The organism is Clostridium sp. OM05-6BH, assembly GCF_003481635.1.
Taxonomy (GTDB): Bacteria; Bacillota; Clostridia; order Lachnospirales; family Lachnospiraceae; genus Butyribacter.
Genome location: NZ_QULH01000003.1, coordinates 115,344 through 230,686 on the forward strand (window position 1 = coordinate 115,344; position 115,343 = coordinate 230,686).

The following is a 115,343-nucleotide window of genomic DNA, read 5'->3' on the forward strand; positions in this document are numbered from 1 at the left end:
TTATGATTTCGATAAAATACAAAGCAGGTAAGTGCTGCACCTAAAGCCATTCCGACTAATCGCATCTGATAGCTTTTTCCCGTAACATCATAACCATATAGCAGTAGATACCCAAGAACCAATGTAGATTGATTAAACATGAATGGATTATGGCATCCGAACAGAATCAACACAGCCAGTGCCGCAATATTTAACAGCATTCCCAATACCGGTGAAAACTGATTTGCTAAATGCGGACATACCGTCATAATTACAAAGAACAAAGCCAAAAGCATCGTAGATTGTCCGGTGTGGATCCCCAGATCCGCATTCCGAAATACCATAAGGCATAATAAAACTACTACACCCACAATACTATTCTCATTTCCAAATAAGATACTGAAAATAGTAACAAATAAAAAACAAAATGCCATTGTAACAGCTATCTTTACCAAATATACCAGTATATGATATGATTTTTCTTTCACTGTTTCACTCTTTTTCAACAGATTTTTAGAACCTGCCTGATTTAACTGCAATTCCTGATAAAATGTCATGTAATTCCTCCTCTATCTGTTTTTCTTAAACTTATATGGCCTCATCTTTCTGTATTGGAAGCTCTACAACAAATCTGCATCCACCATATTCACGGTTTTCTGCTTTGATTGTTCCTCCGGCACTATCTACAATCCGTTTTACAAGTGCAAGACCTAGGCCATTTCCTTCTGCTTTATGAGATCCATCTACCTGATAGAACTTGTCAAATATTCTGGATTTTACATCATCCTCTATTCCTGGTCCTTCATCTTCCAGAATGAACTTAACAGAATCCTGTTCTTGTTTCAGAAACATCGTAATTGTCCCCTTTGAAGGGCTGAACTTAATCGCATTATCCAAAAGATTTATCCAGATATGCATAAAAAGTCCTTCATTCCCAGTATATTTAACTTCCTCCAATTCTACCTGAAAACCAATTTCTTTTTCTGTCCATTTTGTTTCCAATGAAAGAAATGCCTGGCGGATTTGTTCATCCAGACGATATTCTGTTTTTTTCATTGGTATATTCTGATTCTCTAACTTGGATAACAGCAAAATATTACCAACCAATCCGGAAAGTCTTTGGGTGTTAAATAAGATTTTTTCTACATATTCCTCTTGATCCGGAGACAGTTCTTCTCCCTGAAGCAGCATTGTATATCCTTCAATGGCATTAATCGGGGTCTTAAACTCATGAGAAACATCAGATACAAAATCCATCTGCAGCACCTCTGTTGCACGAAGTTCTTTTGTCATAACGTTAAAACTTTGATAAGATTCTCCAACTTCTGCTATACGGCTGTTCGTTTCCAAATGCTGTTCAAAATCTCCCTGAGAAACTTCCTTCATTGCTTTACTAAGTCTGGTAATTGGTTCCAGTAACTTTGCATTAATAAAGGAAGTGATCAGCCCTGCAATCAATGTATAGAAAATCAAAAGCCAGCCAAGCACAGGTATGCTGCCCGGCAGATTAAAAAAATGATTCAAAAAAGCAAATAATAAAGCAGATATGACTGTTGAAAATACAAGTGCCAGCCAGATTGCACCAGTCAGACAGGATCGGATCCGCAATCCTTTTTCTTTCTTTTGTTCCATTATTTTTTCACCACCTTGTATCCAATTCCACGCATTGTTACGATTTCAAAATCAGGGTTATCTTTAAAACGCTCTCTGATTCTTCCTATATGTACCTCTATCGTATGTGGGTCTGCCTCCGTCTCGTATCCCCATACTTCATCCATCAACTGTTGTTTTGTAAATGTTCTGCCTGGCGAAGCTGCAAGCTTATATAAAAGCAGGAATTCTTTTTTAGGCAAAACAAGACTTTCCTTATCAGTTGTAACCGTCATTGCATCATAATCAAACTCTGTTGAACCGATCACAATTTTGTGTTCATTCAGTATCTGTGCACGGCGAAGCAGTGCTCCGACTCTTAAAACCATTTCATTCACATTTACCGGTTTTACCATATAATCGTCACTTCCCGAAAGAAATCCCTGGCGCATATCATCAAAGGAACCTTTCGCAGTGATCATAAGTACCGGTATCTGATATCCTGCTGAACGAAGTTCTGACACCAGTTCATAGCCATCCATAACCGGCATCATAATATCGGAAATGATCAGATCAATATATTCCTTATCCAATACTTCTAATGCCTGTGCTCCATCCGATGTGCATTTGACCTGATAGCCATTCTTCTCCAGCACTTTTCGGAACAGCTGGCTTAATTCTTTATCATCTTCTACAATTAATATTTGAAACATAATCTTCTTCCTCCTTTATCAGAACAGATATCTTGCCCATCCAAGCAGATGCTGTACCAAAAGTACGTTTCTCTGACGCTTCTTTGTCAATTCAATTGGCTCTACATGATACGGATCACGATAGGTTCCATCTTCCAATACCTGTCGGGACACTCTTTCATATTCCATCATGCCTTCTTCCAACTGTTTATTAATATCTTTACTGCGAATTACAAGCATCAGTTCCGTATCCAGATACGTGCTTCTCATATCCATGTTTAAGGAACCGATTACGGATAGATCATCATCAATCAGGATGCTTTTTCCGTGGTAAGAATAGCCGCCTTCATACTCCCAGATATCAATTCCTGTATTTAAAATTCTGTTTCTGTTTCTCACATAATCAGCAGAGCCAAACGGATTTCCATTGTTGGCAACCGAATTGGTCATGATAGAAAAATCCGGAACTCTCTCCGCAATCTCTTTCCATGTATTATACATCATATCATTGCAGATAATATATGGTGTATGAATTTTCACGCGCTCTTTTGCATTTTTCATTAGTTCTCCCAGTTGATACCAGACTACTGGTTCCTTGGGACCTGTGTGGATAGGATTTGACACTAATGCAATCTTTTCTGTCTCAAAAGTTTCGTCCGTGTAATCGGTATCGCAGATTCTTTCCTTATTCTCTTCAAAATATTTCTGATAGCCGTTCTGCAGCTCTAAAACTGCGTTCTTTACAGATTTTCTATTTGCCAGTTTTTTATTGTCATGAAAATAACCACTGTCTTCTTGTTCCCATATCGTTTCAAAATACTCTAACAACTGGTTAACTGAATTTTCTTTCTCAGGTTCATCGCAAACTACTAACACGTCTCTGTCATAGTTCTTATGTCCCGGAAAATCACCCAGGAAATAATTGTATGTATTTCTTCCCCCAAGAATATATCTCTTTCCATCTGCAATCAAATATTTATCATGCATTCTACCCATCATCTTCCACGGTTTCAACGGATTGGCCTTATTATATAGTTTAATTTCAACATTCTCATGGGAAGATAATCCATAGAAATACGGATTTCCTTCCATATCAATCCAGCTCTCCATTCCATCTACTAACAGACGAATATGTACACCTCTGTCTGCCGCATCATGCAGTGCTCCTAAAATCAATTTTCCACTTTCATCGGATTGAAATGCAAAAGTAGAAAGAATAATTTCCTTTTTTGCATTCTTGATCAAACGCACTCTTTGTAAAAGCGCTTCTGGATTCTTTTCTATGATTACTGCCCGTTCTGTATTTTCACTGCATTCGTTCCATGACCCATTTTTTGTTTCTTTTTTGGTTGTATTGGACACTTCCGGCTGCTTTTTATATGCAACGCAGATTCCGAGCAATTCATAAAAAGCCACACATAAAAAAATTGCCAGTATAACAAGAAGGATTTTACATGTTTTATACTTTTTCATTGTACATCACCTGATTCCTTTTTATTTCATACTTATACAATACAAAGTCAATCTCAATTTAACCTCAACAAGGTTTGTTTTTTCATCCATGCAAGTTTATTCCTACTTTTTAGATGAGAAATGTTCTTTTGCAAAATCCATATCCTGTACAAGTTCCAAAGTTCCCAGATAATTATTTTGGGTGTCTCTAACTGCGATGTATCGTACCAGCATACATTTACCGTTCTTTTCCATCCAAATCGGTACCTCGTCCAGTGTTCCTGTACGAAATTCCTCAATGATCCTGCGTACTTTGGTTTCCACTTTTGGTGGATGGCACGAAAATACTTCTCGGTCGATTGCCATTGCAGGTCGCTTAAAATCTTTTGGTCCCTCATTGAAGAAACGATTGATGTTATGAACATCAACAAATGTGATCTCCAACGGAATAGTGTTTAAAAGTGCTGTTAATTGTTCTACGGTCAGATGTCCACCTGGCATAATGATTTCTGAATCTGAAAAAGAGGCCTCCGATATTTTTTTATTGCTCTCTGCATCTTCCCAGATTTCAGCCTTTACACCAAGGCAATCGGCATAATCTTTTTGATCGTGATAAATACCGATCCACTCTTCCTCGGTAAAATTTGCAGCACAGTTTGGGAACAAGATATTGGCTTCTTTGTAAATCATTTCCTCAGCCCGCTGGACAACTGCCAACAATCTCTCGTACCATTTTTTGTCGTACTGTTTATCCTTTAACAACGCAGAAATCTCATCGCGAATCTCATCATCAACTGTCCACATAACATTAGATGGCCCGGATATTCCATATTGTACATTCAAATGAGGGTAAAGCAGATCGCCTTTTTTGGCATAATGTATTGAAATATCACGAAGAGACCCAAGCAGATCTTGCGTAACATCTCCAGCACAGGCAGCTGTTTTTATCTGATCCAGCAAGCCTGCCAACGCTTCATTTTCCTTGGTAAAGGTGTACAGCGGATGACCTTTTTGTTCTATCAATTTTTGTGTTTTCGTTGTGCGCTCTTCTCGGATCATCGCTGCATTTACTTCCCTTTCTGCATTAGCAATCTTTTCCTCGCGGGTTGCTCCATGAAACAATGCGGCATGGACATCGCATAATTTTTGTACCTCACTCAAAGGTGTTCCCTCTGCCAACATTTCCTGTTCCGCTTTCATGATTACAGTTGCATCGACATCTTGAAACTCGACTGCAAAATCCTTTCTTACTTTTTCTAAATCCTCCCCAGCGCCCAAACGCCTTAAATATTTTTTTAATGATTCTACTTGATTTCCCATACTAATTTACCTTCCTTTCTACAAACTCCAAATCAAATGCACATTGATGACATTCGATTTGCAAACAAACACTATTTATTTTTTACACAACCCCAATTCTTTGCGTGTTGCAATTATCTCAGCAACGCTCTAGATTGCGCAACGAAAGTCACTATATCAGCATTTCCAATTTTATACAATCCGATACATCTATTTTTTTCATGTAGATCTTTAATATAAAACCATTCCCCTTTACGGTGCAAAAAAAAAATAATTTTATATAGTTTTTGCATTTCAGTGCATAAACTTGCCTAAAAAATGATATTTATGCTATAATTCTTGCATAATACACAGAGCAAACGCAAATAACATTTAAGAGGAGGTATGGCAAATGATCGATACACATCAACTCAAAAAAAGAGATTTATATTTGAATAAAATTTTAGCATTTCAAGATACCGAGCCGGTAAAAGTTGTTACCGGAATCCGTAGATGTGGCAAATCCAGTCTGCTTAAGCTAATGACCCTACATCTAAAGGAAAACGGCATTGCAGAGGACCAGATTCTTGAAATGAATTTTGAATCCTACGCTTTTAAGAACATGAACAGCGACTCTTTCTATCAGTATGTTCGGGAGCATATTATACCAAATAAACGAATGTACCTTTTCTTCGATGAGGTCCAACGCGTCCCAAAATGGGAAGATGCCATCAATTCTTTTCGGGTGGATTTCAACTGTGATATTTATGTCACTGGTTCCAACGCCTATATGCTTTCCTCCGAATATGCGACCTACCTGTCCGGCAGATGCGTAGAAATAAAAATGCTGCCTTTGTCTTTCTCTGAATTTCTCGCTTTTTATGATTTTGAAATCAAAGAAACAAAAAGTGCATTAGGCGGCACTCGTAAACAAGTCTTCGATCAAACAGGGGAACATTATGAGCTTCGCGAAGTATTTGATGCCTATATGCGGTTTGGCGGAATGCCCGGCATTGCCGATGTTGGACTGGATCAGGAAAAAGCATTGGTATTGCTTGAAGGTATTTACTCTACTGTGATCATGAGAGATATATTGGAACGAGAAAATCGCAAAGGGCAAAAAAGGATCACTGACCCTGTTCTCCTAAAAAAAATTGTAATGTTTCTTGCAGATAACATTGGCAGTAACATATCGGTCTCCTCTATCGGAAACACTCTTGTAAACGAAGGTTTGCTCGAAGACGGTCGCCAAAAAGGAACACCTAGTGCCCATACGGTACAGGCATATGTAAATGCACTTCTGGAATCTTATTTTTTCTATGACATCAAAAGATTTGATATTAAAGGTAAAGAATTTTTGCGGACCTTGGGAAAATATTATATCGTAGATATCGGACTTAGAAACTATTTGCTCGGTTTCAGAGACCGCGATAGCGGCCATGCAATAGAAAATGTGGTTTATTTTGAGCTGCTTCGACGCGGCTACGATGTCTCTATTGGTAAAATTGATAACTCTGAGGTGGATTTTATCGCAACGAATACTAACGACAAAATGTATGTTCAAGTCACAGAAGCCATGACAAGCGAAGATGTCCGCAAACGAGAACTGGCTCCACTCCAAAAGATCAGTGACAACTATGAGAAAATTGTTTTGTCCCTAGATCCCGGAATGGATTCCTCTTATGATGGTATCAAGTCCATTAATTTAATTGACTGGTTGATATCGGTATAATGGCTATATGGCGAAAGTTAAGCATCTCTTCGGAGGTGCTTTTCTTGTATAAGGCAAGCCTTTTTTCTCTAAACATAGACATTTCTGTCTGTTAAACATGTCGTCATAGTAAGTATCAAAAGATAGATAGCATTATCTTCTGAGGGTCTGTTCAGCTTCTGATCTCTTTCAGAGATGTCCTTCCTATACCCTATAATAAATTAAAGACATGTTTGCTTGTATCCTATAAATTAAAGACAGGTTTTCACACTAACGACTGCTCAAAATCATACATTTTCGCTGTTTCTTTATTACGAAATTCATGCTTTTCATAATAGCCGAGCAACTCTCCGTCCTCATCCCGCAATGCCACCATATACACGTCTTTATTTTGCTTTTCATTGTAAAATGTATGGATCATATTGTGTTCTTTGCTGTCCGCAAACCAAGATACTATTTTACGGATCATTTCATTTGATTGCTCGTTGTGGCAGGCAAGCAGACTCTTTCCAACCAATTCCGCTCCACCACGATTTGCATAATTCTGCACTGCTGCCGGATTCATATACACGATCGTATGCTCTGTATCGCAGATTACTACTGCTGCACGATCTTGATCAATCACACTCTTAAACATTTGATGTAACATAGCAATATACCATCCTTCCTTTATAACATAATGCAATTCAGCCTACACCTGAAATTCGTTCATCGTGTTCTGCAGAACCTCCACGCTTTGCATTACCTTATTGATTTCTGTTGACATTTCTTCACTGGAGTAAGTGATCTGCCTTCACCGCCCAGCGCATCTTGGTTGACCGTGCCCGCGGATTTCTCGTACATTCCTGTGCCGTTGGACGGATCACATCCCTTGCATACTCTGCATAAATTCCTGCTTTATATCCCTGTTTCAAGGCTTTCTTAACAAGCTTGTCCTCACCGGAATGAAATGTTAAGATTGCTGCACGTCCACCCGGTTTCAATGCTCCCGGAAGCTTGTCCATAAATTCGTACAGCACTTCGAATTCATTATTGACATCAATACGAAGTGCCTGAAAAACTCGCTGACAAGTTTTTTTGACCGTTTCTTTGCGCTCCTTCTCCGGAATAAACTGCAGCGTCTCCTCGATCAATGCACGCAGCTTTGTCGTTGTGTCTATGTGTCCGCCTTTTCGGACAACATCGGTGATTGCCTTTGCGATTTCATCACAATACGGCTCGTCCGAATTTTCGTACAGCATCCCGGCAAGTTCATCTCGGCCAATTGTCTCCAAACGTTCTGCTGCGCTAATCCCTTTCTGCTGATTTAACCGCAGATCAAGTGGTCCATCCACCTTAAAGGAAAAGCCTCTTTTAGGGTTGTCGATTTGCATCGAAGACACTCCCAGATCTGCCAAAATAAAATCAAACCCACCGACTTCCTCTGCGATCTCATCAATTGTGCAAAAATTTTGCAGCTTGATTGTAAGCAGATCTTCTCCAAATCCAAGATCTTCCAATCGCTTTCGGGTCTTAGCAGATTCTTCCGGGTCTACATCTGTCGCATACATATGTCCCTGCCCCTGCAAACGCTCTAACATAGCTCTGGTATGTCCCCCATACCCTAACGTTGCATCGAAACCAATCTGTCCCGGCTTAATATCGAGGAACTGAAGGATCTCCTCCACCATGATAGAAATGTGCATTCCCGCCGGAGTATTTCCTTTATCTATCACGTGTTGTACCATATCCCCGTATTTTTCCGGCTGCAGCTCTTTATATTTCTCCTCAAACTTTTTAGGATATTTCCCCTTATACCGCACTCGTCTTTTGTGCGGTTTGTCCGCAGTCAGAGGTAGCAGCTTAAAGGAAAACGTAAATTCCGTCTCCTCAAAACGATACTGTGGTAACACCTCCGGACCACAACTATTTGAACCAATTCCATTCTGCGCATAATCAATACACAATATGGTACTGCCACTATCCTGCAACTCATAATTGTGTGCCGCTCGCGTAAGCTCTTCTGCTGAATAATGCGATACATTAAAAGAAAACGGTGTAGCGGACGCCACCACCAATCCCGGTAATGCTTGCCCATAGCTAACTTCTACATAGTCACAGTCATAATGGCTGCCATTTTCCTGCGGGAAAATATAATCCTCATGCATCGCTGTAACTGTGCTTTCATAACGCCCATGACTGCTGCCCCGATGCTTGTCGCGATAACTTTCCTGAGGTCCCATACCACTGTATACTACTTGTTCCAGCGCATGATCCAAACAGAGCCGTACGCCGAACCGTGGAAGCTCTAAGAAATCCGGATCTTTTTGAACAGCAAAATGTACCGCAATGCCTCCGGCCTCATCAATCTGCCACTCTATCTGCATGTCCAAGATCCGCTGTACGGTCGGAGCCAGCAGTGCCACATGGCTCTTAAGGCAAATTAAATGTTTCTGTTGCTCGACACGAGTTTCATACGCCCTTGTATAAGTTTCATGATAATGTGCCGCTTTCCAACGATGCTGTATCGTTCGGTCGTTGTCAGTCGGTGCGCGCCAAATCGTTACTTCCATAGGTCGATTTAAGTACTCCTTGCCGTTATACTGCAGGGAAGAAAACATTCCTGTTCTCTTGTCATAAACAAACCGAAAGACGCTAGCAGACAAAACAAGCTCCCTCGCATTCTCAGCTACGCATATATTTCCTATCCCTTTTTTCGAACTGTCTAAGCCGCTCTCACCAACAGATTTTCCTATCCCACTTTGCGAACTTTCCAAGCAGCCTTCGCCGACAGCTTTACTTGTCCCACTTTGCGGACTATCCAAGCAGCCTTCGCCGACAGCTTTACTTGTCCCACTTTGCGGACCAGAAAGAAGCCGTTTGACATACTGATTCACCGGTTCTGCGTTATTTACCGCGATCTCATCAAAGCCCATCACATGCCCTTTCTGCAATAGCGGCAGTTCTTTATTGAGCTGATAGATCAACTTAATATAAACCTTACCCTGTGTCGGAATCGCACCACTCGCTGATGTAGTACAATCTTCCGGCAGACAAACTCTACCATCGCAATGCGGCTGCACCGATACCGGTTCCAACTCCCCAGACCGGATCAGCTCTCCATCGCAAGTCATCTCATATCGAATGGTAAACATATCCCGCAGATCATCAAAATCCAGATAATTATGCAGGATCAACTCTCCACTGTCCGTATTACAGGACACAACACGAACCGGTCGATATACATTTTTATATTCCAGCAATCCCGTATGCGGTGTGCGATCCGGATAAACTAACCCATCGACACAGAAATTGTCATCGTGGATCGTCTCCCCGTGATCTCCTCCGTAATAATATCTATTTCCGTCATGGCGTACCGCATGGTCACACCATTCCCACACAAAACCTCCACACATGAGATCATTATCCTGAATCATCTGGAAATAATCCTCGAAATCTCCCGGTCCATTTCCCATGCTGTGCGAATATTCGACCAGCAAATACGGTTTACTGCCATCTTGCTCGAGATACTGCTTTATTTCTTCCAGAGACGGGTACATCCGGCTATAAAGATCCAGATTAGAATAATCGTATGTTTTATGATAATTACGATATCTTGCACTCTCATACTGCGTCAATCGGCTGTCATCAAAGGACTTCGTCCATGCCAATGCTTTCTCAAAGTTACATCCATAGGCACTTTCATTTCCCATAGACCAAATTACAACACAAGGACGATTCACGTCTCGATGCACCAAAAGACGGACACGATCTGCGATTGCCTGCTCCCACATCGGATCATCCGCAATTTTTTCACTCCAACGTCCGTTCCGCTGAAATTCATTGTCCTCTTTTCGGTACAGCAAAAATAGACCATGCGCCTCAATATCTGCCTCATCGATCACCATAAATCCATACTCATCACACAATTGATAAAACATTGGTGCGTTTGGATAATGACTGGTTCGGATCGCATTCACGTTGTGCTGCTTCATTAATATCAGATCCCGTTCCATCTGTTCCAATCCGATCACATAACCCGTCTCCGGGTCAGAATCATGGCGGTTCACACCACGAAACTTAATGTTTTGTCCGTTCAAATAAATCACACGATCACGTATTTCTATCGTGCGGATACCGATCCGATCGACGATCGTCTCCTGCTCTGTCTCCAAGATCAACGTGTAAAGATACGGATTCTCTGTATTCCAAAACACCGGATTCTCAATGCAAAACTGCACTTGTGCTTTATACTGCATCGCCAGATTATCCAATGACATTTCCTGCTCTTTACTGCTTTCTGCCAAACCTGATTTTTGTCCTTTGTTGGCTGACGAACGCAAGCTTCCCTCTGCGACGACCTGACCTTCCGCATTTTCAATACGTGCATATATCGGAAGATCCCCGCCTGCCAACAAACAATGCACATCTACCGCCGCTGCGGCTCCTTCTACGTGGGTAGTAATGCGGTAATCCCATATATGCCGCTGTGGACGTTTCAACAAATATACATCTCGAAAAATGCCACTCATCCGAAATTTATCCTGGTCCTCCAAATAAGAACCGTCACACCACTTTAATACAAGCACTCGCATTGTGTTTTCACCAGACTTCACATAGGACGTCACATCAAATTCACTTGTCGAATGCGATACTTGGCTGTATCCAACATAAGCACCATTCAGCCATACATAAAAGCAGCTATCTACCCCTTCAAAGTTAAGAAAAACTTCGGACGCATTCTGATCCACCTCATACTCAAATGTATGCTCGTACAAACCGCATGGATTCTCCTGTGGTACATAGGGTGGATCAAAAGGGAACGGGTAACGGACGTTTGTATACTGATGTCTGTCAAATCCTGCCATCTGCCACATTCCCGGCACATCGATCTGTCCACCTTCCTCAAATAGATCCCCGACACGACCCCAAGCCGTACCGGCAGCCACGTCTGTCAAACTCGTTTCTTCCGGCAGCAACGCCTCAAAATCTCCTATATCAGAAAAGAACCGGAACTTCCATTTACCATTTAACAATTGAAAACGATCCGATTCTTCTCTATGTTTCACCAATTGATCCATTCGAACAGATGCCGGAATATAATAGGCTCTTGCCGGCATCGTATTCTCATGCAACATTGCTGTATTCTCAAAATTCTGTGGTATACTCATCAAGTTTCACTTCCCTTCTTCGTTGACATATTATGGTTACAATTCGATTCCTTTCAAAAGTGCTGCAAACGGACTGGCATCAGCATCCTCTTCATGATCTGCCTGAAATTCCTTAGGGATCTCATAGTCATCTTCTTCCTTTGGGACTTCGTCCTCTGTCAGCGCCTTCATGCTCAACGAAACGCGGTCTCCCTCTAACTTAATGATCTGCGCAGTAACCGTATCGCCCAGTTTGACAATCTCTTTTGGCGACTTAATAAACTTATTGGTAATCTGCGATATATGACATAAGCCGGTCAGATCCTCTCCAATCGTAATAAATATACCATAAGATTCGATGCGGTCCACCGTTCCGGTCACTACATCTCCCACCGTAAGCTGTCCAACTTTTTGGACATATTCTTTTGCCTTACGCTCTTTTTGAATTTCTTTCGCCGACAAGACCAATCTCTTTGCCTCTTTATCCACAGTAATGATCATTGCCTCCAATGTCATCCCCAAATAACCAGAGGTATCTTCTACGTAATTCAGCTCGATCTTGGAAGCCGGAATAAACGCACGTACCCCTTTCACATATCCAATAATTCCACCGGATGTCGTATCGGTGATCTTAACCTGAAATACTGTACGATTTTGATAATCTTCTTCCAATTCATCCCATATCATTAGGTTGTGCGCCGCCTTTTTGGACAAGATCACAACACCATTTTCATTCTCCGCATCAATGACCATCGCTTGAATGCGATCGCCTATATTGCAGTCATTTTTTATCGAAAATGCAGGATCATCACTGCATTCCTCAAGCGGAATGATTCCCTCCGTATAGTAATTCAGATCGACGGTAAGTTCTGTCTCTGAAATACCAATGACCTCTACCTCCAGCACATCACCTTCTTTGATCACCTGAAAAGATTGTTCTAACTCCGTTTCAAAATCTTTCATGCTTTCTGCCATCATTATCCTCCTTCTGTCTTTTCATTATAGTATAGCCGTATAATAAAACCATCCATCCTTATATCGCATTCTCGCATCGCCATCATACTTTTTCACGATTGTCATAATATTATTCAGTCCAATACCATGATTTTCTTTATCAGATTTCGATGTCTGAATCATTCCATTAACGATTTTAACAGGTTTACTTATTCGATTACTAATACTAATGATGACGGTATCGTTTTTATTTAATAATTTGATCTTGATCACCTTGTGCGCTGTTTCTTTCGCAGTCGCCTCTATCGCATTGTCCAACAAATTGGACAGCAAGATCACAACATCCTGATCGTCTAATTTAATCTCCGAAAAGTCCATGATATCAAATATTATTTTGATGCCTTTCTGTGTTGCCAAACGATACTTTTGATTTAAGACAACATTCACAATCGTATTATGGACATCAATAAAATCACTGCCTTGACAAAGGTCATTTGTCAATTTCTGTGCATATTCTTTTGCCTTCTCGTATTGTTGATCCGCCATCAATCCCTGAATGCAATGCAGCTGATTACTGTAATCATGCAATATCTTTTTGTGATATGTATTGGTAACATTTAGTTCCTGATACATTTTTAAGCGTTCCTGAGCCCGCGTCTGCTGCAGCTGAAGCAAACGCAATTTCCGCTCGCGGTCAGAAATATAACTAAGCAGCACAAACAACACACTGTCAACAACAATCATCCCTAAAGATATCCCGACATAACCGGCAAGCATCGTCCCATTTCCATAACTTGTCATCAAAATAATCATGATGCATACTGTCATAAGTGGAAAAAGAAACAACATTATCCACTCTACTCTCTGCATTTCCATAACATGTTTTTTTCGTGACCATATATAACGGATCATCACGACAATCACCAAAGTAACCATCTTAAAAAGCAATGATATCATCACCTGAAACATTGGATTCTCTAATAGGTTTCGTCGAAACAAAGCCTCAGAGATTACAATGCCTCCCCCATCAACCGCAATCATAATACCATAAAAAGCCAGATCTAACACTAAAACATGAACCAACTTACATTGATAAAATATGACGGCAACCAGTATCACTGCAAGCACCTGTCCACCGCCCCTTATCAGGAGCGATTTTGAATAATATGTGGTGGCTGCACTTATCAAATACAAGCCCGCCAAAGATGCTACCTCAAGCATCTGCCAACGGATTTCTCTATGCTTACGTTGTAGGAAACTACTCAAAAACGCACTACATATTAACGCTTCAAATAGTACCAATATCACTCCTTGTATGTAATCTACCATAGTACACTACCCCTCGCTATCATATTCTATGTACTCAAAGAATTGATCTTTTACCTCTTGATATCTCGCTTTCGTAGCCGGCAAATCTTTGTGCGTTGTAAGATATACGCGATAACTACTGATCTTCTGGATATACTTCATATTCACCAAAAAACTCTGATGAATCCTAACAAAACCATATGGCTCCAATTGTTTCTGTGCCGTTGTAATATTATCATACAGTTCCAACACTTTATCCGCAAACACATAACATAATTTACGAGCCTTACTCTCCACATAAACCAATTGTGATAAATTAACGTTCTCCATTCCGGTAAGAAATTTAATGTTGAAAGACACATCCATACCGGAATATTGCTTCAAAAAGCTCCCTAAACATTCCGGCAGCAATTCCTCGATATCCTGCTTCATAATGTAGCGCATCGCACCATATTGATAGCCTCGCGGTGCAGCTTCCACAACTCCGGTAATAAATACTATCGTTACCTGATTGCTTCTGGAACGAATCATTTCTGCAGTTTCCATTCCATCCATCTCATCCATATCAACATCCAAAAAAACAATATCAAACGAGTGCGATCCATGAAATGCACCGCAAAGCTCCTCTCCGCTTTCAAACACCTGAATGTCGCACTGTTGATTCACATGGCACATATACTCAGAAATACTTTGGCGGATCCGTTCGCTCCATTGCAGATCATCGTCACATACTGCTATTTTAAGCTTCATCGATCTACCCCGGTTCCTTCCACGATCTGACGTGCAACATAGACACCACTTGCCGATGCATGCGACAAGGAATGGGTCACTCCACTGCCATCTCCAATAATATACAGTCCCTTATATTTTGTCTCCAGATTGTGATCCAATTCGACTTCCATATTGTAAAACTTCACCTCAACACCGTATAACAGTGTATCATCATTGGCAGTTCCCGGTGCAATCTTATCTAAGGCATAGATCATTTCAATAATCCCATCTAGAATGCGTTTCGGAAGTACCAAACTCAAATCACCCGGCGTTGCTGCCAATGTCGGCTCTACCAGTCCCTCTGCAATACGCTTTGCGTTGCTTCGTCTTCCACGCACCAAGTCTCCAAAACGCTGTACGATCACGCCTCCACCCAGCATATTCGACAGTCTTGCAATGCTCTCGCCATATCCATTGCTGTCCTTGAACGGCTCTGAAAAATGCTTTGCGACCAGCAGCGCAAAGTTTGTATTGTCGGTCTGTTTATCCGCATCTTCATAACTATGTCCATTCACCGTAACAATGCCATTTGTATTTTCATTGACCACAATGCCATAAGGGTTCATACAAAACGTACGCACACGATCTTCAAACTTCTCAGTGCGATATACGATCTTACTCTCATAAAGTTCATCCGTTAAATGCGAGAAGATAACTGCCGGCAGTTCCACGCGCACACCAATATCTACACGATTGGATTTTGTGCTGATATCCAATTCATTACATACTTTTTCCATCCATTTGCTTCCACTGCGTCCTACGGAAATAATACATTTTGCGCAATCATAATCCGCATCATCACAACATACACGATATGCCTCGCCCTGTCGTTCTACACGATTTACTAACGTATCAAAGTAGAAATCCACTTTATCCTTTAAGAACGCATAGAGATTTTCTAATACAACATAATTGATATCTGTACCCAAATGCCGTACGGATGCATCTAATAAGTTCAATTTATTTTGGAGACAAAGCTTCTTAAAATGTGTTCCTGCTGTAGAATACATTTTCGTGCCCTCGCCACCATACTGCATATTGATCTCATCCACATATTTCATTAATTCTGTTGCCTTTTGCTTGCCAACATATTCGTATAAAGTTCCACCAAAATCATTCGTAATATTATATTTACCATCGGAAAATGCACCAGCACCACCAAAACCACTCATGATGGAGCAGCTCTTACAATTAATACAACTCTTTATCTTATCACCATCGATCGGACAGTGACGTTTCTCCAAAGCATGACCTGCCTCAAATACTGCCACTTTAAGATTGGGTGCTTTTTGCACCAGCTCATATGCTGAAAAAATGCCTCCCGGTCCTGCCCCCACAATAATCACATCATATTTATTACCCATATTTCACGTCCTGCCTTTCCCATTTTCCATGCCGTATGCCCATCGACAAAAAGCAAGCATATGCATCTATTCTATTATCCTTTCTTGGTGGGGAAAAGTCAATCACCTAAGACATAAAATCAAGGATTTCAGATGTATTCCTGCAGTTTCTTATAATCCAACTTTCCATTCATCGTACGTGGCAGCTCCTCTATCTGAATATACTTCACACTGCCACGCAGGATCGGATAGCGTTGCAGCACACGTCGTTCCCATGCTGCATCCGCTTTGTTTTGTTTGTCTGATACTTTGCCATGTTAATGTATCCTCTCTTTCGTGATACCGACAACATAATAGACCAAAAAAGTGACCAGAGTTACACTCGCAAGCATGACTGCTGTGTACTCTGCCGTCACCGTGATGGCACCTTCTGACATGTTGATCACACTTTTTAAGGAAAACCTTTCGTACTGTGCCTGGCCGCCAAAAAGATACGCCATATAGGAATACACGATAAATGGGATAAATACCACTGACATCCTCTTATGGATAAACTGGGAAAGTAACAGCGCCGTTCCGGCAAGCATCCCCCCCGCCAGCATGTTGACGAACCAGTAGATCAGCATGTAGATCCATGGAGCCGTATAATAAAACTGCGAAAACATATTTCTGTCCATTATGACGCTACGTTGGGCTCTCTGGTACAATTCCGCACACGGATACTTTGTCGCACACAGTGCAAACGACAGCGCTAACGGTAATAACACTGCAACGGCACCACTGACATATGCTGCGATGTATTTTGCCAAAAAATATCTTCTCTTACTCTGTCTTACCAGAATGTTTCTGGTATAATGCAGCTGCTCATCACGTACCAGGCTTGTTCCAAACGGCAGCACGGCGAGGATCGGGAACAAAATATAATAAATCCCGTTATACGGTAGGAACATATTGTCTCCGATATATTTTTCAAATGCTATATACGGATAATACGTCACATCATGCTGTTCCAACATCATTTTCCGTATCTCCGCAAAGTGCCTGTCCATCTGCAGCGAACTATATAAGTTACCGGCAGCCAGGATAACCGCCACTAAAACTACAACTAACATCCCACGACTACGAAATGCTCTTCTTAATTCCGTTTCGATCATAATTCTTTCCTCTCTATTCTTTAAACAGCAGATCTCTACGCTTAAACAGTATTGTTCCGATGACAATGCATACAATGATCCCTGCTATGGAGCACCGCAGATTGCCAATATACCCGATCGGCGTCTTCAGCATACGGACCGGGATTCCCCAATTGCCCCACAGGAAAACACTCTGTTTATACGCCGAAATTCCCTGTATCACCAACAAGAGTATGATTGCCACTGCCGGCGACCAGACTACTTCTAACAGCATCTGTAACAGACACAGAAACATCATCACAGCAACCGGAATAAACAGAACCACGGCACACACATCTGCCGTCTTCCAGTTTAAGAATCCTTCCACCGACGTGGTGACGAGACGCTTGGTCAGATGCATTTTCATCGGGATACCGCGCCATGCAAAGATAAGAAACATCGGTATGTAGTAGATCACATAGGCAAGCAGTGTGCTGAACATACACCAGACACATTTTGACAGCCACCAGCCTGCACGTGACCGGCTCTTCACGATCATGACGCTGCCATGCTCTTCCAGATCCCCGGATGTATATCCGTTTACCACCAGAAGCATAAATGCCTGCATGATCAGCCATATCGTCGGAAAATTGTATGAATGCAGTGTATTTGGCTGATAAGGCTGTGTTCCTGCCGTCATGATCAGCCAGTGATCCAATAAGGTTCCCGGATTACGCACTTTATAATAATTCAACACCTGTCTCACGGCATCTGCCACTCCAAGCAGCAGCGGAAGCAGGTAATATCCAAAACGTCTGACGGTACCATAACGCAGATCGTACTTCAACATCCTTCCAAACTTCATGCTGCCCCTCCATTCTCCTGTCCCTCGATCCTTCCATCGCGCAGATGCACGATCTCATCTGCAAGCAGGTTCATCTCTTCCTTGTCATGACATGCCACGATAATGATCCGTTTCTCATTCTTCAGGGACAGAATAAGGCTTCGTATCTCTTCCACACCTTCTCCGTCGATCGCATTGATCGGCTCATCCAACAGAATGATGTCCGGACTCCCAAGGATTGCTGCAGCTATGCCAAGCCTCTGTTTCATACCGAGAGAATACTTCTCTACCTTTTTGTGTCCGGCATCTTCCAGTCCCACATCACGGATCAGCTGCCGGATCTCCTCTTCAGGCACTCCGCCCTGCATCTTTGCCAAAAGTTTTAAATTCTGGGAAGCATCATATTCCGGAAGAAGCGACGGATTTTCTAACAATAATCCAATGCTTCTCGGAATCGATATATTTTTATGCAGCTGCTCACCATTGATCACGATCCGTCCGCTTGTCGGACGGATCAGTCCGGATATCGCCCGCATCAGCATGGTCTTGCCGGAGCCGTTCTTACCTTGAAGGCCATACACTGTTCCGCCTTTCATTTCCAAACAGATATCCTTTAGTACGGTGGCGTTTTTGATCTTCTTTGTCACGTGTTCGATTGATATATTCATACTGTCTTATCCCCTTTATCATTATTTCCTGTTATCTGTTCCTTATTTCTTCTTGATCTGCGAACTTTTTACCAGTATGTTGACTGCCGTTCCGAGCACACCCGCCCGTGGATCCAGCTTATCCGGTTCCGAAATACCATCGCCTCTGCCGCACAGCCGTACATAAAAGTCCGTCTTGTCAATGTCCCAGTACTTCTTATGGCAATATTGCTGTTTTCCGGTAACACACGTTACCTCTTCTCCCGGATTGAGCTGAATGACATCCGGATCAAACTCTATCTTTTTACTACAGGTAAAATATGTATTATCCCCTTCATATGCATACCTGCCATCTTTCATATAATTTCCCGTCGCCGGTACGGAAGCACGGATCCGTTTTGCCGTGTCAGAATAATTTTTGATCCTGCACTTGATAAACATCATATAACATGTGCCTGCACCGCCCTTTAGCTCAGGGTCACTTGGCTGCACGTTTCCCTTCGAATCCACTAACTCCGGATCATACAGACCTTTCCGTTTATATTCTTTATAGCGTTTAACATTTGTGGTATACGCAACCTCTTCGATCCGATATCCCACTTCCTCATAAATGCACTCCTGATCCATGTCAAGGATGGAACCCTCCGGTGTATCCTTTTTCTTTGCTTTCTGTTGTTTTTGTGCAGATTTAGAGGAAGTACCTGCCTTATATGTAATGTTCGAAAGACTGATCTCACGGATGTCCGGATACGATGTCAGTACGATAGAAAACGGCAGCTTCTGCAGATCACGAAAATGAGCATCGGAAAACGATATTTCATACAGTTCATACGGCAGCGTTACCGGCACCTCTACGCCCGGTGCAATGGCGAGCATACAGGACTCAATGTGATTGATCTCACAAAACATCTCTGTGGACAGGGCATTGCCATACGCCGGGGATTTAATAACGATATCTGCGAGATCCAAATACTGCATATGCTCTGAACTGTTTTTGATCCGCATCTTTACCAAAAGCACTTTCAGACGTCCCGGCTTTCCTTTTGCAACATCTCCGTCAACATCCAACATGGGTTCAATGACCGGATACTGCTCCTTGATCTTGGAATAGTCGCAAATCGTATTCTTCAGTACCGTATACTCTGTTCCGTTTATGGTCTGCGGCTTCCTGTCGCTGAATGTTGTCACTTTCAGCCGGTCATTCTCTCTGTTCACCTGATCAAACGAATATATCCCATAGCACAGCGCTGCACCAATACACAGTAAGATCAGACATTTCATTCCTGTTTTCATTCCGTTCCTCCATCCTGAATCATCCCCTCAAGTTCCCCTCAATTAAAAACCGCCCTCTCCGTAACATCTTTATGTTGCAATGACTGTGGTCTTACCGGCTGATGTAAAAATCCTACACACATCGGAGGCCATCCCTGTTCAATGACTCTCACATCTCGTTTTACAATCTTACCGGTCAACTTCATTACTGGGTTCTCTTTCTTTTCCATAATAATCCTCCATTTGTTAATACTATAAGCACATTGTTCCATAATGTTTCACATTATTTCCTGACGAAGTAATTTGGCCAAGATTACCGTCAGCGCACATAGGATAATTGCCGATGCAATAAATATGTGCAGAATCCCTGACAATAGATACAGACAGCTTGCAATCAATACTTCTGTCAATATCGTTACATAAACACCTTTTCGACAATCAGACATCTCTTCCTTTGACAGATTGAGATTGGGATGATTAACCGGTGAAAATATAAACAATACACAAATGCTGATTATCACTAGAAAAATCATTACAATCGGGTGTGCTTGAAGAAAAGGCGCTATCCATCTGACTACTGCCAATAGCATCGCAATCGTTCCCACCAAACAACCAAGCAAGGTTTTCGCATGATATCCGCCAGAGTACTGCCGTATCCCTTTAAAAGCAACAGCGTATATTAATCCCTCCAGTATGTTATGCGTCCATAAACATACCATCGCTAGCAAGGTATACGTAATGACTTGCTCTGCTCGTATTGTCAAAGCATAAATATATTCATCACGGTTCTCGCTTTCCAAAATTTCCTGACCTATCATCCGATCCACAAGTTTGGTTATCATGTGTGTCCTCCATCTGGACAATGTGCATCTCAAAGTTCCATTTTCACTTTAACAAATCCATTGCGAATTTCAATGTCCATGTAAAAATTCGACTATTTCATGTAAAAATTCGACTATATTTTTTTATGAAAAATTTTAAAATATGTCTTGACAAATCTTTTTCAGGTTAAATCTCAACCGAGAACTCCATGTCGACAACATAATTATTTAGTGTTAAAATAGTCAGGGATTCCATCTTCTCATATACTGAATTATGCACATTTGGGATCAAAGATTAAAAACGGAAAGTGAGGCGAAGAATATGAAGAAGCAGCATAGGCGTTGGATCAGTCTGTTCCTCGTTTTGGTGTTTATCCTCAACGGTATTTTTCTTGATGTTCCCGAACTGCATCAAGCTGCATCTCAGTTCACATTCGCCAATCACAAAGTTGTTTTTTCAGATCAGGATACGATACTGCATGCCTCGGCAAATATCCTACGAAATGCTGATTTTTGCACAGAAGATCTGCTCGGCATACAATCACGCGACGCCTCCAGTCTGCGTGGTGTAAGAGACGGTCGCAGAAGCAATGCAAAAGTACGAGTATTCTTGTCCTTGGTACATATTTTAGATTCAAAGATTTCCTATATTTCGGAAATGGCAGACTGTACCTGCATTGGCAATATTACCTTTAGCTGCAGGACAATTCTGCGTTATATACAGCGGCAGGATGGTAAAAAGCCACTTTAATCCACGATAGCGAGTAGCGTAATAAAAAGTCTAGCGTTCTTATTTTTAGATTTATGGAGGATTATTATGAGTATACCATTGTGGATTTTAATTATTATTGGAAGTATTTTTGGAATTGTTTTAACTGGCGGCACGGTGATCGGCTTGATCGCTGTCATTATTTTTAAGATCTACCGCAAAGTTAGATTTGGAATTTCCTTATACGAATAAACAACTATTTATGCCATAACTTATAAAAGAGCAAAGCCTACGTTTTTTGCTCTGCAAGAATTGCTAAAGCAATTCTTGGTGGTATAACACCACATTGTGAGCAGTTTCCTATAAAAAAGTAAAGAAACGGCTGTCCTGCGGATCAAACTGCAGGACAGCCATTCTTTATGTTGCACGTAACATTTCTTTACAGTTTCGCTAAGTCTTCCTGACTGATCAGACGAACATCGCTCGCTTTCAGCACTTCTGCACCTTTCTTAATATCGGTAACACGGAAGATCAAATGCGCCTTACCGGATGTATGCGTGTTAAAAGCATACATATATTCAACATTGATCCCATTCTCGCCAAAAATATCTAACACATTTGCCAGACTTCCCGGCTGATCCGACAACTCAATCGCCATAACATCCTTCGTAGAAGATACATAACCTGCATCTTTTATCACTGTGGATGCATTGTAGACATCATCAACGATCAATCGAACGATACCAAAGTCCTGCGCATCCGCAACCGATAATGCACGCATATTAATATTATTTTCACGAAGTACATCGGTCAGCTCTTTTAATTTACCCGGCTTGTTTTCCAAAAATACAGAAATCTGCTTAACCATCATAGTGGACACCCCCATTCATTTTTACATTATTTATACAAATTTCTCTTATCGATAACGCGTACCGCCTTACCTTCACTTCTTGTAATTGTTTTCGGATTTACAAGAGTTACTTTCGCATAAATACCAAGCATTGCTTTCAATGCAGTTACCAATTCTTTCTCCTTTGCCGTAACTTCGCTCATGCTGTCTGAGAACATCTCCGGCGTCATCTCCACCTGTACCTCGATCGTATCACTGTTGTTGACACGATCAACGATGATCTGATAATTTGCCGCATATCCTTTATTCATCAATACCGTTTCGATCTGTGATGGGAATACATTCACACCTTTGACGATCAACATATCATCACTGCGACCCAACGGTTTTGTCATTTTGATATGTGTACGTCCGCAGGAACATTTCTTGCGGCTCAAGATACAAATATCTCTCGTGCGGTAACGAAGCAGCGGGAATGCCTCTTTCGTGATACTTGTAAATACAAGCTCACCTTTTTCTCCATCCGGAAGAACCTCCCCCGTCTTTGGATTGATTACTTCTGCAATAAAATGATCTTCATTGACATGCATACCGTTCTGCTCAGAACACTCAAAGGCTACACCCGGTCCGGAAATCTCTGTCAGGCCATAGATATCATATGCTTTGATACCAAGTTTTTCCTCAATATCATGTCGCATCTCCTCAGTCCACGCCTCTGCACCAAAGATACCTGCCTTTAACTTAATCTGATCCTGTACGCCTTTCTCATGAATACTCTCTGCCAAATATGCTGCATAAGACGGTGTACAGCAAAGGATCGTGGATCCCAGATCGGTCATAAACTGAATCTGACGCTCTGTATTACCGGAAGACATTGGGATCGTTAGGGATCCAACTTTGTGGGAACCGCCATTTAAGCCGGAACCACCGGTAAATAATCCATAACCATAGGATACATGCACAATATCTTCTTTGGTACCACCGGCTGCTACGATCGCTCTGGCACAGCAGTCTTCCCATAGATCCAGATCATGCTGTGTATAAAAAGCTACCACACGCCTTCCTGTTGTACCACTGGTTGACTGGATGCGTACACAATCCTTTAATGGCATCGCTAACAGTCCATATGGATACTGATCTCTTAAGTCGTCCTTCTCCATAAATGGTAATTTATGCAGATCCTCAACGCCATGAATATCTTCCGGTTTGATCCCTGCCTCGTCCATTTTATTTTTGTAGAATGGAACATTGTCGTAGATGTGTTTCACCTGCTTAACAAGTCGCTCACTCTGCAGTTTCTTGATTTCTTCTACCGGCATCGTTTCGATTTCCGGCTGAAAATAATTTTGTGCCATGGTATTCACCCATTCCTCTCTCATATTGCAAGTTCGGGAGCTTCCCCTCCCAAAACTTGCTTTGCGAATTTCCTTCGCATTGTAAACCGCTAATATATCTTTATTCTAGTTGCGTCCCAGCATAAACGCTTTCTTGTTCATCTCCAAGAACTTCGGCGGTACACACGCTTCCAAAGACGCCAGCCAAGCTTCCTCGCTGATCTCCGGGAAGTAACGTGATACTCGTCCCATAAGCACGATATTTACCGCTTTTGGACTGCCTGCCTCCATAGCAAGAGACAATGCATCCATATCATCAATATCCGCCCCGGCAGCTTTCATCTTTTCGATGAGATTCTCCGGATACTCTGCTGCTCCTGTGATAACCGGCATCGGGTCGATTTCCTGATCAGAAACGACAATCTTGCCGCCTTTCTTGAGATAGTTCATGTATCTGGCTGCCTCTAATTTCTCAAAAGAGATAATAACATCTGCTTGTCCTTTGTCAATGATCGGTGAATACACTTTGTCACCATAGCGCACATATGTTACAACGCTTCCTCCGCGCTGACTCATTCCGTGTACCTCAGATACTTTTACATCATAATTTTGACTGAGAAGTACATGTCCTAAAAGCTTGCTGGCAAGCAGAGAACCCTGACCACCTACACCTACGATCATAATATTTTTCGTCATTTTTGCGTCCTCCTATTCCGTAATTGCATCAAATTTGCAAAGCTGTTTACAAACGCCGCAGCCAACGCAAAGTGTGTTGTCGATCTGCGCTTTGCCGCCCTTAATACTAATTGCCGGACAGCCAAGCTTCATGCACATTTTGCAGCCCTTGCATTTGTCTTTATCAACATTCAAAGGAGGTTTTACCTCAACATATTTGAGAAGTGCACATGGTCTTCTGCTGATGATCACAGATGGCTCAGCGGCAGCAAGTTCTTCTTTGACTGCCTTATCACATGCTTCCAGATCGTATGGATCAACGACACGAACGCGGTTAAAGCCCATCGCCTTGCAAAGTGCTTCAAGATTGATCTTACCTGCCGGATCGCCCTTGATGTTGTAACCGGTCGTTGGATTCTGCTGATGACCTGTCATTCCCGTAATGGAATTATCTAAGATAATAACTGTTGAATTGCTCATGTTATAAGCAATGTTAGCAAGTCCGGTCATTCCGGAATGCATGAATGTAGAATCTCCGATCACGGCAACGGTCTTGCCTTCAGATTCTTCGCCACGCGCTTTATTAAATCCATGGATCGAGCTGATGGATGCGCCCATACATGCTGTTACGTCGATTGCTGACAATGGCGCAACTGCTCCTAATGTATAACATCCAATATCACCCATAACGGTACATTTGTTTTTGGATAATGTGTAGAACATTCCTCTATGAGGACAGCCCGCACACATTACCGGCGGTCTGACCGGGATGTTTTCATCCAAAGTCAGGCTTTCCTCTACCGGGATACCCATCTTTTCTGCAACCAGATTTTGTGAAAATTCATCTTCTAATGGGAATACGTCTTTACCTGTCACATCCAGTCCTAATTTCTTACAATGGCTCTCGATAATATCATCCAATTCTTCTATAATGAATAATTTGTCTACTTTTTGTGCAAAATCAAGAATTAATTTTTCAGGAAGCGGGTTGATCAGTCCCAATTTCAGGACACTTGCATTGTCTCCGAACACTTCCTTCACATATTGATACGAAGTTGAAGATGTTATAATTCCGATCTTAGTATCACCCATCTCAACACGGTTGAGTGGTGTTGTCTCAGCGTATGCGATCAAGTCTCTGGTACGCTGCTCTACAATTGGATGGCGGCGTTTCGCATTTGCCGGCATCATAACATATTTTGCTATGTCTTTCTTATATTCTTTGAGTGCCGGCTCCACACGTTCGGATGTTTCAACCAAACTCTGTGAATGTGCAACACGGGTACACATTTTCATGAATACCGGCGTATCATATTTCTCAGAAATTTCATAAGCGATCTTTGTGAATGCAAGTGCCTCTGCAGAATCCGAAGGCTCTAACATTGGTACCTTGGCAGCGATCGCATAATGTCTTGAATCCTGCTCGTTCTGGGATGAGTGCATACCCGCATCGTCCGCAACACCGATGATCATTCCGGCATTGATTCCGGTATAAGAGATCGTGAATAACGGATCTGCTGCGACATTAAGTCCTACGTGCTTCATTCCGCAAAAACTGCGTTTTCCCGCTACGGCAGCACCAAAAGCCACTTCCAGTGCTACTTTCTCATTTGGCGCCCACTCACAATAAATCTCATCGTACTTAGCTGCTTCTTCCGTAATCTCGGTACTTGGCGTACCCGGATAACTGGAAGCAACGCCACAGCCCGCTTCATACAGACCTCGTGCAACTGCAGCGTTACCTATCATTAACTGTTTCATTTAGCAGTTCCTCCTTTTTATCTAATGTGCTCTCGAAATAATATGTATGAACTTCGCGAGAGCGCATCCTGCATAATACTGATAATATTTTATCAAAAATTGAGCATAAGGTAAACTACTAATTGTGGGCAAGGGTGTTATTTGCAAAATTGGAACGCCCTAAGAATAAACAACTTTGCTGTGAAATCCTCTATTTGCAAAATTGGAATGCCTCTAGGTCGAATAACTGGCGACGTTCAAAATAGCAAGCTGACCATCCATTATATTCTGACTGTGCGATCAGATAAACCGCATGTCTTCCTGTGACGTTTTGCACTTTTGTACGAAGCGTAGTGCTATCTCGCTCAAACTCTGCCACGCCAATTTCTGTCTGCTCATCGTCGATACAAATATGCAGTTTGCCATGACAGCCCCGCGGATGTACTTTTGCCATAAATGTCATTTCATCTCCGGTAAAATCATCGCCAAAATCAAAATACTTCCAGCCCATTACGCAGCCATCGGTAATATTAGTGATGATTCTTGTAAAAGGATCTAATTCTGTGATGAATGCCGCTGGTTCATCTGCCTCAATTTTCTCTTCCTTTGACTCTGTGTCAACCTTAGGTTCTGCCTCTGACGGCTGCTCCGTTGTATCTGCTTCCGGCTCATTGCATAAATGCTGGCCTGTACTTTCAACATTTTCCTCCAATTGAGCAGTTTTTGTCTGTATGTTTTTCAGGACACATGCCGTATCTGCCGCCGTTGCTTCATACGGATTTAACGATTCCTCAAATCCAAGAGATGTCATTTCCACGGTTGGGATCGTGCCATCTTCTAATATCTCGATCCGCTCCACGCAGCCCCTGCGTGACATGATCGAGCCATTGGTCATGCGATGATAAAAAATATACCACTGTCCGTTAATCTGACAGATGGAGCCATGATCATTACCACCCGGATAGTCGACGCCATTATCCACAATATATCCTCGATATGTAAATGGCCCGGTTGGAGAATCCGATGTAGCATATGCAAGCCTGCTGCCAATTTTAGGTGAATAGATCAAATAATAGGTATCTCCTACTTTTCGTGGGGAACAGGCTTCAAAAAATCCATCCTCCGTCTCCGTAACCGGAATAATGTCCGTCTGATAACTTCCATCCACGACTTCATACATATTGTCCCCGTTCAGTTCACACATGTAAGATCCCAAGAATCCGCAATACACGTATACTCTTCCGTCATCATCAACCAATACACCCGGGTCGATAAACGTACCGTTGTCATAATGATCCGGTATATTGTACTGATACTGGGACAGCATCGTAAATGGGCCTTCCGGTCGGTCACTCACCGCTACACAGCCTTTCGCATCTACAAGATATGCATAGAGATAATATTTACCATCTTTCTCTACAACGTCCGGTGCATATAATTCATGTTCTGTCCAAGGTGTATCCGTTGTTTTGCCCTCTTTTGCCTTTGATCGGAAAATATCTCCGTGGCATGTCCAATGACTCAAATCATGGACAGATGCAGACCACACCTTTAATTTGTAATCACAAAATCTTTCGCAATCCACACGATCATGTGATCCGTATACATATACGCGATCCCCAAATACTCTTGGTTCTCCATCCGGGATATACTCCCAAGATGGTAAATAAGGATTTGCCATAGTTAACCTCCGTTCTGTTCTTCGATAGGATATTCGGTGCAACTGTTAGTTTGCTCTCGCATCGTGATATTTATTTTGACGAGAATAACTTTTCATTGTAAAATTACTATGATGCAAACGAAAAATATCGTTCGACCATAACCCCATTACTGTGTATATTATACAAAAAGAATGTTTGTGGTTCAATAGAACAAAAATACATATATCTTTCATTTTCGGACTTACGAAAATGGTTATAGAAACATGGAGTAATGTTTGTGTTTTCAGCGCAGAGACAGTGCGGAACATCAGAACGGGGGGATAGAACCATGGAGTAATGTTTGTATTTTCACCCAAAAGAAACGTGCTGAAGATAGAATGGAGATTTCGTATGAATTTTTTTTTGAATTGGTTTACACAGGATGAAACATTTCCTTTTTTTATACAATATGGAACACATGACGAAGATCTGTGTCTACATACACATGCCGATTTTTCAGAGCTTGTGATCGTGCTGAGCGGCACCGCCACACATGTGGTGGACGGAGAAGAGTATCCAATCCGTAAGGGGGATGTTTTTGTGATCAGTAATAATACTGCACACGGCTATAAACACCCCAAAAATTTTCATATATGTAATATCATGTTCCACCTGTCCTATTTTTTGGACTATCAAAGTGATATTAAAACAACGGCAGGCTTTCATGCACTTTTTGTCATTGAACCCACCTTAACCAAAACCCAAGGTTTTAAACGACAATTAACGTTGAACTTAGCACAATATGAAGAAATCCACACGTTGATCGCTTCACTCAAAAATGAATACGAAACTAAACTCCCCGGCTATCAGACAATGATCATCAGTCTGCTCTCACAGCTTTTTACTTCGTTGTCACGTTTTTATGACGTGTCCCAAAAATCTGACAGTAAAGAGGTTGTTTCCATCGCAAATACTATTGCTTATATGGAAAATCATTACAATGAAGATTTATCCATCGAAGAACTTGCACAGTATTCCGGATTGTCCTCCAGACATTTCCGCCGGATCTTTCAGCGCATATACAGCATTAGTCCTACAAAATATATGACGATATTGCGCATTCAGGCCGCTATGAAAGCTCTGCAAAATCCCCATCTTTCGATCACAGAGATCGCTTTACTCTGCGGTTTTTCAGACAGTAATTATTTCTCAAGAAAATTTAAGGCTGAAACAGGAAAAAGCCCGCTGGAATACCGTAAGTATATCCAGGGACTTTCTAATTCCAGTATAACGATTTAACAACCGGCACGTCACGCAGGTCCTGGTGAACAAATGCCCGGCCTGTCACGCAGATCCTGATAAACACATGTCCGGCACGTCACGCAGGTCCTGTTTCAATTTATCGGAAACTTACCCATACAACCGGGTAGATTCCATTCGGATCCCAGTTGGGCGGAAGATTGTCTTTATATTCTGAAATCGTATCTTCCGGCAATACAAATATTGGATTCTTAACAATATCTTCTTTTTTGGTCTCAACCGTTTGCATACCGGCACGTTTTTTTGCCGTAATTTCTTTTCCCATCATTACCTTTTCACGATCACTAAAATTAGCACTCGTAAATTTTCCATTCAGGAACTCTGTCAATTTCTTGCCTTTTAGATTCTCGCCCTCTTTTCCGGATGGCAATTCATCCTTACTCAGCGGTGTGCTGCGAATCAACATCGCTTTTTCCCCTAACAGAGCTTTATCCAATACCATCCAGCGCATTCCGGCATAGTATACTTTAGTTCCAATCTCTGCCTTACGCATAAAGCGTTTTTGGTAACGGGTTGTGCGGTGTTCTGCATCTGCATATGCACCCGCTAAACGGTATACTTTCATTGCTTTCTTATGGTGATTATCATCGTCATATTTCTTGGCGATCTTGTAATAACAGGATTTCTTCATTTTTCCTACACCCGGCAAATATTCTACCTGATCATATGAATTGATGGCAGCTTTGTAATCGCCAAGCATTTTATGCCCAAAACCTTTTACGATATACGACAATGGAGTTACCATGATCACCGTACAGATAACAACAATTACTGCCAATGCAATAGCGCGACGCTTATACACCTTGCGCGTTTCAATCTTGCGAATCCCCGCATGGCAAGCTTTGTCTCCTGCTTCTGCTTTATCTGCATATGCTGCAAATTTCTTTAATCTCCGATACTCGCTATTTGCAGCAATGTAGTCACTCTTTGTTTTTGCTTTGTCATACATATCTTTCGCCGTCTGTAAGGTTTTCTCGCAACCTTCACGTTCTATCTGATCTGCCTTATCTGCGCACTGCTTACGACGCTTCCTGGCATCCTCATAATCTCCCAACTCCTCAAACATGGCGGCTGCGGAGCGAAGCGACGTTACCGCTCTCTCAAATCTCTCGACACAGTCGATTGCATCCATCAGTTCTACGGCAGTATTATATTTTTCCTCTTCCGGAGAGGGACCTGTCTTAAAAATGTCCTCTTTACTAAGTGCCATATTTTCCTCCATTCATTTCGTTACTTCCAAAACGGTTCTCTGCAAAGTTGGCTGCTTTTCAAAGCCACTTTCTATATCGTTTGTTTTCTCCAAACTACTCTCTGCAAAGTTGGCTGCTTTTCGAAGCCACTTTCTATATCGTTTGTTTTCTCCAAACTACTCTCTGCAAAGTTGGCTGCTTTTCAAAGCCACTCGAACTTCCTTATTATACAATACCTTGCGCATCTTTACACCCTTTTTTTGATTTTTTCCGGGGAAAGTTTATTTTTGAGTTAATTAATGATCATTTCCCACACTGTTCGCATAATGCTGTCATTTCTGACTTTTGGCAGATTCCGGAAATATCTCGTCCAAGAAACGCGACGGATCAGTTTCATGATGAAGTCTGGTCTTTACATAGCTCATAATTAGCTTTGTTTTTGCGCGCGTCATTGCAACATAAAAAAGTCGTCGTTCTTCTTCCACATCTGCATCCAAAACCGCTTTGTTGTGAGGAGCAACACCTTCATTGACATCCGGAAGAAACACGATTTCATATTCCAATCCTTTGGCACCATGCATTGTCAATAGCTGTACCGCATCTTCTTTGGTTTCGTATTTTTTGTTTTCTTGCTCCTGCAGCGCCTCGCCATATTGTTTTATATAGTCAAACCATGCCTCCGTGGTCTCACACGCTCTCGCATCTTCCTGTAATTCATCCAATATATCAAACATATCCTCAGCGCGGATTCCCCGGTACTCTGCATATTCTCGAATATATTCATCGTAACCGATTCCCTTACGAATAAAATTAATGGCAGCATATGGTTTTAGCGACACCAGCATGGCAAGGTCTGATTGTAATTGCTCTATACGGTCAACCATCCAATCTTTATCTTCATAAAATAATTTTAATTCTTCAAAATCTGCATAAGTTTCCGTAAAAGCATTCCGATGTACATAGCGTTTTGGTCGATTAATGATACGCATCACCTTACTTCGCTCCCTTGCCCCTTGCGCCACCTCGATATAGGTCAATATATCTTTTGCGATCCAGTGCTCATATAAATTTGGCAAATGCTCCTTTAATTCAAAAGGAATGTTATACTCCATCAGCTTTACCGTCAGTCCGCGCGCCTGAGGATTGGTTCGAAACAGTACTGCCATTTCCCTGTACAAAACTCCCTTTTTACGATACTCCAAAATCTGCTGCCGTATCGCTTCATTTTGCTCAGCACTTTTTTCATAACAAAGGTTCTCGACCTCAGCTCCCGCCTCATGCGCTGCGAGGATGTCCTTTGGCAAACGATTTTGATTATGGGCAATCAGATTCCCTGCCGCTTTTACAATATTGGCACTACAGCGGTAGTTTACACCCAGCTTACATATTTGTGCGTTTTTATAATCCGCCAGAAATTGCTTCATAATATCCGGTCGTGCTCCTCGGAATCCATATATAGATTGATCGTCATCTCCTACTACAAAAAGATGGTTTTTCGGCTGCGCCAACAGTTTAACTGTCTCATATTGGACACGATTAATATCTTGAAATTCATCGATCAAAATATATGGATATTTTTGCTGCCACAGTGCGCGAATATCCGGCCGCTGTTCCAAAAGTTCGTAGCAATATACCAGCATATCATCAAAGTCAATAAGCCGCTTCTTCTCTAAGCAATGTTGATATTTCGTAAATATCTGTCGAAATGTATCCCCAGGACAGATCGGCGAATAATAGTGCTCCAGCTCTATCCGCTCTCCTTTCACACGACTGATCTCCGCAGTCAGATCCACCAGAAACTCATTTTCATCCTGTATTTCTAATCTGCTTTCAGCAACCAGATCCCGCAAAATACGATACTTCATCTCGTCACGTATAATGTTATCTGCACTATAATGATAAGCATATTTTAATATCGTAAAGAAAACCGCATGAAATGTTCCAAATTGAACACCGCCCTTGCCTCCCTCTGCCAAATAGCGCTGCTTCATCTCAGCAGCCGCCGCTTTCGTAAAGGTAATGACTAAAATATTGCCGGGAGCTACATCATGCTCATTAACCAATCGTTTGATACGCTCTGTAATTGTATATGTCTTTCCGGAACCAGGTCCCGCCAAAACTAACATCGGTCCGGCAAAATGCGATACAGCAATTCTCTGCTCTTCGTTTAGTTCCCTCATAATCCTCCTACTCAATAAAAGGGCAACGCATTAACGTTGCCCCTGTATGAATTACTTTTGATCTTCTATTCTTCATCTGCTGCCTCGCTCAGCATTTCAATTCCTTTACGGATACGTGCAAGCGACTCCTCTTTTCCAAGGATTTCCATAATCTCATATGCACCGCCCGGTGTCATCTGTTTGCCGGAAACTGCAGTTCGAAGCGGCCACAGTACACGACCGTTTTTCAACTCTTTTTCTGCGATATAGGCTTTGCATACTTCCTCAATCTCATCAATTGAGAAATCTGTCATTGCCTCCAGTCGTGGTAACATATCTTGCAACACTTCCAATGAATTCTCTGTGTTGGTCTTCATCTTCTTGTGTGTATACATCGCTACATCATACTCTGGTAATTCCTCAAAGAAATCAATCTTCTCTTTGATATCCGGAAATACTTCAATACGCGTCTTCAGCAATTCAGCGATCTTCTTAAGATCGTAATCTTTCGTCACCACTTCTTTAACAACCGGAAGAGCATGCTCCATATATGCATCCATATCCATTGCCTTGATATATTCACCGTTCATCCAACGCAGTTTTACAATATCAAAAACAGCCGGAGATTTACTAATATGATGGTAATCAAACACTTCCTCTAGCTCTTTCAGTGAGAAAATCTCTCTGTCTTCTGTCGGACTCCAGCCCAGTAACGCAACAAAGTTAATGATTGCCTCTGGCAAAAATCCCTGATCCAACAAATCTTCTACAGATGAATGTCCACAGCGTTTTGAAAGCTTTTTATGATTCTCATCTGTAATGGTTGGACAATGTACATACTCCGGCACTTCCCAGCCAAACGCCTCATACAGACGATTATATTTTGGAGCAGATGAAAGATACTCATTGCCTCGCACTACATGAGTGATCTCCTGCAAATGATCGTCTACAACATTCGCAAAATTATATGTTGGATAACCATCTGTCTTGATCAAGATCATATCATCAAGTTCTGCATTATCTACCTCAATATCGCCGTAAATGGCATCATGAAAGGTCGTTGTTCCCTCTGTCGGATTGTTCTGACGAATAACGTAAGGAATCCCTGCGTCAAGCTTTGCCTGAACTTCTTCTTTGGAAAGATGCAGACAATGCTTATCATATTTTGCAATTTCCTTGCCATCTTCTGTTTTACTGGATGCTCTCAGCTCTTCCAAACGCTCTTTCGTACAAAAGCAGTAATAAGCCTCTCCTTTTTCCACTAATTGTTTAGCATAGTCCAAGTACACACCTGTCTTCATACGTTCACTCTGCACATATGGACCATAACCACCATCTTTGTCTGGTCCTTCATCGTGCTGCAATCCGGTAAGTTTCATTGTATTATAAATGATATCCAACGCTTCCGGCACAAAACGCTCCTGATCGGTATCTTCAATACGAAGTACAAACGTTCCATGTTCATGGCGTGCGATCAGATACTCATACAATGCGGTTCTCAAATTACCTACATGCATGCGTCCTGTTGGACTAGGTGCAAATCTTGTTCTTATCTTGCTCATTCTTTTCTGCCTCCTGAATTTTGTCTTTCTGCTTCTTTTTCTTATTCTGCGGAAGAGGAATGTCTGCCACATACTTAAACAATTCGCATAAATCCCCATAAGCACGATAGTTGGCGCGATCATCACCTACCTTCTCGTGGGTATTTAACAGAAGCATTTTATCGCCTTTATAGTATTTCGTCAAATTTAAACACAACGGAGATCTTATTGATGTTCCAACGATCAGTAAAAGATCAGCGTTTTCTACAGCATTTGCTGCAGCCGATATTTTGCCATTGTCTACCATTTCACCCAGCAAAGTAAATCCGGGCCGCAATGGCACACCACACTTCGTACATGACGGTATTCCTACCGCATGTCGTATAAAGTCTGATCCGTATACCTTACCACAGTTTGGACAATAGTTCTTCTCCACAGAACCATGAAGCTCTATCACGTCATCGCAACCAGCCATCTCATATAATGGATATACCGTTCGCTTCACGATCGCATCAAGCTTTCCTGCCTGCTGAAGACGCAAAGCACCTTCGTGTATCGAAGTCGGTTGCAATGCGCAATTTAGTATGATCTCCTTATAATATTGGTAAAATATCTCTACCCTTTTTGACAAAAACATGGATGAAATAATTTCATCATTCGAGTATCCATATTTTTGCTCAATATCATATGCAATATGTTCTGCGCGAACGCCATTTAATCCCGCTGCGCGTGCCACGCCAAGTCCACTGATCAACACAATATGGTCACTCTCTCTAGTCAATTTTCTCATTGCCTTTAATGAAGTTTCCATAATAATCCTCCCTTCTCCCACAGCCCTGCAAATTATGGGGCCGTCAGACACCAATTTGCAATTTTTGATCCGTCTGGATCATTTTTCCCCTAAATACTTACAAATGCACTCCACTGTTTGGTCGATGCCAACAAAATCACTACGTATAACCATATCATAGTTATTAAGATTGGTCCATTTCTCACCTACATGGTAATTGTAATAATTCGCTCGTCTTTTGTCATTTTTCAATATGATATCTGCTGCCTTATCCGGTGCTTCTCCATATTCTGATATCACTCGATCAATTCGAAACTTCATGGATGCTTTCACAAACAGATTGACAATATTATCCCGCTCTTTGAGAACATAGTCGGCACATCTGCCAACAATAACACACGGTCCCTCATCTGCCACTTTACGAATGACATCCGATTGTGCCAAAAAAATTCTATCATCCAACGATAATCCATTGAATCCAAAATCCTGATTGCCATACACATTGATCCCCATTGCAAGAGAATATAACAGACTGTTTGTCGCTCGATCCTCTGCTTTTGCAAAATTTTCCTCTGCAAAACCACTCTCTTTCGCGGCTCTGGTGATCAATTCATTGTCATAAAATGGAATTCCATAATATTCTGCTACTTTCTGTCCAATCTCTCTACCACCGCTGCCATACTGTCTGCCAATTGTGATTACCTTGTTCATACTAGCACCTCCAATCTCACTGTCTACACCTTCCGCTTCAACCAGAGTATTTCAAGATCATTCTGCAGAAATTATGCTCGGAATTGATGTCTGAATATTAACATCCGCATCATAATCCACGCCTTCTATACGAAATCCAAATATTTCGTAAAACTCCTGCCAATACCCATCAATATCCGTTAGTTCTGATAGGTTTTCCGGAGAAATTTTCTCCCAGATCTTTTTAACCTCCTCTTGAACCTCCGGTTTCATTTCATAATCATCCATACGAATCAAATGATTCTCATCCGTAGGCACTCCCCCCTCCACGCAAAGTCTGTCATGAACAAGTCGATACATTTGCTCAATACAGCCTTCGTGTAAATTCAATTCCTTCATCACCTTGAATAGAATTGATATATACAACGGAACGATCGGAATTGCGCTGCTTGACTGTGTTACCACCGCCTTATTAACTGCAACATATGCCTCTGTTCCCTGTATGTGTTCATTGATTTTATCTGCTGTGCGATACAGATCCTGCTTTGCCTGACCAATACTTCCATCATAATAGATCGGATACGTAAGCTCCGGTCCAATGTAGGAATATGCAACTGTCTTCGCACCATCCGCCAACACATCTGCTTCCTGCAATGCTTCCATCCAAAGCATCCAGTCCTCGCCACCCATAACCTTGATCGTATCATTGATCTCCTCCTCAGTCGCAGGCGGAATCGTTACTGTGGTGAGTTCATTTGTCAACAAATCAATACTTTGATTCGTAAATTCTTTATCTACTGTTTTCAAAACAGAACGATATGTCACCCCATCCGGAGCCTTACGACGCGGTGCTGCAAGACTGTAGATCACCATATCCACCTGACCAAAGTCTTTCTTGATCAATGCGATCGTCTCCTCTTTAATCTCCTGAGAATACGCATCTCCATTAATTGACTTCGCATAATGACCATCATTCTGTGCAAACTGCTCAAACGCCGCTGTGTTGTACCAGCCTGCGCTGGCTGTTCTCTTCTCCTTACCGGGCTTGTCAAAAATAACACCGATAGAATCTGCGCCACAAGCATATGTAAGTGCAATTCGGCTTGCGAGCCCATAACCCATAGACGCCCCCAACACAAGTACTTTCTTAGGGCCTTCTGCTTTCGGCTGAGACTTAACATATTCAATCTGTCTTCTCACTGATTCTTTACATCCCTCCGGATGCGCCGTCGTGCACATAAATCCTTTAACTTTTGGCTGAACTACCATTTTTATCCTCCATTTTCTTATCTGTAATGAATCGATCAACATCTACATATGTTGAATTATCCTCTCATATATACTTCCCGGTACTACAATAATAGCCTTGCTGTTTCTCCATTCAAATTACGATGTTTTAGGATTATTATAGCACAAAAAAGATAGTAATTCAATCGTACACGCACCTACAACATATGTCAAGTAATAATTTTTTTAATTTTTTTTACAACATTTCTCTTTACAAAGAACATTTGTTCTGCTATACTACTAATACCCCAAAAGAAAGGAATTGTTTGTATGAGACCTCGTTACATTACTATCCGCTTAGCAATCTCCACATGTTTGTGCATGATAGCTGTCCTAGGTTGTCTTTTGTCTTTATTTTACAAGGGAACACCTACTGCTTTACGAACTCCCGGAGCAGCTTTTTGTGGACTGAGCAGCTTATTCATTATATATAGGATCATATGCCTGTCACATAAAAGATCCATCTTCCGCAAAGGTGTTTATCACTCCCGCGACCTTGACCAGATATCCGGTGCTGATTTCGAGGCACTATCTTGTGATATACTGGTAGCAAACGGTTTCGAATTTGCAGAGAATACACAGGCAAGTGTTGATTTTGGTGTAGATGTTTTGGCAAGACGCGATGGTATAACTTACGCGATCCAGTGCAAACGTTATGACTCCCCGGTTGGTATTGATGCTGTACAACAGGTCTATGCCGGGCGTGCATATTACGAATGCCATGTCGCAATGGTACTTACCAACCAATATTTTACCGGAAGCGCACGCAAGCTGGCAGATAAAATAGGTGTTGTTCTGTGGGATCGAGATATGTTGGAAGAACTATTACAGTAGTCCAGGAAGGAGGCTCTTATGCACACATGTAAAGTATCTGTCCGTGACTTGGTGGAATTTATATTACGCTCCGGTGATATTGTATCTTCTTCTACCGGCATCCGAGATACTGATGCTATGCAGGAAGGCACTCGCATTCACAAAAAGCTGCAAAAGCAGATGGGATCACAATACCATGCCGAAGTCCCATTAAAATACACATCCTCTGTGTGCTATGATAACCTTTCGTTTGCAATATCCGTGGAAGGACGCGCTGACGGCATATTCCCGAAATCTCTCCTTCCAAGGCTGTACGATTTTGCTGACTTTTCAAGCGAGATCCCCCTAGAAACCGAGGCCGAGCATACCCATCCGATAATCCCATGCCGCACTATAATTCATGATGATTCCGAGGCACCTACTGACTTTATTGATGAGATCAAAGGCATATATCGTAATGTACACACAATGTACGAGCCCATTGCCGTTCACCGTGCTCAGGCGCTATGTTATGCGTATATTTATGCCTCACAGGAACACCTTTCATCCATTGGTATCCGCATCACTTATTGTCATATTCCCACGGAAGATATCCGCTATTTTTATGAAGTGATCACCTATGAGGACCTTCACCGATTTTATGAAACACTATTAACGGAATACGCAAAGTGGCTTGCTTGGCAGATACACTGGCAAGAAGAACGCGATGCCTCTATACGCCCGTTGGAATTTCCGTTTGTATATCGTAACGGACAGGCCGATCTTGTGAAAGGTGTCTACCAATCTATCCTACGACAAAAACGGCTCTATATCGAAGCCCCTACCGGCGTAGGCAAAACAATTGCAACAATATTTCCCGCCGTTAAAGCAATGGGGGAACATTTGACAGGGAAAATCTTTTACCTGACCGCCAAAACGATTACTCGTACGGTTGCTGAAAACACCTTTGCACTTCTGGCCAACCACCAGGCAGCCCTCAAAAGTATCACCTTAACTGCCAAAGATAAAATCTGCATTCTAGAGAAAGCAAACTGTCATCCGGCAAATTGCGAACGTGCCAAAGGTCATTTTGACCGTATTAACGATGCCGTATATGATCTTATCACTCACGAATCACAGATCACTCGTGATATCATAACGCAATACGCCTTAAAGCATGAAGTATGTCCTTTCGAGCTCAGTCTGGATGCTTCTCTTTGGTGCGATGCTGTGATCGGCGACTATAATTATGCCTTTGACCCGGATAGCCACCTCAAACGCTTTTTTTCAGATGGCGCTGCCGGAAGTACAGCGAATCTTTTTTTAGTAGATGAAGCACACAATTTGGTTGACCGTGCCCGCGATATGTACTCTGCAGTTTTGATCAAAGAAGACGTGTTAGAGACCAAACGTCTCCTTAAAACCAAAAGCAAAAAGATCACAGCTTCTTTAGAAAGTGTAAATCGTGCACTTTTAGATCTGAAAAGACAATGTGACGAACTTCTCATCTGCACACTGTCTATGACAGATGCTTTGTTAGGACGCTTACTTCGACTTCAAAGTGTAATGGATGAGTTTTTACAAGATCCCTCTTTCAGTGAGAAAAAATTATCGGAGGAACAATTTAGCCAATTACTGGATTTTTACTTTAACATCCGTTCCTTTGTAAATGTATATGAGTTGGTTGATGAACACTATCTGATTTATTGCGACTATAATGATAACAGCAATTTCTGTGTTCATTTACAATGTATGAATCCATCTGCCAACCTGGAACAGTACCTTGCCATGGGACGCTCCGCTATTTTTTTCTCTGCAACACTGCTTCCTATTCAATACTATAGAGAGCAACTTGCAAGCCGCCCTGAAGATTACGCTATCTATGCCCCATCGCCGTTCCCTGGTCACAACCGACTATTACTGGTCGGTCGGGATGTCAGCACTAAATACAGTCGACGCGGAGCTGCAATGTATGCCCGAATTGTAGACTATATATTACGATTTGTGCATGCCAGATCGGGCAACTATATGGTCTTTGTTCCATCCTATAAGATGCTGCAGGATATCTATGATATGATCGCCTCCTCTGATGCCAGTCAAGATCTGACTCTGCTTACACAAAATGCCACAATGGATGAGCAAGAACGAGAAGAGTTTCTGGCGCATTTTTCAGAATCTCCCACCACAACGACTGTAGGATTATGCGTCTTGGGCGGAATATTTAGCGAAGGAATAGATTTGAAGGCAGAACGCCTGATAGGTGCTGTGATTGTGGGAACAGGTCTACCAATGGTTTGCAATGAAAATGAACTCTATCGACAATTTTTTGACGGGGAAATTTCATCATTTTCAACAGGTTCTGAAAACGACGAAGCAACAATAAGAAACACCAGACATGGTTTTTCTTATGCATACCAATATCCGGGCATGAATAAAGTCCTGCAAGCAGCCGGACGTGTCATCCGAACCGAGCAGGACTATGGTTGTATCCTTTTATTAGACGATCGTTTTTTGCAGGGCAGTTATCAATCCCTCTTCCCACGTGAGTGGTTTCCGCATTATACAGTCACCCCTGAGACTATGACTGAACACTTGCTCAAGTTTTGGGAGGCACACAGCACTTAACTTTCCGTCCGTTTGCCAGGAATAATAAACTCCCGTTATCACAAACGGCTGTCCCTGTTTATCCGGAACAACTGTCCCTGTTTATCTGGAGCGACAGTCCCTGTTTATCTGGAATGGCTGTCCCCGTTTATCAAGAGCGGTAATCTCCGTTTATCTTCACATAATCGTATGTAAGATCACAGCCCCATGCCTTAGCAGATGCTTCGCCCTGATTCAAATGAACATGAATATAAATTTCATCTTTGTTCAATATTTTGGCCGCTTCTTCCTCGGAAAAAGCAACCCCTGCACCATTTTTACATACTGCTACTGTTCCGACTTCTGACTCCAACTCTACTGCCACTTTGTCAATATCGAACTCCGCTTCCGCATAACCAATTGCGCAAAGGATTCTTCCCCAGTTAGCATCTTCTCCGAACATAGCACATTTAAACAATGGGGATCGGATTACACTCTTCGCCACAACAATTGCTGTTTCCTGATCCGGTGCGCCATCACAAGAGCATTCTAAAAATTTAGAAGCACCCTCTCCATCTGCTGCCAACATTTTGGTCATATTCTCCATAACAACGTACAATGCTTTTTTAAACAGATCAAAATCAGCATTTTTCTCGGTAATCTCTGCATTTCCGGCTAAACCATTTGCCATAACACTAACCATGTCATTTGTGGAAGTATCACCATCTATACTCAAACAGTTGTATGTAACTTTAACAATTTCTGATAATGCCGCCTGTATCATTTCTCCGGAAATTGCCACATCCGTCGTGATAAAGTTAAGAGTGGTAGCCATATTAGGATGGATCATGCCGCTGCCTTTTGCCATGCCACCTAGTCTACATTTCTTACCATCCAAAAGAAATTCTACTGCCACCTCTTTCTGGACGGTATCTGTTGTCATAATTGCTTTTGCTGCAGCATCGTGTCCATCGATGCTTAATCCCTCTGCGAGTTCATGCATAGCATTTGCAAACGGCTCTACAGACATTGGTGCTCCGATGACACCGGTTGAAGCAACAATAACACGATCTGCTGTAATCCCCAATTCGTCAGCTGTTAACTTACAAACGGCATTTGCCACTTCTACACCATTGGCATTACAGGTATTCGCATTCTTCGAATTCACGATCACTGCCTGTGCTTTGCCACCACTTTGCGCAAGATTTGCTTTCGTCACCAAAATAGGTGCACCCTTCACTTTATTTTGAGTATATACTGCTGCTGCTGTACATTCCTTCTCACTAAATATCATTCCAAGATCATTTTTTGTTTTTACCGGATTAATACCGCAATTCAATCCATTAGCCGTAAATCCCTGTGCAGCACACACACCATTTTCCACATACTCATACCCAGCATACTCTTTCTTTGTCATTTTGTCCTCATTTCCGCACACATGCTATTCTGACAAATTTATACCACGTGTGCAAATATATAAATCTGCCGACTCAGATAGATGCTGTAATTCAAAGTCGAGTTTAACCACTACTGCACCTACCCGCCATTGTAAAAAGCCATCCCTATAGTAACAGATTCCGCAAAAAAATACCATCCTTTTCCCATTGCAAAAAGGATGGTATTTATAATCTTCCTATAGCGATAAAGATATAATCTAAGGACATGTACTTACCGCAACTAGTCAACTTAATCACAGTTTACTCTTAAAGCGTACTTCGCCATAGGCAATGCATGTACTTACCACAACTAGTCAACCTGATCACAGTTTACTCTTAAAGCATACATTGTCATAGGCAACGCATGTCCTACCGCATACTAGTCAACTTGATCGCAATTACCCGATCAACCTTATAAGTGCATTTCGAATATTTACAACCGGAAAATACTGTATATAAATATTGTCCATATACCATACTTCCACAGGCTCTTGGTGGAATTGTAGTCTTCTTCGTATACGCTTTTTTTGCCACACCGCCTGACGCTGCCGGCGTCGAAAATGCAGGCTTATAGGTGCGAATCTGGGACAAATAGCCGGACTGTTTGTTGTTTGACTGAGAACTTCTCACCACATACATATAACCATCCGCATCAAAGGATACAGCTCTCGTTCGATTTGGCATTGCCATATAATATTTACGTGTCAGCGATACTGCACCTGTTGTATTGGTTTGCACTACATAGCCATACATTCTCGTTGCAAGCTTTGAATTATAAGCTCCAATCCACAATACATGATCTCTGTATGCCATATAAGAACCATTTGTTGCTATGGAATAAGTTTCATCAAACGCAGCTAATTCCGTGTATGCGCTCCCTGACGCTACCGCTTTAGAGATCATCTCATATGAAAAACGAACAACTTTTTTCCCTTGTGTCAGCCACACATTCTTGCCATCATACGCCATTGCGTCAATTTTTGTCTTATTTGGCATAACCAACGTCGTAATATATGATTTTGAAGACCGGCTTAATACGTAGATGACAGATTCATCCTCTCCATTATATGCGTATGCTGATACAAGCATATAGGCCCCTGCTGTGCAGCCTCCTTGTGGAAACATTCGATTATTGGCGAAACCTGCTACGTTGGTTGTTTTCATCCCCGGTATAGCAAAGCTTTTCGTATAGTTTGCTTTACGCAAAAATGCATATTTCTTATATGCCGGAGACTTCTTAAACTTTGCCGTGCTGGAATACTTTCTTGCACCTTTCGATGTCGCACTTACCGTTATAGTCTTAGCAGCGTAGGCTTGCGAAAGCTCTCCTTCTACCGGCAGTCCATTGGCGTTCATAGTATAGGCAGATATTTTAAAGTAATAAGTTTTATTTTGCTCTAAAGATTTTTTGACATATTTGCAAGTACCGGGATTGGTAATTGTTTTTGTTCTTATATATGTCCCTGCCTTACTCGTCGAATAGTAAATATAATATCCGCTCGCATCTTTTTGTTCTGTCCAATATAACTTGACGCGCTTAGAACCACCTTTGATCTGTGTTACCTGTGGCGCTATCGGCGCGGTTACTTCTGTAACCTGTGGTGTTGCACTAGGTTCTACTGTAGCCTGCGGTGTGTTGCCCGGCACTGTCGTTGGCTGCTCACTAACCTGTGGTGCATCATCTGGTTTTGCGGTTGGCTGCCCACTAACCTGTGGTACATCATCTGGTTTTACAGTTGGCTGCCCACTAACCTGTGGTGCATCATCCGGTTTTACAGTCGGCTGTCCACTAACTTGTGGTGTGTCATCCGGAACTGCACCCGGCTCTTCCGTAATCTGGGGGCTGGATGCCGGATCTAATTCTGTCTGTGACGTAGCACTTGACCCTACTACTGAAGATGCTTCATCTGCAGAAATATGCATGCTATTTGCTGCATACGTCCCGCTCACTATTAATGCTGCTGATAATACAAATGATAGTAATCTTTTCATAAATTCTATATTCCTCTTTTCTTTTTGGATGAGAATGTTGAAGACTCAGTAACACTTTCATCTGTTTTTGTAAATATTTCTTCGCCGTCTTTCAACCGCTCCTACCACATTTTCCCTTATATTAACGTTGTTATTTGTCATTTATATGTTAGCTTTTTCACAGAAAAATGACAATTTCGCCAAATCACCTATACCAAAAAGCAAAGCCAGCGCTTTGCTTTACAAGAATTGCTAAAGCAATTCTTGGTGATGTCACGCTACATAACAGCATTTTCCTATATCAAAAAAAGAGGTACCACAGAAAATTTCTGCAATACCTCTTTCTATTAAGAGCAATATTAAAATTATACTAACTCAATGAGTACCTGCATAGCAGCATCACCCTTACGCTGACCAATCTTCACGATACGGGTATAACCACCATTACCATTGCGCTCAGCATACTTTGGTGCAAGATCATCCAAAACAAATGCTGCAACATCAACAGTCTTAGTACCACTCTTACGTCCCTGCATCTCTGCCGGAACCTCAGTGATGTTGTAAAGAACCTTCTGCATCTTTCTACGAGCATGCAGTCTGGATGGCTGATCCTTTCTGATCTCCTTCTCTACTTCATCAAACTGTGTTACCTTCTTACCATCAACGACTTCTTTCACACGCTTACCATCTTTGTCCTTGCGGGCAACCTTAGCAGTAACGGTTACAGTGTCGTAATTATTGCATTCCTTAACACCCAGAGCAATGATTCCCTCTGCGATTTTACGAATCTCTTTCGCTTTTGCCTCAGTAGTAACAATGCTGCCATGATACAACAAATTTGTCACCTGATTGCGAAGCAAAGCTTTTCTCTGGCTGGAAGTTCTTCCAAGTTTTCTATAGCCTGCCATTGTGCTTACCTCCTAATTATTCATCTCCCAAGTTCAAGGAAAGACCTAACTCCTTAAGCTTAGACAATACTTCTTCCAAAGATTTACGTCCAAGGTTTCTAACTTTCATCATGTCTTCCGATGTACGGTTGCAAAGTTCCTCAACAGTGTTGATTCCTGCTCTCTTCAAGCAGTTGTATGAACGAACGGAAAGCTCTAATTCATCAATATTCATTTCCAACACTTTGTCTTTGCTATTCTCTTCTTCAGCCGCAATAACCTGAATACGAGAACTCTTATCAGATAGATCAATAAATGATCTCAAGTGATCGGATAACACCTTTGCAGCAAGACTTACTGCATCACTTGGCTCAATTGTACCATCTGTAAATACATCTAATGTCAGCTTATCATAATCTGTAATCTGACCAACACGAGTATTCTCAACCTTGATATTAACTCTCTCTACCGGAGTAAAGATAGAATCGATTGCGATAACATTAATCGGTAAATCTTCACGTTTGTTCTTATCAGAACTTACGTATCCACGACCATTTACAATTGTCATCTCAATGTAAAGTTTGCAGTCAGGACCACCACTCAATGTAGCAATCACCTGATCCGGATTCATGATCTCGATATCAGAATCCACCTGAATATCAGACGCTCTGACCACACCCTCGCCGGAGGCCTCGATATAAGCAGTCTTGACCTCATCGGTCTCACTGTTATTCTTGATTGCCAGACTCTTGATGTTCATAATAATCTCAGTAACGTCTTCCTTCACACCAGGAATTGCTGAAAACTCATGACCAACTCCGTCAATACGAATATGACTAACTGCTGTACCCGGCAATGATGAAAGCATGATTCTTCTCAGAGAATTTCCAAGAGTTGTACCATAACCACGCTCCAATGGTTCTACTACAAAACGTCCATATTTCTTATCTTCTGAAATATCTGCAATCTTAATATTTGGTTCTTTAAAATCAAGCACTCCCAGTACCTCCTTTTGGGGTTCAATGCTTACCTGATCTGCGAGTTATTATTTAGAATACAACTCGACGATAAGCACTTCATTTACAGGAACATCAATCTGCTCTCTTGTTGGGATTTCCTTAACGACACCAGAAAGCTTCTCATGATCTGCCTCAAGCCAATCAGGAACAAGACGGCCATCTGTTACTTCAAGGATATCCTTATATCTCTGAGCTCCTTTGTGCTTCTCTTTGATTTCGATCACATCACCCGGCTTAACTTCATATGATGGGATGTTTACACATTTACCATTTACTAATACGTGCTTATGACCTACGATCTGACGAGCTTCTTTTCTTGTACGACCATATCCCATACGGAACAATACGTTGTCCAAACGAAGCTCTAAAAGAATAAGAAGGTTCTCACCTGTTGTACCATATTTTAATTTCTGTGCCTTTGCAAAATCATTTCTAAATGGTTTCTCTAATACACCATAAATAAATTTTGCTTTCTGCTTCTCTTTTAACTGAAGTCCATACTCGCTAGGCTTTCTTCCCTGTCTAACATTTCTGTTGGACTTTTTGTCAATTCCTAAGAACTGTGGATCCAAGCCAAGAGTTCTACATCTCTTCAATACTGGCGTCATATCTCTTGCCATGTCATTTTCCTCCTATAATAATTAATCATCAATTCATTGTCATATAAAAATGCAAATTATACACGACGACGCTTTGGCGGTCTACATCCATTGTGTGGAACCGGTGTCACGTCTCTGATGCTTGTTACGTCAATACCACATGCAGACAACGCACGGATTGCTGCCTCACGACCTGAACCAGGTCCTTTTACCATAACATCTACAGATGTTAAGCCGTGTGGGATTGCTGCCTTAGCTGCAGTCTCTGCTGCCATCTGTGCTGCATAAGGAGTGGACTTCTTGGATCCTCTGAATCCTAATCCACCTGCGCTTGCCCAAGAGATTGCATTTCCTTCTGCATCTGTGAGCGTAACGATCGTATTATTAAAGGAAGACTGAATATGTGCCTGTCCATGTCCGACATTTTTCTTGACACGCTTCTTGCCTGTCTTCTTTACAACTTGCTGTTTAGCCATTGTCAAACCCTCCTGTTAGAATTTGTACATACTTACTTATTATTATTTCTTCTTATTTGCGACAGTACGCTTTGGACCCTTGCGAGTTCTAGCATTTGTCTTTGTCTTCTGTCCACGAACAGGAAGACCTTTTCTATGACGGATTCCTCTGTAGCATCCGATTTCCTGCAGTCTCTTGATGTTCATCGCGATTTCTCTACGAAGATCACCTTCCACTGTCTGTGTCTCATCGATCACACTGCTAATACGCTTTACTTCATCATCAGTAAGATCCTTAACACGAGTGTCAGGGCTTACATTAGCCTCTGCTAAAATACGGTTGGAACTAACTCTACCGATACCATAAATATAGGTAAGTCCGATCTCAACACGCTTGTCTCTTGGTAAGTCTACACCACTAATACGTGCCATGTGTACTTTACACCTCCGTTATTTTTTGTTTTGAAAAATAGATACATGATTTTGCAGTAAAATTACTGCACAGCCGCTTTAAACTGTAATCCTATTGCATAGACGTCCTCCAAAATCTCTGCCACAATGAATCCGCATACGCGAACCGCAGTGTATTCTTACACTGCACAGAAATCATCGGGTTGCCTGCGAAATGGCAACCGGTACTACGCCGCAGTCATCAATCTGCCATGATAGGACCGACATGGATGAAATGACGCATCCTTGCTTTGTTTCCAAAGCTTGCCGAAGTGGTTAATCACTCCACCTACAATGTCATCGCATCCGTAAATGCGATAATGAACAGAAAGCAAGTCTATCTCGTGAGCAGGTCTATCGCCTGCCTCCTAATTAGCCCTGTCTCTGCTTATGACGTGGGTTCTCACAGATAACTCTGATACGACCCTTTCTCTTGATGACCTTACATTTTTCGCAAATCGGTTTTACTGAAGATCTAACTTTCACAGCAATAACCTCCTTTCAATAAAGTCCATTGTCTACTATATCATATACATTTCTTGGTTGCAAGTGGTTTTTTCGGGAATTTCTAATTTTTTTCAATGTAAAAAAAAAGACCACATGCGCATTGCTTGACACATATAGTCTTATTTTTCCAAAAGATCGCTGATTATTTATCACGCCATGTAATACGGCCCTTTGTCAGATCATACGGAGACATCTCCATCGTAACTTTGTCACCCGGCAAAATGCGGATGAAGTTTTTGCGAAGTTTGCCGCTAATATGCGCTAATACCTGATGTCCATTCTCTAATTCTACCTTGAACATAGCATTTGGCAGCTTCTCGACAACGATTCCTTCAATTTCAATTACATCTTCTTTCGACATTTCAAACTCCATTTCCTCGCACATTATGCGATTTTTATATTATGATGTTGGGGACGAAAAAGGGTTTTGTCCCCAACTGATGACACATATTGCAATATAATATTCACACGCTATCGGATTATGCAAGACCTTCTTTCCATGAAAAGATCTCCGGCTCTCCTTCAGTGATCAGGATCGTATTTTCGTAGTGTGCTGACTTCATACTGTCAGTAGTAACTACCGTCCAGTCATCCTCAAGCACCCATACATCATAGTCACCTGCATTTACCATCGGTTCTATTGCAAGCGTCATGCCGGGACGCAGCTTTATACCTCGTCCAATCGGCTTAAAGTTTGGCACCTGTGGTTCCTCGTGAAGATTTCTTCCAATTCCATGACCAACCAGATCGCGCACAATAGAAAATCCGTTTGCTTCTGCATAGTTCTGGATAGCTTTGGAAATATCGTACAAATGATTGCCCGCTTTAGCGTATTTGATTCCTTCAAAAAAACTCTGCTTTGTCACATCGATCAAAAACTGATCTTCTTCTGAGATCTGACCAACAGCATGCGTTCTCGCTGCATCAGAATGATATCCTTCATAGATTACGCCGGCATCCAGGCTGACAATATCTCCCTCCTGCAAAATTCTCTTTTTGCTGGGAATACCATGGACGACCTCATCATTCACAGATACGCAAATACTCGCCGGATATCCGTTGTAGTTCAAAAAGGATGGGATGCATCCAAAACTACGGATCACTTCTTCTCCTTTACGATTGATATCCATTGTGCTAATGCCCGGACGAATAATCTTTGCCATTTCATCATGAACAATTCCCAAAATACGTCCGGCTTCTCTCATTTTTTCCAATTCATGCTCTGATTTAATTGTGACCGACATAATGTGCCTTCTTTCTAAATATTAATTTGAATTAACCGATAACTGCAGCAATTGCCTTTGCAACACCCTCGATACCAAGTGTTCCGTCAATCTCGTGAAGGATTCCCTGCTCTTTATAATATGCGATAAGAGGTGCTGTCTGATCGTGATATACTTTCAATCTCTTCTTTACCGTCTCCGGCTTATCATCGTCACGCAGCTGAAGCTCACCACCACATGCATCGCATTCGCCCTCTTTCTTAGGCGGGATGTTTACTGTATGGAAAGTAGCTCCACATTTTGCGCATACACGGCGTCCTGCCATACGATCAACAATTGCCTGATCTTCCATTTCAATATCGATCGCATAATCCAACGCTGTTCCCTGCTCTTTTAATGCTGCTGTGAGCGCCTCTGCCTGAGGAATGGTTCTTGGGAAACCATCTAAAATATATCCGTCTTTGCAATCTTCTTTGCTCAAACGATCTACAACAAGATCACATACAAGCTCGTCCGGAACCAGCTCTCCGGCATCCATATATCCTTTTGCTTTTTTACCAAGCTCTGTTCCTTCTTTAATGTTCTGACGGAAAATATCGCCTGTAGAAATTGTAGGGATATGGTATTTCTCTACGATTCCCTTTGCGTGTGTTCCTTTTCCTGCACCAGGTGCTCCCAACATAACAATCTTCATATATACTCTCCATTTCTGCGTGCGTCCCTGATTCTTTCGTTCTATTCTGTCATCCCTGCGTCACGCACGCTGACGCAGATGTGCTTTTATACGTATGCACGATTAAACCTATAATAACGCAAAAGCAGCGCAGTTTCAACACCCTTTTTACATTATTAAACATATACAAAAGCGCCACCCGATTTTGGGTGACGCCTCAATTTTACAGATATTCTTCTTACTCGCTGATGAATCCCTTGTAATGACGAACTAACATCTGAGATTCAATCTGCTTTAATGTCTCAAGTACTACACCTACGATAATGATGAGGGATGTTCCACCAAAGGAAACGTCTGCACCAAACGCACCGGATACGAAGATCGGAACGAATGCTACAAAAGATAATCCCACTGCACCGATAAGGATGATATTATTGAGAACTTTTGTTAAATAATCCACCGTTGGCTTACCAGGACGAATACCCGGAATAAATCCACCCTGTTTCTTCATATTAATAGAAATCTCCTGTGGATTAAATGTGATGGATGTATAGAAGTATGCAAAGAAGATAAGTAATAAGATGTAAATTACCAATCCCAATGTATACTTAAACTCTCCAAAACTGGAAAGATTACACCATGAGTTCTGGTTTAACACTTTAAGGAACTTCTGCGCTAAAGTTGCTCCAGCACCGGACTGTGGCTTGATTCCTGCGAATCCAGCGATAACGATCGGCATGGAGAACAGAGATCCGGCAAAGATTACCGGGATAACGCCTGCAGTGTTTACCTTAAGCGGAATGTGAGATGACTGTCCACCAACCATCTTTCTTCCCTGTGTTTTCTTAGAATACTGAACACTGATTCTTCTCTCACCATCGGAAAGAACAACGATGAAGATTACCATTCCAATAATTACCGCAAGAATGACAACTGCTGCGATCGTACCATTGGTAACATTGGAAGCACCTTTAACGAACTTCTCGAAAAGGTTCATCATATCCTCTGGCATACGAGATACAATGTTATAAAGGAGGATGATGGAAATACCATTTCCAACTCCCTTTTCAGTGATCTGCTCACCTAACCACATAAGGAATGCAGAACCGGCAGTCAAGGATACAACGAATACTGCTACAGAAGTAAATGTAACACCATCTGTCAAATATCCCTGCTGACCAAAGCCAATTGCCATAGCGGCACTCTCAATTACAGAAAGTGCAATCGTTAAATAACGAGTGTACTCTGCTAATTTCTTACGTCCTTCCTCACCATCTTTGTGAAGCTCTTCCAACTTAGGAATTGCAATGGTGAGCAACTGAATAATAATGGATGCCGTGATGTACGGTGTGATATTCAGTGCGAAGATCGACATTGTGGAGAATGAACCACCCGTCAACTGGTTAAAGAAGTCCAAAGACTTCTGTGAATCAAAGAAATCTGTAATTACGGATGCATCAACGCCCGGTACAGGCAACTGACATCCGATACGAACAACGATCAATGCGAAGAAAGTGTAAAGGATTTTCTTGCGCAGATCTTTGATCTTAAAAGCATTGCGGACTGTTTCGAACATCCTTAGATCACCTCAGCTTTTCCACCAAGAGCCTCAATCTTCTCAGCAGCACTCTTGCTGAATGCGTTTACCTGAACGGTGAGTTTCTTAGTTAATTCTCCATTTCCAAGTATCTTAACTCCGTCTTTCGAATTGTTGATGATACCTTTTTCTTTCAATGCTGTTACTGTAACAACATCACCATCATTGAATTTCTCTAACTTATCCAAGTTGATTGCAACGATTTCCTTAGAATTGATGTTTGTGAAACCTCTCTTAGGAATACGTCTGTAAAGTGGCATCTGACCACCTTCGAAACCTGGACGTGGAGCACCTGAACGAGCCTTCTGACCCTTGTGTCCCTTACCTGCTGTCTTTCCGTTTCCTGATCCATGTCCACGACCTCTTCTAAAGTTGTCGCTCTGCTTAGAACCTTTTGCCGGACTTAATGTTGATAAATTCATAGTTACCTCCTAAATACTGGTGATCCCTTTCCTTGGTGCCTTTCTTTCCTCTTATAGCACGGGATCATAATCACTAACGGGCGAATCCTTGCAGAAACCCAGTCAAAATGTTCACTTGCGGTCTATCTTCATCATAAACTGCGAAACATCAAGCTGAAAAAGTGTCTCTTGCCCTTTGCTTTTCTGCAAAAAGGGTACACTTCTACCCTCGCTACAAATCAATATATTACCACAAAAGTGACAGGCTTGTCTACTGCTTTTTGCGTCTTTCTACGCCGGAAGCGTTATCCAAACTGCTTCCAAAACTCCTCTGCCGCTCCGTTGTATACATTCATGTCAATAAATCGCTCATCCCCCTTGTACCCCGACAACACATGGCGATTGGAAAACTGCCAAAACTATCAGCAGTAACAGACATCTGACGAATATCTTTCCCGTTTTCTTCATGATTGCCATATTACCCTCGTGCCCCTCTTACTTTTTATCAAAATATAATTGTTCCCGCAATTCGGTCATCTGCTCTTGCAGCTTACGCATGCTTTCGTGATCCTCTCGTTGAAGCTCGCCCAAATATACCTGCTTTTTCTTTTTGTGCCGTCCGGTAAATATCATAAGACCGATGGCAGATAAACAAACAGCTCCTGCCATGCCGCCACCTATCGTGCCCTCCGGATAATTTCTCCAATAACTAATAAAACTAAACACACCAAAAAGAACGATGCATATCTGATATCTATGTATTTTTGTCACCATATCTGTCTCTAATTGCGCCATCTCACTAGAGCGTTTCTTACAAGCACTGTCTAAAAAGTCATAAGATTTCTCTAATTCCCATAAAGTATTTTGTATCTTTTGATCTGCTTGTGATACTGTTTTTTCTTCCTCATAGCGCATCTCAACACTGTCCTGCTGGTCGCCGCCAGAGGCGACATAGGTCAAATATTCCGCTGCACTGGAACGGATGGTTATTTCATCTTTTTTCTTTCTCAAATAAAGTACCTCCTTCTGGTTATTTTTTCTAAAACATTAAAAGGGTTAGTTCTTCACCGATAAAATACCTCATTTCCTCCTAAGATTATATCTTATTAGGTCGGTGTGTTACAACTATAGTTTAGCACCTCACTCTGCCCTTAGCAGGGATATATTTACTCATGATGTCTCCTTCCGCTGCTGACAGGGACAGGGACAGGGACATCATAATATATATGCAGAATTAAATTCAACCTGTTCCGTCACACAAGCTCCTATTTCACTCGCGTTCCACAAACATAAATTTTTCTTTCAAACGATTCTCAGCACCTCGATAAGCAACTTTTGACTTCTTAATAAACGATTTTCATCACCATGATAATCGATTTGACACTTTAATTTTAAAACAAAAAATAAGACTGCCTATCACTATATGATAAACAGTCTTATTTTTATTTTCGTTCAGAATTTCTGATTCTTCGTCGATTAAGCTTCCTCAACCTTTACAAGATGTCTTACATGCCAAATCATGCCCTTTGTAGCGTCATTGTTTGGCAATTCAACGGTCTTACCAATCTTCTTCAAGCCCAATGCTTCAACTGTAGCACGCTGCTTAGGAATGGCACCGATTGTAGACTTTACTAATGTAACTTTCACCTTATCTGCCATGGTTTACCTCCTTAACCTAAGATCTCTTCAACGGAGAGACCACGTGCTTTAGCAACTTCCTCAGGAGTCTTCAAGTTCTTAAGACCCTCGATTGCTGCCAATACAACATTTTTCTTGTTATTGGAACCAAGAGACTTTGTACGGATATTCTTATATCCAGCAAGCTCAAGTACGGAACGTGCAGGACCACCTGCGATGATACCAGTACCTTCTGGTGCTCTCTTGATCAATACGGAAGCGCTACCGAATTTACCTGTCAGGTCATGTGGTACGCTACCATTCTCGTCGATAGGAACTTCAACAAGCTTCTTGGTTGCTTCTTCTTTACCCTTGCGGATTGCTTCAGGGATTTCAGTAGCCTTACCAAGACCAACACCTACATGTCCGTTCTTATCGCCAACTACTACTAATGCAGTAAATCTCATGTTACGTCCACCTTTAACTACCTTGGTTACACGCTTGATCGTTACTACATTATCTTCCAGCTCTAAGTTGCTGGTGTCAATAATTGTACGTTTCATGTGTCTTCCTCCTATTAAAAATCCAAACCTGCTTCTCTAGCTGCCTCGGCTAATGCTTTCACCTTACCCTGATAAACAAAGCCGCCACGGTCAAATACAACACTCTTGATGCCCTTATCCAAAGCTTTCTTTGCGATTACTTCGCCAAGCTTTGCTGCTGCATCAACGTTGTTGGTCTTCTCTAATCCCTCAGCTACGTCTTTCTGAAGAGTAGATGCGGATACTAAAGTGTTACCAACTGTGTCGTCAATAACCTGAGCGTACATATGATTATTACTTCTAAATACAGCTAAACGAGGTCTCTCGGCTGTGCCAGAAAGACGATTACGAACCTTCATGTGCTTCTTCACACGAACTTCACTTCTTGACTGCTTCTTAATCATCGTAAATTCACTCCTTTAATTATTTTTTACCTGTCTTACCAACTTTACGTCTAATAACTTCATCAGCGTATTTGATACCCTTGCCCTTATATGGCTCTGGAGCTCTCTTTTCTCTGATTTCAGCAGCGTACTGGCCGACTTTTTCTTTATCGATACCCTTAACAATGATCTTGTTCTGGCCGTCAACAACAACCTCAAGACCTTCTGGATCTTCCATCTCTACCGGATGAGAATATCCAAGAGAAAGAATTAACTTCTTGCCCTGTTTCTGAGCTCTGTAACCTACACCGTTTACTTCAAGCTCTTTCTGATAACCCTCAGTTACACCGATCACCATGTTGTAAATGAGCGTTCTTGTAAGACCATGTAAAGATTTCATCTTCTTTAAGTCATTAGGACGAGTTACTACTACTTCCTCGCCTTCTTTCTTAATTGTCATCTCTGCAGGAAGAACTCTCTCGAGTGTTCCCTTAGGTCCCTTTACAGTCACTTTATTATTTTCTGCAATATCAACTGTTACTCCAGCTGGTATAGCGATAGGCATTTTTCCGATACGTGACATGCCGTCTACCTCCATATATTCTTAGTGTAGTGAGTGCATCGTTTGGACTACCAAACGAATGCAAGTACCTCACCGCCAACGTTTGCTTTTCTTGCTTCTTTATCTGTCATCACGCCTTTGTTTGTAGACACGATTGCGATACCAAGACCGCCCAGAACCTTTGGAAGCTCATCTTTACCAGCGTAAACACGAAGACCCGGCTTAGAAATTCTCTTCAAACCTGTGATAATCTTCTCATTTTTGTCTGCGCCGTACTTTAACGTGATGTGAATCATCTGAATACCATCAACGTCAATCATATCATATTTCTTAATGTAACCTTCCTTCACAAGGATTTCTGCGATAGAAATCTTCATCTTGGAAGCAGGAACATCTACTGTATCATGCTTTGCAGTATTCGCATTACGAATTCTTGTAAGCATATCTGCAATAGGATCGCTCGTCATCATCTTGTTTTACCTCCTTACCAGCTTGCTTTCTTCACGCCTGGAATCTGTCCCTTATATGCTAACTCACGGAAGCAGATTCTGCAAATTCCGTATTTTCTCAAATAAGCATGTGGACGACCACAAATTCTGCAACGACTATACTCTCTTGTAGAGAATTTTGCTTTGCGCTGCTGCTTTACTTTCATAGAAGTCTTAGCCATGAAATTCCCTCCTTATTTCTTGAACGGCATACCGAACTGTGTTAATAATTCACGAGCTTCTTCATCGGTCTCAGCAGTTGTAACAACGATTACATCCATACCTCTAACCTTGTCTACCTTATCGTACTCGATTTCAGGGAAGATTAACTGCTCCTTGATTCCAAGTGCATAGTTACCTCTACCATCAAATGCATTCGGGTTTACACCGCGGAAGTCGCGCACACGAGGTAATGCTAAGTTTACAAGACGATCTAAAAATTCGTACATCTTGTCGCCTCTTAAGGTTACCTTACATCCGATCGCCATTCCCTCTCTTAATTTGAAGTTAGCGATGGAGTTCTTTGCTCTTGTAATAACAGGCTTCTGTCCGGAGATGATCTCCAGCTCAGCCATAGCGGCATCGAGAACTTTAGAATTCTCTTTCGCCTCACCGATACCCATGTTGATAACGATTTTATCTAACTTTGGTACCTGCATAACGTTTTTATAACCAAATTTCTTGGTCATTGCATCAACGATTTCGTTAAGATAAGTCTCTTTTAAGCGAGTCACCGTCTCTGCCTCCTTTCTGATATTAGTCAATCACTTCTCCGGTTGCTTTTGCATAACGAACCTTTTTACCATCTTCAATCTTGAAGCCAACGCGGGAAGCTTTTCCTTTGCTCACGTACATTACGTTAGACACATCGATTGGAGCAGCCTGCTGTACAATACCACCCTGTGGGTTTGCCTGACTTGGCTTTGTATGCTTTGTAACCTGATTGATTCCGTCGATAACAACCTTGCCATCTTTAACCGCTGTTACCTTGCCTTCTCTGCCTTTATCCTTACCAGTGATAACGCGAACGGTATCACCCTTCTTAATCTTGCTTGTTGCCACTCTTGACACCTCCCTTATAATACTTCTGGTGCTAATGAAACGATTTTCATGAACTGCTTGTCTCTTAATTCTCTAGCGACTGGTCCAAAGATACGGGTTCCTCTCGGTGTCTTGTCATCACGAATGATAACTGCAGCGTTCTCATCGAACTTAATGTAAGAACCGTCCGGACGACGAATGCTCTTTACTGTACGAACTACAACTGCTTTAACAACATCACCTTTCTTTACAACACCGCCTGGTGTTGCATCTTTAACAGAAGCAACGATGATGTCACCGATTCCTGCATATCTGCGGGTTGAACCGCCCATAACTCTGATACAAAGAAGTTCTTTAGCACCTGTATTATCAGCTACTCTCAGTCTTGATTCCTGCTGTACCATAATTACCTCCATATTTCCGCAAATTATTTTGCTCTCTCGATTACCTCAACAAGTCTCCATCTCTTGTCCTTGGACAATGGTCTTGTCTCCATAACTCTTACTCTGTCACCAATCTTACATGTATTCTCTTCATCATGAGCCTTTAATTTATAAGTTCTCTTGATGATCTTGCCATAAAGTGGATGCTTTACGTTATCTACTACTGCAACTACGATTGTCTTATCCATCTTATCGCTTACAACCTTACCTACACGAGTCTTTCTAAGATTTCTCTCCACGATCGTGTCCTCCTTTCCAAATTTTGGCTATAGATCTGCAAGTCTTAGTCCTGTGCTGCGAGCACGGTCTGAATTCTTGCGATGTTCTTCTTTACTTCTTTAATTCTGCTTGTGTTATCAAGCTGATTTGTTGCGTTCTGGAATCTGAGATTGAACAATTCCTTTTTAGCGGCAACTAAATCTTCATTTAACTCTGCAGCAGATTTTGTTCTCAAATCTTCCAATAATGCTTTACTCTTCACTGCCCGCACCTCCTTCTAAGTCTGCGCGAGAAACAACTTTACACTTAACCGGCAACTTGTGAGTTGCAAGACGAAGTGCTTCTTTAGCTATTTCTTCGGATACACCGGAAATCTCGAACATTACACGACCCGGCTTAACTACAGCTACCCAGTACTCAAGAGCACCTTTACCTTTACCCATTCGAGTCTCGGCAGGAGTCTTTGTTACCGGTTTATCTGGGAAAATCTTGATCCAAACTTTACCACCACGCTTGATGTAACGTGTCATTGCGATACGGGCTGCCTCGATCTGGTTGGACTTGATCCATGCCGGCTCTAAAGCAACGATACCGAAATCACCGTTTGTGATCTTGTTTCCTCTGAGCGCTTTTCCTGTCATTCTACCACGGAACTGCTTACGATGTTTAACTCTCTTTGGCATTAACATTATTTATCGCTCCCTTCCTTTTTCGAATTTTTCTTGGCTGGAAGTACTTCGCCATTGTATACCCATACCTTTACACCAATTTTACCATAAGTTGTATCAGCCTCTGCGAAACCATAGTCGATATCGGCACGCAGTGTCTGAAGAGGAATTGTACCCTCGCTGTAGAACTCTGTACGAGCCATATCAGCACCGCCCAGACGTCCGGAGCAAGAAGCTTTGATTCCCTTTGCACCAGTCTTGAGTGTTCTGCTCATTGCAGACTTCATAGCACGACGGAAAGAAATACGGTTCTCTAACTGCTGTGCAATATTCTCTGCAACTAACTGTGCATGTTTATCCGGATTCTTGATATCCATGATCTTGATGTCTAATGCAACTTTACGATCAAGAACTTTCAAAAGCTCTTTCTTTAAGTTCTCGATTTCAGCGCCGCCCTTACCAATTACAAATCCAGGCTTTGCTGTATGAATAATAACTCTTACCTTGTCAGTCGGTCTCTCAATTTCAATCTTTGAGATGCCAGCGCTGTAAAGTTTCTTCTTTACAAACTCTCTGATCTTGTAATCTTCTACAAGATAGTCTGCGAACTTATCCTCTGCAAACCAATTGGAATCCCAATCACTGATCACGCCGACTCTTAAACCATGAGGATTAACTTTCTGTCCCATTTTAATCTCCTTTCATAGACCGTTTTCGGATTAGCGCTCGTTAAGAATGATGGTAATATGACTCATTCTCTTCTCGATGCGGTATGCTCTACCCTGTGCTCTAGGTCTAATTCTCTTCATTGTCGGTCCCTTGTTTGCGAAACACTCTTCAATGTATAAATCTGCTGGATTCATACCATTGTTGTTCTCCGCATTTGCAACTGCGGACTGTAATAATTTCAAAATGACGCTTGACGCATATCTTGGATTATAAGATAAAATACCAATTGCTGTCTCTACATCTTTGCCTCTGATGGCATCTAACACGTAACAAGCCTTCTGTACGGAAATTCTTGCATAAGATAACTTAGCGGAAGGTCTGGTGTCTTTCTGGTTCTCATTTCTCTCTCTCTTAATCTGAGATCTATGTCCCTTTGCCATGATGGAAGCCTCCTTTCAAATATCTGTATCATTGTCTACAGCGTATTGCTGCAATTCGTTATTTGCAGATCTGATATTATTCCCACTCTGCCGGGTGGTTCTTTTTGTAAGCACCGTTTTCTGTCGCAACCGCTTAGTGGCATGCACTGCAGTTGCTAAGAAAACTATTGCTATTTATTATTTGCCCTTCTTCTCGTCTTTGCCATGGCCTCTGTAAGTTCTTGTAGCTACGAACTCACCGAGTTTGTGTCCAACCATATCCTCTGTAACATATACAGGTACATGTCTTCTGCCATCATGTACTGCAAATGTCAATCCTACGAATGATGGGAAAATAGTGGAACGACGAGACCAAGTCTTGATGACCTGTGTATCACCGGATGCTACCTGAGCATCTACCTTCTTAAGAAGGCTCTTGTCAGCGAAAGGTCCTTTCTTTAATGAACGTGCCATTGTATCCTCCATTCTGTCGGCTGTGCCGACTATTCCAACTCTTCATAGAAGTCATGGTGACTTAGCAATTATTTTGCTAATGCCTTACCATCTCTTCTTCTTACGATCATCTTGTTTGACTGTTTATTCTTCTTACGTGTCTTCAAGCCAAGAGCAGGTTTACCCCAAGGAGTGCATGGACCTGGACGACCGATACCTGTCTTACCTTCACCACCACCGTGTGGATGGTCATTAGGGTTCATTACGGAACCACGAACCGTAGGTCTGATACCCATGTTACGCTTACGTCCGGCTTTACCAATGTTTACCAATGCATGCTCACCGTTTCCGATAACACCTACTGTAGCACGGCATACGATAGGAACCATTCTCATCTCACCAGATGGAAGACGAAGTGTTGCATACTTTCCTTCTTTAGCCATGAGCTGTGCGCTGTTACCAGCGGAACGAACCATCTGTCCACCCTTACCAGGATGAAGCTCGATGTTGTGGATCTGTGTACCAACCGGGATATTTTCCAGTGGCAAGCAGTTACCAACTGCAATCTCAGCCTCAGGGCCGTTCATGATCTTCTGACCAACCTTAAGTCCCTCTGGAGCTAAGATGTATCTCTTCTCACCATCAGCATAAGCAACTAATGCGATATTTGCTGTTCTGTTTGGATCATACTCAACAGTCTTAACGATTGCCGGGATACCATCCTTATTTCTCTTAAAATCGATGATTCTGTATTTTCTTCTAGAACCACCACCACGATGTCTTACTGTGATCTTACCCTGTGCATTACGTCCAGCGTTCTTCTTAAGAGACACTGTCAAAGACTTCTCAGGCTTTGTAGCAGTCAACTCTGTCTTATCAAGAACGGACATCTGTCTTCTAGACGGGGTATATGGGTTAAATGTCTTAATTCCCATTTTTGTTCTCCTTTCTCATATCCTTTATCAATATGACCTGTAAGATAGGTTTTCCTTACAGGATTTACACGATTTGATTTTACAGACCCTCGAAGATCTCGATGTCTTTAGAGTCCTCAGTCAGCTTAACGATTGCTTTCTTAGTCTTAGCAGTCTTGCCGGCTGTTCTACCACGACGACGTGTCTTACCGTCAAGGTTCATTGTGTTTACCTTAGCAACCTTAGCTCCCTCAAAAAGCTTCTCAACAGCTTCTTTAATCTGGCTCTTTGTTGCCTCAGGGTGTACTGCGAATGTGTACTTCTTCTCTTCCATAGCTGTCATAGATTTCTCTGTGATGATCGGCTTCTGGATAATATCATAATACTTCAAATCTGCCATTATGCGTACACCTCCTCAATCTTAGATACAGCCGCTTTTGTAATGATGACTGTCTCATATTTCAAAATATCGTATACGTTGATCGCATTTACTGCTACAGCACGTACACCTGCAATATTCTTCGCAGACTTTGCTACGTTCTCGTTGTCACCGTCTAATACAACCAATGCTTTCTTTACTTTCAGAGCATCCAAAACGCTAACCATTTTCTTTGTTTTGATCTCATCAAACTTAAGAGAATCAAGTACAACGAATTTCTCTTCGTTTACTCTAGAGGTCAGTGCAGACTTAATTGCACCAGCCTTCTCCTTTCTGTTCATCTTGAAGGAGTAATCTCTTGGCGTTGGAGCAAATACAATTCCACCGCCTGTCCACTGTGGAGCGCGGATAGATCCCTGTCTTGCATGACCAGTTCCTTTCTGTCTCCAAGGTTTTCTTCCACCGCCACTTACTTCAGAACGGGTTTTAGCCTTCTGTGTACCCTGACGCTTATTTGCAAGCTGTAATACAACAGCCATATGCATTAAATGCTCATTAACCTCAACAGCGAATACGTTGTCGTTTAAGTCCATCTTCTCAACTTCGCTGCCTTCCATATTATAAACAGATACGTTAGCCATCTGTGTGTTCCTCCTTTCCAAAAGAATTATTTCGTCTTAACGCTTTCCTTAATTACTACACAAGCCTTCTTTGGTCCCGGAACAGCGCCCTTAACAAGGATCAGATTCTGATCTGCGTCAACTCTGACGATCTCAAGATTCTGGATTGTTCTCTGTACGCCACCCATCTGACCAGGCATCTTCTTGCCTTTGAATACACGGCTAGGATCAGAACAAGCACCGTTAGAACCAGCATGTCTGTGGAACTTAGAACCATGTCCCATAGGTCCTCTGTGCAGTCCGTGTCTCTTGATTGCGCCCTGGAAACCTTTACCCTTTGTTGTTCCGGTTGCATCGATCTTGTCACCTGCTTCAAAGATGTCAGCTTTAATTTCCTGACCAAGTGTGTACTCTTCTGCGTTCTCAAACTTGAATTCTTTCAGATATCTCTTACCGGATACACCTGCTTTTGCAAAATGTCCCTGTAATGGCTTGTTTACGCCGTGAGTTCTCTTGACCTCTTTCTTGCCTGTAGCATCCTTCGTGATAACTTTGTCTTTCTTATCAACAAATCCTACCTGCACTGCACTGTACCCATCATTATCAACTGTCTTTACCTGTGTAACATAGCAAGGACCAGCCTGAAGTACAGTAACCGGAGTTAATACTCCGTTCTCGTTGAAGATCTGTGTCATTCCGACCTTCGTAGCTAAAATAGCTTTCTTCATAATGTTGCACCTCCTGTCAATCTACAGCGGAATGCATCACCAAGCAATCGCTTCGCCTGCATTCATCCTAGATGGTCTATAAGTTGGAAGTTTGTAAACCAAAAACTTAATGACGCTCCAAGGCATCACCTCTTTGCTGTCGTCTTTATATAAACCCTAAGGATCTTACTATTTCATAAAGAGAAATTATTTCTCTTTCATGACCAATTTAACTGCTACGCCAGATGGCATTTCCATCTTTGTCAGCGCCTCAACCGTCTTCTGGGTTGGAGCAATAACGTCAATCAGTCTCTTATGAGTTCTCTGCTCGAACTGCTCTCTGGAATCTTTGTACTTATGAACGGCACGAAGAATTGTTACTACTTCCTTCTTAGTTGGAAGAGGTACCGGACCGCTAACCTTAGCTCCTGTCTTCTTTACCGTATCAATAATTTTACCAGCTGCATGATCGATCTGATTGTGGTCATACGCCTTAAGTGTAATTCTCATTACCTTTGTTGCCATAAAAAAAGCCGCCTCCTTTTCGCACTTTCACGGACATTACTGATCTTGGCTCTTCGCCATGCCCGCCTGTTTCAGCGCAACAAGTGGTGACTGTACACTCATCCGGGTGTGTCCTGTCGGTTTACAAATTATACAGAACTCTTCCCGTGTTTTCCGGGCATATTCTTACAAATATGCTCTACAGAATATTGGATTTTCGTACAGTGACTTGTCGCCAATTCTCAACTTGACATTCGCTCCACGGAAAACCTCTTATCCGTTACCAGGTAAGAGCAACCTCACGCTTCTACGCTATCATGTCACAGCATTTATTACTATACTATATTTTTCAAGGGTTTGCAAGCATTTTTTTACATTTTTTTAATTTTTTCTCAAGCACAGTTTCAAGCGAAACAAAATGCTCTGTTGCAGACATTTTGAAAGGCAGAGAATCTTTTCAATTTGTGTTTCTTCTTATTATAATATAGAAAAAAACCGATCTGTGAGAGACCCGGCTTTACGGTCGACGTTACCTTTGGCGTTTCGGTCGGTTTCACAATCAGTGTGCCCCACTCAATTCCATCGATCGTAAATGTCACTTCAAGCTTCCTCTGCTGCCCCTTCCTTTGTTCCCTGAATGTTGCCTGTAAGTCCCAATACCATTGCAACCGCCAGAAACATCGACAAAATCTTTTTTGTCTGTTTTTTCATTTCACTTTGCGCATATGAACATGTCAAAAGCACTCAATATAAATATAAATCGTGATTTTAAAAAAGCACCGCCCCGGCAGCAAGCATTCAGCTCACTACCAGGGCGGTTATGTTAGTTTGATTGCGTGCAATCCTCATCACACTTCGGAAGTCTCCTCCTCATCAGCAGACTCCTCCATAAACCTCTCATATCGTTCTAAAACAATCGCCTGAAAACGCTCACGCGTTTCCCGGTTGATTGGATGCGCTACATCGCGAAATTCTCCATCGCCAGATCGACGGCTCGGCATGGCAATAAACAATCCTTTCTCACCTTCAATGACTTTAATGTCATGTACAACAAATTCATTGTCCAAAGTGATCGATACCACGGCCCGCATCTTACCTTCTTTCGTAATCTTGCGTATCCTAACATCTGTTATCTGCACTCCCTGTAACCTCCTTTGGTTATTTTTCTGTGCATCATCACATCTTTACTATTCCCCTATTTCTTGAAAAGAATTCCCCTTTCTACAGTGCGTATCTCTCATTCTTCTCAACTACAATGCGAATCTTACCATCCTCTGATGTATAATTTGTATTGGCACGAATCGTATCTCTGCTTTCAACGATGCAATTCTCAATATGTGTATTATCACCAATGTAAACATCATTAAGGATGATCGAATTTTTGATGGTGCAATTATTTCCAATATATACTTCCTTGAACAAAATGGAATTTTCAACAGTTCCATTAATGATACATCCACTGGAAACCAAACTGTTCTTCACATTTGATCCGACATTATATTTAGCCGGAGGAAGATCCTCAACTTTCGAATAAATGTCCGGATATTGACGGAAGAAATAATCCCTAATATCTTTGTTCAGGAAATCCATATTCGTGTTGTAATAAGAATCTACCGAAGAAATGTTGCTCCAGTAGGAATCCATTGGATATGCATATATCTTCTTTACATTCTTATAACGGATCAATATATCCTTTACAAAGTCATAACGTTCTTCCTGCATAGATTTCTCGATCAGCTCGATCAACATACGACGACGCACAATATATACACCGGTCGAAACAGTGGACGTTTCGGCATTGATCGGTTTCTCCTCAAAATCCGTGATCCTGCCGTCACCGTCAACACGGAGCACACCAAAGCGGCTTGGATCATCTTTGTCGGTTACATCTGCAGTTACAACAGTAAAATCTGCTTTTTTTGCAATATGGAACTCCAACACTTTATTGTAATCCAGCTTATATACGCCATCGCCCGAAGCGATCACAACGTATGGCTCATGGCTGTTCTTCAGGAAACTCAGGTTCTGTGCCATCGCATCCAGCGTTCCACGATACCAGTAACTATTTTCCGGCGTCGTTGTCGGCGTGAATACATACAGACCGCCCTGCTTTCTTCCGAAATCCCACCATTTTGAAGAATTCAAATGTTCATTCAGCGACTTTGCATTATATTGCGTAAAAACCGCAACTTTCTGAATGTGAGAGTTACTCATGTTGCTCAGTACAAAATCTATGCTGCGAAACCCTCCCGCGATCGGCATCGCTGCCGTTGCACGTTTATTGGACAATTCACGCATTCTGCTATTATTACCACCTGCTAATACTATTCCAATCGCTCTCATTATCTGTCACCTACCTTAATCAAAGTTTCACCGCCTGCAAGAACTCCGTCCGGATAATCTGATGGTTCCGTAACGCCTTTGATCGCCGTATTTTTGCCGATCTGTACGCCATCCGGAATCACACTGTCTTCGCCAATGGTTACAAGGCCAAATGCATACACATCCGGTTTAACCTTATTTGGCAGCTCCTCTCCGACACCAAGCTTACAATCTTTGCCAACAGTTACATTCTCGGCGATAATCGACTTATCGACTACCGTTCCTGCTTTGATCGTAGTAGAACTCATAATGATAGAATCCCGCACAATCGCGCCCGGCTCGATCGTAACACCCGAACCGATAACAGAGCTATGTACTTCTCCATATATCTCTGATGCTTCACCAATGATCGCCTTATCAACGATAGCATCCTCTGCGATATACTGCGGCGGAATACGATCACTCTTCGTATAGATCTTCCAAAATTCTTCATATAAATTAAAGACTGGAATGAGATCGATCAACTCCATGTTTGACTCCCAATATGAGCCAAGTGTTCCAACATCTTTCCAATAGCCATTGTACTCGTATGCAAAAATACGATCACCTTTCTCATGGCAATATGGAATAATGTGTTTACCAAAGTCACAAGCCGGCTGATCCTTTAACTTGATCAACGCTTCACGAAGCACCGGCCAAGAGAAAATATAGATACCCATCGAAGCAAGGTTGCTGCGAGGATGCTCCGGTTTCTCCTCAAATTCCTGAATCTGCTTATTCTCATCTGTGATAACAACGCCAAAACGACTAGCCTCTTCCATCGGAACCGGAATCGTTGCAAGCGTTACATCTGCCTTGTTTGCTTTGTGGAAATCAAGCATCACTTCATAATCCATTTTGTAAATATGGTCGCCACCCAAAATCAGCACATAGTCCGGGTTGTAATATTCCATATATCGCAAATTCTGATATATAGCATTCGCTGTACCTGTATACCACTCACTACTGGTACTCTTCTCATATGGTGGCAAAATAGAAACGCCACCTACATTACGATCCAAATCCCACGGAATACCAATTCCAATGTGTGTGTTCAGGCGTAGCGGCTGGTACTGTGTCAGCACGCCGACTGTATCTACTCCCGAATTAATGCAATTGCTCAATGGAAAATCGATAATACGGTACTTCCCACCAAACGCTACCGCTGGTTTAGCAACATCAGCAGTCAGAACCCCCAACCTGGATCCCTGTCCACCTGCCAGTAACATTGCTATCATTTCTTTCTTAATCACGCAATCACCCCTTACTATGTATTTCTTAATGATTTAAGTATATCACAACCACTGTAAAATGTGAACAAATTTCATAAATTTTCTTTTGAAAATTGATATTTTTTATACATTTCATACAATTTTTTGCATAAAAAACCCTTATTTGACGAGTTTTTTACATTGTCCACCAGCTTTGTTCCAATTTTTAACAAATTATTTCTAAACTGTAAACACTATTTAATTTGCTTTTTTGCATTTGTGTTCTATAATAATAGAAAAGACTGACACAAGGATTGGTTCGCTGGAGCACATTTCTTGCAGGCAGGCCAATTTTACAAAATATGCCGCCCCACTTTTGGACGGCTTTTATATGGAGGGAATTATGTATCAAATTCAATTAACCAAACCATGTACTGCATATTTTATAGGCATCGGAGGCATCAGCATGAGCGGTTTTGCTGAGCTGTTACACGATGCCGGCTTTACCGTAAAGGGCTCCGACGCAAACCGCAGCAAAATTACAGAGCATTTACAATCCTTAGGAGTGGAAGTATTGTATGGTCAAAAAAGCAATAACATTACTTCCGACATTGACTTTGTCGTATACACTGCCGCTATTCATCCGGACAATCCCGAATTTCGCGCTGCCAAAGAGATGGGACTTCCTATGATGGAGCGCGCCGAAATGGTTGGACAGGTTATGAAAAATTATACGAATGCCATTGGCGTTTCCGGTACACACGGCAAAACAACAACAACTTCTATGCTGACCCATATTTTCTTGGCAGCTAAGAAAGATCCAACAATCTCCGTTGGCGGTATCTTGGATGCGATCCACGGCAATATCCGTGTCGGCCATTCCGAGAATTTCATCACCGAAGCCTGCGAATACACCAATAGCTTTCTGAAATTCCATCCAACGGCAGGTATTATTTTGAATATTGATGCAGATCACCTAGACTTTTTTAAGGACCTGGATGACATTCGCCACTCTTTTCACCGCTTTGCAAAGCTCTTGCCAAATGACGGTGTACTGATCATCAACTCCGATATCGAAAAGCTTGATGCGATCACAAACGATCTAGACTGCCGGATCATTACATTCGGCTTGGAAAATCCTGCAGATTACGAAGCAAAGGATATTACATTCGGCGAAGATGGCTGCGGTTCTTTTGAATTAGTTCGATTCGGCAAAGAAACCGGCATCCGCGTTCGTTTGTCAGTAATCGGAAGACACAACGTAGCCAACGCTTTATCAGCCATCGCCACTGCAGAATATTATGATATTCCTATGGAGACGATCCAAGAGGGACTCCTCGCCTTCCACGGCACGGAACGTCGTTTCGAACAAAAAGGATCGTTCCACGGAGTCACCGTGGTCGATGATTATGCGCATCATCCTACGGAGATCAAAGCAACGCTGCAGGCTGCTGCCAAGTTTCCACATAAGCGTCTTTGGTGCGTATTCCAGCCACATACATACAGCCGTACCCGAGCATTGCTGCATGAATTTGCAGAGGCGCTATCCCTCGCAGATAATGTTGTGCTTGCAGACATATATGCCGCCAGAGAGGCTGATCCCGGTGATATTTCTTCTAAAACTCTACAGGAAGAAATGAAGAAATTAGGCAAAGATGCTTATTACTTCCCGGATTTTGAACAGATCAAAAAATTTTTATTGGAAAATTGTATCGACGGTGACTTGTTAATAACTATGGGTGCCGGAAATATAGTAACTGTTGGCGAAGACCTGGTCAAAGAATAGTTATCCACATTATCCACAATGTGACTGTGCATATCTCTGCACAATCCGTTGTGGATATTTTTTACACAATTAACAGCAGATAAATGCTGAAAATCCGCAATCTTGATCATTTTGATACGAGTTATCCACATTATCCACAATTTAGTCCACAGCTTGAATGTGTATTTGTGTGCTATTTTCTTTCCAAAGAAACTGTGTTAAAATACAATTCGCACGGAAATATAACGTGTAATTTACTTTACATATACGGAGGCTGCAATGGATCATATATTACTTTGTACTAACCATATACCGCCGATCACAACGATATATAACAGCTTTATTGAAGATTATATGCCAGCTGCCAACGGCAGTTACGTTAAGGTGTATCTCTACATTGCGAAATGTCTGCAGGCAAAGGAAAGTAATTTTTCCATTTCCTCTCTTGCGGATCAATTAGAAAATACAGAAAAAGATATTTTGCGGGCGTTAATGTACTGGGAGAAAAAGGGGCTTATGTCCTTAAGCCGCGACAAAGCAACCGGAGAGATTTTAGGACTCGAAATGCTGATCCCCTTTGCGGAACGTGATTTCGACACTTATGAAAACACCGCAAAAGAATCTGCTGCATCGCTAGGCGTAGATTCTGATCTCTCAGAAACCGGTGCGCTCGATAGACGCAATTCTGATTTCTCAGAAACCGGTGCGCTCGATAGACGCAATTCTGATCTCTCAGAAACCGGTGCGCTCGATAGACGCAATTCTGATTTCTCAGAAACCGGTGTGCTCGATAGACGCAATTCTGATTTCTCAGAAACCGACGCAGCGAATACACCAACTTATGAATCATCCGGAACCGACGCTCCTTCTAATGTCAATTCCGATGTTCATAGAGCAAGCAATTCCGCGCAGGAGAAGAATTCCTCTGCCGTGAAACCAATTCAAGTTTCTCCGGAACAGATTCAAGAATTGTCCGCCAACGAGGATTTCGTATGGGTATGCAATGTTGTCGAAAGCTACCTTGAACGCCCAATGAAACCAACCGAAATACAGCTTATTACCTATTTGTATGGTACACTGCATTTTTCCAGAGAACTGATCCTGCATCTCTACGACTACTGCATTTCTATGGGAAAGACCGCCTGCAATTACATTCAGACAGTCGCCCTGTCATGGCACGAGCAGGGGATCAAAACGCCGGAACAGGCACAGAATGCTTCTGTACGATATCTGGCTTCCTACAATGCTGTTTCCAAGGCTTTAGGACTTGGTCGCGGTCTTGCAGAAATCGAAAAAAAATATGTGGATCATTGGCAAAATGACTGGAATATGGATCTTAGTGTGATCTTAGAGGCCTGCAACCGCACTGTGCTTAAGCTGCACCACGCAGACTTCAAATACACCGAAGGGATTTTATCTCATTGGAATGAGCAAAATGTTCGCACATTACAAGGTGTAGAACAATCAGACCTGCACTATGCACAGACCAAAGAACAAAAAGAAAAGAAGAAACCTTCCACATCCGGTAAACAACCACCGCGCAATCAATTCCAAAATTTCAAGCAACGGGATGTCAGCAGCGAGGAATTACAGGAATTGGAGCGCAAATTACTTATGCAATAGTACGATCTGATGACAGACCGCAGCACATACCATCACGCAGCAACCAGGAGGAGACGCCATGGGAATATCCAACACACAATATCGCGATATCATGTTTCAATATGATCAGACGCGAATGAACAATCAGCGCATACTGGATAAGCGGTACGAAACACTTTTTGCTGAAATTCCGGAATTAGAACAGATCCAACACGATATTATGGACTTATCACTGACGCAGGCGCGCAAAGAATTGTTTCAGACCGAACCGGACCCAAAGAGCGAAGCTGAATACAGCGCAAAACGCGAAGCATTGCTGTCCCGCAAAAAGGCGCTGCTGTTACATCACGGCTATCCGGAAGATTATCTGCAAAGCATTTATACCTGTCCGGACTGCAAAGACACCGGCTATCAGAACAACGAACCTTGTCACTGCCTTAAAAACGCTGAGATCAAGGCTCTTTATGAAAGTTCAAATCTTATGGACATTCTGAATCATGAGAATTTTGACACCTTTGATGATAGTTACTACGATGACACCATCGTCAATGAAAATCTTTCTCTAACAGCCCGCCAAAATATTCGCAAGGTAAAAACGGTCTGTCTAGACTATATCAAGCACTTTGATGATTCCTATGACAACCTGATATTCTATGGTTCTACAGGCGTCGGCAAAACCTTTCTGACACACTGTATCGCCAAGAAACTTTTGGATACATCTCACACGGTGCTTTACTTGACTTCATTGCAGCTTTTTGATATTTTAGAGAGGAATAAGTTCCGTCATGAGGATATTTCCACTTCAAACGAACAAATTGCATATATGCTGCAAAGTGATTTGCTCATTATAGATGATCTGGGGGCAGAACTGGTCAATGGCTTTACGTCTTCTCAGCTGTATTATTTTATTGAGGAGCGCCATATCAACCGTAAGTCAACCATCATCTCGACCAATTTATCGTTTCAGGAATTACGTGACCGATACAGCGAGCGTATTTTCTCACGTTTTATCGGTTTTTATCATTTCTTTTTAATAATTGGAGATGATATACGTCAGAAGGCTAGATTAACTGCCAAATAACATGATAACAATTATATAAATTCATACGGAGGACATTTTACTATGAAACGACATGACAAGTTAGCAGACACACTTCCTGTTGGTACCCTTGGTATCTTGGCGCTGGAGAGCAGCCATGACATGGGCAAACGAGTGAACGATTATATCGTTGACTGGCGAAAGGACCGCGCTGCACAAAATGCTACCGCATCTACCTTTGCAGGATACAACCGTGATTCTTTCTTGATTGATTCCGCCTGCCCGCGTTTTGGTTCCGGCGAAGCGAAAGGTATTATCAATGAATCCGTGCGTGGAGATGATTTGTATTTATTAGTTGATGTCTGCAATTACAGCTTAACTTATACCGTTTGTGGACACACAAATCACATGTCGCCGGATGATCATTACCAGGATCTTAAGCGTATCATCGCTGCAGTTGGCGGCAAGGCACGCCGCATCACTGTGATTATGCCTTTCTTATATGAAAGCAGACAACACCGCCGCAGCGCACGTGAATCCTTAGACTGCGCAATGGCATTGCACGAATTAACACAAATGGGCGTTGAAAGTATTATCACCTTTGATGCACATGATCCTCGCGTTCAAAACGCAATTCCTTTGAATAGTTTCGAAACCGTTCAGCCTACGTATCAATTCATCAAAGCACTTCTGAAGAACGTGCCGGACCTTAAGGTTGATGCAGATCATTTGATGGTGATCAGCCCGGATGAAGGTGCTATGGGACGTGCTGTATATTACGCAAACGTTCTTGGTATCGATATGGGTATGTTTTATAAACGTCGCGATTACAGCCGCATTGTTGACGGACGCAATCCGATCATTGCCCATGAGTTCCTCGGCTCTGACCTGCAGGGCAAAGATGTTATCATCGTCGATGATATGATTTCCTCGGGCGAAAGCATGATCGATGTTGCAACACAGTTAAAGCAGCGCAAAGCAAATCGTATTTTTGTTGCTGCAACGTTTGGTCTGTTTACAAACGGCATGTCCAAATTTGATGAAGCACATGAAAAAGGCTTGATCGATAAGGTTCTCACAACAAACCTTGTATATCAGCCGGAAGAAGTTTTGTCTAGAGACTATTATGTCAGCGTAGACATGAGCAAGTATATCGCCTTATTGATCGACACCTTAAATCACGATCAATCCATTAGCGGTTTATTAAACCCTGCAGAACGTATTAATGCCATTTTGGAAAAATATGGACAGCGCTAATTAAAGCATAAAATCGAGAAAAGCAACAACAAATTTCCTTAAAACGCTTAGACCGCAAGGTTTGAGCGTTTTTTTACAAATCGTTTTGAAAATTAAGATTTTTTTTAGAATATGGACAAATTCTGTCCACATTTGCATGCTATTATGTATACATAGAAATCAAAGAGAACAGATTTCAAGAAAAGCAGTGAAATCAAAAGAAGCATTTGATTTCTACCAAACTAGCCGACTGACTTATGTTTGAGATAGATTCTTTTTCATTTTTTTCATTGGGCCTGTGGTAGCTCCCTCTGCCACAGGCCGACTCCTTTTTAAACCCCAGATCATTCTAAAGTAATTCGAGCGAGACACCTTAAATCAAGTGCATCGCTGCCATTTCTCTCTTTAAGATCTCCTTGTTAGCATCTTCCATCTCTGTCAAAGGCGCGCGTAATGAACCAACGTTTTTACCCATCATATTCATAGCAGCTTTTACCGGGATCGGATTTACTTCACAGAACAATGCATCACATAACGGAAGTGCATCAAGCTGCATCTTGGCACTCTGCTTCACATTTCCATTTAAATAATTCATAACCATCTCATGTGTATACTTCGGTGCGACATTTGACAACACAGAAATCACGCCTTTTGCTCCCAAAGAAAGCATCGGAATTGTCTGATCATCATTTCCGGAATACAGATCCACATTACCATCACACAGATGCAGAATTTGCGCTACAGTGCTGATGTTACCGGAAGCTTCTTTCACACCTGCAATATTGTCTACATCTTTAATAAGTGTAGCGATGGTCTGTGGTGTCATTCCGCAACCGGTACGGCTTGGTACATTGTATAAAATGATCGGTGCCGTGATCTCTGACGCAATCTTTTTATAATGTGCAATCAAACCATTCTGCGTTGCCTTATTATAATACGGAGTTACAACAAGCACACCCTCTGCTCCTGCCTCAGAAGCTTCTTTGCTAAGCTGTACTGCTGTTGCCGTGCAGTTAGAACCGGTGCCGGCAATGACCGGAATACGGTGATTTACACGCTCAATCGCAAAACGAATCACATTTGCATGCTCTTCTTCAGATAAAGTTGCAGACTCTCCGGTCGTTCCACAAATAATAATCGCATCCGTTCCCTCTGCAATCTGCCACTCCAAAATCTCATCTAGTTTGTCGTAGTTTACCTCCAAGTTCTCTTTCATTGGTGTGACCAAAGCCACGCCTGCTCCTGTAAAAATTGACATAATTTCCTCCATTCCGCTTTCGCTATTCCCAAATCGGGGTTCTGATTTTTAGATATTGGTTGTCGTTTGAGCATTTTCCCACCCATGCACTCACAGTTACCTTTTGCAAATGCCATTTTACGGGAAATTCGAGTTACCCAGCTATTCAAAAAGAGGTGATACACAGGATGTATCACCTCTTTGAAGTATCTCTTCAAACCGATAGCTCTCCATCCTCTTGATGACAGTCATGTCGTTATTCACGCCATGCCCAAGAAATCTTGCTGCAGGACAAGCCTTCTTTCGGCACTGTTCCCTTTCTGATCTCATCTACTGCGCCTGACGCATCCGAAATCCTACTCATGAAGAGTGCGACCTCTATCTTTTTTATATATATGAGAATATCACTATCCTCTGCTTCTGTCAACGCCAACTTATGCTTTGCTTTATGAGCGTTATGCCATCAGCGCCAACTTATGTTCTTCAACAGTATACCAAGCCAAAAACCTCATGCTCCTTATTTATCCCACTGAGCAATAATTTCCTGTACCGCTGCCAAAAAACGATCCATTTCCGCATCCGTTCCAATGGATATTCGCAGATAATTGTCAATGCGCGGACTGGAAAAATGTCTGACAAAAATGTGCTGCTTGCGCAATTCTTCAAACAAATGTGTAGCCGGAACGGTTTTATGGGTCGCAAAAATGAAATTCGTCATCGAATCTCCAAACGTAAAACCAAGCTCCGTAAGTGCTTGTTTGGTGCGCTCTCGTGTTGCAACAATCTTCGCTGTAGTCTCCTCAAAATAATCCTGATCTGATAACGCAGCAACGCCAAGTGCTACGGATAAACGAGTCATCGGATAACTGTTAAACGAATATCGAACGTCGTTCATTGCCTTGATCAATTTCGCATTACCGATTGCATGACCAATACGCATTCCTGCCATAGAGCGAGATTTTGAAAACGTTTGTACTACCACAACATTTTCATACTCGTCCACCAGCGGAAGTGCTGTATAACCGCTAAAATCTGCATATGCCTCATCAATTATAACAACAACATTCGGATTAGCTTCGATGATTGCGCGCAAAAACTCCTCACTCTGACGAATACCCGTCGGTGCATTTGGATTGGCTATCACGATACCGCCATTTTCGCACTGATAATCTTCCAATCGAAGTGCAAAGGCATCGTCCAAAGCCGGACGCTCATAAGGAACTTGAAATAATTCTGCCCATACATCATAGAACGAATATGTAATATCCGGGAACAAAATCGGTTTACCCGAATTAAAAAATGTCAAAAACGCAATAGCAAGTACATCATCGGATCCTACTCCTGTATACACCTGATCTGCCTGCACATGATATTTTTCTGCCAGCGCATTGACTAAGTCTGTCGATGCCGGATCCGGATATAATCTCAAGCTGTCGAGTTCAAACTTCTGCAGTGCTTCTGCCACCTTTGGTGATGGCGGATATGGATTTTCGTTAGTATTCAACTTAACCATATCCGGCAAATTAGGCTGTTCGCCCGGAACATACGGCTCTACTTTGCGAAAATTATCTTCCAATCTACTCATGTCGTACCTCTTTTCCGTCTATTTCTGTCGTCCACTTGGAATTGTTACGCTTATTTACTGATAACACTCAGCCAGCTTCTTAAATGCCGGGAGTGAGCGCTCGATCATCGCATGATCCACGCAATAAGCAATCCGCACATAGCCAGGACACATAAATGCACTTCCCGGAACCATTAAAATATGGAACTCTTTTCCTTTGGCAACAAATGCCTTATCATCTTCCTTAGCCTTAACCCAAAGATAAAAAGCCCCTTCCGGTTTAGCACACTCAAAGCCATACTCTGTCAGAGCATTGTAAAGCAGCTTTCGGTTGGCATCATAGGCTGCAACATCCGTTGTCGCATCCAGACATTTTGATACCGCAAGCTGCATCAAAGATGGTGCATTTACAAATCCTAAAATACGATTCGCAACATTTGCTGCACAAATAACATTTTCAAAATCATCCACCTCATCCGGAATCACAAGGTAACCAATACGCTCACCCGGAAGAGACAGAGATTTACTATAAGAATATCCTACAATTGTATTACGATAATACTTCGTCAGATATGGCACTTCTACGCCATCATAAGCAAGCTCACGGTATGGTTCATCTGCAATAAGGTAAATCTGCGTTCCGAACTCTTTTTGCTTCTCCTCCAATACTGCTGCCAATTTCTGAATCGTTTCTTCTGAATATACTACACCGGTAGGATTGTTCGGATTATTGACTATCACTGCTTTCGTCTTTGCCGTGATCTTCTTTGCAAACGTCTCAAGATCGAGCTGAAAAGAAGGTACATCTGCCGGTACAACTACCATTACACCGTCAAAGTTAGCTACATAATTATTATATTCTCCAAAATATGGTGCAAATGCGATTACTTCATCGCCCGGATCTAACAATGTTTTAAGCGCAACATTAAGACCACCTGCAGCACCTACTGTCATAATGATATTATTCTGAGAAAACTTTGTGTCAAAGCGGCGATTTAAGGACTGTGCAATTCTCTCGCGCACTTCCTCGTATCCGGAGTTGTTCATATAACCATGCACGAAATTCGGTGCATCCTCATTCAATGTCTCAATAATGGCTTCTTTAACCTGTTTTGGAGGCTCTACGCTTGGGTTTCCAAGACTGAAATCATAGACGTTCTCTGCGCCAAACTCAACCGCCATCTTCTTCCCTTCCTCAAACATTGCTCTTGTAACCGAGCTTCCCTCAACAAATTTCACCATCTTTTTTGCTATCATATTATGTACCTCTCTATACTTTGATTTTATTACAACGAGAAAATATATACACAATGCCGGTCACCCGGTTTACACATAAAACGTATATCAAAATACCGCCTACGCAAGTATTTCTATGTCTCGCCGCATCTTACTCGCACTTTTTATTATATGCCTACGGATATATTCATGTCAAACAATTCCCGTCATAGAACACAGTAATTCCATATAAATATATTTTTCATTCTAGCGAATAAAGCAGACAGCCCCACTTCACCAAAAGCAAAGCCAGCGCTTTGCTTTGCAAGAATTGCTAAAGCAATTCTTGGCGATGTTGCACTACACAACAGCAGTTTCCTATTAATTAATAAACAAAGGTGCCAAAAAAATTTTGACACCTACTCTTTAAAATATAAAAATGCGCGATCAGGGGTTCGAACCCTGGACACCCTGATTAAGAGTCAGGTGCTCTGCCAACTGAGCTAATCGCGCATATCTGACATATCAATGTCAGCAACTCGTTTAATATATCACACTTTCGCATGGAAAGCAAGTGTTTTTTTTACTTTTCCCACTTTTCCGACTTTTTCAATTCACCCTTTTTGAACAAACATCCCAATAACCTTATCGAGAGCAGCTTCAGATGTGCGCAGGTTGAGTTTCTTACTCTAACTTTCCATACCTCAAATCCTCCACAACCACCTATTGCTTATTATGTCGGCTATAAATAGAATATTTTGCAGTCGACAAACTAAATTGTTCTGTCATCCTAGAACTAAGATAATTGCCGCAGAACGCAACTTTTTTGTGTGATTTCTTATTTTGTTAAGTCTCTGATAAATACATGCCCGAAGGATTGTCTGAGATGTCCTGGTTTAGCAAGGTATCATCCATTTTTGGACGGGACGCTTTCGCTACAATGCACTACGTCACGTTACTTAATGTCTCTAAAATACGAGACATAAGTAACGACGAGCGCAAAGTCCCTTTCAAAAATGATGAATACCTTGCTTCCAGGACTTCGAGTTTCCGAAGGGCATGTAAATCAATCATCAGAGACAACAAAATTTAGAAATCACCAAAAACGAAAATGCGGCAAGGCAATTACTATAGTTCTCGGATGGCAGAAAGCACTCTTCGGTGACTGCAAAATGCAATATAGTCATTGACATAATAAGCAATATGTGGCGAGGACAAGAACTTCCGGTATGGGAAGTTTCAGTTTCTTAATAAAATCTTAAACAAATAGCATGTTGAATTTTAAGATTCATTTCTCTACAATAGAACTATGCAAGATAAATCTTGTAAGGAGGCAATAAATATTACGGAGGGAAACATGTACCAAATATTACTGTGTGACGATGAAAAAGATATCGTTACCGCATTAGAAATCTACTTACGCAACGACGACTATAAAATTTTCAAAGCCTACAATGGCGCAGATGCACTCAAAATTCTAACAGAAGAGGAAATCCATTTGGTTCTTCTGGACATTATGATGCCTCATATGGACGGCATCGCTGCACTCACGAAGTTACGTGAATTTAGCAATGTTCCTGTGATTTTGTTAACCGCCAAAAGCGAAGATATTGACAAAGTGCTCGGTTTAACAGTCGGCGCTGATGATTACATAACAAAACCATTCAATCCCATCGAGCTTCAGGCACGTGTTAAATCACAGCTTCGCCGCTATATGCAGCTTGGCGGCGGCAAAACGCAAAGCGATGTTTATTCTGTTGGCGGTATCGTATTAAATCCAATTACCAAGGAAGTCACGTTAGACTCTGATCCCATTGCGCTGACACGCATCGAATACAATATACTGTTATTTTTGATGCAGCACGTCGGACAATCCTTTACACCACGTGAAATCTACCAAAACGTATGGCACGACAATGCTTATGGTGAAGAAAGCACTGTCGCCGTACACATCCGACACTTACGAGAAAAAATCGAATATAACCCGGCAGAACCACGTTATTTAAAAGCAGTGTGGGGACGCGGTTATAAACTGGATAACAATTAATATTTTGGAAGATCTGCGTCATAACATTACGATACAATGCGATGCAGGAATGAAGTGATCCACTTCAGATTGGAGGAGTATATGAAAACAAATCACCAAATCCAAAAACGGCAGATCGGTGCTATTGCCATTGCGATGATCACCGGCACCGGTCTGATCCTTGGTATTTTATTGTCGCTATTATGCTATCAACTTGGAATGTATAAAGACCAGTCCAAGAAAGAAATCTTGAACAACAAGTACGATCTGTTGACGAAATATTACGAAGCTACCATCATGAGCGAGATCAACAAAAAGAAAGATGAAGATGCCGTTGTCAACCAAAAAAAGATCACCAACTTTAAATACAGCGTATTCGGTGTATGGAATACAGAAATTGATGCTCAGCCATCGTCTGCACATCTGTATCACACTACATTTACCGACACAAAGGCAACACGATCTGTGCCGGATCCAAATCTTGCTACGATCCTGCAAAACAACATCACCACAGATTATGACGGAACAGATGTCGATCTATACCGAAAACACTCTACAACGATAGACCAGATTCAATGCACTACCAATGGACTGTTGTACTATCGAACCAAATCACAATACTATTTTCCGGTCAGGACCGTCGAAATTCCAACCGCCTTCGCTGTGGTTAAGGCTAAAGGAGTAGCAAGTGCCAGAAGTTCATTGACCTTTAAATATTCCAAGCGCCGGAGCTGTTACGTCTGTGTAGACAAAAGCTATGAGAACTTGAATATACGTAATTATATCCATGACGTGAATCCCGTTCGCATCATATTAGATGATATTCCTTATTATACCAAAGATATTGAAATGCGTGATATCAAAAGCGATCGTATGGCAGCCTCTTGGCAGCTTACCGATCCTGTGGTCTATTGGGGTTCCGAGGAAAGTCAGTTTCCTGCATCTGAGTTTTTATCAAAATCAGATGCCGCCATTTATTATCTGGGTGCCTACAACCATCCAAAGACCGTCACACAAAACGGCAGGCAGATTCCATTACAAATGGTTCACGCAACCGTATACTATAGCATACAGGCCGCGGACGAAACACACTTCTATTCCATCAGTTCCAAAGTTTCTACTCCTGTAGACACTTCAAAGCATGACCTGTTTGCTTACACGACCAAGCTTGTTAACACATTATATCCGATCTGCTATGCCATTCCTTTGGTAACGGCATTATTATTGATTGCTTTACTTGGTGCATTATACCAGTGCTGCCACCAGACAATACTGCTAAAGTCATCCGGGAAACCTTCCTTCATGACACGCATTCCCTTATTGGTCTATCTCAGTAGTATGACCTTTATATCGGCTTGGGTTGTCTACTTTATAAGTTTCTTATTGCTGCGCACACTACAGTCCAAGAAATTATTAATGAGCGGAAATCTGCTTCTCGCCGTTGGCGGAATAGTGCTTTTCTTCTTCCTGTTAAGCTCTGTTTTCGTTAATCTGGGTGAACGGCTTGGTACCAAAACGTTCCGCAAATACACAGTATGCCACGGCGTTATGCAGCTGTTACGTCGTATTAAATCCAATCTGACCCACAACTTGAAATGGGCGTCAGAGTTTATCGGCACACATATACATTTAGCAGTGAGGATTGGCGTCGTATGGATCGTACTCACGCTGATCGAACTGTTTGTGATCGGCATAACCGACATGAATACGGATCTTGAAATTATTGCCTTTGCTATTTACAAAGTTGCAGAAGCATTGTTTCTTCTATTCTGTGTGGAACAATTTACCAAACTGACAGATGCGAGCCGCAGTCTCGCCGAAGATGCTCTGTCCACCAAATTGGACACCTCAAAATTGTTTGGACCTTTCCGCCGCCACGCCGAAACACTGAATCGACTGCAGGACGGCATCCAAATAGCAGTGCAGGACAAGATGAAAAGCGAACGTTTTCGAACAGAATTGATCACAAATGTGTCACATGACATAAAAACACCTTTAACTTCTATTATAAATTATGTAGACTTGTTAAAAGCAGATAATCTGTCGGAGGAAGAAAAGGCGCAATACTTAGATGTCCTTGATCGTCAATCCGGCAAGCTAAAAAAGCTGATCGAGAACCTGATCGAGGCCTCCAAAGCATCCACCGGCAATCTAACCGTTTGCCCGGAACCTTGCAACTTAAATATACTGCTGGCACAAACTGCCGGTGAATTTACCGACAAACTAACTCAAGCAGGATTAGAATTGATCATTCGCAAGCAGCAAAGTACCCCTATGATCGATCCAAACGTCGATAGCGCAGAGCTGCCGGATCTTGTCATTACCGCAGACAGTCGACATCTCTGGCGCATATTCGATAATTTAATGGGTAATATATGTAAGTATTCACAACCCGGCACCCGTGTTTATATCGATCTCGCCACAGTCGACCAATGTGCACAGATCACTTTCCGCAACACATCGCAATACCCTCTGGAACAGAGCACCGATGCATTACTGGAGCGTTTCGTACGCGGTGACAGTTCTCGCAGCACACAAGGTAATGGGCTTGGCTTGTCCATTGCTAAAAATCTGGCCGAGTTAATGAATGGTACTCTCGCATTGCACGTTGACGGCGATCTGTTCAAAGTGATCGTTACATTTCCATTGGCCATAGAGGAGGAATACAATTGAGTATAGAAAGCAGATTAAAAACAGTTCGCAGAAATACAGGAAATCATAAATCAGAATCGGCTATGAGCAAAGAAAACCTTAAGAAAAACAAGAAAAACTATTGGTTTTCCATAACCCTCATCGCACTTGCATTATTTTGTGTGGGGGCAGCATTGCTGTACTCGCAAAAGCTTTTGGGCGAAAAACTCTCCACGCCAAAAGCCCCTGTTGCTTCCTGCACAGCACGATACGGCTCTCGTTCCATCTCAAAAGTGCAGTTTCTCAAGCGTGATATGCTGCTCGATAAAGACAAGACATCCATCAATTGGCTCAAAAGCATCCGGGCGGCACAGCGTAAGAAAAACATCAAGCATTTATATGACGAATACAAAAACGTCGGCATTTTTCAGGTGACCGAAGATGTGAAATACAATTCTCTCTTTGCAACGTATAAGTTAAAACTGTTAAAGAACATCAAGTCGACGCATCCTTTGCAAGTCGGCAATACGATCAATGCTTATACTTTCGACAGTCCCTGTTTGGATGCGAATTCCGTTTCTGCCGTCTATAAAAGCAGCAACATTACACCTTTGCTGCGCAAGAATGAATGTTATCTCTTAGTTTACGGCGATCCGGCTGGACCAGGCACACTAAACACTCTGCGCTCACATGGTGCCAAAAACGGCACTTACTACTGTCTGGATTACGGAACACTGTTCGATACCGGTCTGCGCCTTTCCAAAGAGAAAAATCTGACAACGATCAGACCCAAAAAGGTATATGACACCAAAGAGCTGCAATCCTTTGATCTGTTCTGCGGAAGCAAAACCATCCTTAAAGAATGGTATCGCGCGAAAGATGCTGTATTGACTTATTATGTGGGCAAAAACTATGACAAACAATTTTGAATCGGTGATTGTTTATAAAGACTTTTCATTACGCATTTTTATGTTTTTTAGTTTTTTGTAATTTTTTTCAAAAAACGCTTGCATTTCGCAGGTTGCTTTGCTATAATATATTTCGTTGTAAAACAATACGTTTTGCGCGATTAGCTCAGTTGGCAGAGCACCTGACTCTTAATCAGGGTGTCCAGGGTTCGAACCCCTGATCGCGCATGAAAGTCCCAATTTGACAGCACGGACTGTTGGGTAGGGGCTTTTTTGTTGCTCTTTTTAGGCAGATTTCTTTTATAGCACTATGGCTACCATTTTCTTTCGATTTTAATAGTGTCCTTTTAGGTATGTTTCTTTAGCAGCGCCACGCCGTAAGCTTTGATCTGTGCCGGCACAAGACGCAGCAGCCGATTTATCATCCCCGGAACCACAACTGCCTTATCCGCATTTAATCCTTCCCACGCCTCTTTTGCAACGCGCTCCGGCGACATTGCCCAAATTGGCGTCTTAGCTCCTGTTTTTTCAAAGAAATGTGTTCGTGTAGAACCCGGACACAGCGTACACACCTGAACACCCTGTTTTTTTGCTTCCAAGCGGATCGCCTGACTATATTGGTAAAGATAACTCTTCGAAGCATAATAAGACGCCGTATACGGTCCCGGTTGAAATGCACCTACGGATGCTACGTTCAAGATTTTTCCCGAACCACGTTTATACATGTCTCGCAGACAGCATTTACACAACTGCGTCGGTGTTACCACGAGCAATTGAAGCATCTGTTCCTCTTTTTCCATATCCAGCGTATGCGCGGCACCTACCATACCAAAGCCTGCGTTATTGATCAGCACATCAACCTGCCAGCCGTCTTTACCGATCCGATCATACAATCGTCCTGCCGCTCCCTGCACCGCAAGATTCTCTGCGTATATCTCCACTGCTAAATTGGGCTTTACACGCAGCAATAACTCTTTCAAGTGCTGCAAACGCTTCTCACTGGAAGATACCAGCAACAAACGATATTCTTTCTTCGCTAATAACTTTGTAAACGCTAAACCGATCCCTCCGGTAGCACCTGTGATCAATACTGTTTTCTTCATGGTACGTCCTTCCTTTCCTGTTCACACATATCACACGGGATAATATTATTCGCCTGTATTAACACATCCTCCATCCAAAAGCATATATTATAGTAAACCACTCAAACTTCCCATACCTCAAATTCTTCGCAGCCACATATTGCTTATTATGTCAATAACTATATAGCATTTTGCAGCCACCAAAGAGCGATTTCTGCCACCAGAGAACTATAGTAATTGCCTTGCCGCATTTTCGTTTTTAGTGATTTCTAAATTTTGTTGTCTCTGATGATTGATTTACATGCCTTTCGGAAACTTGAAGTCCCGGAAGCAAGGTAATCATCATTTTTGAAAGGGACTTTGCGCTCGTCGTTACTTATGTCTCGTGTTTCAGAGACATTAAGCAACGTGGCGTAGCGCAGTGTAGCGAAAGCGTCCCGTCCAAAAATGGATGATACCTTGCTAAACCGGGACATCTCAGACAATCCTTCAGGCATGTATTCATCAGAGACTTAACAAAATAAGAAATCACGTAAAAACTCTGCGTTCTTCGGCAATTATCTTAGTTCTCTAATGACAGAACAATTTAATATATTGGCTGCAAAATAGTTCATTTATTGCTGACATAATAAGCAATATGTGGTTGTACAATAACTTCCGGTATGGGAAGTTTGAGTAAACCATATAAACTTTTTCGGATCAAACTTTGCAAATAAGGAAGGAGATGTATCTACAATGTGTCTAAAACAATGGATTTCCCGACGTTTTTGCTGCTGTCAGGGTTTTAACCGCCGCATCGTTGCAATGAAAAAATCATGGGATGAAGTTAGCTTTCTCTTGATGACCGCCAGCAAACATTGCGCCTGCAGACGCCGAAAAGGCAAATAGCCCTTCATTGCAGACATTCTATGCAAATACTGTTTTGATTCAGACACATTATACAGAGACGTCAATGTTCCTGTATAGAGAAAAAACGGACCATTTGCATGATCCGTTTTCCATCATTCGTTTATCCTTTTCCCGATAATTCGGGATGTGAATCAACATTAAATTATTTAAGAGTAACCTTAGCACCCTCAGCCTCAAGCTTAGTCTTGATGTCCTCAGCCTCATCCTTAGAAGCGCCTTCTTTAACAACCTTAGGAGCGCCATCAACAACTTCCTTAGCTTCTTTCAAGCCAAGACCAGTTACTTCACGGACAACCTTGATAACCTTAACCTTGTTAGGACCAACCTCTGTCAACTCAACGTCGAACTCGTCCTTCTCAGCACCTGCATCAGCGCCAGCACCTGCTGCTGCAACAACAACGCCTGCTGCTGCGGATACACCAAACTCCTCCTCGCAAGCCTTTACTAAATCATTTAACTCTAAAACAGTCATGCCTTTGATAGCATCAATAAATTCCTGTGTAGTCATTTCGTTTACCTCCATAAAATTTGTAATAATCGTAATTTTGTGAACCAATTGGTTCGTTGTTTCATAAAATTGCGACGCACAATGCGTCATCTGCATTGCATGAATTATGCCTCTGCAGCACCGTCACCCTTCTCAGCGATCTGATTAAGAACACGAGCAAGATTGGTGATAGGGGACTGTAAGGAACCAAGCAACTTGGAAATAAGTTCTTCTCTGGAAGGAATGCTTGCCAAAGACTTGATGCCATCAATGTCATAAAGTGTACCCTCTACAACAGCACCCTTGAACTCTAATGCCTCAGCCTCTTTTGCTACGTTATTTAATACGCGGATCGGAGCTGTTGCATCTTCCTTAGAAATAGCGATTGCAGAAGGTCCATCCAAAAGGTTGTCCAACTGTGCGAAATCTGTTCCCTCGAAAGCACGCTTCATCAGTGTGTTCTTGTAAACTTTGTACTCGCATCCTGCCTCTCTAAGTCCTTTACGAAGCTTTGTGTCCTGCTCTACTGTAAGTCCACGATAATCAACGAGAACAACAGTTGCAGCACCATCAATCTTAGCCTTAATCTCATCAACGATAGGCTGTTTCAACTCTACTTTTGCCATGAGTGTATCTCCTTTCTATGGGTGTGCCCCATTATTTTGTAGGATCATCTCAGATCTGCCGATAACCGGCTCTGGCAAGATCCCTGCACTGCACGCAAAAGTTCTAATAAAAAAACCTCTCTACGTAGAGAGAGGAGTAAAATTATCATATCAGATACTTCATCTTCCTCGGTAGGCGGCTATAATCAGACTTACGCGGAAATCCGCACCTACTGTCTACGGCAGTGAGTTTTACTTTTCGCAAAACCTTTATTACATTAGCACACAATTTCGCAATTGTCAAGCTTTTTTCTATTTTTCCTTTCAATTCACCCTTTTTAAACAAACACCACAATAACGTTATCGAGAGCTGCTTCAGATGTGCGTAGTTTGAGTCTATTTCTAATCGCGCGCCTTGCGGTTAATGTACTCCGTCTTATATTTGGAATACACGATCGTTTGGTCGTGATACAACCCGTAGTACCCGGAAAGCAAATAGCTGACACTGATCGCGATCATAAAAAACGGAATCCCATGATATCCAAAGAGCTCGAAAGCGATCAAAAGCGACGTGATCGGGCAGTTGGTTACACCACAAAATACAGACACCATACCAAGCGCAGCGCAAAGCGACGGCGATAATCCGATCAACTGTCCAAACAAGCAGCCAAACGCCGCACCGACGCAAAAAGATGGCACGATCTCGCCTCCCTTGAATCCCGCCTCCAACGTCAACGCTGTAAAAATGATTTTCCACACAAAAGCAAGCGGAACGACATGTCCGGCAATCGCCCTCTCTATGATCGGCACGCCCGCCCCCATATAATCTGTAGTATGTAACACCATCGTCAACGCCACGATCACCAAGCTGGAAACCACGATCCTTATATATGGATTTTTGAGCTTATCCCGATAAAAATCTCCCAACGAATGCAGCGTCACACAAAAGATCACACTTACCGCCGCACAACAAACAGCGAGCAGAATCACTTTTATGCTTGGCACAATTAAAAAATCCGGTATCTTCTTTATAAGAAATGTATCCGGTCCAATCCCCATATGTCTTGCAAACTTTGACGCAATCAGCGACGCAAAAACGCAGGGAACCAACGCTGCATAATACATAACACCTACGCTGACAACTTCCATCGCAAAGACCACGGCAGCGATCGGAGTCCCAAAAACAGCCGAAAACGCGGCACTCATACCGCACATAACAACAATGCGGCGATCCTTTTCATCAAAGCGAAACCAGCGGCCAAGCTGATTACCAATACTTCCGCCCAACTGCAAAGCTGCACCTTCGCGCCCTGCCGAGCCGCCAAACAAGTGTGTCAGGGTCGTAGAAATAAAGATAAGCGGTGCCATTTTGAACGGCAGCTCCGTTTCCGCATGAATTGTGGAAAGTACCATATTTGTTCCTTTATCATTTTTATAATGAAAAATATGATACAAAAATACAATAACAATACCAACAAGCGGTAATAGCAGGATCATCCATGGGTTTGCTGTCCGAAACTGCGTCACCAATTTCAAACATTCCGCAAACAATGTGCTGAATGCACCGACGACCAATCCTGTGATCGACGAAAATACAGCCCATTTGGCAAATACTTTTAGATTATGATATATTCGGCGAACGTAAAATTTCACCATCGCCATTTGTCGTGATATCGAATTCATTCTCATCCTCCATATTCTCCCGGTCCGGAATGTTACAGCCGGACACCCCCCCGTACTTTCAAACCTTTGGTATTATGCTTCTTTCATTTGCACACACTTTTCTATTATATCTGTATTTTTGATGTTTTGCCAAGTCTAAAACCGATTTTGTATTGACTTTTTCTAATATTATTTTTATAATATCAATAATGATTACTATTTAAGGAGGTGTGCTTATGCAACGTGTTCGGCATAGCAAACAGCGAGATGCTATCAAAGCATATCTGCTCTCAACAACATCACACCCTACCGCAGAAGCCGTCTACGAGCAGTTGCAGAGCGACTTTCCAAACATCAGTCTTGGAACCGTTTATCGCAATCTGAATTTTCTCGTAGATCACGGCGAAGCACTTCGCTTAGACATGGGAGATGGCAACGACCACTTCGACGGCAATGTTATGCCTCACAACCATTTCTTCTGCCGCAAGTGCCACCATGTTTTAGACCTGGAAATGGACGGCATCAATCACATTGACGTGATTGCCAATGCAGGATTTGACGGCATCATCGAGGGACATACGATTTATTTTACCGGGCTTTGCCCAGACTGCGCACAGGCTAAAATGCCGTAAAACATGGTCCAGAAAAGTTTTTGATAATTTTTTTCAAAAAACTGTTGACATTATCAGATCAGATGATATAATGAGTCTTGTAAATGATAATCATTACTATTTAAGAAATTCTTAGATAGTATTTAACAACAAATAACTTGAGATGACAAAGGAATGCATAGCAAGCGAAACCTTTGGATATCTTAAACAACAATTACAAAGAAAAGGAGATTACAATTATGGCAAAATGGGTTTGTACAGTATGTGGTTATATTTATGAGGGAGATCAGGCTCCGGAAGAGTGTCCGGTTTGCCACGTCGGCGCAGACAAGTTCAAGAAAGTAGAGGGCGAGCTTACACTTGCTGCAGAGCATGAGTTCGGAATCTATGACAAAACCGTTAAGAATAATCCTGATATCAGCGATGAAGACAAGAAATTCATCTTCGATCAGTTGAAAGCAAACTTCGATGGTGAGTGCTCCGAGGTTGGTATGTATCTTTGCATGGCACGCATCGCACATCGCGAGGGCTATCCGGAAATCGGACTTTATTGGGAAAAGGCAGCTTACGAAGAGGCTGAGCACGCAGCTAAATTTGCAGAGATGTTAGGATCCGATCTGGAAAGCAACATGACAGCTTCCACCAAGAAGAATCTCGCTTGGAGAGTTGATTGCGAGTTCGGTGCAACAGCAGGTAAAGTTGATCTTGCTACTTGCGCTAAGAAAAATAACTTGGATGCGATCCATGATACCGTTCACGAAATGGCTCGTGACGAGGCTAGACATGGCAAGGCTCTTAAGGGATTGCTTGAGAGATATTTCGGTTAATGCAATCTGAAAAATAACCGTTGAATTTTATAAGATAAGGGGCAAGGATATTTCCTGCCCCTATTTTTATCTTCTGGCGTTACGCTCCCAAAAAACACCGTCTTCATAGCCTTGAATCGATGCATCTGTCTCAGCCATTTCCAGCCGTTTCTGCGCCCATGCCCCATACAACGGATTCTGCTCAATTGCAACAAACTTTCGCCCAAGTTTCTTTGCCACGACAGCCGTTGTGCCTGATCCCGCAAAAGGATCCAAAACAACATCGCCTTTGCTGCTGCTTGCTAACAGCAGCTTTGCCAGCAATTTTTCCGGTTTTTGGGTCGGATGTGCCGTGTTCTCCGGCATAGACCAGTATGGAATCGATATATCATCCCAAAAATTTGACGGACAGGTATTTCGAAAACGCCCCTCGTCCGTTTCCTCCCAATCCTTAGGATTTCCATCTACCCGATACGGAGCCAGAACCCGTTTACGCACTTTCACCTCATCCAAATGAAACGTATAATCTCTGCTCACCGTCGCAAACCAAATATCTTCCATCCCGTTTTTCCAATTGGATTTCGCGCCGCGTCCTTTTTCGCGCTGCCACGTGATCCGATTCTGCACCAAAAAATATTCCTGAAGCACGTCACCTATGATCAAACTTGATCTCCAATCACAACACACATAAATAGACGCTGTCTTTTTGAGCAAAGGAAGAACCTCCCGCACCCATTTTATGGTATATTCCCAATATTCTTCTCTGCCAACCGCATTAAATTTATTGCCATGATAATCTTTTGCCAAATTATAGGGCGGATCCACGATCAGCAGATCCACAAAATTTGGCGGCAATTCTTTCATTACCTGAAATGTATCTCCAATAATATATTGATCATAAAGCGCATCCGGAGTCATAGTGCTGCCGTCCTGCAATACCGTTTTAAGCTGATCGCCGTTTTCTGCCAAAATGCATCGTTCCAAATACTCATGACCTTCCTCTAAAGAGAAATCTATTGTTTTATTTCTGGCTGCCTTTTGTTTCATGGTTCTCCTCCTTTCCCATTGTCCTACCGTATTCCTGTTTTTTACTCATACAGCGAATCCAATGTAAGCAATAAAACATCTTCATCGGCTAACGAGTCATACCAGTCCGTATATCCGGACAACGAAAAAAATATATACTTTGAAACTTTATATTTTGCAGAAATAAGTTTACTCCTTCTAATCAGCGTGTCATATATACCTTTGTCGATCTTTTCATTATTGAATTTACATTCGCCAACGACTGCCTTTTTGTCAACTTCAGATAAAGCAACAACGTCAATATCTGCAGATTGAGCCCGCACTTCTCCATCTTTCTCTGTGATATTTTCTACACCCCACCACGTACCAACAGAAGTAATAAAGCACCCATACTCACCGGTTATTCCTTTCATCAACGTATAATATCTGCACATTTCTTCAAAAATTGATCCCATAAAAGAGTGCAATACCGGCTTAACAACTTTGGTGTAATAAATCTCTCCCTGCCCCATCTCAATGACACTGGTAGCTTTCGGAATAAACTCATACCAAAACTTGAACATATAATCTTTCAAAACATACTGCGTCTTCTTTTTATTTTTTTCATCCGTGATACATTTTTTCTTCTCAATCAACCCCACATTCCTTAATTTTTCTAACGAATACAATACCGTTTGAGCTTTTTCTCCTATCTTTGCTGCAATAATATTAAGTGCATTTTCGCCGGATGCGATCTGCTCAACAATATTATTTACCAATGATATATCTGAAAATTCCTGCGTCAAAAGATTTCTTGTCTCATCATATAAATATCCATCTGTCCTAAAAAAGAGCCTGACGATGTTTTCGTCAATGCTTTTATTGGAATCAATCATAGAAAGATACTTCGCAACACCGCCGGTAATTCCATAGCAGATTGCCTTATCTTCGTTCGAATAATTTGGAACAAATTTTGCTGCGTCCAAATAGTTAAACGCCTCCAATTTAATTTGAGAATTGCGCCTCCCAAACAACGGACTCTTTTCGCTCAACACCTTCTTCTCCATAAAGCTAAGCGCAGACCCGCACAGAATTATTTTTAGATTCTTGTCATTCCACACTGTATCTATATATTTCTGCAGCACAGACAGAAGTGCTTCATCTTTTTCAGCCCAATACGGCAGTTCATCTATTACAAGAACGATTTTTTCATCACCTATATTTTTATCAATAAAATCAAAAACAGCTTCTAATGTTCCAAAACTAATATTCTCCATCCCAGGCATAAACAGTTCCACTACCTGTCTTGAAAACAATTCGAGATTTCTGGTTTTTCCAACTTTTGTAGCTGTATAAAAAATTGTTTTTTTATCTTTGACAAATTCGGCAATAAGCGTAGACTTTCCAATGCGTCTGCGTCCATATATCACCGTCATTCCAATTCCATCTTTATCATAAAACTCTTTTAAAGATGCAAGTTCTCGTTCTCTTCCTATAAACATTGATACCGCCTCCCCCGCGTCATATTTAATTCAAATTTATTTGAACAAAATTGATTTGAATTAAATATATCACAAAAATGTAGGTATATCAATCCTATTTTCCTAATTAGCTTACAAATTGACACACCTTTCTTCCTATGCTATTCTTTTGCCAAATCACGATGCAGCACCGCTGCAAATCACAGAACACAGAAAGGCACATGAAATATGATACATTTTGGAATTATTGGAGCAGGCGACATTGCACGCAAATTTGCAGACGCCGTCAGACAACTGGATAACGCCGAAGTCATTGCGGTTGCCAGCAAATCACTGGATCGCGCACAGGAATGGGCGGCGCGCGAGCATATTCCGTCCTATTACGGAAATTATGCAGAATTACTCGCCAACCCTCGCATCGACGCCGTATACATCGCAACTACCACCAACGCTCACTACGATAACATATTGCAATGTCTGCAAGCCGACAAACATGTTCTCTGCGAAAAATCTTTGGTACGGTCTGCTCACGAGGCGCTTACCGTCTGTAGCCTTGCCAAACAAAAAAACTTGTTTTTGATGGAAGCTATGTGGACACGTTTTTTGCCAAAAACAATAACCGCCAAGCAATGGATCCGGGAGGGTCGTATCGGCAAAGTAAAATTAATGCAGGCAACTATCGGTTGGAAAGCTGATCCTGTCTACAATAAACGACTCTTTGACCCGGCACTCGGCGGTGGTTCTCTATATGATCTCGGCATTTATCCACTCGAGGTGCTGCCTTATCTCGTGGATGAAAAAATACTGGATATGGAGGCTTTTGTTGCAAGACATTCTACAGGTGTAGATGATCTGGTCAGTATGAATCTTCAGCTCGAAAGCTGTATTGCAAATTTACAGTGCTCTTTTACCACCAAAATGCCGGAAGATGCTTACATTTACGGCGAGGACGGATATATTCGCCTTCCTAAAATGCACTTTGGTTCTAGGGCAGAACTGTATAACAGTGCCGATGAGTGCATTGATTCCTTTGACAGCGGTGAAGAAAATGGATTTGTTTATGAAGTGGCAGAGGTCGTTCGCTGCATCGAAAACGAATTATTAGAAAGCCCAATCTGCCCACATCAGATGACGATAGATGCGGCCCGCATCACCTCAGAAGTGCTGCATTTACGCTAATATATAGTCCACAGAAAGGGCGGTGACAACTTGATTCTATATCATGCGCGCAAAGAGATTGTCGAATTTCCAGAAATCCGTAAATCCAAATTTACCAAGGACTTCTCCTGGGGATTCTACTGCACCAATAACTACGATCAGGCAGTGAGATGGGCAAATCGCGGCGAGGGTACTCCCACAATAAACGTCTATCAATATACCCCCAACAACCGTCTTAATATATTATCATTTGAAAAAATGACCGATGAGTGGCTGGATTTTATTGCCACTTGCCGCCAAGGTGGCATCCATGATTATGATATCGTTGAGGGTCCCATGGCAGATGATACAATTTGGAACTATGTAAATGACTATTTATATGGCGATATTTCAAGAGAACAATTTTGGGCTTTAGCACAATTTAAATATCCGACACATCAAATCAGTTTTCATACATTAGCTGCGCTTAATTGCTTAACATTCGAAAGGAGCGAAATTGCTTATGACAACAGTAAAAAAAGATGACCTTTTTTATGTTTGTTCATTAATTGAATTTACCGGACGCAAGACTAAAAACCGCCGAAAAGTTATTGTGAATGCACTTGGCGAACAGGGAATCGCAAAGCAATTGCAGGACGCTCCCGTAAATCATTGCCTTTCGTTCGATCAGGTATCCGAGGAATTGATCAACACATATCATATAAAGGCTGGTGATTTTGATACTATTTCCGGATGTTCGTATAAAATCCCCAGTTTTACTTCTATTGGAAAATTATATTGTTATATGATTCTTGATTGTACAAAAACCGGTCAAGAAATAAAGGAGTTGATTAAAATCTTCAACTCCTTTATCAGCGATGAAATATCAAACTTTAGGACCGGTGTGTATTACGAAAATCCAAGTTATCTAGAGCACTCTTACTTAGAGGGGCATTTTTTGGACTAAGGAATGATAACATAATCTCGTAACTAAATATTGTATATTTTTACTTTATTACCTTTAACATCCCATTCCCCTTTTTCTTCAAAAACTTCTTGTATACCTTATATTGTTTCTTTGGCACTTTGACGGTCAGCTTCTTTGCCGTTCCCTTGAAGGCATTTTTGCCAATGGAACTGCTCTTTAGTTTCGTTGACTTGATCGTGATCTTCTTCAACTTCTTACATCCGGCAAACGCATTTTTACCGATGGATGTAATGTTCTTACCAATCGTTACCTTTTGAAGTTTCGAGCAACCCTTATATGCCTTTGCTGACACTGCGACAACTTTGAAGGTATGACCATCAAGCACTGCGGAAACTGCTATCGTAATGCTCTTGCTCTTCTTGCCGACAGGCTTCACATAAGCAACTGTGCCACCCGATGAAGTGTTGGAAAGGATTTTATAGTAAGCCTTTGTCTTCATGTCTTTGACAAGCTGTCCCTTGCGAAGCTTCTGTGGCACATTTGATACGCCGGATGGCTGCAATTTTGTCCCATTAGGAGCTTTTGACGGTCCGACTGATGGCTTAATCGTTGGACTTACCGTTGGGCTGACCGTTGGCGTTGCAGACGGCTTGTTATCGTTTGAAGCTTTTGTCACCTTGACTTGACATACTGCAGATAACTTTCCGTCTTGACTTTTTGCAACAATATCAGCATTTCCTACGCCCACCGCTTGTACCAATCCCATTTCATCTACCAAAGCAACTTGTTCATTACTACTCTCCCAAGTAACTCCGCTGTCCGTTGTATTGTATGGCTCAAATGCCTCTTGCAGCATATAGCTCTCATTCACCCAAAGCTCTAATGTCTCTTCATTCAAAGTCAGCTTTTCTGCCTCGATCACTTCCGGCTCAAATCCCTCTGCTTCTGCCGGTGCAATGCCATCCCCCTCCTCATTGTTTGGATTGTATAACGCAAGTGCCTGTCTTCTGCCTGCCTCCAAAAAGTTATTATATTTCATATTCGATGATAATGGAATATTTTCATAAGTAAGGCTCTTCACCACTTCATCGTTTTCATATTCCTCAATGTTACAAGTCATTGTTCCATCGTCATTACCGGAATATTCTATGACATAATCATCGTCAGGAAGCAACAGATACTTAGCATCATTATCTACATATGCGGATACATCATCATACCCGGCTACTACCTGATTATTCACAATCTGTGCGCACAGATTACCATCATTATCATACACCAACACATCAACTGGGCAATGGACTTCCACCTTCGTTTTCTTTTCGTTCATGCCTTTTGCCAGAATGATCGTAACATCCTTTACGCTTTTTTTAGCATCTTCTTCCGTGTATCCTGTGGCTGCATACTTCAGACCGGTATACACCATTTCACTGGCAGAACCATACTTGCCGACTACAATTTTTCGGAAAGTTCCCGAAAGAAGCTCATCGGAGATCTCATCAATCCCTTTTCCGTAAATCTTGCTATAACAGCCATGGATCTGCTTCTCCATAATCTTTTTCAAAGAACTCACAAAGCTGTCATAATTTGCATAAGTAATCACGCCTACGCCATTTCCATTTTTCTCACATTTCAGATCTGTTTTGGAAGACTTGACATTAAAGCCTTGTTTCTGGATCTTGTAACTGATGGTTCCAAAGCCTCCATAAGAAACCTGACTGCCATTAAAAGCATAAAAGGTCATATTAGTGGTAAAAACAATCACTATGTCCTTTCCGGTATTTTTGTCCGTTGCCTCAAACTTCAATGTACCGGTATAACTCTTACCTCCCGTAAGCATTCCCTTTGCCTGAGAGATTCCCAGTTTTTCAAACACTTTATCTTCCAAAGCTTCTTTCGATAAATTCGACTTCTTAAGAAGCTGTTTGATCAGTCCGTTTTCACTGTCATCGGTAATGATGCTATTTAGTGCATTTGATGTATAAATCCAGTTGTTTACCTGCGCTGTTACCGCTTTCACCTCGTTATCTGTCAGATATTCACGAAGCTTTGTATCATCAAATGCTGCCTGCGTTCCATTCAAAATCGTGTTGATCTTGTTCATTTCCGGTGTATTCGCGCTGACACTCTGCTTGGTCTGTGCAATCTTCTTTGCCTTGTCCATATTGGCAATGTTGACTGTTTTGTTGACCCGGGTCGTGGCATCATCATTGAGCTGTGCTGTGAACATCGTTGCATTGCTTACATTTTCCGGAATATAGTCATCTTTTAAATATGCCGTCAAGGAAATCGTGTGCGTTTTCCCTAATGCCAGCGATAAATCCGGCTCTTTTTCGTATGAAACATCCTTACTGTCAAAAATTCCATCTTTCAAGTAATACGGAATTGATCCACTATCTGCAAACTGAGAATCCAGTGTTACCTTTGAAATCTGTACCGCAAGTCCACTGTCTTCTCCTGCTGCCGATAATACCTGTTCCAGCGAATAAGGGTATTTCACATCGCACTTGATCACCAGATTCAGATCAAACTTTTTCTTGGAAAATTTGGAATGTTCATATACAATCTCTGACACCTCCGGCTGGATCTCAATCGTTGGTTTGAGGATATTTTCCGCCGCTGTGATCTGTGTGATCACACCATTCTCCAGCGTCACAGCCACCAGGCGTGTGGTATGATTTGCCAGAAGGTTTATCACATCTTTATCCTCAATTTCGCTGCTGACGGTAATTTCTCTATTATCCAGTGTGGCTGTCCGGTTAGATGTCGTATATCCTCTCAGAGTACCGACAAAACTGCCATTCGTAACGCTTTCTCCCTCAGACGATACCGTACCCGCATAGGACCAAAGATCTGTGTTAGATAAATCTAAATGAAGCACTGGCCGCACTCCCAATTTAGGCCACATATTAGCAACGGCATGACCAGATCCGTCCTCATAAATTCTAGCTGCACCATTTCCCTGGATTGCTGTTCTTAACCACCAAATATCTCGGTAATTACCACCTCGTTTCCATATAGTATACGCAGTATCATGTGTCATCCTTGCATAACTTTCTATATTAAAATTTTCATTAAATCCATAACTTTCTTCACTTATTTCTGCCATCGAAAGCAGATACGCCTTATCTCTAGTATCTTCACCTCCAATTACCCCACCATAATCAGAATCATCTCCATTGCTTACCTTCGTCTGCATAATAGCGTATTTTTCTTTATTCGTAAACGCTGAATCAATAAAATTGTTATTTCTATAATCAATACCAGCTTTATTTGATAATGAATCATAGCCATTTAACCAGCTTCTCAATGTACATTCACTCCATGTCACACTTGCATCTGAGTTGTTATACGGTTCTGCATCTAAACTCTGATCTGCCATCAAAAATGCATCATTTCCATCTACTGATAAAACACGCCATTTTATTGATCCTATTTTAAAGTTATTAGACGCTGGCGTTGGTGAAACTTTTGATGTTGGTGTTGGATCGGGCTGCACTGTTGGTTTAGGTGTAATCACTGGTTCTGGTGTTGGTGTGACATTACCTGCTTCTTTCATCATTATCTTTTTTCCAACAACTTTTTTCGAATGTGCCGTCGGAGTAGCTAATATAATTTTAGCAGACACCGGCTCGGGAGTCACAGTCGGTCTAGCAGTTGGCACCCAATATGGTGATGGTGTTGGTGTATGCGGTGCAACCGGAGTACTAAATGGTGATGGTGTTGGTGTATGCGGTGCAACCGGAGTACTAAATGGTGATGGTGTTGGTGTATGCGGTGCAACCGGAGTACTAAATGGTGGTGCCGTTGGCGTCGGTGTTGCACCTTGCCAGTAATTTCCGAAGTATACGCAGTCCCATGTTGTGACTCCGTTACTATCCGTGGTCGGATTATTTAGTCCATACCCTGCTGCCTGTGCCTGACGGGGCATGGTGATCCCGGTCGGCAGCGACAATACCATCGCCAATGTCATGAGTATGGCGATGGAGCGTTTGAGTGTGTTTGTGTGTTGTTTCATCTTGTGTCTCCTTTCATCATACATCCATGGTTTACCTATAAAATATTTCGCCTATTTCTATACTTAGTAACAGCTAATGCCAGAGAAACTTTTCCCGTCTCCCCGGCATCAACAATTTTACAAACACATTTATTTCTTACTACTTGGTTACCTTCACCGTCTTATTTCCCTTTTTCTTCAGGAACTTCTTATATGCCTTATATTTTTTCTTTGGCACTTTGAAGGTCAGCTTCTTCGCCGTTCCCTTAAAGGCATTTTTGCCAATGGAACCGCTCTTTAACTTCGCCGATTTGATCGTGATCTTCTTCAACTTCTTACATCCAGCAAATGCCTGCTTTCCGATGGAAGTAACGTTCTTTCCGATCGTGATCTTTTTCAGCTTTTTATTGTTCGCAAATGTCTTTGGCGCAATGCTCTTCACTTGGTAAGTCACTCCGTTGACCTTGATCTTATCAGGTACGATAACATTACTTGCATTTTTCTTGAGCACTTTGGTATAGGCTACTGCAGGCTGTTTTTTGTCTGCTGATATGACCTTGTACGAAGCAGTCTTGTCCTTTATTGTTGTGCCGACCGCCGCTGGAGATAATGTAGCTTTGGTATTTGAAGGAGTTGTGCTTGGTGCAGGTGTCATGCCTGAGGAAGCGGTTGGGGTAGGTGTTCCCTTTGTATCCTGTGCAGCACTGGATGTCGGTACAGGTGTCATACTTGAGGATACAGTTGGAATAGGAGACTCGGTTGCGTTTGGCGTCTTGGTTACTTCTGGCGTTTTTGTCGGTTTGCCCGTTGGTTTTATGGTTGGCTTTACCGTTGGTTCTGTATTTATATCATCTTCCTGAGCATACCATCCCTTGTCTATACAAAATATAATTTTGCAGTCTTGATATGCGAATACCGAAGTATAATACTCTCTATCTGGTTGAGTAATGTCAAATATACTATTGCCATCCTCATCAAGCACCTCATATTGCTTCAAGGTATCACTAATTTGTGTCTCACGAACTTCTACTTTTCTCTCTTCTGTTTGTGGATCCTTATTTAATTTGCCATTGTAATAATAATAAATTTCAGATTCGCTTTTCCCATTATTATATTCACATATTTCAAATTCATTTCCATGTCCATAGATATCAAATGAATACAGCATCTGTGACACATCTTGTTTCCATAATAATAAATACTTTGTATTTCCTCGCTCGCTATCACTCACTGTGTGGTCTATATACTCCTCGTCATCAGGTGTTAATTTTTTTGCTATTACATAATAGTCCTCTCCTATATTATTCTCATAATTAAACTGAAGGTCTACATAATTTCTAAAATCACCTTTAGAATCCTTATAAATAATGTTATCTATTATTTTCCCCTTACTAGGTTCCTCCTCGATATAATGAATGTTCCCTTTTTCATCTCTAAGATATTGCCTACCTGCAATTAAACATCCCTGTACCATCAAATCGCCTTCCTGATTATAATATGATACAATCTTTTCCTGCGATTCATTTGCATCTAATACTATAGGAACCGTAACCTTATAGTACTTATCTCCATCTCCCCATGAAGGCTCCACTTCCGGTTTCTCTATCTTAGTAATCTTATACGATGTTCCAGTATAAAATTTTGTATAGTTTATATTTTTTAGTGAAGCATTTACCTTTTGCATCGCGGCTGCATTTTTTTCGTCTTTTTCATCAACCACCGCCTTTACCATCGTGTGCATATCTTCTACGCTAATTTCTTTTCCTTGTGCCGTATAATATGCAACTTCCACATCTGTATTATTCATAAGACTTTCAATAGAATCTAAGATACCATCTTCCGACATACTATTATATATGTGAATACCAGCTATATGCGTAGATGACTCCGGCTCAGTTGCTTTACGATAATAATCGTAATCCGGACAGATTAATTTTCGAAAATACATTGTACCATTCACATAAAATCTATTAAAGACCATATACTGCTCTCCTGTTGCGCCATAAATTTTACTATCCAAAGATAATTCCTTACCATCCAGAATGATTCCAATTTCTCCAGATGCCTTTTCTCCTACTTCCATTCGACTAATCACATCATAATCATCCCCATAAATTACATCCCTATTTTCATAATTAAATGTTTCATATTCGAAATCTGTAATCAATCCCTCACTTGGTTTATATAACGCCCACAAACCATCCTCAGTTTCATTAACCATATATTTATCGCCGTACGAACTTACATTGGCATATTTTGCGGGCACTACAACATTTCCCTCTTGGTCAATGACACCGTAATACAACTTATCTCCCTCTTTTCTACAAATAGAGCCCTCAGAATCTACATCATAATATCTTCCTATTTCCTTTTTTATCGTTCCATCCAATTTCACCACATCATATTGTTTTTCATCAGAATTAATGGTCTGATAACATAGTATGGTTGCTTTTTCCTCAGAACCACAATCCGCCCCGGATACCGGTCTATATGTCCCCCAAAAAACATATATCCCATCATATTTTGTCTTTGTTTCTTTTTTAGTAGATAGGTTATAGAAACATACTACACCGTCTTTCATCCCGACAACTGCATGCCCTCCTACTGCGTAGACCTTGGAAAATCCTAAATCATCAGAATAAACTACTGACCAATTTTCTGCACTGGCTGCATATGCACGCATCGTTTCCATTGCTGTTCCCTCACAACACGATGTTACAATCAGTGCCAGCACTAATCCTACGGCAATTTCAAATCTTCTTTTTCTGTGTATCATTCTTCATTCCTCCCTGCTTGCTATACTATATTGTATCTCTCTATTACAATACAGTTTTTGATTCTCTTCATACTTTTTCAAGTGCAACCGTTACCTCTTCACTACGCATTCAATCAATGTTTTAATAACTATTTCCATATTTACCTCCTGCATATGACAATTAAATATCTTCCTCTAGATTACTATGTGGTCAATTATAGCAATACTAATGTATTTTGTAAATATACTTTTCTTTTATAAACTAATAATTATAAGAACCCCTAGAGGACTCCATCACTAACTTTAACAAGGAGTGATTTCTGCATGTTTACGACTTTTTCAACATGTAGAATACGTTCTTAATAATATACCTAACGAGAAATGGAGGAAAATATGCTTGGAGACCAAATTAAATACCTGCGTCATCTGCACAAAATTAGTCAAGTGAAGCTTGCTGAAGAAATCGGCGTCACGAAGCAGACCGTCAGCAATTGGGAAAACAACAATATTATGCCTTCTGTAGAATTACTAAAAAAATTATCTATCTATTTTTCTTGCTCAACTGATTATCTGTTAGAATTAAATCAAGGCTCGACGGAACTGTTTATTGATACCTATGGTTTGGAAGATCAACAAATTGTTCATCTTCAGCAAATTGCTAATGACTATAAAGAATTACTTAGAAAATAATATAAAGAAAGGCTGTGACTTTTACCAAAAATCACAGCCTTTCTTTATGATCAATCCATCTCCCAGTGCGCATGACTGCCTTTGTCCGTTCTTGTCACGACAAGCTTCGTGCCTACCTGCGCCTTTAATTCGCTGACATGTGAGATAATTCCAACCAAGCGCTTGCCGCCTGACAATTCATTCAACACAGCGATCGCTTGGTTTCTCGTCTCCTCGCTCAACGCTCCAAATCCCTCATCGATAAACATCGTATCTATGTGTACACTGCCTCGGCTGTCCTGTATCATGTCAGCCATCCCTAGCGCCATCGCAAGCGCTGCAACAAAAGATTCTCCACCCGATAGCGTTTTCACATCACGCACCTGATCATTAACGATGCTATACACATCCAGATCCAGACCAACCTGTCCCACGGTCCGCAAATGTTCCAGATCCCGACATCGAAGTTCGAATTGATGATTTGTCATCCGCACCAGACGCTGATTGGCACGGTCAATAATCTGTGCAAAATAACGCCGCTGAATATATGTTTGAAAATTAACGTGCCGTTTAGAAATTCTTCCATTCGCAGTATTATCTAAGTTGGCTAATATCTCGGCATGCCGTTTCATGCTGTCCCTTTTTTCGTACAGCTTCGTTCCGGCTTCATATGCACGCTCATTTTCTTTCACCACATGATAAAGTTCTTTCACCTGTGCCTCTAATGATTTCTGTCGGCGCCCAAGTTCCTCTCTTTGCTGCAATAATTGCTGTAGTTCTATTGGTTTCTTATCCTTGGTCTGCTGTTCCAGATCACGGACACGTTCTTCGGTCAGCTTGCACGCTTGCTCATACTCATTAATCTGCTGCTGAAATGCATCTAATTGCTGCTTGTCCATGCGCGCATTTTGGTACGCTTCCTCATTTTCAAAGTCCTGCTCTGTTAAGCTTTGTGTATACGCCGTTTCTGCCTGCGCCACTGCCTCAACACAACGCTCTAAATGAGCAGTCTCTGCCTTACGTTCTCCCTCTCGTTCCTGCTTTTCCCGAGCAAATTTTTCATGCTTCTTTTCTGCAGCGGCTGCTTTCTGCTTGATCTGTGCGATCTTTGCCTGCCATTCATTAAGGTCATTTTGGTACTGATCCGGGATATCCTGCAACACGGCATCTTGTATTGTTCGTTGTGAAACAGTTGGCATCTCATCGTCGTGTAGTTGCGACTGCAGGGCTTCCCATTTCCCCTGTATCCCCGCCAACTTTTGCTGCAACTGCACTACCTGTTTTTGATCCTGTTCCCGTTTCGATTGCAAACGTCTTTCCTGCTCTACCATTGTTTCAAACACAGCATCCGCAGATCCCATCCTATCAGATTTCTGATCATGATCCACATCGTGTTCCATCACCGGATGATGCACGTTTCCACACACCGGACAAGGTTCCCCCTCCACCAGCGTCAAACGCAATTGCAATGCCTGATTATCCATGATCTGGACATGAATTTCCTCATACTCCTGTTCACTTTGCTGTAAAAGAGTCTCCGCTTCCTGCAGTTTTCCTTGGCACGCCATAAACTCTGCCTGTAATTTTTGTATTTCCTGCAACCGAATAAGTCCCTCTTTACGGACACGTACCTTTTCTTCCAGCACAGGAACCTCTGTTTCCAATTGCTTTCCCAATGACCGGTAATCGTTTTCTATCTGTTCCATTTTCGGGACATTTTCTTCAAACCATTGTTTTAACTGTTCCAATCGCTGCTTGCAATCTGCAGATTCTTTTCTGCGTTCCGTTACAATTTTGGCATCCTTGTCGACAACCATCGCACGCCGACCGGCATCCAGCTTAAGCCGCATTACATCCACTGTTTCCTTCTGCACTGATAACTGTTCTGCTTTCTTATGGTGGCGTTCTAACTCTTCAAACAGTCGATTGATATTGGTGCCCGCTTCGATCTGTGCCGATATTTTTTCTAATGTCTTTCCTACATTTTCCTTGTCATTTTCCACTTGTCCAAGCTGCTGGTTGCTGTCTTCACATATACGCTTTGCCAGAGCAAGCAATTCATCGCGATGTGTCTCACTAAATAGCACTTCCAAATCATTCCATTGCTCGTCAAGTACCGCATCAACCGCCTGTATGCGCCCAAGTTCTTTGATGATATCTTCTCGATTTCCGATCAGCTTTCCATAAACGCTTTTTGCCTCCAACGCCAATTCCCGCTGAATCTGTTCATAGATCGATGTATCAAAAATCCGCGCAAAAATTTCTTTGCGCTCTTCCGATGTCGCATGCAAAAGCTTAATAAAGTCGCCCTGCGCAAGCATTGCGATCTGTGTGAACTGATTACACCCCAGTCCAATGATCTGCTGTATTTTTTCGTTTGTTTCCTTGGTTTTCCCGGCAAATTCTGTACCATCCGGCAATATAAGACTTACCTTTGTGCCCGTCGTTGTCTTTAACCGCTCCCCTTTTTTGTTCCATTTGGGCTGATCCGGACTTCTCGTAACCAAATACTCCCGACCATCGTAGTCAAAGCAAAATCTTACTTCTGTTTTTTCTCCGGGTTTTGCAAACTGACTGCACATCATCTCACCGCTGCGCTTGCCACCGCTGGTTTCCCCATATAACGCATAGCATATTGCATCAAAAATTGTGGTTTTTCCCGCACCGGTATCTCCTGTGATCAAAAACAAACCCTGACTTTTGCCGGTGAAATCAATTTTTTCGTCCCGATAAGAGCCAAACGCTTTCATTTCAATATATATTGGTTTCATACTCATTTCCTCTCAAATAATATCTTCAAGACAATTGACAACTTGCAGCTATGCTTTTCCTGCTTTCCATTTCATATTTCCAAGCCAATTAACATCTTGCAGTTATGCTTATCACATTCTCTCATCACACAACGCCATAGCTCAACCCTCTTTGCTTCCATCACACTTAGCAATAATCTGCTGTAATTCCAATTCTTCCTCTTCGCTCATCGGCTGATCATTCATCATCTGATAAAACTCCCGGAATGCTTCTAATGGACTTAACTGTGTATTCTCTATTTCCTGCTGTTTCATTCTTGCCATTGTACGCGTATTCTCAATCCGTACCTCCAAAATACGGTCAAAACATTCATCCAGCTGATCTTTTGGGCGGTATAAACCTGTTTCATCCGTTAAAACAATACTCACATAATCGTCTCGATGCGCCTCGGCACTCCGAATTACTTTTTCCAAAGTTCCCCGCAGACTGCAGACATCCCGAAGTGGGCGCAGCGGTATTCGTTCTATTTTCGGACTGTCCCCTTTTTCGCCCAGCGTCACCATGGTAATTCCCTTCTCATGATGCTCTTCGCTGACAGAATATTTTAACGGCGTTCCGCTATAACGAATATGCGCCTTGCCCACCGGCTGCTCCCCATGAATATGTCCCAGCGCAACATAATCAAACGCCTCTACCATATCAGTATGAACACTATCGATACCACCCACTGACAAATACATTAATTCCGAATCGCAGCGCTCAACTTCGCCATTACCACCCACAAAAAATTGGTGCGCCACCAATATATTTCTTTTTGTAAAATCAATTCCTTCCCGTTCTAACACTTTACGGACCGCCATATCATAGTCCGTAATTTCCTGTCCCGGAAAAAGGACTCTAGCCTGACCCGGTTTCAAGAAAGGCAGTAAATATACCGCCACCTCTCCATACTCATCCTGCAAGATCACTTTGCGCAGATGTTCCTCCTCTGTCGTCGGGATCATAGTTGATACGACTATCTTCTGTCTTTCCAAAAAAGAACTTGCATATTTTAATCGGAGAGCACTATCATGATTTCCTGCGATCATACACACCGGGATCTGTGGATCCAACGATGCTATCTCATTTAGAAAATGATCAAAGATCTCATACGCCTCACCCGACGGCACCGATTTATCATATATATCACCCGCGATCAATATCGCATCGGGGCGGTGAATTGCGGCCTGTTCCACAATTTGATGCAAAATATCTTCTTGTTCCTCGCGCAAACTATACGCGTACAATTGTTTTCCAATATGCAAGTCTGATATATGAAATAATTTCATGCTAATTTCTCATCCCTTTCTCCATCTGCAAACATATACTACTGCCTAAAAAGTAAGAGCAACACCAACATTTTGTAATGAGCTACATTGCAAAACAGCAATATCCCAATAAATAAGAAAACAATAGGCAACAAGAACGTCACCAATTACGTGTGACGTCCCTGTTACCTATCTTTTGAAACCGCGATTAATCTACTAATACCATGCGAACTGCACCATACATTCCCGCATCATTTCCAAGCTCTGCAAGACGAAATTCTTTATCTTTTAATGCAAACATAACATTTTTCTCATATTTTTCTTTGGTGATATCAGCTACGACCTGTCCGTTTTTAGAAACACCGCCACCGATAACAAATGCCTCCGGATCAATAACCTGCGCTGTATGAGCAAGTCCAAGTCCCAAATACTCTGCAAATTCATTAACCACATCTTCTGCCATGTCGTCTCCGGCCTTGTATGCATCGAAAATCTCTTTGCCGGTAATCTCCGGATAATCGCGCAATAAAGAAGGCGTGTCTGTATTGGCAACTTTTTCTCTGGCACTGCGCATGATTGCTGTTGCAGAAGAATACTGCTCCAAGCAGCCCCTCTTACCACAGCCACACACTCTCGTCTCATGCAGGTTGACCGTCAAATGACCGATCTCACCAGCCGCACCATGGGAACCTGTTACAATCTTACCATTCATAACGATTCCACCGCCGACACCGGTTCCAAGCGTCACCATTACAATGCTGTCAAATCCGCGGCCGCCGCCTTTCCACTGCTCGCCAAGAGCTGCCACATTTGCGTCATTACCAACTTTGACTTTCTGAACCCCTGTCAGTCTGGTTACCTCATCTGCCACCGAAAAGATTCCCCAGCCGAGATTTGCGCATTTCAAAACAACACCCTCTTCTGTGATCGGTCCCGGTACACCCATGCCGATTCCAAGAATATCTTCTGTCGCAATATTTTTCTCCTCATTCTTTTCTTTGATCGATGCCGCAATATCCGGCAAAATCTGCTCTCCGCCATCTTCTTTGTGTGTCACGATTTCCCATTTATCGATCATGGTTCCTTCTTCATCAAAAAGTCCCATCTTTACCGTTGTTCCCCCGATATCGATACCATATATATAGTTTGCCATAGTTTCCTCCATTTCTTCCTTATGTACTCTCCGAATCTACTGAACGAAGAATTTCGAGCGTACATCCTTCATAATATTTTGTAATAAGTGTACCAAATTTTCTGTAATCTGTCATCAGAAAGAAAATAAATGTACTGATTTTTCGTGGATAACTTTGATAACCTGTGGATTTCTCCCCATTTTTGTTGAGTTATCCACTAATTGTCCGCAAAACAGGACAGTTATCCACAATTTCGGACAAATGACCTGTATTATGGTCAGTCCCTATTCCGACACACTGTCCGGCTTATTGGTCTGTCCCTGTTTCCGGCTCCCTGTCCGGCTTATTGGTCTGTCCCTGTTTTCGGCTCTCTGTCCAATTTATTAACCTGTCCCATTTCCGGACCAATTTCCACATCTTTCCCAGCAAAATTCACATCTTAATATCCTGAAATCCCGGATAAGGACTCATCATTGTCTATCCAGCTTTGCACCTCGATCACCCGATAATGCTCTTCATCATCACGTACGATCACCTGCTTGATTCCCGCATTAATGATCATTCGCTTACACATCGAACAACTATTAGAATTGTGTACATATTCTCCTGTTGACACCTCACGACCCGACAAATACATCGTCGATCCAATCATTTTTTCCCGCTCTGCGCTGATAATCGCATTCGCTTCCGCATGCACACTGCGGCACAATTCATAACGCTCTCCGCGCGGTATTTTCATTTCTTCGCGAATACATCGATTAATATCTGTGCAGTTCTTGCGGCCTCTCGGCGCTCCTACATATCCCGTTGCAATTACTTCGTCATTTTTTACAATGACAGCACCGTAACGCTTTCGCAGACAGGTTCCCCTCTGCGACACGACATCTGCCAGATCCAAATAATAATTAACTTTATCGCGCCTTTCCATCATTAAAACCTCCATCCACATGAACCCCTCTGTGTTCTACAGAAGTAGAAAACACGATCAGTGTTTTGGTTCGTCCATATTGCTGCAATTCACCAATGAATTGATCCAACTCATGTGTACTAGGGAACCACACTTCCAAAAGCATAGAATAATCTCCCGTCACACAATTGCACTCTACCACATTCGGGCAGGCTTTGATATACGGATAAAACTGCTCCTTATCGATCGGCGATACTTCCAAGTTGATAAACGCCTTGATATGATAGCCCATCTTGACCGGATTAACCGTCGCGTGAAAGCCCTCTATATAACCAGCTTCAATCATATTGTCAATGCGCACCGATACCGCAGGCGATGACAAAAACACTGCTTCCGCAATGTCTTTCAATGACATTCTCGCATTTTCCTGCAGCATACGCAATATTTCTCTATCTACATGATCTAATTCCTTATTCTTCATCGCAAAACCTCCATGCCCATATATTCTGTCAATTTCTTCCGTTGCTATGAATTACAATTTCTATCACTATATTCACTTTCGCAGCCCCTGCTCAACATGGCAATTGATAGTGATTCTTTATACTTACATCCATCATTTGAATCACTGCACGATCGCACATCGGCAGCCCTCATTTGAATCACTGCATGGTCACGCTTAATATGATGCAGATCACCGCCATGATAAACATAATTCCCGCACAAATGCGTGCAATCATTTTGGATCTTCCCATCCAAAGCATACTATTTAACCTTGATTGCTGCTTGTCCTTTGTGATCTCTTCCAAATATTCTAAGATTTCCGGCGGAATTTCTCCGGTCTCCTCAGACTCTGCCGCAAGCTCTGCTTCATCCGGCTGTATTGCATTCCACTGATTTAGCAAGCCTTTCGCCTCTTCCAAGCGCTCTGCAGCAACACAAACATCTGCACCGGAAGCCACCATTCCCAACTCGCCCGTATACAGCTTGCCCTGCACCGGACTGACTGATGGCTGCACAAAAGCTTGCAATCCTGCATCTTTTAATCGTCCTACCAGCATATTTCCCTCTACTTCACTGGCAACATGGGTCAACTTTGCAAAATCTGCCATACGCATCTTTCCTTTCCATGTGCTATCTCTCAATAAACACAATCTTTGTCCTGCAAATAACTTCTTTCATCATACCACAAATCACTTTTCTATGCCACGCGCAATTCTCTTTTCTGTACTGTGCGCAATTCTCTTTTCTATATGGTTGATGATTGACAGAATTGCCAAACCACCTTATACTGATAAATGTTATTACTAATACAATCTGGGGAGCTAAGGAGATTACTCCTATGCTGAGAGGGACCTGTTCCGACCCATATACCTGATCCGGCTAATACCGGCGTAGGGAGATGGATTCCATATATAAGGCACACATTCTATCCGAAATGTGTTTCAGACTATATGTACTTTCGCTTATAATAAGCACCTCAGATACTTTTTGAGGTGCTTTTTTGCTTAATAGGAAACTCCAGCTATTATTTTTGCCAATGCAGCCCCTCAGACAAGGAGGAAATTATGAGTTATACAACACAGATGGATGCTGCCAGACAGGGCATCATCACACCGGAAATGAAAGCGGTCGCAGCAAGCGAACACATTGCCGAAGACGAACTTCGTGAGCTGATCGCTCTCGGTCAGGTTATTATTCCTGCCAACAAAAATCACAAATGCTTGAAGCCAAACGGTATCGGCAGCCGCTTACGCACCAAGATCAACGTAAATCTCGGAACTTCCAGAGATTGGACGGACCTAGACATGGAAATGGAAAAAGTAAAAAGTGCGGTAGACATGGGTGCAGAAGCAATCATGGACTTGAGCTCCTGCGGCGATACACAGAAATTCCGCCGCAAGCTGACGAGTGAATGTCCGGCTACGATCGGTACTGTACCAATTTATGATGCTGTTGTTTATTATCACAAAGCATTAAAAGACATCACCGCTAAAGAATGGCTCGATATTGTGCGTATGCACGCAGAAGACGGCGTTGACTTTATGACGATCCATTGCGGTGTCAACAAAGAAACTGCTGCCCGTTTTAAGCGTAACAAGCGACTGATGAACATTGTTTCCCGCGGCGGTTCAATTATTTTCGCTTGGATGGAAATGACCGGACAAGAGAATCCATTTTATGAATACTATGATGAAGTTCTTGATATTTGCCGCGAGTACGACGTCACGATGAGCCTCGGTGATGCATGCCGTCCGGGCTGCCTCAAAGATGCATCTGACATTTCTCAGATTCAGGAACTTATTACTTTGGGCGAATTAACAACCCGTGCTTGGGAAAAGGATGTCCAGGTAATGATCGAAGGTCCGGGACATATGCCGCTCAACCAGATCAAGGCAAATATGGAAATTCAAAAAACAATCTGTAAAGGTGCTCCATTCTATGTATTAGGACCTTTGGTTACTGATATTGCACCGGGATACGATCACATCACTTCCGCAATCGGTGGTGCGATCGCCGCTACTTATGGTGCATCTTTCCTGTGTTATGTTACACCGGCCGAGCATCTTAGATTACCGGATCTTAACGACGTAAAAGAAGGAATTATCGCTTCCAAGATCGCTGCTCATGCTGCCGATATTGCCAAGGGACTGCCGGGCGCACGCGACTGGGATGACGCAATGGGCGCCGCACGTCATGATCTTGATTGGGACAAAACCTTTGAACTGTCTATCGATCCGGAAAAGGCAAAGGCTTACCGTGAAGGTGCAAAACCAGAAAAAGAAGATACCTGTTCTATGTGTGGTAACTTCTGTGCAGTCAAAAATATGAACCGCATTTTGGATGGCGAGATCGTATCCATTTTTGACGAATAATCGACGGCAGTTATAGCTGCGGAATAAATGATCACAGTAATATTAACTATTGCCGGATGAAGCAATTACAACTATTGCGCTATATATTATAATGATTATATTTTGGCCTTCGCATACAAAACATCAGATGCGAAGGCCACATTTTCAGTAGAAAGAGAAAGGAAGATGGGATTATGAAAACAGCACTTACTATTGCAGGATCTGATTGCAGCGGCGGCGCAGGTATTCAAGCCGACCTAAAAACAATGACTGCCTATGGCGTATATGGAATGAGTGTTATCACTGCCCTGACTGCACAAAACACACTTGGCGTTACACAGAACAATTTAATAAATGCTGATGTCGTATCTGCACAGCTTATGTCCGTATTGTCGGATATCACCCCAAACGCCATCAAGATTGGCATGTTAGGAAATGGACAGATTGCCACTGCTGTTGCCGAAATCCTACAGGATTTTTTCTCACCATCAACGCAATCACCTTCTTCCCTGCAAGCTCACGAAAATGCTATTTCCAATTCTTCCATCCCATCTCATGCAAATACTATCCCCATCGTGATAGACCCTGTACTTGTTTCTACCAGTGGCAAAACTTTACTTGACGAGGATGGTATCCGTGTTCTGACCGAACAGCTTTTCCCAATGGCAACGCTCATAACCCCTAATATTCCCGAAAGTGAATATCTCTGCAATCGTATTTTCAATGCGTTACCAAAACCTTGCGCGATAACAAATGCTGACGACATGATAAAAGCGGCACAAATCATGTACCGCCATTATGGATGTGCTATTTTATTAAAAGGCGGACATGCCACCGGGAATGCAGACGATCTGCTTTACGATGGAACTGTTCATTGGTTCCACGCCTCCCGCATAAACTGCACGAACACACACGGTACCGGATGTACATTATCCTCTGCCATTGCAAGTGCCCTTTGTCTAGGCAAAACACTTCCCGATGCGGTATACTCAGCCAAAGAATATGTCCGTGGCGCAATGTCTACCGGACTTGATCTTGGACACGGAAACGGGCCTCTTAATCACTGTTGGAATATTAACAAATAATATCATCTGCCATTTCACAAATTTCATTCCACACCGTGCTATTGGAAGAATCTTTCATACCATATACATAACAGTCCGTTTCTTTTGCCGCTTTCACTGCATATATTGCATCTTCAAAAATTATCGTATCCTTTTGTGCAACATCATAATGTTCGCATACCCATTGATATATTGCTCCGCTGCGTTTATTCAAGCCAATCTGCTCGCTGTCAAAGATATCCCGAAAACAGTTCAATACACCCAATCTCTCCATTGCCATCTCTGCACATTTTCGCTCCGATGTCGTCAAAATGCAAAGAATGCTATCCTCTTTTTGGGACAGTTTCCGGATCAAATCCAACATTCCTTCCTTTGCCGGGATCGACGTACGATATTTTTCTCGAATATAGGCAAAAATTCCTTCATTAATTTCCGGGACAGATTTATCCACTCCAAGCAACTGAAAATATTCCGCCGATTCGTCCATCGTCATTGTCTCTATCCGCTGCTCAAGATCATCCGGAACCGCCACTCCCTGCGCAACCAAATAATTACGTCCAAGATGGAACCACTCTACCATAGAATTCAAGATTGTTCCATCCATATCAAAAATGTAAAGTTTTGCGTCCTTCGCCAATACTTTACGTATATCATTCCTATCCATGATTCAGAAATCCTCTCTATGTTTTATGATCGGATATACCACCCTTTTATACGCAGTTGTTATACTAATACAATCTTTGTATCCGATCATCCCGCCCTTTATATCAGCTGTTATACTAATTTAGGCTCGATATTTGATCATCTCGCCCTCACCTATAACCTAATATTTTTTCAGTGCATTACGACACTTTACTTTGATAGCATCTCACGAGTCAATTCCACCAGTTTCTTTGTTGCTGCACCCGGATCTTCCTGACCAAAAATCGCTGAAATTACAGAGATCCCATCAATTCCTGTTCCGGCAAGCTGCATCAAATTGTCTGCACTGATTCCACCGATGGCAACCACCGGAATTGACACGGTATCTGTGATTTCTTTTAACTCCTCAAAACTCATCGCCGTCGTGTCCTTTTTGGTATCCGTATGGAATACCGCTCCAACGCCGATATAATCTGCTCCCATCTTCTCAGCGTCTATCGCTTCCTGTAAATTTCCTGCCGACAGACCAATAATCTTATCCTCTCCCAAAATTTCACGCGCCTTGCGATACTCCATGTCGCTTTGTCCAATATGAACACCATCTGCATCAATCTCTTTTGCTGCATAAATATCATCGTTAATGACAAAAGGCACTTGATATTTGGCTGCAATAGCTTTAATTTCCTTTGCCTCTGCCACCATCTCCTCATGTGTGAATGATTTCTCGCGCAACTGCAAAAAAGTTGCTCCATTTTTCAATACATCTTCCACCTGATCGGCTAGCTTAGCCCCATTCAGCCAATATCTGTCCGTAATTGCGTACACCATCAAATCTTCCGCTTTCATTTTAGCCTCCATTCTTTCTACGAATTCGCTATGCTCTTTCTTACACTTCTTCAATTTTGGCACCCTGCAAAAAGGTTTCATTATCCATATTGCTCATTGCGTCCATCAAAAACATACGGAAAGATCCCGTACCACCATTCGTGCTCTGAACCTTTTCATATGCAAGCTCTCCTGCATATCCGTATGCACTAATGCAAACCGCTGTCGCTTCCAGCAAGTTATCGGGATTGGCAGCCGCAAACACTCCCACTGCACTGGATAGCATACATCCCGTACCCGTTACTCGTGACATCATTGGATGCCCATTTCGAATAAGATATGCCTTATTTGCATCCGCCACCACATCGATCGGGCCACTAATGGCAATTACAGTATTCAATCGTTCGCTCAATTTCTTCGCATACTCAGCAATTCCATCAATTGTATCTTCCGATGCAAGATCTTCCGATGCTGCATCTACCCCATTTGCCTTAGAACTTTTATCTCCGACAAATTTCACCTCCGAAATATTTCCACGAATTACCGAAAAATGAACTTTATCCAATAAATTTTCCAACACTGCATTTCTATGTGCAGCCGCTCCTGCTCCAACCGGATCAAACACCAACGGATGATCTACCTTGTTATTAACCATACCTGTGCGCAACATACTCTCTTGATAATGTCCCGCTGTATTTCCCATATTAATAACACTGCCTGCACATGCCGCTGCAATCTCCTCAACCTCATCCGGATCATCTGCCATCGTTGGGGATCCTCCACACGCCAATGTCATATTGGCACAATCTGTTGCCGTAATATAATTCGAAATATTATGCACCACTGGTGCTTTTTCCTGAATATTTGCAAAAATCTCTGCACTGTCTTTTAAAATATCGCCTATCATCTGTATACCTCATCTTTCTTATGCTATGTTATTTTGTCATAAAGTTTACGCCAACCAAGGGAAGTCGCATCATCCTGCATCCTTATCCTTAAAAGAAAAAGGCAGAAGAAAAAGCCATACCGATGGTGGTATGCCCCTTCTTCTGCCTCACGACAAAATCTATATTAAGGTTATCATATAACATAAAACTTGTCAAATCTAGCCAGATCAAGACAATGCACTCTTATCTGGCCAAATCAAGACAATGCATCCGTTCATTTTACGTTATATATTCTGTCAGCTTCCTCCTCACTAAGCGAAAATGTTCTCTGCAATTGTGATAATATCGTTTCTTTCGGTATCTTCATATTTCTCAGCATGGCTACCGTCTGCTCTATAGTTTCCGCACGGCCTTTTGTATGACCTTCCTCACGGCCTTCCTCACGACCCTCTACACGTCCCTCCTCACGGCCTTCCGCTCTGCTCTCCGCCTTTAGATCCTCAATCGCTTTACACATATCCACTTTCCCCCTGTCTTGCTTAATTTCCAATCCTATCCCTGCAACCGTATTGATCACATTAGCTGCCGGCAGATCAAGACGATGCATCCGTTCATTTTGTGTTATATATTCTGTTAGCTTCCTCCTCACTAAGCGAAAATGTTCTCTGCAATTCTGATAATATCGTTTCTTTCGGTATCTTCATATTTCTCAACATAGCTACCGTCTGCTCTATAGTTTCCGCACGGCCTTTTGTATGACCTTCCTCGCGGCCTTCCTCACGACCCTCCTCACGACCTTCCGCTCTGCTCTCCGCCTTTAGATCCTCAATCGCTTTACACATATCCACTTTCCCCCTGTCTTGCTTAATTTCCAATCCTATCCCTGCAACCGTATTGATCACATTAGCTGCCGGCAGATCAAGACGATGCATCCGTTCATTTTGTGTTATATATTCTGTTAGCTTCCTCCTCACTAAGCGAAAATGTTCTCTGCAATTCTGATAATATCGTTTCTTTCGGTATCTTCATATTTCTCAACATAGCTACCGTCTGCTCTATAGTTTCCGCACGGCCTTTTGTATGACCTTCCTCGCGGCCTTCCTCACGACCCTCCTCACGACCTTCCGCTCTGCTCTCCGCCTTTAGATCCTCAATCGCTTTACACATATCCACTTTCCCCCTGTCTTGCTTAATTTCCAATCCTATCCCTGCAACCGTATTGATCACATTAGCTGCTGACAGATCAAGACGATGCATCCGTTCATTTTGCGTTATATATTCTGTCAGCTTCTGAGCGTCCACAGAATACTTTATCGTCTGCAGCACCTCCCGCAAACTTGTGTGAAACTTCTCAAAATCATCTTCTGATAGTGTCATTGGTTGAATTAATTGTACTCTGTAGTCAGGAACGAAGTCAAGTAATTTACTGTCATTAATGTCGTACATTTCCCGCAATGAAAGCGGTCCATCCCATGGTTCTGTCCCGAAATATAATGTCAACGTAATAACAGGCAGTATCTTATCTGTCCTTAAAAATCCCGACAAAAACTCTCCGTTATTTCGCATGGTTTCACTGGAAAACCTCTTATTTCTTCGATTATCTGCTGCAATCATAGCAACCTGTTTATCATACTGCAGCGCATCATAAACCATGTTACGCACCGGCATTGCATAATGCACCTCCATCTGATTCTCAACGCCCAATATCACATAGTTTACGTGAGAGTCCTGCATCATTGCTGCAAACTTTAGCAGATCGCGGTGTTTCTGCGCCAAACTACTGTCGCGCGTTTTCTTCTTGGTACGCTTCTTCATTCGAGAACCTTCTGTACTAATGTCCACTTCTCGTGACGATCCATGTTCTCCAGTTGCTGCCGGCAACGTAACCAACTCCGTAACATCCTTCTCCGTAAGATTCTCCGGCTTTATCTTTTGTTCTCCATCATACAGAAAAAAGTTAAAGACATCCGCAAAAATCTCCGGGTTTCCTATGTACTCTTTAACGATTGTATCCTTAATAATATCCCTCCTACCCTGCTATATCGTTGAATGTTGCTTGTCTGGATTTTAGTATATGATATTTTTGACATTATTTCAACATTTTATTTCATTTGTCATAATAAACATGGCATTTATCAATAATTACCATTTCTAAAAAGGTATAACTCTTAAAACGCTTTCTACGCAACACTTTGTAAACAATTGTTTCTGTTTGAAGAGGAAGGAGGCAACCGCAAAACAACATGTAATTCTTGATATTTCCAGATGGTTCATGCCATTCACGGAATATCGAAACATATTAACACCGGGGCGAAAGGATTCACCCCGAACATTTATCACAAGGAGGTAACTACTATGATAGTACAACACAATATTACAGCGATGAACGCTAACAGAATGCTTGGCATGACAACAAATTCTCTTTCTAAGTCTACAGAGAAACTTTCTTCCGGTTACAGAATCAACCGTGCAGCAGATGATGCAGCAGGTTTGACAATTTCTGAGAAGATGAGAAAGCAGATCCGTGGTTTGGATCAGGCTTCTACAAACGCAGAAGATGGTGTATCTGCAGTACAGACTGCTGAAGGTGCTTTGACAGAGGTTCACAGCATGTTACAGCGTATGAATGAGTTGGCAGTACAGGCTTCTAACGGAACAAACAGCCAGTCTGATCGTCAGGCTATCCAGGACGAGATTTCACAGCTTACTACTGAGATTGATCGTGTTGCTGAGACAACAAAGTTCAATGAGACTTACTTGTTGAAGGGTGATAAGGGAACAAAAGATATTACTTTAGAGGCTCATGACGCCGGATTAAAGGGCTCATTAACCAATAATGGTAATGGAACTGCCACTTTTGTAATGGATGCATTAGAAGCTGGTGATTCTGTAAGTATCGGTGGTAAAACATATACGATTGGTTCCTCAAAGGCAGAGGTTGAAGCTGAATATGATAAACAGGTGACTGCGGCAGGTAATAAGGTTACTATTAATGGTAAGGAAATCACTATTGTTGCTGATTACGGGGCAGATGAGGCTGCTGACAAAGCAGGCGGAAAATACAAGCTTGACGATGCAAAAGCTCTCATTGCTGAAGGATCAACAGTAACTTTTGCTAATGGAAAGACAATGAAAGCAATGAAAGGTGCTGATGATGGTGTTGACGATGAAGATAACACTATTATTACGGCTGGTCACGCATACGATTTAGCAAAAGATGAGCTACTTGCTGCTAACAAGATTGGCGTAACAAAAGATACCCCAGCTGTTGCAGTCACAGCGACCGACAATACCTTCGCAATTACACTTGGCAAAGCAGAGGTTGCTAATACATTGAGCTTTAGTCTTCATGTAGGTTCCGATGCTGACATGACAAACAAGATTCAGGTCAATATTGAAACTATGAACTCTGACTATTTAGGTGTCAAAAACTTAAACGTAGCAGATGATTCTGGTAAGGCTGCAACATATGCTATCGACGCTATCGCGGATGCTGTATCTAAGGTATCTTCTCAGCGTTCCGCTCTTGGTGCTGTTCAGAACCGTCTTGAGCACACAATTGACAACTTGGATAACGTTGTTGAGAACACCACATCCGCTGAGTCTCGTATCCGTGATACAGACATGGCAGAAGAGATGGTTGCTTATTCCAAGAACAACATCCTTCAGCAGGCTGGTCAGTCTATGCTTGCACAGGCAAATCAGGCAAACCAGGGTGTATTGTCCTTGCTTCAGTAATTAACCAGATCTTAGTTGTTTTCGACTCGAATGAACAGAAGCATATTTTTATTACAATGTTTAGAGGGGAAGCCTTTATGGCTTCCCCTCATTGCTTTTTATGCATCCATTATAACTTTTTCAAATATTCTTCTACATTCAAATAGGCCACATCTTCCTGTGTACTCACGCCTGCTTGAACGAGAGATGTTGTGGCACCGCGATAGATCACATATTTTCCAATGATGGTTCCATATCGAAAGGCAGTATCCTCACATTT

Annotated in this window: 111 protein-coding genes, 2 tRNA genes, 2 pseudogenes, 2 riboswitches and 1 other annotated feature (2 of these 118 cut by a window edge); of the genes and pseudogenes, 23 read left to right on the plus strand and 92 right to left on the minus strand. The window is 42.0% G+C overall.

Annotation, left to right across the window (positions count from 1 at the left end; all coding sequences use genetic code 11):
- The 5 genes and pseudogenes from DXB73_RS04610 to DXB73_RS04630 all read right to left on the minus strand — a co-directional run.
- Window positions 1-536, minus strand: a pseudogene (locus tag DXB73_RS04610) (FUSC family protein); it reaches 528 nt to the left of the window's first position.
- Between the two features lie 31 nt (window positions 537-567).
- Entirely contained in the window at window positions 568-1,611 is a 1,044-nt protein-coding gene (locus DXB73_RS04615; protein WP_118508220.1) for a HAMP domain-containing sensor histidine kinase, read from the minus strand.
- Window positions 1,611-2,282 (minus strand): response regulator transcription factor, encoded by a 672-nt coding sequence (locus DXB73_RS04620; RefSeq protein ID WP_118690279.1) that lies wholly within the window; start codon window positions 2,280-2,282, stop codon window positions 1,611-1,613. The genes DXB73_RS04615 and DXB73_RS04620 overlap by 1 nt, the downstream gene beginning before the upstream one ends.
- An 18-nt stretch (window positions 2,283-2,300) precedes the next feature.
- A complete protein-coding gene (locus tag DXB73_RS04625) occupies window positions 2,301-3,734 on the minus strand; it encodes a phospholipase D family protein (RefSeq protein WP_118690280.1) in 1,434 nt (477 codons plus the stop codon).
- A gap of 102 nt (window positions 3,735-3,836) precedes the next feature.
- Window positions 3,837-5,033 (minus strand): DUF438 domain-containing protein, encoded by a 1,197-nt coding sequence (locus DXB73_RS04630; protein WP_118690281.1) that lies wholly within the window; start codon window positions 5,031-5,033, stop codon window positions 3,837-3,839.
- A 370-nt stretch (window positions 5,034-5,403) separates the two neighbouring features.
- Between DXB73_RS04630 and DXB73_RS04635 the strand changes: the two genes are divergently transcribed.
- Complete coding sequence (locus DXB73_RS04635) at window positions 5,404-6,723, plus strand: ATP-binding protein (protein WP_118690282.1); 1,320 nt, start codon at window positions 5,404-5,406, stop codon at window positions 6,721-6,723.
- A 244-nt stretch (window positions 6,724-6,967) separates the two neighbouring features.
- Here DXB73_RS04635 and DXB73_RS04640 read toward each other — a convergent pair whose 3' ends face one another.
- The 13 genes and pseudogenes from DXB73_RS04640 to DXB73_RS04690 form a co-directional block, all read right to left on the minus strand.
- Window positions 6,968-7,351, minus strand: a complete 384-nt coding sequence (locus tag DXB73_RS04640) for a PAS domain-containing protein (protein ID WP_118690283.1) — start codon at window positions 7,349-7,351, stop codon at window positions 6,968-6,970.
- A 121-nt stretch (window positions 7,352-7,472) separates the two neighbouring features.
- Window positions 7,473-8,543, minus strand: a complete 1,071-nt coding sequence (rsmH, locus tag DXB73_RS14655) for a 16S rRNA (cytosine(1402)-N(4))-methyltransferase RsmH (protein WP_347474579.1) — start codon at window positions 8,541-8,543, stop codon at window positions 7,473-7,475.
- 9 nt (window positions 8,544-8,552) lie between these two features.
- A pseudogene (locus tag DXB73_RS14665) lies at window positions 8,553-11,852 on the minus strand (glycoside hydrolase family 2 TIM barrel-domain containing protein); the annotation flags it as partial.
- 36 nt (window positions 11,853-11,888) lie between these two features.
- Window positions 11,889-12,806, minus strand: a complete 918-nt coding sequence (locus DXB73_RS04650; protein ID WP_182434283.1) for a S1 RNA-binding domain-containing protein — start codon at window positions 12,804-12,806, stop codon at window positions 11,889-11,891.
- 24 nt (window positions 12,807-12,830) lie between these two features.
- Complete coding sequence (locus DXB73_RS04655; protein ID WP_118508004.1) at window positions 12,831-14,114, minus strand: sensor histidine kinase; 1,284 nt, start codon at window positions 14,112-14,114, stop codon at window positions 12,831-12,833.
- 6 nt (window positions 14,115-14,120) lie between these two features.
- Window positions 14,121-14,843 (minus strand): LytTR family DNA-binding domain-containing protein, encoded by a 723-nt coding sequence (locus DXB73_RS04660; RefSeq protein ID WP_118508003.1) that lies wholly within the window; start codon window positions 14,841-14,843, stop codon window positions 14,121-14,123.
- Window positions 14,840-16,228, minus strand: coding sequence for an NAD(P)/FAD-dependent oxidoreductase (locus DXB73_RS04665; protein ID WP_118508002.1), 1,389 nt, complete (start codon window positions 16,226-16,228; stop codon window positions 14,840-14,842). Before DXB73_RS04665 ends, DXB73_RS04660 begins: the two co-directional genes overlap by 4 nt.
- A 296-nt stretch (window positions 16,229-16,524) precedes the next feature.
- Window positions 16,525-17,361: a hypothetical protein gene (locus DXB73_RS04670; protein WP_118690285.1), complete on the minus strand. Its 837-nt coding sequence runs from the start codon at window positions 17,359-17,361 to the stop codon at window positions 16,525-16,527.
- Window positions 17,362-17,374: 13 nt separating this feature from the next.
- Window positions 17,375-18,184 (minus strand): hypothetical protein, encoded by an 810-nt coding sequence (locus tag DXB73_RS04675; RefSeq protein ID WP_118690286.1) that lies wholly within the window; start codon window positions 18,182-18,184, stop codon window positions 17,375-17,377.
- Entirely contained in the window at window positions 18,181-18,831 is a 651-nt protein-coding gene (locus DXB73_RS04680; RefSeq protein ID WP_118690287.1) for an ATP-binding cassette domain-containing protein, read from the minus strand. Before DXB73_RS04680 ends, DXB73_RS04675 begins: the two co-directional genes overlap by 4 nt.
- 42 nt (window positions 18,832-18,873) lie before the next feature.
- On the minus strand, window positions 18,874-20,103 hold the full coding sequence (locus DXB73_RS04685; protein WP_118690288.1) for a hypothetical protein: 1,230 nt from the start codon (window positions 20,101-20,103) through the stop codon (window positions 18,874-18,876).
- Window positions 20,104-20,141: 38 nt separating this feature from the next.
- Window positions 20,142-20,312 (minus strand): hypothetical protein, encoded by a 171-nt coding sequence (locus tag DXB73_RS14465; RefSeq protein ID WP_182448222.1) that lies wholly within the window; start codon window positions 20,310-20,312, stop codon window positions 20,142-20,144.
- Between the two features lie 48 nt (window positions 20,313-20,360).
- Window positions 20,361-20,924, minus strand: coding sequence for an accessory gene regulator B family protein (locus tag DXB73_RS04690; RefSeq protein WP_118690289.1), 564 nt, complete (start codon window positions 20,922-20,924; stop codon window positions 20,361-20,363).
- A gap of 301 nt (window positions 20,925-21,225) precedes the next feature.
- On the opposite strand from DXB73_RS04690, the gene DXB73_RS04695 reads away from it, so the two are divergent.
- Both DXB73_RS04695 and DXB73_RS14470 read left to right on the plus strand, forming a co-directional pair.
- A complete protein-coding gene (locus DXB73_RS04695) occupies window positions 21,226-21,654 on the plus strand; it encodes a hypothetical protein (RefSeq protein WP_022025489.1) in 429 nt (142 codons plus the stop codon).
- Between the two features lie 66 nt (window positions 21,655-21,720).
- A complete protein-coding gene (locus tag DXB73_RS14470) occupies window positions 21,721-21,864 on the plus strand; it encodes a hypothetical protein (protein WP_022025490.1) in 144 nt (47 codons plus the stop codon).
- A 187-nt stretch (window positions 21,865-22,051) separates the two neighbouring features.
- On the opposite strand, the gene DXB73_RS04700 is transcribed toward DXB73_RS14470, so the two are convergent.
- The 5 genes from DXB73_RS04700 to DXB73_RS04720 form a co-directional block, all read right to left on the minus strand.
- Window positions 22,052-22,483: an ACT domain-containing protein gene (locus DXB73_RS04700; RefSeq protein ID WP_022025491.1), complete on the minus strand. Its 432-nt coding sequence runs from the start codon at window positions 22,481-22,483 to the stop codon at window positions 22,052-22,054.
- A 26-nt stretch (window positions 22,484-22,509) separates the two neighbouring features.
- Window positions 22,510-23,817, minus strand: a complete 1,308-nt coding sequence (locus DXB73_RS04705; RefSeq protein WP_118508019.1) for a phenylacetate--CoA ligase — start codon at window positions 23,815-23,817, stop codon at window positions 22,510-22,512.
- A gap of 105 nt (window positions 23,818-23,922) precedes the next feature.
- On the minus strand, window positions 23,923-24,492 hold the full coding sequence (locus DXB73_RS04710) for an indolepyruvate oxidoreductase subunit beta (RefSeq protein WP_022025493.1): 570 nt from the start codon (window positions 24,490-24,492) through the stop codon (window positions 23,923-23,925).
- Window positions 24,493-24,504: 12 nt separating this feature from the next.
- Window positions 24,505-26,232 (minus strand): indolepyruvate ferredoxin oxidoreductase subunit alpha, encoded by a 1,728-nt coding sequence (iorA, locus tag DXB73_RS04715; RefSeq protein ID WP_022025494.1) that lies wholly within the window; start codon window positions 26,230-26,232, stop codon window positions 24,505-24,507.
- Window positions 26,233-26,422: 190 nt separating this feature from the next.
- Window positions 26,423-27,892: a family 43 glycosylhydrolase gene (locus DXB73_RS04720; protein WP_118690290.1), complete on the minus strand. Its 1,470-nt coding sequence runs from the start codon at window positions 27,890-27,892 to the stop codon at window positions 26,423-26,425.
- A 370-nt stretch (window positions 27,893-28,262) separates the two neighbouring features.
- Between DXB73_RS04720 and DXB73_RS04725 the strand changes: the two genes are divergently transcribed.
- Window positions 28,263-29,150 (plus strand): AraC family transcriptional regulator, encoded by an 888-nt coding sequence (locus DXB73_RS04725; protein WP_182448221.1) that lies wholly within the window; start codon window positions 28,263-28,265, stop codon window positions 29,148-29,150.
- Between the two features lie 100 nt (window positions 29,151-29,250).
- Here DXB73_RS04725 and DXB73_RS04730 read toward each other — a convergent pair whose 3' ends face one another.
- The 6 genes from DXB73_RS04730 to fabV form a co-directional block, all read right to left on the minus strand.
- Window positions 29,251-30,381 (minus strand): hypothetical protein, encoded by a 1,131-nt coding sequence (locus DXB73_RS04730; RefSeq protein WP_118690292.1) that lies wholly within the window; start codon window positions 30,379-30,381, stop codon window positions 29,251-29,253.
- Between the two features lie 312 nt (window positions 30,382-30,693).
- The gene (locus DXB73_RS04735; RefSeq protein WP_118690293.1) at window positions 30,694-32,541 is read right to left on the minus strand and encodes an ATP-dependent helicase; all 1,848 of its coding nucleotides are present in this window, start codon (window positions 32,539-32,541) and stop codon (window positions 30,694-30,696) included.
- A gap of 65 nt (window positions 32,542-32,606) precedes the next feature.
- A complete protein-coding gene (gltX, locus tag DXB73_RS04740; RefSeq protein WP_118507360.1) occupies window positions 32,607-34,082 on the minus strand; it encodes a glutamate--tRNA ligase in 1,476 nt (491 codons plus the stop codon).
- Window positions 34,051-34,872 (minus strand): Sir2 family NAD-dependent protein deacetylase, encoded by an 822-nt coding sequence (locus DXB73_RS04745; RefSeq protein ID WP_118690294.1) that lies wholly within the window; start codon window positions 34,870-34,872, stop codon window positions 34,051-34,053. Before DXB73_RS04745 ends, gltX begins: the two co-directional genes overlap by 32 nt.
- A gap of 78 nt (window positions 34,873-34,950) precedes the next feature.
- Window positions 34,951-35,562, minus strand: a complete 612-nt coding sequence (locus tag DXB73_RS04750) for a cytidylate kinase-like family protein (RefSeq protein ID WP_118507362.1) — start codon at window positions 35,560-35,562, stop codon at window positions 34,951-34,953.
- A 57-nt stretch (window positions 35,563-35,619) separates the two neighbouring features.
- Complete coding sequence (gene fabV / locus DXB73_RS04755; protein WP_118690295.1) at window positions 35,620-36,810, minus strand: enoyl-ACP reductase FabV; 1,191 nt, start codon at window positions 36,808-36,810, stop codon at window positions 35,620-35,622.
- A 363-nt stretch (window positions 36,811-37,173) separates the two neighbouring features.
- Here fabV and DXB73_RS04760 point away from each other — a divergent pair, with 363 nt between their 5' ends.
- Both DXB73_RS04760 and DXB73_RS04765 read left to right on the plus strand, forming a co-directional pair.
- Entirely contained in the window at window positions 37,174-37,662 is a 489-nt protein-coding gene (locus DXB73_RS04760; RefSeq protein ID WP_182448220.1) for a restriction endonuclease, read from the plus strand.
- A gap of 18 nt (window positions 37,663-37,680) precedes the next feature.
- Window positions 37,681-40,245, plus strand: a complete 2,565-nt coding sequence (locus DXB73_RS04765; protein ID WP_118690297.1) for an ATP-dependent DNA helicase — start codon at window positions 37,681-37,683, stop codon at window positions 40,243-40,245.
- 130 nt (window positions 40,246-40,375) lie between these two features.
- Here DXB73_RS04765 and argJ read toward each other — a convergent pair whose 3' ends face one another.
- The 38 genes from argJ to DXB73_RS04955 all read right to left on the minus strand — a co-directional run bounded on the left by argJ (window position 40,376) and on the right by DXB73_RS04955 (window position 65,663).
- A complete protein-coding gene (argJ, locus tag DXB73_RS04770; RefSeq protein WP_022025507.1) occupies window positions 40,376-41,620 on the minus strand; it encodes a bifunctional glutamate N-acetyltransferase/amino-acid acetyltransferase ArgJ in 1,245 nt (414 codons plus the stop codon).
- A 388-nt stretch (window positions 41,621-42,008) separates the two neighbouring features.
- Window positions 42,009-43,631 carry a fibronectin type III domain-containing protein gene (locus DXB73_RS04775; RefSeq protein WP_118690298.1) on the minus strand — a complete coding sequence of 541 codons (1,623 nt, stop codon included), beginning with the start codon at window positions 43,629-43,631 and terminating at the stop codon, window positions 42,009-42,011.
- A 344-nt stretch (window positions 43,632-43,975) separates the two neighbouring features.
- The gene (locus DXB73_RS04780) at window positions 43,976-44,518 is read right to left on the minus strand and encodes a L17 family ribosomal protein (protein WP_022025509.1); all 543 of its coding nucleotides are present in this window, start codon (window positions 44,516-44,518) and stop codon (window positions 43,976-43,978) included.
- 16 nt (window positions 44,519-44,534) lie between these two features.
- Window positions 44,535-45,494 (minus strand): DNA-directed RNA polymerase subunit alpha, encoded by a 960-nt coding sequence (locus DXB73_RS04785; protein ID WP_022025510.1) that lies wholly within the window; start codon window positions 45,492-45,494, stop codon window positions 44,535-44,537.
- A 48-nt stretch (window positions 45,495-45,542) separates the two neighbouring features.
- Window positions 45,543-46,136 carry a 30S ribosomal protein S4 gene (gene rpsD / locus DXB73_RS04790; RefSeq protein WP_022025511.1) on the minus strand — a complete coding sequence of 198 codons (594 nt, stop codon included), beginning with the start codon at window positions 46,134-46,136 and terminating at the stop codon, window positions 45,543-45,545.
- A 56-nt stretch (window positions 46,137-46,192) separates the two neighbouring features.
- A complete protein-coding gene (rpsK, locus tag DXB73_RS04795) occupies window positions 46,193-46,591 on the minus strand; it encodes a 30S ribosomal protein S11 (protein ID WP_022025512.1) in 399 nt (132 codons plus the stop codon).
- Between the two features lie 42 nt (window positions 46,592-46,633).
- Window positions 46,634-47,002 (minus strand): 30S ribosomal protein S13, encoded by a 369-nt coding sequence (rpsM, locus tag DXB73_RS04800; RefSeq protein WP_022025513.1) that lies wholly within the window; start codon window positions 47,000-47,002, stop codon window positions 46,634-46,636.
- Between the two features lie 390 nt (window positions 47,003-47,392).
- Window positions 47,393-47,506 (minus strand): 50S ribosomal protein L36, encoded by a 114-nt coding sequence (gene rpmJ, locus DXB73_RS04805; RefSeq protein ID WP_118507368.1) that lies wholly within the window; start codon window positions 47,504-47,506, stop codon window positions 47,393-47,395.
- Between the two features lie 163 nt (window positions 47,507-47,669).
- Window positions 47,670-47,888 (minus strand): translation initiation factor IF-1, encoded by a 219-nt coding sequence (gene infA / locus DXB73_RS04810; protein ID WP_022013568.1) that lies wholly within the window; start codon window positions 47,886-47,888, stop codon window positions 47,670-47,672.
- A gap of 118 nt (window positions 47,889-48,006) precedes the next feature.
- The gene (map, locus tag DXB73_RS04815) at window positions 48,007-48,771 is read right to left on the minus strand and encodes a type I methionyl aminopeptidase (RefSeq protein ID WP_022025514.1); all 765 of its coding nucleotides are present in this window, start codon (window positions 48,769-48,771) and stop codon (window positions 48,007-48,009) included.
- A gap of 31 nt (window positions 48,772-48,802) precedes the next feature.
- Window positions 48,803-49,444 carry an adenylate kinase gene (locus DXB73_RS04820; RefSeq protein ID WP_022025515.1) on the minus strand — a complete coding sequence of 214 codons (642 nt, stop codon included), beginning with the start codon at window positions 49,442-49,444 and terminating at the stop codon, window positions 48,803-48,805.
- Between the two features lie 217 nt (window positions 49,445-49,661).
- Window positions 49,662-50,999: a preprotein translocase subunit SecY gene (secY, locus tag DXB73_RS04825; protein WP_022025516.1), complete on the minus strand. Its 1,338-nt coding sequence runs from the start codon at window positions 50,997-50,999 to the stop codon at window positions 49,662-49,664.
- Window positions 51,000-51,001: 2 nt separating this feature from the next.
- The gene (gene rplO, locus DXB73_RS04830) at window positions 51,002-51,442 is read right to left on the minus strand and encodes a 50S ribosomal protein L15 (RefSeq protein ID WP_022025517.1); all 441 of its coding nucleotides are present in this window, start codon (window positions 51,440-51,442) and stop codon (window positions 51,002-51,004) included.
- A gap of 474 nt (window positions 51,443-51,916) precedes the next feature.
- Complete coding sequence (locus DXB73_RS14790; protein WP_243103987.1) at window positions 51,917-52,432, minus strand: YrzE family protein; 516 nt, start codon at window positions 52,430-52,432, stop codon at window positions 51,917-51,919.
- Window positions 52,433-52,897: 465 nt separating this feature from the next.
- Window positions 52,898-53,080, minus strand: coding sequence for a 50S ribosomal protein L30 (gene rpmD, locus DXB73_RS04840; RefSeq protein WP_022025528.1), 183 nt, complete (start codon window positions 53,078-53,080; stop codon window positions 52,898-52,900).
- Window positions 53,081-53,091: 11 nt separating this feature from the next.
- A complete protein-coding gene (gene rpsE, locus DXB73_RS04845) occupies window positions 53,092-53,601 on the minus strand; it encodes a 30S ribosomal protein S5 (protein ID WP_022025529.1) in 510 nt (169 codons plus the stop codon).
- Window positions 53,602-53,615: 14 nt separating this feature from the next.
- Window positions 53,616-53,984, minus strand: coding sequence for a 50S ribosomal protein L18 (gene rplR, locus DXB73_RS04850; protein ID WP_022025530.1), 369 nt, complete (start codon window positions 53,982-53,984; stop codon window positions 53,616-53,618).
- 19 nt (window positions 53,985-54,003) lie between these two features.
- Window positions 54,004-54,546 carry a 50S ribosomal protein L6 gene (gene rplF, locus DXB73_RS04855; protein WP_022025531.1) on the minus strand — a complete coding sequence of 181 codons (543 nt, stop codon included), beginning with the start codon at window positions 54,544-54,546 and terminating at the stop codon, window positions 54,004-54,006.
- Window positions 54,547-54,593: 47 nt separating this feature from the next.
- Complete coding sequence (rpsH, locus tag DXB73_RS04860; protein WP_022025532.1) at window positions 54,594-54,995, minus strand: 30S ribosomal protein S8; 402 nt, start codon at window positions 54,993-54,995, stop codon at window positions 54,594-54,596.
- Between the two features lie 14 nt (window positions 54,996-55,009).
- Entirely contained in the window at window positions 55,010-55,195 is a 186-nt protein-coding gene (locus tag DXB73_RS04865) for a type Z 30S ribosomal protein S14 (RefSeq protein WP_022014871.1), read from the minus strand.
- Window positions 55,196-55,207: 12 nt separating this feature from the next.
- Window positions 55,208-55,747, minus strand: coding sequence for a 50S ribosomal protein L5 (gene rplE, locus DXB73_RS04870; protein ID WP_022025533.1), 540 nt, complete (start codon window positions 55,745-55,747; stop codon window positions 55,208-55,210).
- Window positions 55,748-55,769: 22 nt separating this feature from the next.
- Complete coding sequence (gene rplX / locus DXB73_RS04875) at window positions 55,770-56,075, minus strand: 50S ribosomal protein L24 (protein ID WP_022025534.1); 306 nt, start codon at window positions 56,073-56,075, stop codon at window positions 55,770-55,772.
- Between the two features lie 14 nt (window positions 56,076-56,089).
- Entirely contained in the window at window positions 56,090-56,458 is a 369-nt protein-coding gene (gene rplN, locus DXB73_RS04880) for a 50S ribosomal protein L14 (RefSeq protein WP_022025535.1), read from the minus strand.
- 23 nt (window positions 56,459-56,481) lie between these two features.
- The gene (gene rpsQ / locus DXB73_RS04885; RefSeq protein ID WP_182434195.1) at window positions 56,482-56,739 is read right to left on the minus strand and encodes a 30S ribosomal protein S17; all 258 of its coding nucleotides are present in this window, start codon (window positions 56,737-56,739) and stop codon (window positions 56,482-56,484) included.
- 41 nt (window positions 56,740-56,780) lie between these two features.
- Window positions 56,781-56,978, minus strand: a complete 198-nt coding sequence (gene rpmC, locus DXB73_RS04890; protein WP_022025537.1) for a 50S ribosomal protein L29 — start codon at window positions 56,976-56,978, stop codon at window positions 56,781-56,783.
- The gene (gene rplP, locus DXB73_RS04895; protein WP_022025538.1) at window positions 56,968-57,405 is read right to left on the minus strand and encodes a 50S ribosomal protein L16; all 438 of its coding nucleotides are present in this window, start codon (window positions 57,403-57,405) and stop codon (window positions 56,968-56,970) included. The genes rpmC and rplP overlap by 11 nt, the downstream gene beginning before the upstream one ends.
- Window positions 57,405-58,073 (minus strand): 30S ribosomal protein S3, encoded by a 669-nt coding sequence (gene rpsC / locus DXB73_RS04900; protein WP_118690299.1) that lies wholly within the window; start codon window positions 58,071-58,073, stop codon window positions 57,405-57,407. The genes rplP and rpsC overlap by 1 nt, the downstream gene beginning before the upstream one ends.
- Window positions 58,074-58,103: 30 nt before the next feature.
- Window positions 58,104-58,493 (minus strand): 50S ribosomal protein L22, encoded by a 390-nt coding sequence (gene rplV / locus DXB73_RS04905; RefSeq protein ID WP_022025540.1) that lies wholly within the window; start codon window positions 58,491-58,493, stop codon window positions 58,104-58,106.
- A gap of 177 nt (window positions 58,494-58,670) precedes the next feature.
- On the minus strand, window positions 58,671-58,946 hold the full coding sequence (gene rpsS / locus DXB73_RS04910) for a 30S ribosomal protein S19 (RefSeq protein ID WP_022025541.1): 276 nt from the start codon (window positions 58,944-58,946) through the stop codon (window positions 58,671-58,673).
- A 68-nt stretch (window positions 58,947-59,014) separates the two neighbouring features.
- Window positions 59,015-59,860: a 50S ribosomal protein L2 gene (gene rplB / locus DXB73_RS04915; protein ID WP_022025542.1), complete on the minus strand. Its 846-nt coding sequence runs from the start codon at window positions 59,858-59,860 to the stop codon at window positions 59,015-59,017.
- 79 nt (window positions 59,861-59,939) lie between these two features.
- Window positions 59,940-60,239: a 50S ribosomal protein L23 gene (gene rplW / locus DXB73_RS04920; RefSeq protein ID WP_022025543.1), complete on the minus strand. Its 300-nt coding sequence runs from the start codon at window positions 60,237-60,239 to the stop codon at window positions 59,940-59,942.
- Window positions 60,239-60,859 carry a 50S ribosomal protein L4 gene (gene rplD / locus DXB73_RS04925; protein WP_022025544.1) on the minus strand — a complete coding sequence of 207 codons (621 nt, stop codon included), beginning with the start codon at window positions 60,857-60,859 and terminating at the stop codon, window positions 60,239-60,241. The genes rplW and rplD overlap by 1 nt, the downstream gene beginning before the upstream one ends.
- Window positions 60,860-60,885: 26 nt before the next feature.
- Window positions 60,886-61,566, minus strand: a complete 681-nt coding sequence (rplC, locus tag DXB73_RS04930; protein ID WP_022025545.1) for a 50S ribosomal protein L3 — start codon at window positions 61,564-61,566, stop codon at window positions 60,886-60,888.
- A gap of 186 nt (window positions 61,567-61,752) precedes the next feature.
- Window positions 61,753-62,070: a 30S ribosomal protein S10 gene (gene rpsJ / locus DXB73_RS04935; protein WP_022025546.1), complete on the minus strand. Its 318-nt coding sequence runs from the start codon at window positions 62,068-62,070 to the stop codon at window positions 61,753-61,755.
- Between the two features lie 383 nt (window positions 62,071-62,453).
- Window positions 62,454-62,648, minus strand: coding sequence for a hypothetical protein (locus tag DXB73_RS04940; protein ID WP_118690300.1), 195 nt, complete (start codon window positions 62,646-62,648; stop codon window positions 62,454-62,456).
- A gap of 249 nt (window positions 62,649-62,897) precedes the next feature.
- On the minus strand, window positions 62,898-63,188 hold the full coding sequence (spoVG, locus tag DXB73_RS04945; RefSeq protein WP_022025548.1) for a septation regulator SpoVG: 291 nt from the start codon (window positions 63,186-63,188) through the stop codon (window positions 62,898-62,900).
- 82 nt (window positions 63,189-63,270) lie between these two features.
- Window positions 63,271-64,392 carry a glucose-1-phosphate adenylyltransferase subunit GlgD gene (gene glgD / locus DXB73_RS04950; RefSeq protein WP_118690301.1) on the minus strand — a complete coding sequence of 374 codons (1,122 nt, stop codon included), beginning with the start codon at window positions 64,390-64,392 and terminating at the stop codon, window positions 63,271-63,273.
- Window positions 64,392-65,663, minus strand: coding sequence for a glucose-1-phosphate adenylyltransferase (locus tag DXB73_RS04955; protein WP_118690302.1), 1,272 nt, complete (start codon window positions 65,661-65,663; stop codon window positions 64,392-64,394). The genes glgD and DXB73_RS04955 overlap by 1 nt, the downstream gene beginning before the upstream one ends.
- A 361-nt stretch (window positions 65,664-66,024) precedes the next feature.
- Between DXB73_RS04955 and murC the strand changes: the two genes are divergently transcribed.
- The 4 genes from murC to DXB73_RS04975 all read left to right on the plus strand — a co-directional run bounded on the left by murC (window position 66,025) and on the right by DXB73_RS04975 (window position 71,284).
- Entirely contained in the window at window positions 66,025-67,407 is a 1,383-nt protein-coding gene (gene murC, locus DXB73_RS04960; protein WP_118690303.1) for a UDP-N-acetylmuramate--L-alanine ligase, read from the plus strand.
- A 258-nt stretch (window positions 67,408-67,665) separates the two neighbouring features.
- Complete coding sequence (locus DXB73_RS04965; protein WP_118690304.1) at window positions 67,666-69,009, plus strand: DnaD domain protein; 1,344 nt, start codon at window positions 67,666-67,668, stop codon at window positions 69,007-69,009.
- A 58-nt stretch (window positions 69,010-69,067) separates the two neighbouring features.
- Window positions 69,068-70,069, plus strand: coding sequence for an ATP-binding protein (locus DXB73_RS04970; RefSeq protein WP_022025553.1), 1,002 nt, complete (start codon window positions 69,068-69,070; stop codon window positions 70,067-70,069).
- A 42-nt stretch (window positions 70,070-70,111) separates the two neighbouring features.
- Window positions 70,112-71,284, plus strand: coding sequence for a ribose-phosphate pyrophosphokinase (locus DXB73_RS04975; RefSeq protein ID WP_022025554.1), 1,173 nt, complete (start codon window positions 70,112-70,114; stop codon window positions 71,282-71,284).
- 352 nt (window positions 71,285-71,636) lie between these two features.
- Here the strand turns inward: DXB73_RS04975 and dapA are convergent, their stop codons facing one another.
- The 4 genes from dapA to DXB73_RS04995 all read right to left on the minus strand — a co-directional run bounded on the left by dapA (window position 71,637) and on the right by DXB73_RS04995 (window position 75,792).
- On the minus strand, window positions 71,637-72,521 hold the full coding sequence (dapA, locus tag DXB73_RS04980) for a 4-hydroxy-tetrahydrodipicolinate synthase (protein WP_118690305.1): 885 nt from the start codon (window positions 72,519-72,521) through the stop codon (window positions 71,637-71,639).
- A 194-nt stretch (window positions 72,522-72,715) separates the two neighbouring features.
- Window positions 72,716-72,889, minus strand: a riboswitch (Lysine riboswitch).
- 128 nt (window positions 72,890-73,017) lie between these two features.
- Window positions 73,018-74,085 (minus strand): histidinol-phosphate transaminase, encoded by a 1,068-nt coding sequence (gene hisC / locus DXB73_RS04985; protein WP_118690306.1) that lies wholly within the window; start codon window positions 74,083-74,085, stop codon window positions 73,018-73,020.
- 54 nt (window positions 74,086-74,139) lie between these two features.
- Window positions 74,140-75,321, minus strand: a complete 1,182-nt coding sequence (locus tag DXB73_RS04990) for a pyridoxal phosphate-dependent aminotransferase (protein ID WP_022025557.1) — start codon at window positions 75,319-75,321, stop codon at window positions 74,140-74,142.
- A gap of 398 nt (window positions 75,322-75,719) precedes the next feature.
- A tRNA-Lys gene (locus DXB73_RS04995) sits at window positions 75,720-75,792 on the minus strand.
- 844 nt (window positions 75,793-76,636) lie between these two features.
- On the opposite strand from DXB73_RS04995, the gene DXB73_RS05005 reads away from it, so the two are divergent.
- The 4 genes from DXB73_RS05005 (at window position 76,637) to DXB73_RS05020 (ending at window position 81,072) form a co-directional block, all read left to right on the plus strand.
- A complete protein-coding gene (locus tag DXB73_RS05005; RefSeq protein ID WP_022024276.1) occupies window positions 76,637-77,326 on the plus strand; it encodes a response regulator transcription factor in 690 nt (229 codons plus the stop codon).
- Between the two features lie 81 nt (window positions 77,327-77,407).
- Entirely contained in the window at window positions 77,408-79,978 is a 2,571-nt protein-coding gene (locus DXB73_RS05010) for a HAMP domain-containing sensor histidine kinase (RefSeq protein WP_182448219.1), read from the plus strand.
- The gene (locus DXB73_RS05015; RefSeq protein WP_118690309.1) at window positions 79,975-80,865 is read left to right on the plus strand and encodes a hypothetical protein; all 891 of its coding nucleotides are present in this window, start codon (window positions 79,975-79,977) and stop codon (window positions 80,863-80,865) included. The genes DXB73_RS05010 and DXB73_RS05015 overlap by 4 nt, the downstream gene beginning before the upstream one ends.
- 134 nt (window positions 80,866-80,999) lie before the next feature.
- Window positions 81,000-81,072, plus strand: a tRNA-Lys gene (locus DXB73_RS05020).
- Between the two features lie 119 nt (window positions 81,073-81,191).
- On the opposite strand, the gene DXB73_RS05025 is transcribed toward DXB73_RS05020, so the two are convergent.
- From DXB73_RS05025 to DXB73_RS05045, 4 genes are all read right to left on the minus strand, one after another.
- Entirely contained in the window at window positions 81,192-81,947 is a 756-nt protein-coding gene (locus DXB73_RS05025; protein WP_118690310.1) for an SDR family oxidoreductase, read from the minus strand.
- Between the two features lie 1,030 nt (window positions 81,948-82,977).
- Window positions 82,978-83,343 (minus strand): 50S ribosomal protein L7/L12, encoded by a 366-nt coding sequence (gene rplL, locus DXB73_RS05035; protein ID WP_182434089.1) that lies wholly within the window; start codon window positions 83,341-83,343, stop codon window positions 82,978-82,980.
- A 104-nt stretch (window positions 83,344-83,447) separates the two neighbouring features.
- A complete protein-coding gene (rplJ, locus tag DXB73_RS05040) occupies window positions 83,448-83,948 on the minus strand; it encodes a 50S ribosomal protein L10 (RefSeq protein ID WP_118506589.1) in 501 nt (166 codons plus the stop codon).
- Between the two features lie 99 nt (window positions 83,949-84,047).
- Window positions 84,048-84,188, minus strand: a sequence feature (ribosomal protein L10 leader region).
- Window positions 84,189-84,329: 141 nt separating this feature from the next.
- Complete coding sequence (locus DXB73_RS05045) at window positions 84,330-85,610, minus strand: chloride channel protein (RefSeq protein ID WP_243103986.1); 1,281 nt, start codon at window positions 85,608-85,610, stop codon at window positions 84,330-84,332.
- A 215-nt stretch (window positions 85,611-85,825) separates the two neighbouring features.
- On the opposite strand from DXB73_RS05045, the gene DXB73_RS05050 reads away from it, so the two are divergent.
- Together DXB73_RS05050 and DXB73_RS05055 are read left to right on the plus strand one after the other, a co-directional pair.
- Complete coding sequence (locus tag DXB73_RS05050; protein WP_118690313.1) at window positions 85,826-86,221, plus strand: transcriptional repressor; 396 nt, start codon at window positions 85,826-85,828, stop codon at window positions 86,219-86,221.
- A gap of 218 nt (window positions 86,222-86,439) precedes the next feature.
- Window positions 86,440-87,027, plus strand: coding sequence for an NADH peroxidase (locus DXB73_RS05055; protein ID WP_022024284.1), 588 nt, complete (start codon window positions 86,440-86,442; stop codon window positions 87,025-87,027).
- 66 nt (window positions 87,028-87,093) lie between these two features.
- Here DXB73_RS05055 and DXB73_RS05060 read toward each other — a convergent pair whose 3' ends face one another.
- Together DXB73_RS05060 and DXB73_RS05065 are read right to left on the minus strand one after the other, a co-directional pair.
- Entirely contained in the window at window positions 87,094-88,053 is a 960-nt protein-coding gene (locus tag DXB73_RS05060; RefSeq protein WP_118690314.1) for a DNA methyltransferase, read from the minus strand.
- A 41-nt stretch (window positions 88,054-88,094) separates the two neighbouring features.
- Window positions 88,095-89,513: an ATP-binding protein gene (locus DXB73_RS05065; protein WP_118690315.1), complete on the minus strand. Its 1,419-nt coding sequence runs from the start codon at window positions 89,511-89,513 to the stop codon at window positions 88,095-88,097.
- Between the two features lie 207 nt (window positions 89,514-89,720).
- Between DXB73_RS05065 and DXB73_RS05070 the strand changes: the two genes are divergently transcribed.
- Genes DXB73_RS05070 through DXB73_RS05080 form a run of 3 tightly spaced genes read left to right on the plus strand, consistent with a single transcriptional unit; the run spans window position 89,721 to window position 91,596 of the window.
- Entirely contained in the window at window positions 89,721-90,671 is a 951-nt protein-coding gene (locus DXB73_RS05070) for a Gfo/Idh/MocA family oxidoreductase (RefSeq protein WP_118690316.1), read from the plus strand.
- A gap of 33 nt (window positions 90,672-90,704) precedes the next feature.
- On the plus strand, window positions 90,705-91,175 hold the full coding sequence (locus tag DXB73_RS05075; protein WP_118690336.1) for a DUF3990 domain-containing protein: 471 nt from the start codon (window positions 90,705-90,707) through the stop codon (window positions 91,173-91,175).
- On the plus strand, window positions 91,153-91,596 hold the full coding sequence (locus DXB73_RS05080) for a hypothetical protein (RefSeq protein ID WP_022024136.1): 444 nt from the start codon (window positions 91,153-91,155) through the stop codon (window positions 91,594-91,596). The genes DXB73_RS05075 and DXB73_RS05080 overlap by 23 nt, the downstream gene beginning before the upstream one ends.
- A gap of 40 nt (window positions 91,597-91,636) precedes the next feature.
- Here DXB73_RS05080 and DXB73_RS14795 read toward each other — a convergent pair whose 3' ends face one another.
- Window positions 91,637-95,575: a DUF6273 domain-containing protein gene (locus DXB73_RS14795; protein WP_243104702.1), complete on the minus strand. Its 3,939-nt coding sequence runs from the start codon at window positions 95,573-95,575 to the stop codon at window positions 91,637-91,639.
- Between the two features lie 139 nt (window positions 95,576-95,714).
- On the minus strand, window positions 95,715-98,330 hold the full coding sequence (locus DXB73_RS05090; protein WP_118690317.1) for a leucine-rich repeat protein: 2,616 nt from the start codon (window positions 98,328-98,330) through the stop codon (window positions 95,715-95,717).
- A gap of 372 nt (window positions 98,331-98,702) precedes the next feature.
- On the opposite strand from DXB73_RS05090, the gene DXB73_RS05095 reads away from it, so the two are divergent.
- Complete coding sequence (locus DXB73_RS05095; protein WP_022025839.1) at window positions 98,703-98,999, plus strand: helix-turn-helix transcriptional regulator; 297 nt, start codon at window positions 98,703-98,705, stop codon at window positions 98,997-98,999.
- Between the two features lie 50 nt (window positions 99,000-99,049).
- Here the strand turns inward: DXB73_RS05095 and DXB73_RS05100 are convergent, their stop codons facing one another.
- From DXB73_RS05100 to DXB73_RS05125, 6 genes are all read right to left on the minus strand, one after another.
- The gene (locus DXB73_RS05100; RefSeq protein WP_182448218.1) at window positions 99,050-101,749 is read right to left on the minus strand and encodes an SMC family ATPase; all 2,700 of its coding nucleotides are present in this window, start codon (window positions 101,747-101,749) and stop codon (window positions 99,050-99,052) included.
- A gap of 141 nt (window positions 101,750-101,890) precedes the next feature.
- Complete coding sequence (locus DXB73_RS05105; RefSeq protein ID WP_118690319.1) at window positions 101,891-103,057, minus strand: exonuclease SbcCD subunit D; 1,167 nt, start codon at window positions 103,055-103,057, stop codon at window positions 101,891-101,893.
- Between the two features lie 187 nt (window positions 103,058-103,244).
- Window positions 103,245-104,189 (minus strand): ROK family protein, encoded by a 945-nt coding sequence (locus DXB73_RS05110; RefSeq protein ID WP_118690320.1) that lies wholly within the window; start codon window positions 104,187-104,189, stop codon window positions 103,245-103,247.
- A 419-nt stretch (window positions 104,190-104,608) separates the two neighbouring features.
- Window positions 104,609-105,097, minus strand: coding sequence for a deaminase (locus tag DXB73_RS05115; RefSeq protein WP_022025843.1), 489 nt, complete (start codon window positions 105,095-105,097; stop codon window positions 104,609-104,611).
- Entirely contained in the window at window positions 105,081-105,557 is a 477-nt protein-coding gene (locus DXB73_RS05120) for an Lrp/AsnC family transcriptional regulator (RefSeq protein ID WP_118690321.1), read from the minus strand. Before DXB73_RS05120 ends, DXB73_RS05115 begins: the two co-directional genes overlap by 17 nt.
- Before the next feature lie 178 nt (window positions 105,558-105,735).
- The gene (locus DXB73_RS05125; protein ID WP_182448217.1) at window positions 105,736-106,185 is read right to left on the minus strand and encodes a hypothetical protein; all 450 of its coding nucleotides are present in this window, start codon (window positions 106,183-106,185) and stop codon (window positions 105,736-105,738) included.
- A 196-nt stretch (window positions 106,186-106,381) separates the two neighbouring features.
- Window positions 106,382-106,491, plus strand: a riboswitch (TPP riboswitch).
- Window positions 106,492-106,641: 150 nt separating this feature from the next.
- Between DXB73_RS05125 and thiC the strand changes: the two genes are divergently transcribed.
- Both thiC and DXB73_RS05135 read left to right on the plus strand, forming a co-directional pair.
- Window positions 106,642-107,949, plus strand: coding sequence for a phosphomethylpyrimidine synthase ThiC (gene thiC, locus DXB73_RS05130; RefSeq protein ID WP_182434087.1), 1,308 nt, complete (start codon window positions 106,642-106,644; stop codon window positions 107,947-107,949).
- Between the two features lie 173 nt (window positions 107,950-108,122).
- Complete coding sequence (locus DXB73_RS05135) at window positions 108,123-109,013, plus strand: hydroxymethylpyrimidine/phosphomethylpyrimidine kinase (RefSeq protein ID WP_118690323.1); 891 nt, start codon at window positions 108,123-108,125, stop codon at window positions 109,011-109,013.
- Here DXB73_RS05135 and DXB73_RS05140 read toward each other — a convergent pair.
- The 6 genes from DXB73_RS05140 to DXB73_RS05165 form a co-directional block, all read right to left on the minus strand.
- On the minus strand, window positions 109,003-109,656 hold the full coding sequence (locus DXB73_RS05140; RefSeq protein WP_118690324.1) for an HAD family phosphatase: 654 nt from the start codon (window positions 109,654-109,656) through the stop codon (window positions 109,003-109,005). The genes DXB73_RS05135 and DXB73_RS05140 overlap by 11 nt on opposite strands.
- 188 nt (window positions 109,657-109,844) lie before the next feature.
- Window positions 109,845-110,480 (minus strand): thiamine phosphate synthase, encoded by a 636-nt coding sequence (gene thiE / locus DXB73_RS05145; RefSeq protein WP_243034635.1) that lies wholly within the window; start codon window positions 110,478-110,480, stop codon window positions 109,845-109,847.
- A gap of 40 nt (window positions 110,481-110,520) precedes the next feature.
- Complete coding sequence (thiM, locus tag DXB73_RS05150) at window positions 110,521-111,366, minus strand: hydroxyethylthiazole kinase (RefSeq protein WP_182448216.1); 846 nt, start codon at window positions 111,364-111,366, stop codon at window positions 110,521-110,523.
- Between the two features lie 254 nt (window positions 111,367-111,620).
- Entirely contained in the window at window positions 111,621-111,953 is a 333-nt protein-coding gene (locus tag DXB73_RS14475) for a hypothetical protein (RefSeq protein ID WP_182448215.1), read from the minus strand.
- A gap of 4 nt (window positions 111,954-111,957) precedes the next feature.
- Entirely contained in the window at window positions 111,958-112,278 is a 321-nt protein-coding gene (locus tag DXB73_RS05160) for a hypothetical protein (RefSeq protein ID WP_118690325.1), read from the minus strand.
- A gap of 4 nt (window positions 112,279-112,282) precedes the next feature.
- The gene (locus tag DXB73_RS05165; protein WP_147354899.1) at window positions 112,283-113,161 is read right to left on the minus strand and encodes a transposase; all 879 of its coding nucleotides are present in this window, start codon (window positions 113,159-113,161) and stop codon (window positions 112,283-112,285) included.
- A 540-nt stretch (window positions 113,162-113,701) separates the two neighbouring features.
- Between DXB73_RS05165 and DXB73_RS05170 the strand changes: the two genes are divergently transcribed.
- Window positions 113,702-115,084: a flagellin gene (locus tag DXB73_RS05170; RefSeq protein ID WP_118690327.1), complete on the plus strand. Its 1,383-nt coding sequence runs from the start codon at window positions 113,702-113,704 to the stop codon at window positions 115,082-115,084.
- Between the two features lie 109 nt (window positions 115,085-115,193).
- On the opposite strand, the gene DXB73_RS05175 is transcribed toward DXB73_RS05170, so the two are convergent.
- Window positions 115,194-115,343 carry the final stretch of an AAA family ATPase gene (locus DXB73_RS05175; protein ID WP_118690328.1) on the minus strand. It continues 1,644 nt past the right edge of the window, so 150 of the gene's 1,794 nt are visible here — the last part of the coding sequence; the start codon falls outside the window, past its right edge; the stop codon is at window positions 115,194-115,196.

What these genes read in the sequence shown, in the direction of transcription:
- rpsH (WP_022025532.1), bottom strand. Translation starts at nt 54,995, where the DNA reads ATGATGACGAGCGATCCTATTGCAGATATGCTTACAAGAATTCGTAAT.
- rplP (WP_022025538.1), bottom strand. Translation starts at nt 57,405, where the DNA reads ATGTTAATGCCAAAGAGAGTTAAACATCGTAAGCAGTTCCGTGGTAGA.
- DXB73_RS05080 (WP_022024136.1), top strand. Translation starts at nt 91,153, where the DNA reads ATGACAACAGTAAAAAAAGATGACCTTTTTTATGTTTGTTCATTAATT.
- DXB73_RS05010 (WP_182448219.1), top strand. Translation starts at nt 77,408, where the DNA reads ATGAAAACAAATCACCAAATCCAAAAACGGCAGATCGGTGCTATTGCC.
- thiE (WP_243034635.1), bottom strand. Translation starts at nt 110,480, where the DNA reads ATGAAAGCGGAAGATTTGATGGTGTACGCAATTACGGACAGATATTGG.
- rplJ (WP_118506589.1), bottom strand. Translation starts at nt 83,948, where the DNA reads ATGGCAAAAGTAGAGTTGAAACAGCCTATCGTTGATGAGATTAAGGCT.
- rplL (WP_182434089.1), bottom strand. Translation starts at nt 83,343, where the DNA reads ATGACTACACAGGAATTTATTGATGCTATCAAAGGCATGACTGTTTTA.
- iorA (WP_022025494.1), bottom strand. Translation starts at nt 26,232, where the DNA reads ATGAAACAGTTAATGATAGGTAACGCTGCAGTTGCACGAGGTCTGTAT.
- DXB73_RS04735 (WP_118690293.1), bottom strand. Translation starts at nt 32,541, where the DNA reads ATGAGGGAACTAAACGAAGAGCAGAGAATTGCTGTATCGCATTTTGCC.
- DXB73_RS04745 (WP_118690294.1), bottom strand. Translation starts at nt 34,872, where the DNA reads ATGGAAACTTCATTAAAGGCAATGAGAAAATTGACTAGAGAGAGTGAC.
- glgD (WP_118690301.1), bottom strand. Translation starts at nt 64,392, where the DNA reads ATGAGAGCGATTGGAATAGTATTAGCAGGTGGTAATAATAGCAGAATG.
- DXB73_RS14475 (WP_182448215.1), bottom strand. Translation starts at nt 111,953, where the DNA reads ATGCATCGTCTTGATCTGCCGGCAGCTAATGTGATCAATACGGTTGCA.
- rplB (WP_022025542.1), bottom strand. Translation starts at nt 59,860, where the DNA reads ATGGGAATTAAGACATTTAACCCATATACCCCGTCTAGAAGACAGATG.
- rpsD (WP_022025511.1), bottom strand. Translation starts at nt 46,136, where the DNA reads ATGGCAAGAGATATGACGCCAGTATTGAAGAGATGTAGAACTCTTGGC.
- DXB73_RS04655 (WP_118508004.1), bottom strand. Translation starts at nt 14,114, where the DNA reads ATGGTAGATTACATACAAGGAGTGATATTGGTACTATTTGAAGCGTTA.
- rplV (WP_022025540.1), bottom strand. Translation starts at nt 58,493, where the DNA reads ATGGCAAAGGGACATAGATCTCAGATTAAGAGAGAGAGAAATGAGAAC.
- DXB73_RS04990 (WP_022025557.1), bottom strand. Translation starts at nt 75,321, where the DNA reads ATGATAGCAAAAAAGATGGTGAAATTTGTTGAGGGAAGCTCGGTTACA.
- DXB73_RS05095 (WP_022025839.1), top strand. Translation starts at nt 98,703, where the DNA reads ATGCTTGGAGACCAAATTAAATACCTGCGTCATCTGCACAAAATTAGT.
- DXB73_RS05065 (WP_118690315.1), bottom strand. Translation starts at nt 89,513, where the DNA reads ATGTTTATAGGAAGAGAACGAGAACTTGCATCTTTAAAAGAGTTTTAT.
- dapA (WP_118690305.1), bottom strand. Translation starts at nt 72,521, where the DNA reads ATGTCAATTTTTACAGGAGCAGGCGTGGCTTTGGTCACACCAATGAAA.
- DXB73_RS04750 (WP_118507362.1), bottom strand. Translation starts at nt 35,562, where the DNA reads ATGAACAAGGTAATCACAATTGGCAGACAGTATGGCAGCGGTGGTAGA.
- DXB73_RS05055 (WP_022024284.1), top strand. Translation starts at nt 86,440, where the DNA reads ATGGCAAAATGGGTTTGTACAGTATGTGGTTATATTTATGAGGGAGAT.
- DXB73_RS04690 (WP_118690289.1), bottom strand. Translation starts at nt 20,924, where the DNA reads ATGATAACCAAACTTGTGGATCGGATGATAGGTCAGGAAATTTTGGAA.
- DXB73_RS04650 (WP_182434283.1), bottom strand. Translation starts at nt 12,806, where the DNA reads ATGGCAGAAAGCATGAAAGATTTTGAAACGGAGTTAGAACAATCTTTT.
- rpsK (WP_022025512.1), bottom strand. Translation starts at nt 46,591, where the DNA reads ATGGCTAAACAGCAAGTTGTAAAGAAGACAGGCAAGAAGCGTGTCAAG.
- DXB73_RS05125 (WP_182448217.1), bottom strand. Translation starts at nt 106,185, where the DNA reads ATGGCAGATTTTGCAAAGTTGACCCATGTTGCCAGTGAAGTAGAGGGA.
- DXB73_RS04710 (WP_022025493.1), bottom strand. Translation starts at nt 24,492, where the DNA reads ATGACGAAAAATATTATGATCGTAGGTGTAGGTGGTCAGGGTTCTCTG.
- DXB73_RS04705 (WP_118508019.1), bottom strand. Translation starts at nt 23,817, where the DNA reads ATGGCACAAAATTATTTTCAGCCGGAAATCGAAACGATGCCGGTAGAA.
- rplD (WP_022025544.1), bottom strand. Translation starts at nt 60,859, where the DNA reads ATGGCTAACGTATCTGTTTATAATATGGAAGGCAGCGAAGTTGAGAAG.
- DXB73_RS05140 (WP_118690324.1), bottom strand. Translation starts at nt 109,656, where the DNA reads ATGGATAGGAATGATATACGTAAAGTATTGGCGAAGGACGCAAAACTT.
- rpsM (WP_022025513.1), bottom strand. Translation starts at nt 47,002, where the DNA reads ATGGCACGTATTAGTGGTGTAGACTTACCAAGAGACAAGCGTGTTGAG.
- DXB73_RS05060 (WP_118690314.1), bottom strand. Translation starts at nt 88,053, where the DNA reads ATGAAACAAAAGGCAGCCAGAAATAAAACAATAGATTTCTCTTTAGAG.
- DXB73_RS04725 (WP_182448221.1), top strand. Translation starts at nt 28,263, where the DNA reads ATGAATTTTTTTTTGAATTGGTTTACACAGGATGAAACATTTCCTTTT.
- DXB73_RS04665 (WP_118508002.1), bottom strand. Translation starts at nt 16,228, where the DNA reads ATGGGTAATAAATATGATGTGATTATTGTGGGGGCAGGACCGGGAGGC.
- DXB73_RS05025 (WP_118690310.1), bottom strand. Translation starts at nt 81,947, where the DNA reads ATGAAGAAAACAGTATTGATCACAGGTGCTACCGGAGGGATCGGTTTA.
- rpsS (WP_022025541.1), bottom strand. Translation starts at nt 58,946, where the DNA reads ATGGCACGTTCATTAAAGAAAGGACCTTTCGCTGACAAGAGCCTTCTT.
- secY (WP_022025516.1), bottom strand. Translation starts at nt 50,999, where the DNA reads ATGTTCGAAACAGTCCGCAATGCTTTTAAGATCAAAGATCTGCGCAAG.
- DXB73_RS05100 (WP_182448218.1), bottom strand. Translation starts at nt 101,749, where the DNA reads ATGAAACCAATATATATTGAAATGAAAGCGTTTGGCTCTTATCGGGAC.
- DXB73_RS05120 (WP_118690321.1), bottom strand. Translation starts at nt 105,557, where the DNA reads ATGAAGAATAAGGAATTAGATCATGTAGATAGAGAAATATTGCGTATG.
- argJ (WP_022025507.1), bottom strand. Translation starts at nt 41,620, where the DNA reads ATGACAAAGAAAGAGTATGCTGGGTATGAGTATGTGGAAAATGGTGTG.
- DXB73_RS05050 (WP_118690313.1), top strand. Translation starts at nt 85,826, where the DNA reads ATGCAACGTGTTCGGCATAGCAAACAGCGAGATGCTATCAAAGCATAT.
- DXB73_RS14795 (WP_243104702.1), bottom strand. Translation starts at nt 95,575, where the DNA reads ATGAAACAACACACAAACACACTCAAACGCTCCATCGCCATACTCATG.
- DXB73_RS05165 (WP_147354899.1), bottom strand. Translation starts at nt 113,161, where the DNA reads ATGAAGAAGCGTACCAAGAAGAAAACGCGCGACAGTAGTTTGGCGCAG.
- DXB73_RS04965 (WP_118690304.1), top strand. Translation starts at nt 67,666, where the DNA reads ATGGATCATATATTACTTTGTACTAACCATATACCGCCGATCACAACG.
- DXB73_RS04615 (WP_118508220.1), bottom strand. Translation starts at nt 1,611, where the DNA reads ATGGAACAAAAGAAAGAAAAAGGATTGCGGATCCGATCCTGTCTGACT.
- rpsE (WP_022025529.1), bottom strand. Translation starts at nt 53,601, where the DNA reads ATGAAACGTACAATTATTGACACCAGCAACTTAGAGCTGGAAGATAAT.
- DXB73_RS05090 (WP_118690317.1), bottom strand. Translation starts at nt 98,330, where the DNA reads ATGATACACAGAAAAAGAAGATTTGAAATTGCCGTAGGATTAGTGCTG.
- infA (WP_022013568.1), bottom strand. Translation starts at nt 47,888, where the DNA reads ATGTCGAAAGAAGATGTAATTGAAATTGAAGGAATCGTTGTCGAGAAG.
- DXB73_RS04700 (WP_022025491.1), bottom strand. Translation starts at nt 22,483, where the DNA reads ATGATGGTTAAGCAGATTTCTGTATTTTTGGAAAACAAGCCGGGTAAA.
- rplC (WP_022025545.1), bottom strand. Translation starts at nt 61,566, where the DNA reads ATGAAGAAAGCTATTTTAGCTACGAAGGTCGGAATGACACAGATCTTC.
- fabV (WP_118690295.1), bottom strand. Translation starts at nt 36,810, where the DNA reads ATGGTAGTTCAGCCAAAAGTTAAAGGATTTATGTGCACGACGGCGCAT.
- DXB73_RS04630 (WP_118690281.1), bottom strand. Translation starts at nt 5,033, where the DNA reads ATGGGAAATCAAGTAGAATCATTAAAAAAATATTTAAGGCGTTTGGGC.
- DXB73_RS04865 (WP_022014871.1), bottom strand. Translation starts at nt 55,195, where the DNA reads ATGGCTAAGACTTCTATGAAAGTAAAGCAGCAGCGCAAAGCAAAATTC.
- DXB73_RS04685 (WP_118690288.1), bottom strand. Translation starts at nt 20,103, where the DNA reads ATGAAAACAGGAATGAAATGTCTGATCTTACTGTGTATTGGTGCAGCG.
- DXB73_RS14465 (WP_182448222.1), bottom strand. Translation starts at nt 20,312, where the DNA reads ATGGAAAAGAAAGAGAACCCAGTAATGAAGTTGACCGGTAAGATTGTA.
- DXB73_RS05105 (WP_118690319.1), bottom strand. Translation starts at nt 103,057, where the DNA reads ATGAAATTATTTCATATATCAGACTTGCATATTGGAAAACAATTGTAC.
- DXB73_RS04640 (WP_118690283.1), bottom strand. Translation starts at nt 7,351, where the DNA reads ATGTTACATCAAATGTTTAAGAGTGTGATTGATCAAGATCGTGCAGCA.
- DXB73_RS05070 (WP_118690316.1), top strand. Translation starts at nt 89,721, where the DNA reads ATGATACATTTTGGAATTATTGGAGCAGGCGACATTGCACGCAAATTT.
- DXB73_RS04765 (WP_118690297.1), top strand. Translation starts at nt 37,681, where the DNA reads ATGCACACATGTAAAGTATCTGTCCGTGACTTGGTGGAATTTATATTA.
- rplN (WP_022025535.1), bottom strand. Translation starts at nt 56,458, where the DNA reads ATGGTACAGCAGGAATCAAGACTGAGAGTAGCTGATAATACAGGTGCT.
- DXB73_RS04975 (WP_022025554.1), top strand. Translation starts at nt 70,112, where the DNA reads ATGAAACGACATGACAAGTTAGCAGACACACTTCCTGTTGGTACCCTT.
- DXB73_RS04625 (WP_118690280.1), bottom strand. Translation starts at nt 3,734, where the DNA reads ATGAAAAAGTATAAAACATGTAAAATCCTTCTTGTTATACTGGCAATT.
- DXB73_RS05045 (WP_243103986.1), bottom strand. Translation starts at nt 85,610, where the DNA reads ATGAATTCGATATCACGACAAATGGCGATGGTGAAATTTTACGTTCGC.
- DXB73_RS05115 (WP_022025843.1), bottom strand. Translation starts at nt 105,097, where the DNA reads ATGGAAAGGCGCGATAAAGTTAATTATTATTTGGATCTGGCAGATGTC.
- rpmD (WP_022025528.1), bottom strand. Translation starts at nt 53,080, where the DNA reads ATGGCAGATAAGGTGAAAGTTACATTAGTAAAGTCTACAATCGGTGCC.
- DXB73_RS04775 (WP_118690298.1), bottom strand. Translation starts at nt 43,631, where the DNA reads ATGAAAAGATTACTATCATTTGTATTATCAGCAGCATTAATAGTGAGC.
- DXB73_RS14470 (WP_022025490.1), top strand. Translation starts at nt 21,721, where the DNA reads ATGAGTATACCATTGTGGATTTTAATTATTATTGGAAGTATTTTTGGA.
- murC (WP_118690303.1), top strand. Translation starts at nt 66,025, where the DNA reads ATGTATCAAATTCAATTAACCAAACCATGTACTGCATATTTTATAGGC.
- DXB73_RS05160 (WP_118690325.1), bottom strand. Translation starts at nt 112,278, where the DNA reads ATGCATCGTCTTGATCTGCCGGCAGCTAATGTGATCAATACGGTTGCA.
- DXB73_RS04720 (WP_118690290.1), bottom strand. Translation starts at nt 27,892, where the DNA reads ATGGCAAATCCTTATTTACCATCTTGGGAGTATATCCCGGATGGAGAA.
- hisC (WP_118690306.1), bottom strand. Translation starts at nt 74,085, where the DNA reads ATGAGTAGATTGGAAGATAATTTTCGCAAAGTAGAGCCGTATGTTCCG.
- rplR (WP_022025530.1), bottom strand. Translation starts at nt 53,984, where the DNA reads ATGATTAAGAAGCAGTCAAGAAGTGAAGTTCGTGTGAAGAAGCACATG.
- DXB73_RS05005 (WP_022024276.1), top strand. Translation starts at nt 76,637, where the DNA reads ATGTACCAAATATTACTGTGTGACGATGAAAAAGATATCGTTACCGCA.
- DXB73_RS04730 (WP_118690292.1), bottom strand. Translation starts at nt 30,381, where the DNA reads ATGGCACTTAGTAAAGAGGACATTTTTAAGACAGGTCCCTCTCCGGAA.
- DXB73_RS04820 (WP_022025515.1), bottom strand. Translation starts at nt 49,444, where the DNA reads ATGAAGATTGTTATGTTGGGAGCACCTGGTGCAGGAAAAGGAACACAC.
- rplO (WP_022025517.1), bottom strand. Translation starts at nt 51,442, where the DNA reads ATGAATTTATCAACATTAAGTCCGGCAAAAGGTTCTAAGCAGAGCGAC.
- rplF (WP_022025531.1), bottom strand. Translation starts at nt 54,546, where the DNA reads ATGTCACGTATCGGAAAAATGCCTATCGCTATACCAGCTGGAGTAACA.
- DXB73_RS04680 (WP_118690287.1), bottom strand. Translation starts at nt 18,831, where the DNA reads ATGAATATATCAATCGAACACGTGACAAAGAAGATCAAAAACGCCACC.
- map (WP_022025514.1), bottom strand. Translation starts at nt 48,771, where the DNA reads ATGTCGGTCACAATTAAATCAGAGCATGAATTGGAAAAAATGAGAGAA.
- DXB73_RS04660 (WP_118508003.1), bottom strand. Translation starts at nt 14,843, where the DNA reads ATGAAGCTTAAAATAGCAGTATGTGACGATGATCTGCAATGGAGCGAA.
- gltX (WP_118507360.1), bottom strand. Translation starts at nt 34,082, where the DNA reads ATGAGCAAGATAAGAACAAGATTTGCACCTAGTCCAACAGGACGCATG.
- DXB73_RS04635 (WP_118690282.1), top strand. Translation starts at nt 5,404, where the DNA reads ATGATCGATACACATCAACTCAAAAAAAGAGATTTATATTTGAATAAA.
- DXB73_RS04695 (WP_022025489.1), top strand. Translation starts at nt 21,226, where the DNA reads ATGAAGAAGCAGCATAGGCGTTGGATCAGTCTGTTCCTCGTTTTGGTG.
- rpsC (WP_118690299.1), bottom strand. Translation starts at nt 58,073, where the DNA reads ATGGGACAGAAAGTTAATCCTCATGGTTTAAGAGTCGGCGTGATCAGT.
- DXB73_RS05135 (WP_118690323.1), top strand. Translation starts at nt 108,123, where the DNA reads ATGAAAACAGCACTTACTATTGCAGGATCTGATTGCAGCGGCGGCGCA.
- thiM (WP_182448216.1), bottom strand. Translation starts at nt 111,366, where the DNA reads ATGATAGGCGATATTTTAAAAGACAGTGCAGAGATTTTTGCAAATATT.
- DXB73_RS04620 (WP_118690279.1), bottom strand. Translation starts at nt 2,282, where the DNA reads ATGTTTCAAATATTAATTGTAGAAGATGATAAAGAATTAAGCCAGCTG.
- DXB73_RS05110 (WP_118690320.1), bottom strand. Translation starts at nt 104,189, where the DNA reads ATGGCAAACTATATATATGGTATCGATATCGGGGGAACAACGGTAAAG.
- DXB73_RS04670 (WP_118690285.1), bottom strand. Translation starts at nt 17,361, where the DNA reads ATGATCGAAACGGAATTAAGAAGAGCATTTCGTAGTCGTGGGATGTTA.
- rplW (WP_022025543.1), bottom strand. Translation starts at nt 60,239, where the DNA reads ATGGCAGATTTGAAGTATTATGATATTATCCAGAAGCCGATCATCACA.
- DXB73_RS04675 (WP_118690286.1), bottom strand. Translation starts at nt 18,184, where the DNA reads ATGAAGTTTGGAAGGATGTTGAAGTACGATCTGCGTTATGGTACCGTC.
- thiC (WP_182434087.1), top strand. Translation starts at nt 106,642, where the DNA reads ATGAGTTATACAACACAGATGGATGCTGCCAGACAGGGCATCATCACA.
- DXB73_RS04780 (WP_022025509.1), bottom strand. Translation starts at nt 44,518, where the DNA reads ATGGCAGGCTATAGAAAACTTGGAAGAACTTCCAGCCAGAGAAAAGCT.
- DXB73_RS04970 (WP_022025553.1), top strand. Translation starts at nt 69,068, where the DNA reads ATGGGAATATCCAACACACAATATCGCGATATCATGTTTCAATATGAT.
- DXB73_RS05170 (WP_118690327.1), top strand. Translation starts at nt 113,702, where the DNA reads ATGATAGTACAACACAATATTACAGCGATGAACGCTAACAGAATGCTT.
- rpsJ (WP_022025546.1), bottom strand. Translation starts at nt 62,070, where the DNA reads ATGGCAACAAAGGTAATGAGAATTACACTTAAGGCGTATGACCACAAT.